At 43.4% G+C, this 115,343-nt stretch carries 102 protein-coding genes, 10 pseudogenes and 1 riboswitch (2 of these 113 running past the window's edge); of the genes and pseudogenes, 20 read left to right on the top strand and 92 right to left on the bottom strand.

Annotation, left to right across the window (positions count from 1 at the left end; genetic code table 11):
- The 5 genes and pseudogenes from QFZ80_RS07135 to QFZ80_RS07115 form a co-directional block, all read right to left on the bottom strand.
- Positions 1–958 carry the 5' portion of an epoxide hydrolase family protein gene (locus tag QFZ80_RS07135; RefSeq protein ID WP_307558055.1) on the bottom strand. The gene continues 374 nt to the left of window position 1, outside the view, so 958 of the gene's 1,332 nt are visible here — the first part of the coding sequence; it begins with the start codon at positions 956–958; the stop codon falls past the left edge of the window.
- A 290-nt stretch (positions 959–1,248) separates the two neighbouring features.
- Complete coding sequence (gene map, locus QFZ80_RS07130) at positions 1,249–1,995, bottom strand: type I methionyl aminopeptidase (RefSeq protein WP_307547896.1); 747 nt, start codon at positions 1,993–1,995, stop codon at positions 1,249–1,251.
- Positions 1,996–2,379: 384 nt separating this feature from the next.
- On the bottom strand, positions 2,380–4,431 hold the full coding sequence (locus QFZ80_RS07125) for a serine hydrolase domain-containing protein (protein WP_307558053.1): 2,052 nt from the start codon (positions 4,429–4,431) through the stop codon (positions 2,380–2,382).
- Positions 4,432–4,568: 137 nt separating this feature from the next.
- Positions 4,569–5,760: pseudogene (locus QFZ80_RS07120) on the bottom strand (ATP-binding protein).
- Between the two features lies 1 nt (position 5,761).
- A pseudogene (locus QFZ80_RS07115) lies at positions 5,762–6,333 on the bottom strand (LytR/AlgR family response regulator transcription factor).
- A gap of 188 nt (positions 6,334–6,521) precedes the next feature.
- On the opposite strand from QFZ80_RS07115, the pseudogene QFZ80_RS39310 reads away from it, so the two are divergent.
- Positions 6,522–6,635: pseudogene (locus QFZ80_RS39310) on the top strand (DUF3231 family protein); the annotation flags it as partial.
- A gap of 165 nt (positions 6,636–6,800) precedes the next feature.
- On the opposite strand, the gene QFZ80_RS07110 reads toward QFZ80_RS39310, so the two are convergent.
- From QFZ80_RS07110 to QFZ80_RS07090, 5 genes and pseudogenes are all read right to left on the bottom strand, one after another.
- The gene (locus QFZ80_RS07110; RefSeq protein WP_307558051.1) at positions 6,801–7,028 is read right to left on the bottom strand and encodes a transcriptional regulator; all 228 of its coding nucleotides are present in this window, start codon (positions 7,026–7,028) and stop codon (positions 6,801–6,803) included.
- A gap of 94 nt (positions 7,029–7,122) precedes the next feature.
- A pseudogene (locus tag QFZ80_RS07105) lies at positions 7,123–7,324 on the bottom strand (hypothetical protein).
- A gap of 1,763 nt (positions 7,325–9,087) precedes the next feature.
- Entirely contained in the window at positions 9,088–9,807 is a 720-nt protein-coding gene (locus tag QFZ80_RS07100; RefSeq protein ID WP_307558049.1) for an alpha-L-rhamnosidase C-terminal domain-containing protein, read from the bottom strand.
- 266 nt (positions 9,808–10,073) lie between these two features.
- Entirely contained in the window at positions 10,074–11,630 is a 1,557-nt protein-coding gene (locus tag QFZ80_RS07095; RefSeq protein ID WP_307547900.1) for a tetratricopeptide repeat protein, read from the bottom strand.
- 227 nt (positions 11,631–11,857) lie between these two features.
- Positions 11,858–12,037 (bottom strand): annotated as a pseudogene (locus tag QFZ80_RS07090) (AAA family ATPase); the annotation flags it as partial.
- Positions 12,038–12,896: 859 nt separating this feature from the next.
- Between QFZ80_RS07090 and QFZ80_RS07085 the strand changes: the two are divergent.
- From QFZ80_RS07085 to QFZ80_RS07075, 3 genes are all read left to right on the top strand, one after another.
- Positions 12,897–14,045: a HesA/MoeB/ThiF family protein gene (locus tag QFZ80_RS07085; RefSeq protein ID WP_307558047.1), complete on the top strand. Its 1,149-nt coding sequence runs from the start codon at positions 12,897–12,899 to the stop codon at positions 14,043–14,045.
- 12 nt (positions 14,046–14,057) lie between these two features.
- Positions 14,058–15,284 carry a hypothetical protein gene (locus QFZ80_RS07080; RefSeq protein WP_307558045.1) on the top strand — a complete coding sequence of 409 codons (1,227 nt, stop codon included), beginning with the start codon at positions 14,058–14,060 and terminating at the stop codon, positions 15,282–15,284.
- Positions 15,285–15,499: 215 nt separating this feature from the next.
- On the top strand, positions 15,500–16,618 hold the full coding sequence (locus tag QFZ80_RS07075; protein ID WP_307558043.1) for an oxygenase MpaB family protein: 1,119 nt from the start codon (positions 15,500–15,502) through the stop codon (positions 16,616–16,618).
- A gap of 208 nt (positions 16,619–16,826) precedes the next feature.
- On the opposite strand, the gene QFZ80_RS07070 is transcribed toward QFZ80_RS07075, so the two are convergent.
- The 9 genes from QFZ80_RS07070 to QFZ80_RS07035 form a co-directional block, all read right to left on the bottom strand.
- The gene (locus QFZ80_RS07070) at positions 16,827–17,402 is read right to left on the bottom strand and encodes a response regulator (RefSeq protein WP_307547909.1); all 576 of its coding nucleotides are present in this window, start codon (positions 17,400–17,402) and stop codon (positions 16,827–16,829) included.
- Positions 17,403–17,416: 14 nt separating this feature from the next.
- The gene (locus tag QFZ80_RS07065) at positions 17,417–18,880 is read right to left on the bottom strand and encodes a sensor histidine kinase (protein ID WP_307547911.1); all 1,464 of its coding nucleotides are present in this window, start codon (positions 18,878–18,880) and stop codon (positions 17,417–17,419) included.
- A gap of 615 nt (positions 18,881–19,495) precedes the next feature.
- The gene (locus QFZ80_RS07060; protein ID WP_307558041.1) at positions 19,496–19,864 is read right to left on the bottom strand and encodes a hypothetical protein; all 369 of its coding nucleotides are present in this window, start codon (positions 19,862–19,864) and stop codon (positions 19,496–19,498) included.
- 23 nt (positions 19,865–19,887) lie between these two features.
- A complete protein-coding gene (locus QFZ80_RS07055; RefSeq protein ID WP_307558039.1) occupies positions 19,888–20,307 on the bottom strand; it encodes an SMI1/KNR4 family protein in 420 nt (139 codons plus the stop codon).
- 451 nt (positions 20,308–20,758) lie between these two features.
- Positions 20,759–21,661 (bottom strand): hypothetical protein, encoded by a 903-nt coding sequence (locus QFZ80_RS07050; protein ID WP_307558037.1) that lies wholly within the window; start codon positions 21,659–21,661, stop codon positions 20,759–20,761.
- 48 nt (positions 21,662–21,709) lie between these two features.
- Positions 21,710–21,877 (bottom strand): hypothetical protein, encoded by a 168-nt coding sequence (locus QFZ80_RS07045; RefSeq protein ID WP_307547918.1) that lies wholly within the window; start codon positions 21,875–21,877, stop codon positions 21,710–21,712.
- Positions 21,878–22,136: 259 nt separating this feature from the next.
- Positions 22,137–22,859, bottom strand: coding sequence for a reverse transcriptase domain-containing protein (locus QFZ80_RS07040; RefSeq protein WP_307558035.1), 723 nt, complete (start codon positions 22,857–22,859; stop codon positions 22,137–22,139).
- Entirely contained in the window at positions 22,778–23,014 is a 237-nt protein-coding gene (locus tag QFZ80_RS38860) for a hypothetical protein (RefSeq protein WP_373460377.1), read from the bottom strand. Before QFZ80_RS38860 ends, QFZ80_RS07040 begins: the two co-directional genes overlap by 82 nt.
- A 570-nt stretch (positions 23,015–23,584) precedes the next feature.
- Positions 23,585–24,415 (bottom strand): AraC family transcriptional regulator, encoded by an 831-nt coding sequence (locus tag QFZ80_RS07035; RefSeq protein ID WP_307547921.1) that lies wholly within the window; start codon positions 24,413–24,415, stop codon positions 23,585–23,587.
- A gap of 143 nt (positions 24,416–24,558) precedes the next feature.
- On the opposite strand from QFZ80_RS07035, the gene QFZ80_RS07030 reads away from it, so the two are divergent.
- The gene (locus QFZ80_RS07030) at positions 24,559–26,622 is read left to right on the top strand and encodes a beta-galactosidase (RefSeq protein ID WP_307558033.1); all 2,064 of its coding nucleotides are present in this window, start codon (positions 24,559–24,561) and stop codon (positions 26,620–26,622) included.
- A 37-nt stretch (positions 26,623–26,659) separates the two neighbouring features.
- On the opposite strand, the gene QFZ80_RS07025 is transcribed toward QFZ80_RS07030, so the two are convergent.
- The 7 genes from QFZ80_RS07025 to QFZ80_RS06995 all read right to left on the bottom strand — a co-directional run bounded on the left by QFZ80_RS07025 (position 26,660) and on the right by QFZ80_RS06995 (position 35,859).
- Positions 26,660–28,264, bottom strand: a complete 1,605-nt coding sequence (locus QFZ80_RS07025; protein WP_307558031.1) for a response regulator — start codon at positions 28,262–28,264, stop codon at positions 26,660–26,662.
- Positions 28,246–29,988 carry a cache domain-containing sensor histidine kinase gene (locus tag QFZ80_RS07020; protein WP_307547928.1) on the bottom strand — a complete coding sequence of 581 codons (1,743 nt, stop codon included), beginning with the start codon at positions 29,986–29,988 and terminating at the stop codon, positions 28,246–28,248. Before QFZ80_RS07020 ends, QFZ80_RS07025 begins: the two co-directional genes overlap by 19 nt.
- An 85-nt stretch (positions 29,989–30,073) precedes the next feature.
- On the bottom strand, positions 30,074–30,913 hold the full coding sequence (locus QFZ80_RS07015) for a carbohydrate ABC transporter permease (protein WP_307547930.1): 840 nt from the start codon (positions 30,911–30,913) through the stop codon (positions 30,074–30,076).
- Positions 30,910–31,809: a carbohydrate ABC transporter permease gene (locus QFZ80_RS07010; RefSeq protein ID WP_307547932.1), complete on the bottom strand. Its 900-nt coding sequence runs from the start codon at positions 31,807–31,809 to the stop codon at positions 30,910–30,912. The genes QFZ80_RS07015 and QFZ80_RS07010 overlap by 4 nt, the downstream gene beginning before the upstream one ends.
- A 72-nt stretch (positions 31,810–31,881) precedes the next feature.
- Positions 31,882–33,219: an extracellular solute-binding protein gene (locus QFZ80_RS07005; protein ID WP_307547934.1), complete on the bottom strand. Its 1,338-nt coding sequence runs from the start codon at positions 33,217–33,219 to the stop codon at positions 31,882–31,884.
- 1,105 nt (positions 33,220–34,324) lie between these two features.
- Positions 34,325–34,915 (bottom strand): TetR/AcrR family transcriptional regulator, encoded by a 591-nt coding sequence (locus QFZ80_RS07000; RefSeq protein WP_307547936.1) that lies wholly within the window; start codon positions 34,913–34,915, stop codon positions 34,325–34,327.
- A 122-nt stretch (positions 34,916–35,037) separates the two neighbouring features.
- Complete coding sequence (locus QFZ80_RS06995) at positions 35,038–35,859, bottom strand: SDR family oxidoreductase (RefSeq protein WP_307558029.1); 822 nt, start codon at positions 35,857–35,859, stop codon at positions 35,038–35,040.
- A gap of 191 nt (positions 35,860–36,050) precedes the next feature.
- Between QFZ80_RS06995 and QFZ80_RS06990 the strand changes: the two are divergent.
- A pseudogene (locus QFZ80_RS06990) lies at positions 36,051–37,073 on the top strand (IS110 family transposase).
- 258 nt (positions 37,074–37,331) lie between these two features.
- On the opposite strand, the gene QFZ80_RS06985 reads toward QFZ80_RS06990, so the two are convergent.
- The 14 genes from QFZ80_RS06985 to QFZ80_RS06920 form a co-directional block, all read right to left on the bottom strand.
- The gene (locus QFZ80_RS06985) at positions 37,332–37,718 is read right to left on the bottom strand and encodes a hypothetical protein (RefSeq protein WP_307547940.1); all 387 of its coding nucleotides are present in this window, start codon (positions 37,716–37,718) and stop codon (positions 37,332–37,334) included.
- Positions 37,719–37,803: 85 nt separating this feature from the next.
- Positions 37,804–37,943, bottom strand: a riboswitch (cyclic di-AMP (ydaO/yuaA leader).
- 81 nt (positions 37,944–38,024) lie between these two features.
- Entirely contained in the window at positions 38,025–38,561 is a 537-nt protein-coding gene (locus tag QFZ80_RS06980) for a hypothetical protein (protein WP_307558027.1), read from the bottom strand.
- A gap of 458 nt (positions 38,562–39,019) precedes the next feature.
- Positions 39,020–42,691: a glycoside hydrolase gene (locus tag QFZ80_RS06975; protein ID WP_307558025.1), complete on the bottom strand. Its 3,672-nt coding sequence runs from the start codon at positions 42,689–42,691 to the stop codon at positions 39,020–39,022.
- A gap of 72 nt (positions 42,692–42,763) precedes the next feature.
- A complete protein-coding gene (locus QFZ80_RS06970) occupies positions 42,764–43,153 on the bottom strand; it encodes a hypothetical protein (RefSeq protein ID WP_307558023.1) in 390 nt (129 codons plus the stop codon).
- A gap of 393 nt (positions 43,154–43,546) precedes the next feature.
- Positions 43,547–43,669, bottom strand: a complete 123-nt coding sequence (locus QFZ80_RS06965; RefSeq protein WP_307558021.1) for a 5' nucleotidase, NT5C type — start codon at positions 43,667–43,669, stop codon at positions 43,547–43,549.
- A 275-nt stretch (positions 43,670–43,944) separates the two neighbouring features.
- Positions 43,945–44,352, bottom strand: a complete 408-nt coding sequence (locus tag QFZ80_RS06960) for a carboxylesterase family protein (RefSeq protein WP_307558019.1) — start codon at positions 44,350–44,352, stop codon at positions 43,945–43,947.
- A 7-nt stretch (positions 44,353–44,359) separates the two neighbouring features.
- Positions 44,360–44,611 (bottom strand): hypothetical protein, encoded by a 252-nt coding sequence (locus QFZ80_RS06955; RefSeq protein ID WP_307558017.1) that lies wholly within the window; start codon positions 44,609–44,611, stop codon positions 44,360–44,362.
- A 230-nt stretch (positions 44,612–44,841) separates the two neighbouring features.
- A complete protein-coding gene (locus QFZ80_RS06950; RefSeq protein ID WP_373460376.1) occupies positions 44,842–45,930 on the bottom strand; it encodes a low temperature requirement protein A in 1,089 nt (362 codons plus the stop codon).
- Between the two features lie 117 nt (positions 45,931–46,047).
- Positions 46,048–47,046, bottom strand: coding sequence for a type I glyceraldehyde-3-phosphate dehydrogenase (locus QFZ80_RS06945; protein ID WP_307558012.1), 999 nt, complete (start codon positions 47,044–47,046; stop codon positions 46,048–46,050).
- Positions 47,047–47,095: 49 nt separating this feature from the next.
- Positions 47,096–47,422, bottom strand: coding sequence for a hypothetical protein (locus QFZ80_RS06940; RefSeq protein WP_307558010.1), 327 nt, complete (start codon positions 47,420–47,422; stop codon positions 47,096–47,098).
- 20 nt (positions 47,423–47,442) lie between these two features.
- A complete protein-coding gene (locus QFZ80_RS06935; protein ID WP_307555646.1) occupies positions 47,443–48,141 on the bottom strand; it encodes a pirin family protein in 699 nt (232 codons plus the stop codon).
- 62 nt (positions 48,142–48,203) lie between these two features.
- Positions 48,204–48,479, bottom strand: a complete 276-nt coding sequence (locus QFZ80_RS06930; RefSeq protein ID WP_307558008.1) for a GNAT family N-acetyltransferase — start codon at positions 48,477–48,479, stop codon at positions 48,204–48,206.
- 13 nt (positions 48,480–48,492) lie between these two features.
- Positions 48,493–48,723, bottom strand: a complete 231-nt coding sequence (locus QFZ80_RS06925; protein WP_307558006.1) for a (4Fe-4S)-binding protein — start codon at positions 48,721–48,723, stop codon at positions 48,493–48,495.
- Positions 48,720–49,667, bottom strand: coding sequence for a ring-cleaving dioxygenase (locus QFZ80_RS06920; RefSeq protein ID WP_307558004.1), 948 nt, complete (start codon positions 49,665–49,667; stop codon positions 48,720–48,722). The genes QFZ80_RS06925 and QFZ80_RS06920 overlap by 4 nt, the downstream gene beginning before the upstream one ends.
- Positions 49,668–49,934: 267 nt before the next feature.
- On the opposite strand from QFZ80_RS06920, the gene QFZ80_RS06915 reads away from it, so the two are divergent.
- From QFZ80_RS06915 to katA, 3 genes are all read left to right on the top strand, one after another.
- Positions 49,935–50,327 carry a heme-copper oxidase family protein gene (locus QFZ80_RS06915; protein WP_307547967.1) on the top strand — a complete coding sequence of 131 codons (393 nt, stop codon included), beginning with the start codon at positions 49,935–49,937 and terminating at the stop codon, positions 50,325–50,327.
- A gap of 37 nt (positions 50,328–50,364) precedes the next feature.
- On the top strand, positions 50,365–51,555 hold the full coding sequence (locus tag QFZ80_RS06910) for an MFS transporter (protein ID WP_307547969.1): 1,191 nt from the start codon (positions 50,365–50,367) through the stop codon (positions 51,553–51,555).
- Positions 51,556–51,692: 137 nt separating this feature from the next.
- Positions 51,693–53,150 (top strand): catalase KatA, encoded by a 1,458-nt coding sequence (gene katA / locus QFZ80_RS06905; RefSeq protein ID WP_307558001.1) that lies wholly within the window; start codon positions 51,693–51,695, stop codon positions 53,148–53,150.
- Between the two features lie 161 nt (positions 53,151–53,311).
- Here the strand turns inward: katA and QFZ80_RS06900 are convergent, their stop codons facing one another.
- Genes QFZ80_RS06900 through QFZ80_RS06885 form a run of 4 tightly spaced genes read right to left on the bottom strand, consistent with a single transcriptional unit; the run spans position 53,312 to position 56,070 of the window.
- Entirely contained in the window at positions 53,312–53,749 is a 438-nt protein-coding gene (locus QFZ80_RS06900; RefSeq protein ID WP_307547973.1) for a Dps family protein, read from the bottom strand.
- Between the two features lie 39 nt (positions 53,750–53,788).
- Positions 53,789–53,983 carry a CDGSH iron-sulfur domain-containing protein gene (locus QFZ80_RS06895; protein ID WP_057305706.1) on the bottom strand — a complete coding sequence of 65 codons (195 nt, stop codon included), beginning with the start codon at positions 53,981–53,983 and terminating at the stop codon, positions 53,789–53,791.
- Between the two features lie 49 nt (positions 53,984–54,032).
- Positions 54,033–55,865, bottom strand: a complete 1,833-nt coding sequence (locus QFZ80_RS06890) for an amidohydrolase (protein ID WP_307557999.1) — start codon at positions 55,863–55,865, stop codon at positions 54,033–54,035.
- A 31-nt stretch (positions 55,866–55,896) separates the two neighbouring features.
- Entirely contained in the window at positions 55,897–56,070 is a 174-nt protein-coding gene (locus QFZ80_RS06885) for a DUF1427 family protein (RefSeq protein WP_307547979.1), read from the bottom strand.
- Between the two features lie 267 nt (positions 56,071–56,337).
- On the opposite strand from QFZ80_RS06885, the gene QFZ80_RS06880 reads away from it, so the two are divergent.
- Positions 56,338–56,976 (top strand): hydrolase, encoded by a 639-nt coding sequence (locus QFZ80_RS06880; protein ID WP_307547981.1) that lies wholly within the window; start codon positions 56,338–56,340, stop codon positions 56,974–56,976.
- A 142-nt stretch (positions 56,977–57,118) separates the two neighbouring features.
- On the top strand, positions 57,119–57,958 hold the full coding sequence (locus tag QFZ80_RS06875) for an alpha/beta fold hydrolase (protein WP_307557997.1): 840 nt from the start codon (positions 57,119–57,121) through the stop codon (positions 57,956–57,958).
- Between the two features lie 404 nt (positions 57,959–58,362).
- On the opposite strand, the gene QFZ80_RS06870 is transcribed toward QFZ80_RS06875, so the two are convergent.
- The 5 genes from QFZ80_RS06870 to QFZ80_RS06850 form a co-directional block, all read right to left on the bottom strand.
- On the bottom strand, positions 58,363–59,925 hold the full coding sequence (locus QFZ80_RS06870; protein ID WP_307557995.1) for a response regulator: 1,563 nt from the start codon (positions 59,923–59,925) through the stop codon (positions 58,363–58,365).
- Positions 59,918–61,819 carry a sensor histidine kinase gene (locus QFZ80_RS06865; protein ID WP_307564056.1) on the bottom strand — a complete coding sequence of 634 codons (1,902 nt, stop codon included), beginning with the start codon at positions 61,817–61,819 and terminating at the stop codon, positions 59,918–59,920. The genes QFZ80_RS06870 and QFZ80_RS06865 overlap by 8 nt, the downstream gene beginning before the upstream one ends.
- Positions 61,820–61,854: 35 nt before the next feature.
- Positions 61,855–63,540, bottom strand: a complete 1,686-nt coding sequence (locus QFZ80_RS06860) for an extracellular solute-binding protein (RefSeq protein WP_307557993.1) — start codon at positions 63,538–63,540, stop codon at positions 61,855–61,857.
- Between the two features lie 864 nt (positions 63,541–64,404).
- On the bottom strand, positions 64,405–65,265 hold the full coding sequence (locus QFZ80_RS06855; RefSeq protein ID WP_307557992.1) for a LysR family transcriptional regulator: 861 nt from the start codon (positions 65,263–65,265) through the stop codon (positions 64,405–64,407).
- Positions 65,250–66,149, bottom strand: a complete 900-nt coding sequence (locus QFZ80_RS06850) for a LysR family transcriptional regulator (protein WP_307547993.1) — start codon at positions 66,147–66,149, stop codon at positions 65,250–65,252. Before QFZ80_RS06850 ends, QFZ80_RS06855 begins: the two co-directional genes overlap by 16 nt.
- A 1,281-nt stretch (positions 66,150–67,430) precedes the next feature.
- On the opposite strand from QFZ80_RS06850, the gene QFZ80_RS06845 reads away from it, so the two are divergent.
- The 3 genes from QFZ80_RS06845 (at position 67,431) to QFZ80_RS06835 (ending at position 69,358) form a co-directional block, all read left to right on the top strand.
- Positions 67,431–67,898: a MarR family winged helix-turn-helix transcriptional regulator gene (locus tag QFZ80_RS06845; protein WP_307547995.1), complete on the top strand. Its 468-nt coding sequence runs from the start codon at positions 67,431–67,433 to the stop codon at positions 67,896–67,898.
- 44 nt (positions 67,899–67,942) lie between these two features.
- The gene (locus QFZ80_RS06840) at positions 67,943–68,881 is read left to right on the top strand and encodes an NADP-dependent oxidoreductase (RefSeq protein WP_307547997.1); all 939 of its coding nucleotides are present in this window, start codon (positions 67,943–67,945) and stop codon (positions 68,879–68,881) included.
- Positions 68,882–69,115: 234 nt separating this feature from the next.
- Entirely contained in the window at positions 69,116–69,358 is a 243-nt protein-coding gene (locus QFZ80_RS06835; RefSeq protein WP_307557989.1) for a hypothetical protein, read from the top strand.
- Between the two features lie 260 nt (positions 69,359–69,618).
- On the opposite strand, the gene QFZ80_RS06830 is transcribed toward QFZ80_RS06835, so the two are convergent.
- From QFZ80_RS06830 to QFZ80_RS06820, 3 genes are all read right to left on the bottom strand, one after another.
- Positions 69,619–70,080 (bottom strand): DUF2269 family protein, encoded by a 462-nt coding sequence (locus QFZ80_RS06830; RefSeq protein ID WP_307547999.1) that lies wholly within the window; start codon positions 70,078–70,080, stop codon positions 69,619–69,621.
- A 15-nt stretch (positions 70,081–70,095) separates the two neighbouring features.
- Entirely contained in the window at positions 70,096–70,824 is a 729-nt protein-coding gene (locus QFZ80_RS06825; RefSeq protein ID WP_307564054.1) for an NAD(P)-dependent oxidoreductase, read from the bottom strand.
- Between the two features lie 270 nt (positions 70,825–71,094).
- Positions 71,095–71,427 (bottom strand): winged helix-turn-helix transcriptional regulator, encoded by a 333-nt coding sequence (locus tag QFZ80_RS06820; RefSeq protein WP_307557987.1) that lies wholly within the window; start codon positions 71,425–71,427, stop codon positions 71,095–71,097.
- Positions 71,428–71,501: 74 nt separating this feature from the next.
- Here QFZ80_RS06820 and QFZ80_RS38855 point away from each other — a divergent pair, with 74 nt between their 5' ends.
- Entirely contained in the window at positions 71,502–71,876 is a 375-nt protein-coding gene (locus tag QFZ80_RS38855) for an EcsC family protein (RefSeq protein ID WP_373460024.1), read from the top strand.
- A 254-nt stretch (positions 71,877–72,130) separates the two neighbouring features.
- Here QFZ80_RS38855 and QFZ80_RS06805 read toward each other — a convergent pair whose 3' ends face one another.
- From QFZ80_RS06805 to QFZ80_RS06760, 10 genes are all read right to left on the bottom strand, one after another.
- On the bottom strand, positions 72,131–72,268 hold the full coding sequence (locus tag QFZ80_RS06805; RefSeq protein ID WP_307557986.1) for a hypothetical protein: 138 nt from the start codon (positions 72,266–72,268) through the stop codon (positions 72,131–72,133).
- Positions 72,269–72,350: 82 nt separating this feature from the next.
- A complete protein-coding gene (locus QFZ80_RS06800) occupies positions 72,351–72,782 on the bottom strand; it encodes a hypothetical protein (RefSeq protein ID WP_307557983.1) in 432 nt (143 codons plus the stop codon).
- A gap of 186 nt (positions 72,783–72,968) precedes the next feature.
- On the bottom strand, positions 72,969–73,739 hold the full coding sequence (locus QFZ80_RS06795) for an alpha/beta fold hydrolase (RefSeq protein WP_307548004.1): 771 nt from the start codon (positions 73,737–73,739) through the stop codon (positions 72,969–72,971).
- A 262-nt stretch (positions 73,740–74,001) separates the two neighbouring features.
- Positions 74,002–74,742, bottom strand: a complete 741-nt coding sequence (locus QFZ80_RS06790; protein ID WP_307557981.1) for a class I SAM-dependent methyltransferase — start codon at positions 74,740–74,742, stop codon at positions 74,002–74,004.
- Positions 74,743–75,062: 320 nt separating this feature from the next.
- A complete protein-coding gene (locus tag QFZ80_RS06785) occupies positions 75,063–75,467 on the bottom strand; it encodes a hypothetical protein (RefSeq protein WP_307548008.1) in 405 nt (134 codons plus the stop codon).
- A gap of 125 nt (positions 75,468–75,592) precedes the next feature.
- Positions 75,593–75,751 (bottom strand): hypothetical protein, encoded by a 159-nt coding sequence (locus QFZ80_RS06780; protein ID WP_307548010.1) that lies wholly within the window; start codon positions 75,749–75,751, stop codon positions 75,593–75,595.
- A gap of 193 nt (positions 75,752–75,944) precedes the next feature.
- On the bottom strand, positions 75,945–77,618 hold the full coding sequence (locus QFZ80_RS06775) for a WD40/YVTN/BNR-like repeat-containing protein (protein WP_307557979.1): 1,674 nt from the start codon (positions 77,616–77,618) through the stop codon (positions 75,945–75,947).
- 206 nt (positions 77,619–77,824) lie between these two features.
- Positions 77,825–78,082: a MerR family DNA-binding protein gene (locus tag QFZ80_RS06770; protein WP_307548014.1), complete on the bottom strand. Its 258-nt coding sequence runs from the start codon at positions 78,080–78,082 to the stop codon at positions 77,825–77,827.
- Positions 78,083–78,098: 16 nt separating this feature from the next.
- A complete protein-coding gene (locus QFZ80_RS06765) occupies positions 78,099–78,914 on the bottom strand; it encodes a hypothetical protein (RefSeq protein WP_307557977.1) in 816 nt (271 codons plus the stop codon).
- 182 nt (positions 78,915–79,096) lie between these two features.
- Positions 79,097–79,423, bottom strand: a complete 327-nt coding sequence (locus QFZ80_RS06760; protein WP_307548017.1) for a hypothetical protein — start codon at positions 79,421–79,423, stop codon at positions 79,097–79,099.
- 206 nt (positions 79,424–79,629) lie between these two features.
- Here QFZ80_RS06760 and QFZ80_RS06755 point away from each other — a divergent pair, with 206 nt between their 5' ends.
- Positions 79,630–80,049, top strand: coding sequence for a hypothetical protein (locus QFZ80_RS06755; RefSeq protein ID WP_307548019.1), 420 nt, complete (start codon positions 79,630–79,632; stop codon positions 80,047–80,049).
- Between the two features lie 113 nt (positions 80,050–80,162).
- Here QFZ80_RS06755 and QFZ80_RS06750 read toward each other — a convergent pair whose 3' ends face one another.
- The 16 genes and pseudogenes from QFZ80_RS06750 to QFZ80_RS06680 all read right to left on the bottom strand — a co-directional run bounded on the left by QFZ80_RS06750 (position 80,163) and on the right by QFZ80_RS06680 (position 96,995).
- A complete protein-coding gene (locus QFZ80_RS06750; RefSeq protein WP_307557975.1) occupies positions 80,163–80,723 on the bottom strand; it encodes a hypothetical protein in 561 nt (186 codons plus the stop codon).
- A 199-nt stretch (positions 80,724–80,922) separates the two neighbouring features.
- Positions 80,923–81,081, bottom strand: coding sequence for a hypothetical protein (locus QFZ80_RS06745; RefSeq protein ID WP_307557972.1), 159 nt, complete (start codon positions 81,079–81,081; stop codon positions 80,923–80,925).
- A 540-nt stretch (positions 81,082–81,621) separates the two neighbouring features.
- The gene (locus QFZ80_RS06740) at positions 81,622–81,810 is read right to left on the bottom strand and encodes an SMI1/KNR4 family protein (RefSeq protein ID WP_307564052.1); all 189 of its coding nucleotides are present in this window, start codon (positions 81,808–81,810) and stop codon (positions 81,622–81,624) included.
- Between the two features lie 406 nt (positions 81,811–82,216).
- Complete coding sequence (locus QFZ80_RS06735) at positions 82,217–82,738, bottom strand: CBO0543 family protein (RefSeq protein WP_307557970.1); 522 nt, start codon at positions 82,736–82,738, stop codon at positions 82,217–82,219.
- A 391-nt stretch (positions 82,739–83,129) separates the two neighbouring features.
- Positions 83,130–84,383: a serpin family protein gene (locus QFZ80_RS06730; RefSeq protein WP_307557968.1), complete on the bottom strand. Its 1,254-nt coding sequence runs from the start codon at positions 84,381–84,383 to the stop codon at positions 83,130–83,132.
- 174 nt (positions 84,384–84,557) lie between these two features.
- A complete protein-coding gene (locus QFZ80_RS06725) occupies positions 84,558–85,055 on the bottom strand; it encodes a VanZ family protein (protein ID WP_307548026.1) in 498 nt (165 codons plus the stop codon).
- 255 nt (positions 85,056–85,310) lie between these two features.
- Positions 85,311–85,448, bottom strand: coding sequence for a DUF6985 domain-containing protein (locus tag QFZ80_RS38850; protein ID WP_373460022.1), 138 nt, complete (start codon positions 85,446–85,448; stop codon positions 85,311–85,313).
- 267 nt (positions 85,449–85,715) lie between these two features.
- The gene (locus QFZ80_RS06720) at positions 85,716–86,393 is read right to left on the bottom strand and encodes a GNAT family N-acetyltransferase (RefSeq protein WP_307557966.1); all 678 of its coding nucleotides are present in this window, start codon (positions 86,391–86,393) and stop codon (positions 85,716–85,718) included.
- A gap of 648 nt (positions 86,394–87,041) precedes the next feature.
- Positions 87,042–88,079 (bottom strand): group II intron reverse transcriptase/maturase, encoded by a 1,038-nt coding sequence (ltrA, locus tag QFZ80_RS06715; protein WP_307557964.1) that lies wholly within the window; start codon positions 88,077–88,079, stop codon positions 87,042–87,044.
- Positions 88,080–88,125: 46 nt separating this feature from the next.
- Positions 88,126–88,782 (bottom strand): annotated as a pseudogene (locus QFZ80_RS06710) (DUF4317 family protein); the annotation flags it as partial.
- Positions 88,783–88,871: 89 nt separating this feature from the next.
- Positions 88,872–90,467 (bottom strand): response regulator transcription factor, encoded by a 1,596-nt coding sequence (locus QFZ80_RS06705; protein ID WP_307548031.1) that lies wholly within the window; start codon positions 90,465–90,467, stop codon positions 88,872–88,874.
- Positions 90,468–90,469: 2 nt separating this feature from the next.
- Complete coding sequence (locus tag QFZ80_RS06700) at positions 90,470–92,254, bottom strand: cache domain-containing sensor histidine kinase (RefSeq protein WP_307557962.1); 1,785 nt, start codon at positions 92,252–92,254, stop codon at positions 90,470–90,472.
- A 113-nt stretch (positions 92,255–92,367) separates the two neighbouring features.
- The gene (locus QFZ80_RS06695) at positions 92,368–94,071 is read right to left on the bottom strand and encodes a type 2 periplasmic-binding domain-containing protein (protein ID WP_307557960.1); all 1,704 of its coding nucleotides are present in this window, start codon (positions 94,069–94,071) and stop codon (positions 92,368–92,370) included.
- A gap of 62 nt (positions 94,072–94,133) precedes the next feature.
- Complete coding sequence (locus QFZ80_RS06690) at positions 94,134–95,030, bottom strand: carbohydrate ABC transporter permease (RefSeq protein WP_307548034.1); 897 nt, start codon at positions 95,028–95,030, stop codon at positions 94,134–94,136.
- Between the two features lie 3 nt (positions 95,031–95,033).
- Positions 95,034–95,927, bottom strand: a complete 894-nt coding sequence (locus tag QFZ80_RS06685) for an ABC transporter permease (RefSeq protein WP_307548035.1) — start codon at positions 95,925–95,927, stop codon at positions 95,034–95,036.
- 99 nt (positions 95,928–96,026) lie between these two features.
- Positions 96,027–96,995: a glycoside hydrolase family 31 protein gene (locus tag QFZ80_RS06680; RefSeq protein ID WP_307557957.1), complete on the bottom strand. Its 969-nt coding sequence runs from the start codon at positions 96,993–96,995 to the stop codon at positions 96,027–96,029.
- A gap of 46 nt (positions 96,996–97,041) precedes the next feature.
- On the opposite strand from QFZ80_RS06680, the pseudogene QFZ80_RS06675 reads away from it, so the two are divergent.
- Positions 97,042–97,134: pseudogene (locus QFZ80_RS06675) on the top strand (IS3 family transposase); the annotation flags it as partial.
- A 175-nt stretch (positions 97,135–97,309) separates the two neighbouring features.
- Here the strand turns inward: QFZ80_RS06675 and QFZ80_RS06670 are convergent.
- The 3 genes from QFZ80_RS06670 to QFZ80_RS06660 all read right to left on the bottom strand — a co-directional run bounded on the left by QFZ80_RS06670 (position 97,310) and on the right by QFZ80_RS06660 (position 99,968).
- Complete coding sequence (locus QFZ80_RS06670; RefSeq protein WP_307557955.1) at positions 97,310–98,473, bottom strand: DUF4317 domain-containing protein; 1,164 nt, start codon at positions 98,471–98,473, stop codon at positions 97,310–97,312.
- Positions 98,474–98,949: 476 nt separating this feature from the next.
- The gene (locus QFZ80_RS06665; protein WP_307548037.1) at positions 98,950–99,129 is read right to left on the bottom strand and encodes an adenylyl-sulfate kinase; all 180 of its coding nucleotides are present in this window, start codon (positions 99,127–99,129) and stop codon (positions 98,950–98,952) included.
- Positions 99,126–99,968, bottom strand: a complete 843-nt coding sequence (locus tag QFZ80_RS06660) for a sulfotransferase (protein WP_307557953.1) — start codon at positions 99,966–99,968, stop codon at positions 99,126–99,128. The genes QFZ80_RS06665 and QFZ80_RS06660 overlap by 4 nt, the downstream gene beginning before the upstream one ends.
- A 242-nt stretch (positions 99,969–100,210) precedes the next feature.
- Here QFZ80_RS06660 and QFZ80_RS38845 point away from each other — a divergent pair.
- Positions 100,211–100,429, top strand: a pseudogene (locus tag QFZ80_RS38845) (glycoside hydrolase family 97 C-terminal domain-containing protein); the annotation flags it as partial.
- Between the two features lie 4 nt (positions 100,430–100,433).
- Here QFZ80_RS38845 and QFZ80_RS06655 read toward each other — a convergent pair.
- The 10 genes and pseudogenes from QFZ80_RS06655 to QFZ80_RS06610 form a co-directional block, all read right to left on the bottom strand.
- On the bottom strand, positions 100,434–100,661 hold the full coding sequence (locus QFZ80_RS06655) for a hypothetical protein (protein ID WP_307557951.1): 228 nt from the start codon (positions 100,659–100,661) through the stop codon (positions 100,434–100,436).
- A gap of 8 nt (positions 100,662–100,669) precedes the next feature.
- Positions 100,670–101,032, bottom strand: coding sequence for a glycoside hydrolase family 97 N-terminal domain-containing protein (locus QFZ80_RS06650; RefSeq protein ID WP_307557948.1), 363 nt, complete (start codon positions 101,030–101,032; stop codon positions 100,670–100,672).
- 837 nt (positions 101,033–101,869) lie between these two features.
- Positions 101,870–102,265, bottom strand: a complete 396-nt coding sequence (locus QFZ80_RS06645) for an ABC transporter transmembrane domain-containing protein (protein WP_307557946.1) — start codon at positions 102,263–102,265, stop codon at positions 101,870–101,872.
- 66 nt (positions 102,266–102,331) lie between these two features.
- Positions 102,332–102,945: pseudogene (locus QFZ80_RS06640) on the bottom strand (SDR family oxidoreductase).
- A gap of 298 nt (positions 102,946–103,243) precedes the next feature.
- Positions 103,244–103,483 carry a hypothetical protein gene (locus tag QFZ80_RS06635; protein WP_307557944.1) on the bottom strand — a complete coding sequence of 80 codons (240 nt, stop codon included), beginning with the start codon at positions 103,481–103,483 and terminating at the stop codon, positions 103,244–103,246.
- A 249-nt stretch (positions 103,484–103,732) separates the two neighbouring features.
- Complete coding sequence (locus QFZ80_RS06630) at positions 103,733–105,037, bottom strand: family 4 glycosyl hydrolase (RefSeq protein WP_307557942.1); 1,305 nt, start codon at positions 105,035–105,037, stop codon at positions 103,733–103,735.
- 26 nt (positions 105,038–105,063) lie between these two features.
- Complete coding sequence (locus tag QFZ80_RS06625; RefSeq protein WP_307548048.1) at positions 105,064–106,680, bottom strand: alpha-amylase family protein; 1,617 nt, start codon at positions 106,678–106,680, stop codon at positions 105,064–105,066.
- 99 nt (positions 106,681–106,779) lie between these two features.
- A complete protein-coding gene (locus QFZ80_RS06620) occupies positions 106,780–108,315 on the bottom strand; it encodes an extracellular solute-binding protein (protein ID WP_307557941.1) in 1,536 nt (511 codons plus the stop codon).
- A gap of 55 nt (positions 108,316–108,370) precedes the next feature.
- A complete protein-coding gene (locus tag QFZ80_RS06615; RefSeq protein WP_307555654.1) occupies positions 108,371–109,231 on the bottom strand; it encodes a carbohydrate ABC transporter permease in 861 nt (286 codons plus the stop codon).
- 26 nt (positions 109,232–109,257) lie between these two features.
- Positions 109,258–110,205 carry an ABC transporter permease gene (locus QFZ80_RS06610; RefSeq protein WP_307548052.1) on the bottom strand — a complete coding sequence of 316 codons (948 nt, stop codon included), beginning with the start codon at positions 110,203–110,205 and terminating at the stop codon, positions 109,258–109,260.
- Positions 110,206–110,464: 259 nt separating this feature from the next.
- Between QFZ80_RS06610 and QFZ80_RS06605 the strand changes: the two genes are divergently transcribed.
- Positions 110,465–112,771 (top strand): AraC family transcriptional regulator, encoded by a 2,307-nt coding sequence (locus QFZ80_RS06605; protein ID WP_307557938.1) that lies wholly within the window; start codon positions 110,465–110,467, stop codon positions 112,769–112,771.
- A gap of 611 nt (positions 112,772–113,382) precedes the next feature.
- Positions 113,383–113,892 carry a hypothetical protein gene (locus tag QFZ80_RS06600; protein ID WP_307548057.1) on the top strand — a complete coding sequence of 170 codons (510 nt, stop codon included), beginning with the start codon at positions 113,383–113,385 and terminating at the stop codon, positions 113,890–113,892.
- A 1,270-nt stretch (positions 113,893–115,162) separates the two neighbouring features.
- Here the strand turns inward: QFZ80_RS06600 and QFZ80_RS06595 are convergent.
- A protein-coding gene (locus tag QFZ80_RS06595) for a hypothetical protein (protein WP_307557935.1) crosses the window boundary here: on the bottom strand, positions 115,163–115,343 show its 3' portion. The gene runs 86 nt beyond the window's last position; the window shows 181 of its 267 coding nt (coding positions 87–267); its start codon lies off the right edge, out of view; it ends in the stop codon at positions 115,163–115,165.

Raw genomic sequence — 115,343 nt, 5'->3', positions numbered from 1 at the left:
CTGCCAAACCGACGGGAGAATCCGCCAGTCCGGTCAGCGTCTGCGGGCGCGTCCCCATCAATTGGGCGTAGCCGCTGTGCTTGTAAAAGAAGTCCAGCTGCTTGTACGCGCGCTTTTCGTCATCTGAGAGACCGGAGGGCGGCGGGCTTTCGCACTTGAGCGCCTTATCAATGTAGGCCGGAACCGTGCCAGGCATGTTGGAGTGAATGCCAACCAGTCCCGGAGGCGCTTGTACAGCCATCAAATCCGTGACAAGCGCACCCCAGTCGCCTCCCTGCGCCACATACTTTGTGTATCCAAGGCGCTTCATCAGCTCTGCCCAGGCACGTGCTATGTGGTCGGGATCCCAGCCGATCGTGGTTGGCTTGCCCGAAAATCCGTAGCCAGGCATCGATGGAATCACCAGATCGAAAGCGTCCGATGCCTTCCCGCCATATGCCGTGGGATTGGTAAGCGGCTCGATAATCTTCAGCAACTCGATGATCGAGCCGGGCCATCCGTGCGTGACGATGAGCGGCATAGCACCTTTATGCTTCGAACGAACGTGAATGAAGTGAATGTCCAGACCATCGATCTCGGTGATGAACTGCGGCAGGGCGTTCAGCTTCGCCTCGATCTTGCGCCAGTCGTAATCTGTCGCCCAATAGCGCGCGAGTTCCTGAATCGTCACAAGCTGCACGCCTTGCGATTGATCCGAGACCGTTTCCTTATCAGGCCATTTTGTCGTGTTTATTCGCCTGCGCAATTCAGTAAGTTCCGCTTCCGGAACATTCACATGAAACGGACGAATGGCGTTCTTGTCTGTAGGTAGCTTGTTTATCTCCTTTTGATTAATTTTGGAATTTTGGGGATTTGCTTGCGGATTCCCGCCTTTAGCATTGGCATTAGTACCGCAGACCGTCAATCCTAGGGACAGAACTAAAATCATTGCCAAACGAAACCAGTATCTGCTGCTCATAAGTAGTAACGCTCCATTCGGAAAGTTTTTTATGGATACCCTTCCGTTAGATTCCATCCGAAGTGCAATTCTTATTCCATTTTTCGGAGTAAATGCTGAAACACCCAGCAGTCTAATACTTTATTTACACAGTTTATCAAGAGATAATTTCAAAAAAATCAATAAAATAAGCCATTTGAGCATATTGGTCATGTATAATATGTCAAATAGCTTATTTTAAGGAGCTCCATCGATGTAAGCTCCTGCTATCGTTCTTTGTTAGCGTACTCCCCTACTTTTCTTCAGATATCCTAAGCTACCGTCACGATGATGGGTTGATTCTTTGTAATAATTATAGTGTGCTCTTGTTGTGCTGCAAAACCGCTGCTCGGTAGACATAAAGTCCACCCATCCGACTGCTCAACGACATAATCCGCGCCCGTTGACAAAAAAGGCTCAATAGTAATGACCAGACCCTCTCTCAGTACACGTTTATCGTGCTTGTTATAAACAGGAAGAATCTCTGTTGGAGCCTCATGTAAGGATTTTCCAATACCGTGACTACACAAATTCTTTATAACCTTATAACCTCCTCTTTCAGCTTCGGTTTGAATAATCCTGCCGATTTCGTTCAGTTTTACTCCATGTTTGAGTGAAGAAATAACCTTCATCATAGTATTGTGAGTATAGTTGCAGAGACGCGTTAAAGAAGAATTGTATGGAGGCATTTGAAAAGAGTGCCCCGCATCCGCAAAATAGCCTCCACGTTCAGCGGAAACATCGATGTTTATAAGATCGCCCGGCAGAATTTTTCGATTTCCCGGTATTCCATGAGCAATTTCACAGTTAATGCTGATACACGTGTTGCCAGGAAAGTTTTTGGTTGTTTTTGGAGCAGATACTGCCCCACGGCTATTTAAAAATATTTCTCCGATATCATCCAATTCCTTAGTCGTCATTCCGACACGTGCATGACGTTTCATTTCACTAATTGTCAACGCAACGATTTTACCGATTTCCGTAAGACCATCAATATCTTTCTGGGAACCAATTGTCATAGAATTACCTCCTATTTTTTCACATTTATTTTATCACACTGGAAGCTTATTCCACTATCCTGCCCGTTAACGTAACGGAAATTCAATTTTAATACGGAATGTACCTCCGTCGTGAATGAGATACTGTTCTTGTCACCTGGTCGCGGTGCGGGTTCAATTTATCAAGTCGGTGATCGGACAATGTTAACCGGGTGTGCCACTTATCGTCCCCCATTATTCTATCAATAATATGTTCTGCTTCCCAAACAGCTGCTTCTTCTAATCCTTCGCACTCTTATTTGGTAATTACACCATATATTGGAATCAAGAGGAGCGAAGATTCTCCATTATGCCTTGCAACCATAAGGCTTAACTAGTTTTTTGTAGATGCGAAAGTTGAGTAGTCTATTTATTCTTTAAATTAATTTTAAATACATCCCCCTCATTACCACCAAAAACGATCATCCCACTTTCAGGAAGTAATACTGAATGATTGTTGCTTGCCTTTGAAAAGTTCACGACCATTCCCTTGGCGTCATAAACGGCAAATCCCCCACTTACCGGAGCCTCAACGTTCATGACTCGATTGGCTGATTTTCCATCAATTTTATACCATACCGCCTGACCATTGGATGGTATGATGCAAAATGAGTCGTTCCCTTCATAAATGGGTTGAATAGCATCTTCACTGATATAGGATTGTCCATCGATCTTTAAATACTCTATATGGTTCTCGTTATAGAAATTCAAATCAAAAGCATCTCTTCCGTTCATAATAGGAATATCAAATGTATTTACTGCTTTATTCTCGTCAACAATTTTAGTGCCAGATGCGTATCCATGATCAACATCAACGGATAAATTCTTGTCCAAAAGCGGAGATAGATAAAAGATTGAAGTTATCTTTTCATCCAAAGCGTAGTAATGTTTCCCGTTTCTATGTTCCCATACCGTTTTAGTTGTCTGATTTAAAGGATTGGGATCTAACTTTTGATATTCATACGTTACCATAACCGCTTGACCTAATCCCGGAATATTCATATAAGAGTTAAGCTTTAAATAGGTTTTTCCATTCTTCGGTTGGTCAAAGCTTATGGTTACATTCCCATCGTTGTTTTTGAATTGTCCATTGCCCGAATATACATATTTTTGTGGCGGTATCAATCCACCGACTAGAGCGGGTAAATCAATCTCTCCGTTCTTAATCTCAAGATTTACGGTTTTACCCACGGAACCGTATAATCCAGTGTAAGAAAACAAATCCGATGGCATTTCCACTTTCAAGGAAGGTTCAAATGTTTTTTGGGGCAGGAGGTCTTTAATCATGCCTTTGGCTCTTACATATTCTAATAAAACATTAGATGCAAAAATACTATTGAAGAGGGAACTCCCTCCCGATGAAAGCACCGCTATAGAAATATCATACTCTGGTATGGTAGTCAAAGCAGCGTGATACATAGTCGTATCTCCACCTTTGGATAATGCCGTTATTCCGTAATCACTAAACGCTGCTAAACGAACGGCATCCCAACCAAGACCATAATTAAAGGTGTTGGTCTCTTCAGAAACCCACACTCCATTTCTATACTCATGACTTTGCATGGACTTTGCTGATTTCTCAGATAAAATATCCGTTCGATTCCCGATTAATACTTCAGCGAACTTACTTAATTCTTCTGCAGTTGAGTAGATGCCTCCTGCCCCAATGACATTGGCATTCTCAACGGGTAAAGCCTGGTCAATCGTAGGAAAATAAGTTTTTGCGAGCCTGTCTCGATCAAATGGATCGAGTGGTGTTTTCGTAGAGCTTAATTGAAGAGGTTTGCTAATGTAGGTTTCAAGGAATTCGCTATAGCTTAAACCGCTCACTCGTTCAACCAAGATTTCAAGCAGCTGAAAACCATCGTTACCATATACCGAAGATTCGCCTGGGTTTGACTTTAACCTTTCTGATTGTAATCTTAGCAATAATTCATCATGATTTTTCGTATCATTGTCATCAAACAACATACTATTCCCATAGTGAGTACCGTAAAGTCCTGAAGAATGATTCATTAACATGCGTGGCGTAATCTCTTTATATCGTTCATCTACCATTTTAAAGTCCTTGATATACGTAACTAGGGGGTTATCAATATCAATTTTATTAGAATCAGCTAGCACCATCGTTGCAGCAGATACAAACATTTTACTTACCGAGCCTATTCCAAACATAGTATCTTTGGTTATTGGATTCTTAGTAATTTTATCGTATACACCAGCGCTATCGGATAAAACAATAGATCCATGATCCATAATCGCATACTGCATTCCACTTACACCATAATTGGACACGATCTTCGAAGCCAGCGCCTGAGCCTTTTCCTTTACAGTATCATGATTCGTTTGAGCAAAAGCAGGGGTGACTGGTATGGCAAAAAGCATAGCAGTCATGAATACAGAGATCATCTTCTTCATGATGCATTCCTCCTCATAATTCTTTCTGGATTTTACTTGCTGAATTCATCATACAAGGCATGAGGCTGTTAGATGAAAAAGCACCCTGAAACGAAAAAAACAATCCCTAAACAACATGTTGTCTAAGGATTGTTCGTTTAAAATGGCAGTAGGACCATATTATGAAATACTTTTTGTTTCGTTTCAATGGTCATATGACCACCGTAATTGTAGCAGATTCTTGCAATATTGGTTAGTCCAATACCATGAAATTCCGGGTTTAGTTTCTGGCTGTGTACGTAGGCAACTTCATTCTCCATATGATTCTGGATGTGAATGAGAAGAGCTGACTCGGTAGAATGAATTTTGATAAGAATGTACCGATCCTCTGCAATTTTGACATGTTTAGAAGCTTCTATGGCGTTATCTAGCATATTTCCAATGACAACACATAAGTCATAACGGTCAATATGGATTTCTTGTGAATATAAGTTAAGCTTTGTATCTATTCTTATGCCATTCGCTTGTCCAATATTTAGCGTATTGGTGACAAGGGCATCTATAACCAGATTCCCCGTATTCACCCGTTGATAGGCTCCTTCGACTTTATTTAAGGTAGTTTGAATATGCTCCGTGAACGACCTCTTCGTAATTCGCATCCTGGTAGTCCATTTGATGCTGCATCTGAGCATTCTCATGCATGAATTGAAATTTATCAATGATATTATCAAAAATATAGATAATCATAACGTTTAAGAAAAGAAATCCAATGACTGAAATGAAATAATAGACGTTCTTTTCAATATAATAAGTGAGAATATTAAGTTGGTATATACTTATGATAGGAACAAACAAAAATAATAGATAGTACCGATAATGTAAAGAGAAACTTCTGCGCTTTGCAATTAGTCGTATGATCTGAATGACAGCAAACATGATAATGCAACTGAGTAAAGTGGCCTTCGTATAGGCTATTTGTTTTTGTTCATTGATAGGATAATCGAAGTTGCTAAAGTCAACAAAATCTAGTGTATAAAAAATATAAATGGATATAAAATTCATGATAGTCATTAAAACACCGTAAAATATAGAGAAAATGATCTTTGTTTTCATTTCTACTTGATAAGATTGCGCTAAACTAAATATCACAAGCATTGCTAAAATCGAAGATACAGTAGGAGAAATATAAACAACTAAATATAGGTAATCAAGCAGCCCAAAGATCATGAAGTAAATGAATCGATTATGCTTTTTAGTTGATTTTTCAAAAAACGAGTTGAAGAAAAAATTAATTTGAACGCCCATCACAAGTACAATGCTAAAGACAATAAGCAAATTATTTTGAATCATATCAATCGACCTTCATAATCATAAATTTGGTGTAAGTATCTTTAACCTCTTTAATTTTAGAACGGCCTATCGGTAATTCCATACCGTTGGACATTCGAACAACTCCGCTGGCAAACTTCCTCACATGAAGCAGGTTAATAATAATAGAACGATGGATTTGCAAGAAGTTACAGTCTTTTAAAGCCAAAGCATAATCTGAGATGATGCCTTTGCTATTTTCTCCTCCAAGATCGAGGGGGCAATGGGTTTTATCAAATACTGGAATGTCATGACGTCAAAACTTTCCACCATATATTCAGGGTAGCTTGTCAGAAAAATAATTTGCTCATCCAGGTTCTTTAACCCTCTTATTTTTCGGGCTGTTTGAATCCCATTCATCCCACCCATTTCAATATCCAAAATTAAAACATGGAATGGAGTTTCATGGCGCTCATAATAGGATACTAACTGCTCTCCCGAGCCGAATAATTCGATTTCAAAATCTATATTTGTCTTTATCGACAAAGTAATCAGGATGCTTTTAACAAGCTCTCTTTGTTTGTCCTCATCATCGCAAATAGCCACTCTATACAAAAATGATACACCCCTCATTTCCATTACCTTTATTCTGAAACTCTATATAAGCATGATACAACCTTTTCTCTTTGTATAGATACCTTTTGGATGAAATGCAAATTAAATTTGTTCATAATTCCCTTTAAGGAGCAGTGGCATTTTTGGTTATCTTAAGTGGCAATCAAAAAGACGAATCATTACATTAGCTTGAAGTAAGTGAATGCGATACAATTTTGATTAATAACGGTGTTGTACCTTTCCCTGCTTTTTCAGAAAGACCTGAAACTAAACTAGAAGATATTCCTATTGGAGCTAGGTTTTAATATCGCCAACGGATAATATTAGATGATCATAGGTAAATGTACGATGATTAAGGTTAACTTCTTTATATATCGCACTAACGAATAAATAGAAAGCGCATGCTACCTCAGTGTTTTTCCACTATAACACATGCGCTTTCTTTTCTTTTTATGGAATAAGATTGATTACCATAAATCGTTATAATTAACACTTGGGTTTATTTTAATAATAACTTCATATATTAATTGCTTTGTTGTAGCCTTCGGACGAGTAATATTCTTATTATTAATATTTGAGAGTCTGGATACAGTCTTTCTATCTAACTTCGTAGAATAAACAAGCCAATCCTGAGTTAAATGGTTTTCATCAAGCCATTTTCCTAATTTTGATCTGTTCTTATAAAGACCATTCATTTTTTATAAACTCCACTTCACAATAAGATTTAATTAGTGCCGAAGTGTTAAATTATTTATAAATGCCCAAATGTTACATTACGAATTGTAAAGTTTACATAGATAAAGCACGTTGAGCATTCTGTACATCATTTGCTAATAATTGATCTAAATTGTAGGAGGGGTAGTAACTACGTTGCAGCATGAAATTAAATACATTTGCGTGCAATTGAATGGCTGCAACCATTTGTTTGGAACGCTACGAGTTCATGCATATCTAGCGTTTCATGCCAAGCCAGATGCGTATATTTGCTCATTTTTTTTAAAATCCTCCCATAAATTCAAAGGTGAATACAACTGTAATAGTATATTCGCCTACTCAACATTCGTTACAGATTATTCTTTTATCTGCATTGTTCTTAAGTGTTGATTCTTATCGAGGTGATAAATTCAGGCACTTTCGTAATACATTACTTAATACATTTAATTTTACTACAATACTGTTTCAATCCATCCCAATTGCCCCATATGCATCCTCGGCACTTCTTAGGTTGCCTAGGTTTTATTTCAATGCTCATATATACCCCCTAGTGTGATTCCAACTTACAACAAATGTTAAGTTAACCGATAATTTCATAAATATACCCTGATGAAAATAGATCCCAAGGAACGATTTCAACTGAACTCCGTTAACGAAATTTCCTTAACCTTATCAACAGACCCATTATTCAGGCAAACGTAATGCTTGTGCTGGTGTTAGGATTTTCCGGGCCACTAATGGCACATATTAATCAATAATTTAGAAAGGAGGTCATTACCCAAATGGATAATGTTCGAAGTATTGATAGAAACTAAGGAAAATTACTTCAGGAGATACTGGAGGTGATAACGTATGCTTAAACCAAAAAATAAGAAACAAAACATCCAATCTAATTCAGAAATTTATGAAAAGTTATTGACTCAAAAAATTCCAAAAGACAAACAGCAAGAAATGAACAATAATTAATCAATCAAGTTGAGGAAGCGACTTTTCTTCTCTCCTACTCCCAAAACGCAAATTCGTAGGTATTCTATGGATCATCTTTTGAAAGTGCTCTGATATGCAATACTTTATCTTAGGTAACTATAGATTCAGACGAAAAGAAAAGACTGGATTGTTAAAACTAACTTTCCAGTCTTTTGATTTATGATAATTATGATTATTGTGGATAAACTGCAAGTCATCCATAAGATGAACAATTATTGTCTACTGAAAAATTTGATATTATTTAGGTGAAGTTGTTCATTTTGGTTTTTTAATATATCGCAAAATCACTTTAATATCCTAACCTTTCAATGATTGAAGCCATTCTGAATAACAATAGCTACATAAAACCTCTATTTTCTCTTCGAGTCCATTTTTCTGATAAAGCGTGATGCTATGGGCTACGTCAGCCTTTACCTCACAATGATAGCATTTAGACAAAAAAAACACCTCATATCTAATAGTTTGTTTATCCCCCACCATCAACTAAAAAACATGGAGAACAAATACAATAACTAATAATAAGAAGACGATGGATATTAAGTCTGATATCGATAAATACTCTTCATGAAGATCGGCATGCAATGACTCCTTTCTTTTTAGATACTAATATCTTCTTTGCTATTGTTCATCAACAAGGATGTTTTTAGTCTCAGAATTATAGCCATCAAACTACTAATATTTATCTATAATGAGAAAAAAATACCTTCGAAAGGACTGGGAATCATGAGAAATATATAATAAAACATAAAAAGACCTCACTTATTAAAGTGAGGTCAGCTTGCTTGGCAACGTTCAGTGATATTCCAGAATTAATTAGAAAACGGAGCCCGAAAACCCGCGTCGCTCCGTTTTTGTTGTTTCAAAATTCATTGGAATTTATTGGTTTTCAGATCAAAAAAGGCTGTTTGTTACAGAATTCGTTAGAAAAAAATTTAGCCTTTTTACAGCATATGCATAAAATACTAGCAAATATGACTATCCTTTCTCCCGTTTAGCCGCACACCTTCTCCTGCCACATTAGGTAATTGGTAGGCTAATGTCGCCTTTCGTAGATCAAATCACATACTTTATCCCTTCCGGCGCCTCGACTTTGAGATCGATGCTTCCATCCTCTACCTTTTCCCAGCTAACTTTGACGATCCCTTTCGGGGTTATCACTTCGCCTTTCGCCCATGATAAATAGCCCGGAGTTGGACTTACCTTGACGCTCGAGTAGCCCGGTTCTGCCGGCTGCACACCCAAAACGATTGCCGGAAGTTCATACAGAATTAAAGAGCCCCAGGCATGACAGTCGCTTCGTTCGGTTACGTCATCCTCTACACAGGTCGTCAACTTTTTCACCAGCATCTGTCTCCAAAGCGTCCACAGCTCGTCCGTTTTGTGATATAGACCTACCTTCTCCACCGCACGGAAAAGGTAGTAGGCCATCGCAACTGAACATTGGGCCAAGGTTTCATCCGTCATGGCCAGTTCCATTAATTCCGTCGCTTTCGTTCCGCTCACGACATAGGTCAATACCGCAAATACCTGGGCATGCTGGCTGTATTCGTCTAGTCCGGGACCATCCTGAATAAGACCGTCTCTGCCGATGCAGCATGCGAGTACAGCACGTTTAATCCCTTCCGATTTCTGCAAGAAACTTGCTGCCAAATTGGATCGATCAACGTAACTCGCCAATTCTGCCGCAGCCTGAAGCCCCATCCGATACAAAAGAGAGTCGAAGGTTACAGGCCCTGGCTGAACAATATCATTCCGACCCTGAGGGCTACACACGAGCAAAAACTGCCTTTATTCAACGAGTTGATGACCTGGCTCGAACAGAACGTGGACTCCCTCTTCAAAATGTATGGGACTAGTTATGTTAGATAGACTTATCCTCTATTATTCAATTCCACTAAACTGACCGTTCTATATGATACGGTTCTCCGAATCGTTCTAACAGCGATATAAAGGCTCCCCTAGGTTTTATTGACTTGCATCCAAAAAGAAGACAGCCTTGGACGAGAAGGTGACCGGCTGCTGTTTTATGATTGAACTTATTAATGCAACTCAAATTGGCTTATTAACGCCAATGCCTCTTCATGATCAGGCTCAAGTTCTAATAATTTTCGTATATAACTCATTGCATCTTCGACTAACTCTAACTCGAAACAACAAATGGCTAGACAATAAAATACGGTTGATACGACCTCATCTTGTTCTTGATGAATCGATATTTCCAAATACCATTTGGAATGTTCGTACATGTCCATCTCAAACAGTATCAATCCCGCATCGAGCGCTAGATCATAACGCTGCTCCATGACGTAGTACGATGACCACATCAACTGTATGCCTCTCAACATGTCCTGCTTCTCTTCATCGTTTGCATCTGGCAACAAATTGGAGATCTGCTTCGTGCTATGAATGAAAAATTCTGCATCATATCCACCCAAACGCCAAAAACTTAATATTTGCTGTAGTCCCATGCTATCTTGATTGCAATCTACCCAACTCTTCATACTAAAAAATTCGTCCGGACCAAAGCGTTCAATACATCGACGATAAGCTAATCTCATATTTGGATAAACCATTGGTTTATCCAAATTGAGAATACAGCCAACATTTATATTTTTATAATGATGTGGGGGGAATAACGCCGCGGCTCCTCTTTGTTCAAAGACATGCTGAATCGCATGGTAGTTAGCCGTTAAAGAAAAACTTCCATGTAAGATCAACTCAGGCGGTTCTGCGAATTTCCAGTTATCCAGTAAGTGATCTCCTTTGTCTGCTGTTATCAATAGGAATCCTGCCTGAGATAACAGATTCAAACGCTCTAAACAAGTTATTCCAGCTGCAGGAAATAAAATATGCGAGTCTTCTAGTTGTTCCTGATAAATGGAAATGACATCACGGTAAGGATAGGTTTCTTGTTCGTACTCATGCGCCCTTCGATGCTCATAGTTTAAAGTTATTTGATTTAACCACTCTGATGGTTTAAGTGAATCATTATGTTCGGAATATTCGACATAAACATCTGCTTCATAAATTTGCCCATCACCAACATAAATCAACTCTTGTGGAATGCTATCAAAAAAGTAGTTGGCAACAATGATTAATGGTTGTTTTAAATCTCCTTCACTAATGGTTGTGCCAGATACAACGAGGTTCAAGACGGTATCATTGACAGCATCAAATCGCGCAAAATCCAGTATTCCCTCGGCAATAAAAGATTGTAGAGCGGGATGTTCCTTCCAAGCCATAACATTGTTCGTCGCCAAATCCGTCATAATATAACGGAACCCAGGCAGTGATATCCCCGCGTAGTCTCTCAACTGACACAACTCATGCAGCACATGGTAAGCAAGACGTCCCGCTCCTGCTCCAAGTTCCACAATGAAAACAGGCTCTGAACGATATTCACTATTCGCCCGATCTTGAAGAAACCCAAAGATCATTTCTGCATATGCCGTAGCAATCATTGGATTACTCGTTATATATTGAGGAACTTGATCATTGTTCCAGGCCTTCGTTCCTTCTTCTTCATAATATTTTCGTTGGATATTCCATATAGGCGCTTCACTGAAGCGGTAACGTTGTTTATTATTACCTGTCATTAATACGATCCTGCTCTCTGGAAGTTATTCAATTATCTATTACTTCTCACGGTGTTATTATATTTGTAAATTAGCACCTAATTGTAATAAAGTTCACTACACTTGATCTTAAACTATCCTGCCAGTTTAGCACAACATGCCACCGAGTTTGTCAGCGGCAGCCTGCTTGATCTTTGTTATGGAGCTATCGTTCTGCGTTAGCGTAACTCACACTCGTGAATTTTCTTTCATTCGTCTTTTGATTGATTTTCAAATAACTGCTTGAGCATGTTGTCTTTGTTATTTAGAAACTGCCTCATAATCACGTAATGATCGGTTTCCTCCAAAGACCTGATTTCAATTCCATCTGGTTTCAAATTATATATAATCGAATCCGGATATGCCATAAGGATTGGGGAGTGAGAGGCATGTTCAATACATATAACCGACCCCATGCAAATTCACTTTGACATCGGGCGATACTTTGGATACACCTTCTATACCAAAATGCCTGATAGTGTGAACCATTTGTCGCCTAGTCAGGGTCGAATAGCCAAGAGGATTTTGCAATGGACGATAAAATATCCCTTTGGTATATAGGCGTCATCCTACCGATCTCATGAAAATCAATATGCACCCATTGATCACCAAGCCAGTTTGTATGAATTTTCACCCATTTCTGTTCATTGGGAAAAGGTTTGTACCAATCCATTTCTGCTTCCACAGTTTGAACATCTTGCGGAGTCAAAGATGCCCATGATATTTGTTTTCGGTAGGCTTGGGGACCGCTCATCTGCAAAAACGAATTGAGAAAAAGTAGCGCTCCATATGACTCCGCTAATTAATGCCAACTTATATTTCATCTTTTGTCGCCTCCATTTTCATTCCAATTAACTTCTAACAAATAACCCCAAATGTATAGACGTTGTTAATGTAACATAAATTGCGTAAAGCTCCGACCTCGTTATTACTTAGGACACGATTGATTGCAGAGGAGTTGCCAAACGGCAGCTGCTTTTTGTTTGACTCAACTTTCCTTAGGGTGAAGAAAAATCAACCTCCTCAAGTTGCCAAATATGTATTAAAGTAACAGTATCAAATAAGGGAGGTGATAACATGACGATCGAAATCCGTGAAGTGGAAGACCTGACTCCGACTATGTATAAAGCAGATGGCCTTGATACACCGTGGGACGGTATCTCCACGATTTAATGATTTAGCCTTACGCAAGAAGGTCGTACATCAAAGTACGGCCTTTTCCATTCTTTTGACTGAGGTGAGCTATACATGAGACCTAAATTAAAGGATTTTTATCGAAATCATATGCAAGCAGCCGATCAGGTGATACGGATTCAAACGGATCTAGTTCGTCTCGAGATTCCCGATCCGAATGGAATCATTTATAGATTTATGAATCAATTAACGGGTCTGTACACGATAGAAGAGCTTGCCGAGCTGTGCAATCTCACAGAGGAAGATGTGAAACGAGGGGTTTCCATGCTGCATAACCATAAGCTGCTTGAAAGCGATGCAACGGACACGTATGGATTGACTCAACGGGAGCTGCAGCGTTACCGGAACAATTTCACCTTTTATTCCGTGCACGAATCGATGCTCGAAAACCGCTACTTGTTCCAGGAAAGGTTGAAGCATAGCTCCGTAGCCATTCTCGGCTTGGGCGGAGGTGGGTTGTTGGCTACTTGGTTAGCTGCGATGGGAGTAGGCAAAATCGTTGGCGTAGATCATGATCGCGTAGAATTGAACAATTTAAATAGGCAGATTCTTTTTACGGAAGACGATATTGGTAAGCACAAGACTGATGTGATACGCGAACGCCTCCAAGCCATGAATCGCGACATTGACGTTCAGGTTGTGAATCGGCAAATCGATAGTGCTCATTCCGTGAAGGACATAATAAAAGACGTGGATGTTGTCGTGTGCGTGATCGATACTCCTCCTGTGCAAGCATCAAGATACGTTAACTCCGCATGCATTCAATATCGCAAGCCTGTTTTTCATGCCGGACTTCGCCATGGCAGCGGGTTTATGTACCGGGTTGTCCCCTTCGAAACAGGATGTACGGATTGCTTGTGTATGCAGTCCATTCGCCGCAACTCCAAAGTATTCGACACGATAAAATCCATTTCAAACGGTGAACTGGATAGTCATTTATTCTTGAATCCGTCCTTTGCTCCCAACGTATCGCTTCTAACCTCGGTGCTGGCCTCGGAAATAGCCAAATATATAACGAAGTATTCACCCATGTTTCCTTTACCCTACACGAAAATAAACCTGCAGGATATGAGGTTGACCCATGAAGAGATAAGCCGAATAGAGGACTGCCCCAGCTGCGGGAGGAGTCGAGTTATTGGAGCGGAACCAGTACCTTTAGATGCCTTGGTAAAACTCGGAACGGAAAAAATGACCGTAAAATGAGGGTAGACGAATATGAACCATGAAATTCATTCGGAATCCAGAGCAGTTCTGGCGCATCTGACCATACAACAAGAAGGCCAGGAATACACAATTGGCGATCCCCTTATTCCTAAGTTTATTAGAGTGCCGGAGCCTGCGGTTCTCGTCATTGAATTAGCGGACGGCAAACGGACACTTCATGATATTAAAGAGTTGATCCAGCAGGAAAAGGGAATCGATGTGAATGTTGTGGATTTTGTTACAAAGCTACTGGCGCTTGGACTAGTTTTCAGCATCGATGGGAGGAAAATTGTAGATTACGATACCATTCAGGCGCCTCGGCAGGAGTCCTGGCAGGTAAAGGTAGGCCGTATTTTGTTTCATAAGTGGATGGCCAGATTATACATGATGAATGTAGTTGTCATTATCTTGCTTTACGCATTTAACCCGTCGCTTTTACCGCACTTCCGGGACGCTTTTTTACTGAATGGAATTGGAGCAAATGCATTGCTAATCTTTGTAATCAGTAGTATACAAATCGTCATTCATGAATGCGGACACTTCTTCGCCGCCGTTAGCAGGGGAGTCAAAACCAACATTCGATTTAGTATTCGTTATGTGTTCGTAGCAGTGGAAACTCAAATGACGGGGTTATGGGCGCACCCGAAGAAAAAACGATATTTACCTTATCTTGCTGGAATGGCCTGGGATTGTACACTGCTGCTTATTTGTCTGCTAGTACAATTGTCTGCGATTGAGAGTACTTTCGTCTTTGAGTTATCCCGGCTGATCGCACTCGCTCTATTCTTTTCAGTCCTTTCCCAGTTTTTGTTCTTTTTGAGGACGGATGTTTATTATGTGGTAGTTAATTGGACTAATTCTGCGAACCTCCATCAATCAAGTAAGACCTTTCTGAGATCCAGTGTCCCATATAAAAGAGAAGAGAGTAAAGGGCAGTGGGAGAGGCTGCCTTCGGGTGAAAAGAGAGCAGCAAAGGTGTTTTCCTTTTTTTACATTTTTGGAATCGCGACGCTCACATTCATACTTATTGCGTTTACAATTCCGGCCTCCGTTACGGGACTTTCTATGGCTTTTCATCAGGTTGCCGATTTTGCCTTTGACTCGGTTTCGTTCTGGGACGGCGCGATCATTTTATTACTAATGCTGCTTCGATTATCGCTGTATGTCATAGGCGCAAAAAATGTTTTCCGTAACCGCAAGATCCGAAAGAGAGAGTTGAAAGCTATAGGAGTAAGATGAGGAACTGCGTACTTGGTTGAAAACCAGGTATGCTGTTTCTTGCGTCCGAATCCATTTTGGGATTAAGCTCACTCAATTGCAAACATACTCCATGCATTTTTGGGCAGGGGGGGGATAAAAGGTCAACCTCCACAATACATACACTGACTCCTATAATACTAATAAAGGCATTACCAGATACATGAACAATTATAAGAATGGAAGGATGATCTGACTTGCTTATTCTTGATCAAATATTAGAAAAGTCACGTGCGGAGGGGAATCCGGTGCCCGATCAAATCGTCGCGGAGCTAATTCATACCGGTCAGATGGATGCTGTTAATCAACTTTTGCGAAATCTGGTACATAATGATCAGGCAATCCCCCCTACGCTCCCCGACAACATCGAAGATTGGCTGCGAAACAACGCATCGCTTCCGGATTGGGTAGATTTGGGGCGAATAGACCGCGCATCGGATTTTTTTATGAAAAACGGGGTCGCCATCTCTCTCATCCTGGCAACTGCGGCCCTGGTTCAATGTTATGCAGGTATAAAGGGTGTTAAGACACTAACATATACTTACCGATTGGGTCAAAATCCTTATCAACGCATTGCCGAAACCGGGCAATTCGTGATTCTGGCCATCTCCCCGGGCGGACTTACTGCTGGCGGGAAAGGAATTAAGGCCATTCATAAGGTCCGGTTTATCCATGCCGCCGTCCGTCACTTAATAAGTCGTACCGGCAAATGGGCTGAACACGAGCTTGGGGAACCGATCTGTCAGGAAGACCTTCTTGGTACGCTTATGAGCTTTTCCTATGTCGTCATCCATTCCTTAAGGATGCTTGGTATCCATGTATCCATGCAGGAAGCTGAGGATTATATTTATTTTTGGCGGGTTGTCGGCGAGGAACTGGGAATCCGCCCCGATATTATCCCTGAAACGATGGCTGAGGCGCAAGCAGTCACCGAATCGATTGCACGTAGACATCACGGGCCGTCACGGGAAGGCGTTCATATGACAAAAGCTCTTATCGACATGCACGTGAACTTGATTCCGGGAGAACGATTTGATGGTATTATTCCTGCCCTTATCCGTCATCTGGTAGGTGATCAGATAGCGGATTGGATGGAAGTTCCGAAGACCAATTGGGGTTTCGTGATGAAGAAAAACTTCCTCCTAACAGGAATTCTTGAATCATCGGTTATCAACAAGCTCGGAATGTCTCTCCTGAATAAAGAGGTTTTCAACATCTCAGGCTACAACCGCGCTCCTTTCGAAATCCCTACTCAGCTGCAGGAGGCTTGGCAGCTTCAAGCATTGCACCTTGGCACGCATGGAGGCATCGCATAGCGGGGCCTCCCCGTATCTTTGAACTGGAGGCAGGGGGTTGTTTATAACAAATCGATGATAGCTAGTGGTCAAGGCAGATAGCAATAATTCCTCTATTTTGCACGTGAAATTGCAGCAAATCCTTTTTGCCATCAGCGGGTGCCTTGAACTCAAAATAACTAGAACTTAGAACTAATGCAACGATCTTGTATATGGTTAGGATCATGAATCATTTCAGCAGCTTATTCCGTATGCTCCTAATTTGCGTCTTGATCGTGTTCAGAGACTTGTTCAGTATTTTCGACATCTCGGTCCGGCTATAACCACGCTGTCTGAGCTCATGAATTTCCCGTTCCGAGGAAGTGAGCTGCATTAACCGAATTTCCTCCCGCATCGTGACGGCGGCATCCGGATGGATGGAAGATTCTCCGTTGTACGCCTCACGGATCGCCCGCACGATATCCTGGAAATTCGATTTGCTGATATAGTTGACCGCCCCGTTCTGGAATGCCTTCACAATGATTTCTTTTTCCGTCAATGAAGTTAACATGATGATCTTCACTTCAAATTGCTTCGCCAGCATCAACTCTTTGGTTGTGTCTAAACCGTCCAAATTATTATGAGTCAAGTTAATATCCATAAGCACAACATCCATCTCTATTGACGCCGCCGCTTCCAGAGCCTCCTGTCCGGTTGCTGCCGCTTTGACGATTTCGATGTCAGCTTCCTTGCCCAAATCCTCCGCCATCCGTTCCCTCCAGAACGGATCATCCTCCACCAGCATGACACGTATGTTCTGTACCATCCGTTCCCTTCCTCTCATTGAACGCCGGCCTGTATCGGGGCGGAGCGCTTTGCTGCGGTTATCAGGCGCACCCGTTTGGACGGAAAACGAAGCTCCATCCAGGTCCCTTGTCCCGGATTCGATTCCACCAGGCGAATGCCGCCTCCATGCTTCTGCATCACCGCGTAACAATAGTTGAGACCGAGACCGTAGTTCGAGGTTCCTTTTTTTGTCGTAAAAAAAGGATCGAACAACTTCGCTGCGTTTTCTTTCGAAATACCCGTTCCGTTGTCTTTCACCCAGACGAGTACTTCTTTCTTTTCATTCAAGACCGTTACAGTTATTTGGCCTTTGCCCGGTTCAAGAGCATCCATCGCATTGATGAGCAAGTTGCTGAGCACTTCCCGGATATGGGTGGCATCACACGATAGGATCGGGTCGATCTGCACATAACTCGCGATTTGGACCCGTTTATTCTGAAACATCGGTTCCAGTGTCTGAATACTGAACTCCAGTAAGCCCGCCAGCCGGTGTTCCTGCTCTAGCAAGACGATCTCGTCAGTCCTTTTTTTGAATTGGTTGACCATATTCAGAATATGCTCGGCCACCCGGTCCAAATTTTCGAGATTGTGAAGTGTCTCATCCTTGTCATTGCTGACCACGGCACCCCGCATACGACTGCTCAAATAGTTGATCTTCTGCACTTCGTTCTTGATCGTATGGTTCAGAATGAGGGCGCCTTGAGTTAAATTTTTCATGGAATAATCGATCTTTTGCTTTTCAATTCTCAACTTGATCCCCATAAACCCGTATTTCATGGAGTAGAAAATAAACATGGACACAAATGCCAGAGCGATTAGGAAATTAAACTGCCACATGTTGTTGCTCTTGATCTGCAATCCATCCCGGATGATGAGGAAATGGTCGATCCCGTAATAATCCGTCGCATACAAAAAACTAATACACACCAAAAGGGCAGCCGAGGTGCGAAAGCTGTTTTTCCTATGAAAAGGGCTCCTCTCGGTTATATAACGCAGCCAATAAATAGCCAACCCTGCCGCAAAATAAATTCCGGACATGAACCTGAACAGTGGATGGCCGAGCTGCAATTCAGGATATAAGGGCGGTGTGGTTGCCAAATAGATGAGAATCGGCAGCGGCACGAGCAGGCTAAACAGGAGGAGCGTTCTCCGTTGAAAAAGTCTGGTGAACACAAGCGCACACATTAGCAAAAGGTAAGGTAAAAAATGATATTCCAGTCCCCAAGCAACCATCGTAAATAGCCTGACTGCTTCAATCGCTTCCATTGTGAACGAAGATGACGAGCGCATCCAGGGTAAGAGCAGAACATTCAGAACAACAGAAAAGCTGGCAAAGCCGGTAACAAATAACAACGTGCTAAACCAGCGGACATGCGCATGCTTCGGATTATTCACCAGCATGATCGTTCCAAGCGTCCACAATGACATGAATATGGGAAAGTATAAAATTACCATCATAAGCCTCCAACCATACCGGGGTGATAAAAGTTCAACCTTTTGCAAAGGCGCAGCTTATCTTATACTGAAGTCACAGCGAGGCCGTAAAGCCATATGCTAAAAAAATAAGTAGAATCGGAAGCATGATCTATGATGAACTAGATGAATAGAGGCGGCAACTACATGGCTTCCAATATAGCCGGCTCCGCTTAACCAATACTGCTATTTACAAAATCCTCCATTTCGTCGATTAATGAACCGAGTGATCACTCCCGCCCCTGCAAAAGGGTTATGATTATTAGCTGCTAACGCCTGCAGGCGGGGTGCCGCCAACCGATGCCAGTGAAACAACCACAGCCAGTAAAGCTCCCAACATCCATTTCAGTCCTTTGTTCTTTTTCTTCATCGATAAACCCTCTGTAAACTGAATTACTTACTTCATCCATCTTACAGCATAAGCAGCCGGGTTTCATGAGATGCGGCCGGGAAAAAATCGGGAAGATTATGGGATATCTCGGGAATGGAACCGGGAATCTACTGTTGACAAACAAAAAAACTCCTCCTAAGCCGAATAGAACGATATTATCGAACATTTCTTCATCCACAAAGATCCACCCATTCGGTTTTTCGTAACGTCTAATTATGCACGAATCGTGTTATTGCCAAAAAAACAAGCGAACAAGCACATACTTGTGCCGTTTCATAGACCTCACCCAAGTCCAAAAGAGCCTGATTTGCAGATTCATCCCACTCAAACTCCGTTTCGTATCGGAAGGTGCCTGTAAATCGGGGTAAATATTCAGGCCTACTCATATTCGTTAGATCAGCCAGTCTTCCCCATTCTTTAAACCGAGGATAATGTTCAGCCTCAGAAGTGGATACGATCCATTCGCCTTTTAGCTCAAATTCGGCCCCGGCTATATACTGCGGCAACGCGTCATAACCTTCAAAGACAGCAACATGGAGCAGAACGATGGACTCATACGGATGAAGAACAACCTCCACCGCATTTGCACCTTTCTCCGGATTTACATGTAAACCAAATTATCCCCCTCATTTAATTTAAAAAATCTAATTTCATAACCCTGGTGAATTGAGAATACAAAAGTGCTATCAGACAACACTAACGGGTTATTATTCTCTCGTAATAATTCTTTTGCCTCATCCTGAAGTTCCTTTAGTTGTGAGAACTCCGTATCTGCGCCTTGGAACAATCTTCCCGAATAATGGTCGACAGCAAGTAAATATTGGCGATAAGACTCGGGTAACCTGATTCCCATTTCTTGCTCCAGTAACTTTATTTCTGCTTCGCTACACCCATCAAATGGACGGTCAGTATACAATTCCTTCTTATGCAGGAGCTTTAATAAATGTTCACTTCTTACAAACAAACCTACTTCCTTAAGGGATAATTCATTATTCGGGTAGACCTCTTTAAATTCCTTCATTAGCGTAATCTGCCCGTTTTCTTGAATGAAAACAGGGAGTAGATGCCGCGGCAATCTGCTCCCTGTTTTATTTTGCTATAATTCTCCATTTTATGCTTTCCGCCGCTTTGGCAGCCCGCCGGCGACGAATCAGATGGATGCCGGCGAGCTGCCTCAGACGCGGACAGATCCGTGATCGGTTTCTGCCAATCGGTTTCAGGAACTCTTGGTAGTTGGCTACGCCTAGAGGCCGCTATCGCTTAAGACAGTTATATGTGCGAACGTAAAAATCCATTTCTTCGATTGTGACTTCTTATATTGCAGAAAGACAAGGGCTGACCTTGACGTTCTTGGCGGAGCTGCTGCGCTCCAACAAGGTCTGTTCGGCAACGGCTGCTAATCCAATTCATCAACGAAGGGCTTTGCTCCAAGCAGTGACAACTGCTCGGGGCAAAGCCCTTTTGAGAAGGCATTAATTCGGAGGAAGCATGTGATAGATGAAATCCACGCCGCCTCGCGTTTTGTGAAACGAGATACCGCCGCTGAAGCTATCCGAGAATCTCCAGCCTGTGCCGCCGACCCGCTTCTTGAGCTCCTTGATAACCTCGGAAGGGACATTCTTGGCTCCGGTTGTCGAGCCCGGCTGAGCGGAGCCCCACCAGGCTCCCCGTGTCTTGAGCTTGCCATTCCATCGTCCGTACTGGTCGTTCATATCGTCGAAAACGGCGTCACATTCCGGACTCCATGATTTGGCGCCGCCCTTTTTCTCTTCATCCTTCTCTTTCTCTTTCTTCGCGTCACTTGCATTGGCAAGACGTGTGAAAGCCTCCCAATACTCCGAGCCGCCGCCTGACCATGCCGAATTCTCCGTCCATATGATAAAGCTTTCCCAGAGGGCCATAGGATTATCGGTTTGTCCCATTTGGATATACAAGGTCGTCAGCTTCTTAAAGCATTGCTCAAGAGCCTCCTGATCGTCGGAGCTTACCTCTTTCGATCTCTGAAGATCTGAGATTTGCTGACGCTGTGATTGAATCAAGTTCAATAACGGATTGACCTGTACGTCTTTCACCGGATCTGGCAAGGTATCTTTGCGCTGAATGATCGCCGGGGTACGCTGAACGACCGTTCTTGCATCCATGCGGGAGGTGAGCAGCTTGGCTGTAGCCTGATTGCCGATCGTTCGCTGCAGCTGCAGCACTTGAGAGGCGGAAGGCGTAATGCCTGAACCTCCAAACGCGCTTTGCCGCTGGACGCTGCCGGTGAGCAAGGTCTGCTCAGATGAGGAGCCGCGGCGGGCAGGGTCTGATTTCGATGTCGATCCGTGTTCTCCTTCCTTGCGAGCTTGTGCGGTTATCTGAGATTTAATCGTCATCACCTTCCAATTCTTTAGTTACATACATATATTTCCATACCATAAATTCTATAATATCAGAAGATAGAAAAATAGAGTAGAACCTAGCATATTATTCTTAGTGATTCGCAGAACCTGTAAAACCTCTCCGCTTCGATCGCCACCAGGTGCGCCTGTTAGTTTAATCGCCTGGGCTATCACCTTAAAACAAAATCCTCTTAAGAAAGATTCGTTCATCTAGTCACCTCCCCTCCTCCCCACCCTGCTAAAATAATAAGCGTTCACCTAGTAGAGTGAACGCCTAATTACTCAAGACTTTATTTGTCACTTCAAGACTTTTTGTGATACTAAAAATACAAATAAAGTTTTAAAGTGGTTGTTTCGTACAAAACGACTAAAATATAAATAAGTTTTGTAGAGTAAAGGGCTGGGACTGCCAGCCCCTCCTCATCAAACCGTACATGCGGTTTTCCCGCATACGGCTTTCCGACGTTCTTCACCTTGGACAGTACGGCTTACCCCAAGGAGAATCGGTTTTCAGTCCCGCGATCTGAAGTATATCGAAGAGATTTACTTTGTAGGCTTTTCGCTTCTTGTGCTTCTTGTTCCACCACAGACTGATGCGCCTGCGTATGTGCCAGTCCACTTTTGCCAAGAATTTGCTCGCTATGTAGGGGTCCATCTTCGCATAATAATTTTTCCACCCTTGTAAGATCGGGTTCATATGCTTAATGAGTTCCTTGAGCGACCATTTCAGGCGTGTTCGCGGTGCCAGTTCTTCACTCACTCTCGTTCTCATCTTCTTCATCGCTTTCTTGGAAGGGTAACTGCGCAGGTAGTAGATGACTTTACCGTTCTTCGCCCAATACGGCAGCCGCCGGTGGGTATGTCCAAGAAAGTCAAACCCTTCTTTGCCTTCCCATAGGTTGACGAGTTTGGATTTGCTTGTGTTCATCGTCAATTCCAGTCTCTGAAATACCGTCTTCAGTACACGTATCGCTTCCAATGCTTGTTCTTTGTGCCGACAAAGTATGACCAGATCGTCCGCATAGCGGACGAGCGAGCCAATGTGCGCGTAATGCTTCGACCAGATCGTGTCAAGGTAGTGGAGATACAGGTTGGCAAGCAACGGCGAAATCACGCCGCCCTGTGGACTTCCGATTTCGGTCTCGTACAGCTTACCCTCCCACCCTCCCTCATAACGCCAGCGGTTAGCCACAATCGAATCAGTTTCAGCATACGCCGATCGCTAACTCGCATCTCTACCATCTTCATCAGTTTGTCGTGCGGGATATTATCAAAGTATCCGGTAATATCTACATCCACGACCCAGCTTGCCTTCTGGCGTTCCGCCATCTCGCGGATGCGCCGGATGGCGTCATGCTGACTGCGTTTTGGCCGAAAGCCAAATGAACAGTCGTGGAAGTCCGCCTCGAAGATTGCATTTTACGACACCCTTGTATCGTGCGGGGGAGGGCCTCCCTAGTTCCAGGCATAACTTTCCATGCATGCCGCTCCCTATACACCGGAGGATTCTTCCGCGCTGCTTCTCCAAGATCTTCACGCGTTCCATGGCCTTCGCCGGTACTTCCGCGGCTCGGCTCCCTCTTGTCCCTTTCGGGGTTAATTCACGATGCGGCAGGATTCACTTAATGTTACGACCTCCATGGTTGCATCATTTCGCCTTAGGCGAAACTTTTCACAAGGCTTCAGCCGCCGGATTTCGCCGACGTCTGCTTGCTAGCTACGGGGCAGCTTGGTCTTTACCCCGACCGGACTTCCACCGGTTAGTTGTGCCTAGCTTGGCTAGGCGCGCGAAGTACTTTATTACAATCTCTTGATAACTATACGCGGCGCGGCCAACCTTGAATATTGTAAAGGACATAATAACCTGATTCAATAACAGCAAAGTAAAAACCAAAATTGCAGCCAACTCTAGAGAAGTTAAGAGTTATACAAACGCCGATATTCCTGCGGAGTCAATCCAGTATGCTCCCGAAAGCGCGCGATGAAGTAACTGCTCTGGGAAAAGCCGGTGTGCTCCGCCACTTGCTTAATCGTCCATTCGGTAGACATCAGCAGTTGCTTGGCTTCAACAAGCCGACATTCGAACAGCCATTCCATCGGAGTCCGTCCCATTACTTCGTGGAACATCCGACTAAAATAGTAGGTGCTGAAACCCGCTTGTTCGGCCATCTGCAAGAGGGTCAGCGGCTTCGTACAGTGGGTACGAGTATATTCCGCAACCTCTCTCATCCGTGCACGCTTATCCAACATAGTCGCTGTTCCAGGCGTCTCCGTACGTAAGGCAAGCTCAGCAAGCAGTTCATAGAGCTTTACCGCTAACTGCACCTCGTTCCGATCATAAGGGGAAGCCAGCTCCAATAAGCCCCCTGTCAGTTGGTTGAGCTTTGGCACATCGCTGTATGTAAACAACCACACAGAAGAAGTTCCTTGACCATTCAACAATCTGCTGATCCCATCGCCTGCTATGTGCACCCAGAATACTTGCCAAGGATCGTTCGGATCTGTTCGATACTCCTGCTCGAGACCCGAGCCGTAATAGAAACCCTGTCCTGCTTCTAAGCAGATTTCCTTTCCATTAGCTTTGACATAGCCTTTACCGCTTAGTACGATATGCAAATTGGATTGTTGCAGCTGTCCCTTAAACCGCCACTCCTGATGTTCCGGAAATTCGGCATATTGTCCAATCATATCCGGATAAACCGTGTAATGTTTGTACATGGGCTCCGGTAATACATAATGAATTCTCATAGACCCTCCAGAACGCAAAAATCTGATATGTGTAACAAAATGATGTTATTTACATTATATTATAAAGGAATATAATGAGTACATAAAGGACTTTTTAAAGCAAAAAATTACTATACCTATCGAAAAAGGAGATGTTTTTCATCATGGATAAAACCATTCCGGGAGACAAATTTGATCTAGGCGTGTGCTACTACCCCGAGCAGTGGCCGGAGCACATGTGGGCAGACGATTACAGACGAATGCGAGAAATGGGCTTTACGATCGTGCGAATGGGTGAGTTTGCATGGAATTTTTTTGAACCAGAAGAAGGGGTATTTACTTTCGATTTGTTCGACCGTACCATAGACCTTGCTCACGAACATGGACTGAAGGTTATTCTCGGTACCCCGACGGCGACACCGCCTGCCTGGATGACCCATAAATACCCCGAAATTCTGAATGCTACATTTGAGGGCGTGCAGTATCAGCACGGGCTGAGACGTCACTACAATTACAGTAGCCCCGTGTACCGGGAATATTGTTCGAAGATTACCGAGGCTATGGCTAATCATTATGCGAACCACCCCGGCATAGTAGGCTGGCAGATCGACAATGAGCTTAACTGCGAGGTGAATGTATTCTACGCCAATGCGGACCATGCGGCGTTTCGGATTTGGTTACGTGAGAAATACGGTACCTTAGACGCATTGAATCAGGCATGGGGGACTGTTTTCTGGAATCAGAGCTACTCCGATTGGGAGCAGGTTCATTTACCACGCCCTGCGCCTACGAAATCCGCTAACCCTCATCAAGCTCTGGATGAAAAGCGGTTCATCTCGGATAACACCATTTCCTTTGCCCGCTTGCAGGTAGAGATCTTGCGAAAGCTTGCACCAACGCAGTGGATCACAACCAATGGTCTATTTGGCCATCTGGATAGCCATACCATGACTGATGAGCTTCTGGATTTCTTTTCTTATGACTCGTATCCGAACTTCTCAACCATCTGGAACGATGCTGATCGCGTGGATCCGCTCATGGATCGCAGCTATTCCAACCAACTTACCAAGGTACGTTCGATCTCCCCTACGTTCTGCATCATGGAGCAGCAATCGGGCCCTGGCGGCTGGGTGAATCTGTTTGGACAATCTGCACCAAAGCCGGGGCAAATGCGATTGTGGACGTATCAATCGGTTGCTCACGGGGCGGATATGGTTTTGTTCTTCAGATGGCGAACAGCAACATCCGGTACCGAGATTTACTGGCATGGGATCAATGATTACCATAACCGTCCCAACCGGAGGGTTGCCGAGGCAGAAACCACTAGCCGGGAATTAGGACGAATCGGAGAGGTCATTGCAGGATCTCGGTACATGGCAGAAGTAGGCATTTTACACGATTATGACAACGAGTGGGACGGGGAATTCGACGTATGGCACGGTCCACTAACGAGAGAAAGCGAATACAGTTGGGGCAAATCCCTGCAGTTCAGCCATATTCCATTCGATTACCTGTATGTACAGGACAAGACGAACCTGGAAGAACTCGCTCGTTACAAAGTACTTATCTACCCTCATCCGGCCATTATGTCGGAGGAAACGGCAGAGCTGCTCAAGCAGTATGTAGCCGGAGGAGGCAAGCTGCTTTTCGGAGCTCGTTCGGGTTATAAGGATCAACGTGGACATTGCCGCATGACGCCGTTCCCTGGTCTTGTCGCGGAACTGTGCGGCGTGACGGTAGAAGATTTTACGCTTATTGTGAACGAGGCATCCACACCGAACATGCGATGGATCGATGGAGGAGATGAAGCCAGTACGCCTGCACGCCTGTTCAACGACATCCTCCTTCCAGAGAACAGCAACGTACAGACGCTGGCCCTGTTCGACGGAGACTATTATGCGGGGAAACCAGCTCTTACCCTACATCCTTATGGGAGCGGTGAAGCCTATTATTACGGGGCCGCATTCAGTCGCGAAGTAGCGGATGCCTTGATCCGCCGTCTTGGACTGAAACCTGCTACAACAGGTTGGGCGGAGCTGCCACCTGAGGTGGAGGTTGCTATCCGCGTGAAACAGGATCGTCGCTTTGCCTTTATCCTGAATTACTCCAACAAACCCGTCAAAGCCAGTCTGCTGCAAGAAATGGAAGACATGTTGGAAGGTGAACGGCTTGGCGCGGGGGATCTGGACATTGCCCCTTACGGTGTGAAGGTCTTGTCCTTGAACTAAAAAAAGAGGAACCGGTCATCAAGCCGGTTCCTTTCTTTTATTTCTGTGAAGTTCTCTTGTATTCCTGAATGGAAACTCCCGTTACTTTTTTGAATCTGTGGCTGAAATAATAAGGATCCTTGATCCCTACCTTTTCAGCAATCTGATAAGCTTTCCAGTCCGCTTCGTTCATGAGCTTAACGGCTTCATCAATTCGAAGCTTAAGCAAATAATCGGTGAAACCCTGCCCTATTTCCTGCTTGAAAATGCGACTTAAATAACTGGAATTGAGATGAAACTTTTGGGAAACGGAACCCAAAGAGACTTCGGGGTTTCGAAACTCATCAGTTAGATAGGCCAGTATATCGCGAACAATCTGGTTCGTTTTCTTCATTCGCGTGCCCTGCACATAATCCGCCGTATCTTCCGCCAATTTGGACAAAAATTGACTCAAGTCGCTGGTAGTGCGGCAACCAAACATGCGATTATACAAGGCACCGTTCAACAAGTTCGAACGCAATTGCGTAAAGCCCAACTCCGACATAGCCAGATTCAGCATCGAAATGAAATGGACACCGAGCGAATACATGTGTTCATTCGCCGTTCCGTCAGAGGGTTCCAGTGATTGAAATAGCTTATCGATCGATTTAACGGCTTGATCTTTGAGTCCCGTTTTAATGAAAAAAATGATTTCTTCCGTATCCGATTGCTTCAAGTCTGTCGAATAATTGACAAGTCGGATATCCTCTCCGAACGAAATGACTTGGTCCCCTCCGAATAATTTGCCATAACGCAGCGCTTCAAGGGCCTCCTTGTAGCTCTTTTTCACCATAGGCAAGTTGTTGCAAACGCCTCCTACTCCAACCGTTGCTTGGCAGCCCAGCTTATCCTTAATGATACGAATGGCCTGTTCCCCGAGCGACTCCAACTCAATCGCTTTATCCCAGCTGATCATCACGACGCGTCCGCCATTATCTTGAAGAACATGAATCCCCTCACGCTCGTGTACCAGGAATTCCACGGCCCTCTTGCAGCCCATGCTAAGGTTTAGTCTTCTCTCTTCTTCAACGTTAGGCTCGCTTTGAAAATCGAGTATGGCAACTGAGAAACATGAACGAAGTGATTCACCAAAAAAATAGTCGAATCTCCGATTAAGCTGCTCTCCATTTGAGGAGGTACCCACAAGCAGATCCATGAGAAATTTTTCTTTTAGCTCAAGGGTGTTTTCAAGAAGCTCTGTTTGTATTTTCCGGTATTCATTCCAATGGACAGTTTCTTTCTCTATCACTTCTTTCAAATCGACAGCCAGTTTTCGAAGCACGTCTGGTTGAAGGGGCTTTAACAAGAAATCATGGACTCCGATTTTCACACTTTGCTTCGCATATTCAAATTCTGGATACGCGGTTAGAATTACAACCTTAATGAACGGATCTCTCTCCCTTACCTGCTTCGCTAGTTCCAATCCATCCATATACGGCATATTAATGTCGGTAAATACGATATTTGGCCTTACCGCATCAATCAAATCCAGCGCTTCGTTCCCGTTAGACGCTTCCCCGATAAATTCAATTCCAAGGGAATGCCAATCAAGGAGAACTTGAAGAAGCTTTCTTGGATTGACTTCGTCATCTACAGCAATGGCTGTTATCCTTCCTTGTTCCATTCGGAATCCTCCAAGTAGGGTATTTCAATGTCGATGACCGTTCCATTTCCCGGTGAACTGACAATCGAATAGGACATGCCTTCCCCGTAAAAAAGCTTAAGTCTCGTTATCGTTCCACGCAACCCGAAGCTCGAAGCATTATGAACGAGCTGTTCCTCTCTCATGGAATCCAGCTTATCTTCCGAGATGCCCATGCCATCATCTTGAATGGACAAGATGACTGATCTGCCTGAAGAAACGGCTGAGACGGTAATCACCCCCTGTTGCCCCATGGGCCGAATGCCATGGTATAGCGCATTCTCCACAAGTGGTTGTAGGGTGAGTTTGGGAACTGGATAATCATGTAACGCATCGCTTAATTCATAAATAGCCGTAAACATGCCTGGATATCTAATATGCTGAATCGTCAAATAGTTCTTGGCAATTTCAAATTCTTCTTTCAGTGAGATGATTTCATTCCCTTTGCTTAAACTCAAACGGTAATATTGGGCCAACGAGGATATCAGGCGGTAAGTTTCTTCCCTTTCCCCTGCCAACGACAAGTATCCCGCAGATTCCAAAGCATTGTATAGAAAATGCGGTTTAATTTGCTGATGAAGAATATGAAGTTCAAGCTTTCGCCGAAGCGTCTGCTCCTCTTTCTCTCGCTCCATCGATTGTTGAATCGTAGCAAGCAGACGGTTATACCGATCTTGAAGCTGCCGGATCTCATTGGAATTCGGATTGAGAAGAACTTCCTGATAATCACCCGTCTCCGCTTTTCGCATCGATTTTAATAAACTTAATATCGGGTGGATAATGGATCTCGTGATCCAAATAAACCCGAGAAAAATAAAAACAACATTAAACCCGACGATTGGGATGAGGACGCGATTCACTGCCTTGTACGGATTTGGCCAGTCGCTCATGGAGAATGCGGTTACATAACGCCAACCGTGGGCCTCCATCTTATCAAAGATGTATCGATTATTCGCTATCGTTTTGATAAAGCTCCCAGAAGCATGGGATTGAAACTCTTCCGATTCCGCAAACTGCTGCAACTCGGGATTTTCAAACTCCATCAAAAGCGCATCTTCCCGATCTACCATAAGATCGTACTTCTTGCCGTCAATGGTATGTTCATAGGGCTTTTTAATTTGAGCTAACGGAATGTTAATCATCACCATGCCAAGTTGTTTGGCGGTATTCAGATCGTTCACGACACGGATTAAAGACAGATATTGTTCCCCTTTATTCAGGAGCCCGCCTGCATTAATCCGCCATATCGGACCCCCGTGTTTGCTTACGGCTTCCTGGTACCAGGGAGCTGATTTCATGCTTGCAATGTTAAGTCCTAGCTTCTGAAATTCCAAAGAATAGTATAAATCGTCGTTTCGGAATAAATAAACGGAGGCTACGCTGGACTCCGCGAGGAAAATTTCATTTAGTACCTTTTGGATACTCAGGTTCGAAGCAACGAATCCATCGTATGTGAAGTCCGTCTTCAACAGCTCCTGAACGGTGCCGCTGGCAATCACCCTTTGGGAATATTTCGAAGCATTATCGAACAAGGAATTCATATTGGATTGAATCGCGTTTAAGCTTTGTTCGGAGACTTCCGCAATCTTACCGTCGATCAGACTTCGGTTAAATCTTTGATACAAGACGCCGCTAACCAGCAGAGAAACCGATAGCAATAGAATATAATAGGATATCATTTGTGTTCTTATTTTGGCGAATTTCACCACATAACCACCTTCTGTCTGATTGAAGTCCTTTCTACTTATTTCCTATCGTTCCTCCACTTATTATAGCATGAACGCAGCGGTACTAGCCTTTAATTGCTCCCGCGACGATACTTTTCTGTACCTGCTCGCTTAAGAAGGCATACAAAATAATCGTTGGAATGGTCGCGATGACCATGCCGGCTGCGATAGGACCATACTCTGTCATATGCAGCCCCCGTAGAGAATTAATGGCAACGGTTATCGTCATGAGGTTGGTATTATTGATAAAAGTAGTCGCAAACATCAATTCATTCCATGCGGCTAGGAACGTAAAGATGGACACCGAAACGAGAGCCGGTTTTATCAAGGGCAGCATAATCCTGAAAAACACTTGATATATATTACACCCGTCAACGACACTGGCTTCTTCCAACTCCCGGGGGAGGCTCGTAAAAAATCCTACCATGATGAACATAGCTGGAGGAATGGCGTTCACAGTATAAGGGATCATCAACGCCCATGGCGTATTTAACAAATGGGTTTGCTTTAAGATGAGAAAGATAGGCAGTAAGGTAGCATGTACCGGAATCATCAGCCCGGACATAAATAAGGCAAGTACAATTTTACTAAATTTCCATTTCATCCGGGTGACGGCATACGATACCATCGACGCTAACAACCCCGAGGTGATTACCGTAATTCCGGTGTAAAATAAACTGTTCAAGAAATTCCTGCCAAGCTTGGAACCAACAAAGACGTATTTATAGTTTTCAAACATCCACTTGGAGGGCAGTCCCATTACATTGCTTCCAGTGATTTCAATATTGGTTTTGAATGAGGTTAATACTAGCCATAGCAGCGGATAAAATTGAATGATGGCAAAAACGACGAGAAAAAGTTGAAGAACAAGTTTGGTGTTAATCCATTTGCGGGTCAGTATCACTTGCCATTCTCCTCTCCTCGTACTCGAAACAACCACTGCAGCCCCATATAAATAACAAGACATTCCACCACCATAAAGACGGCCATTGCACTTCCATACCCGTACATATTTCTCTTAAAGATGGTTGTGTACATCAGCGTGCTGGGTACATCCGTCGCCGGTGCCGAGGTGCCGTTCGTCATGATAAAAGTCAAATCAAAAAATTTCAACGAGCCAATAATGGCAAAAACGATACAAACCTTGATAATTGGCGTTATTAACGGAATCACGATAGAAAACGTGGCGCGCCATCTGGACGCCCCATCGATTTTGGCTGCGTCAAACATCTCTTCGGAAATACCTTTTATGGCCGCATACATCAAAAGCATGTAATAACCAACCCACTGCCACACGGCCGGAAGCATGATACTCGATAAAGCCGTTTTATCATTCGTAAGCCAATCGTTCTTCCATCCTTCCAGTCCAATTTGCGCCAATATGGCATTCAATACACCGTAATTCGGGTTCAAAATGGATAAGAACATGAGTCCGATGACGGCGGAAGAAATCGTGACGGGGATAAAGAATAACGTCCGATAAAACTTCTCCCCTTTGATGCCTCTGGCCAGAATTAGGGCAAGAAGGAACGCGAAAGGGATTTGCAAGCCCACTGACAAAATAGCCAAATAAAACGTATTCCAAACAGAGTGAAGAAATTGCATGTCGTACGTATCGGTAAAGAATAGATCTTTATACAAAGCCAATCCCACAAATTTCCCTTTTCCGATTCCGTTCCAATCCAACATACTGTAATAAAAGGATTGAACAATCGGGATAAAACCTACTAGTATGAACAAGACTAGCGCAGGAATTACGAAGACGGCTATGGCTTTCTTATCGCCAAACACTTGTTGCATGGTTCTCCCTCCCCTAATCAAACTGGCGGAAGCTGCTTTCCGCCAATTTCTTCGATTAGATATCTTTCGTCTCTATTTGCCAGGATTTATTTTACTTTGCAGTTCTTTATTAAAGTCCTCAGGCGATACCTTTCCAGCTGTGAATTTCATCAGTGAACCGAACATAGACTCCGTATCATTACCAGACAACATCTGATCCCACCAGTAAGAGAAACCTGTCGCTTTCGCAGAGAGTTGGCCAATTTTAACAGCAAGCGGGTCTACCTTCGAGGTGTCGCCAAGATCGCCTTTCCATGCGGAGGAACCGGAACCAGCAAGGTATACTTCCTTCGCCATCGTCTCCATGAAATATTTATAAACTTCCCACACGCGATCTTTATTTTTTACATCTTTATTAATAAAGAAGGATTCTCCGGAACCGCCATGCCATTCATCGGCATTGCCTTTCCCACCTGAAATCGTCGGAAATTTCACCACTTCAACCTTCCCTTTAACCGCAGATTCTGGTGCATTGATCTGTCCGTTCACCCAAGCGCCCATGTACAAGATGGCGGCTTTGCCAGTTAAGAACATATTGATTGACTCATCATAGGAAGTCCCTAGTGGATTTTCCCCGAATGCCTTGGCGTCAATCAGCTCCTTGTACTTGCGGCTGGCGGCCTGGAATTCCAGCGTATTGAAAGATCCTGTCTTATTCAAAGCTGCATTGACTGCAGCTGTTCCCCCCATGCGGATGTCCAAAATGGAGTTCCAGAACATCGCAGGCCATCTGTCTTTTGCCCCCAGTGCGATAGGCGTAATATTTTTGGCCTTTAGAGCGTTAATGTCAGCTAACAAGTCCTCCCAAGTGGCAGGAACTTTGGCGCCTGCGGCTTGGAATAGCTCCGTATTGATATAAAGGTTCGCAGTTGCGATATTCGTCGGAAGCCCGTAAAGCTTATTGTCGAACGTGAAATTGTCCGTCGTTCCTGGGACCAGCTTGTTGATAGTTCCGTCTTTTACAAGATCCTGCATCGGTAAAATGCGATTTCCTGCAACGAATGGCTGTGCGAAGCCTCCGCCCCAAGAGAAGAAAATGTCGGGCAAGTCATTTGCTGCTGAAGCCGTCTTAATCTTCGTTTTATAGGCTTCTCCCCCGATCCCCGTATGTTCGATTTCTACATTGGGAAACTTTGCTTTCGTCGCATCCAACGCTTTGTAAAAGCCGATAAATCCGCCATCCTTGGAGTTAGGATCGGAAAACTGCGACCACATCGTGAGATTGATTTTCTCAGCAGCATTGGCCGTAGACTTTGGCGAGTTGGAATCTGCAGGTTGTTTGCTATCGCTTTTCGTACTTCCGCACGCAGCCAGTGTCACCGTTAAAACTGCAGCTAAACCCAAGCTTGTTATCTTTCTGAACATCTTCATTTTGTTTGCCTCCCCGTTATTTATAAAACCGCTTACATTTCATATCATACGATTTTCTGGCCTGTCGAAGAATGTAATCGCTTTACTAAAAGATAGAATATTTTTACTACATAGAAACATAAATCTGTACCGCCGTAAACAATCCACTCGATTATCAATAGCAAATGGTGTCGAAACAAATAAATAACTGAATAATTGAAGTAAAAAGATTCTATCATTCAGTAAAGCTCTTGGCCTCACTGAGTGCAACAGACTCCCCAACGCTCTGTTCTGCTTTAGCAAGGAGCTCTGCTGCCTTCTGAATGCCCGTGGATCCGCCAGATCGTTTCCATATATTTTCTCCATCCTGTAATAATCTCTGCCGTTGATTGACCTTTTAGATCAATTGGGGACGGAAACTCTTTGAGTGTCGCTATGGATCGCGGACAAGTCCAATCTTTAAACACCGAGGCATATAATCGACCCTGCCAAGAAGGCGCATACTCCGCATATCAAGAGTAACGACAGCAATCCTCGCATCATGAAACCATCACCTACCGTTTTCTTTTCATCATTTTTCCACACAGTTATCTTTATTAATCCCCATAGCGCAACAAAGGCCGCCGATCCATGCGCGTCGGCTGCCTTTGCGGTATTGTTGAAGTAACCCCGTTAGTTCAATCCACTTTTATTTTCAAATGACCCTTAAGAACATCCTGTTTTATAAATAAAGTCCTTACCAGTCCTCGTCAAATATGCTTCCTGAGCAACAATGCTATTCCGTCCACTGCACATGGCGCTGTTGCGTAAATCTTCCATCAGCTTAACCCCCTAGGCAGGTGTGCCTTCGATTTCGTTATATCCTCTTCAATGAGTCTCGTCGGGAATGAGATAATGTTCTTGTCATTTGGTTTTGACAAGAACATTATCCCATAAAACAAAAAAACCACGATTTACGCGGCAATTAATGAGATCATGTTCTTGTCACTCGACAAATATGATGCCGAATTGTTCTTGACTCGCTTGAAGTTGACGAGAATGACGACTATGCCCCACCCATAAAAACAGAAGCCGCCCTCAAAGGTTGTTATCGGACTTCCTTTGAGGGTGGCTTTTGGCCATCTACCTACGTTACATCTCTAAGAGTTACAGCATTCCAACACGAACGGATTGCACTACTGACGTCCTCACTGCTTAACTCAAAGATTCCCTGTAGATGGGCCTTCAACATATAAACAAATGTGCCGTAATGCATCTGCACCATCATTTTCGGATTCATCGGGATAAACAGCTTCTCCTGAATGGCTTCTTGATATAACTCGTTCATTGGCCCACACCATCCGCCGGTATAGACTTCTTGCTTTACCTCTTCGTAAATGTAAGGCGAGAACGAATACTGCTCAATAAATTGAAAGCCCTGAGGATATTGTTTACCCAATTCGATAACTCGATTCCAACCTAATTCAAACTTTTCACGAATCGTTGTGCCCTTCAGCAAGCCTCCTCGCACATACTCTCCGTTAAACGTAACAATGGCTTTGTACAATTCGTTAACGATATCTTCTTTACTTTTGAAATAATGATAAATATTCCCGGTCGATACACCAGACTCCTTGGCGATAAGCGCCATTGAGGTAGCCTGTAATTCCTTTCGGATGATGATGTTAAGTGTTGTTTCAAGGACAGCCTGCTGCACCTTGTTATAGTTCTCAAACATTAGGTTATCCCGCTCCCACCATAAGATCGAATGATCATTCTAATCTAACATACACCTCATACAATCCGTAGTCAAGATTGTCAGATCGACCTGGCGTTATGACGAAGCGTTTCATAATGGGCTTACATATAATTCTTAGCGATCGTCTCCAAATATTCTTCTATGGACACAGAATTTCTAAGCGCCATCAGATCATTGCCTGCTGTTCCGATGACAGTGCGAAATTTATTGCTCTCTCTAGTCGCCAAAGCGGCTATGGCATCCGTGATAATCTGAGGATCATCCAATGTAGAGCTGGATTCCGCATGATTCATTAAATTCTGCACTTTCGTCATCAGATTATCGTAATCATGTATGTTATCATCTCGGTTCCAAGTGATACTGTTCTTGAAATTATTTCCTGTAGAACCTCCCTGCTCGATCAATCTAAGCTCGATATTCAACGGCTTCAGTTCGTAATAAAGACCTTCCGTCAGTCCTTCCAAAGCAAATTTCGACATATTATAGAGAGATCCGAGCGGCACCGCTGTCGTGATTCCCATGAAAGAGCTAATATTGATGAACATGCCTCCGCCATTGGCTCTGAAATGTGGTATAAATTTACGAATGACATTGATCGGTCCTCGCGTATTAACGGCGAATTGCCAGTCGATCGCTTCCTCTTGGGCTAATTCCAACGAACCGTAAGTCCCCATACCTGCATTATTGATGACGACGTCGATCTTACCGAACGCGGCAATGGCTTGATCTACCGATGTTTGAACTTCATGTACATTGGTGACGTCCAGTTTGAAAATTTTGATATTATCGTAACCGGTAAGCTCCGTTTCTTTGTCGGGTGTACGCATGGTTGCAGCTACGTTCCAGCCCATTTCAGCAAACCGAATCGCCGTAAGTTTTCCCAAGCCTGAACTGGTTCCCGTAATAAAAACTGTTTTACTCATTGTTAATACCTCCAAATTATATATTGAACGTTCATTCTATTCCAATTAAATGGTTTAGATCGAATGTTCATTCTATTATGATACAAGATTCGTTTTCTGTCAAATACTTCAGTCGCACAGCGCTGCACCACAGAGGATGAAAATGGATAAAATCCGTCAATACTTCTACTACGGCTGGGTGAGGAGGGTCGATCAACTATGGTGCCTTAGAGCCTGTGGATGTTCATAAGGAATCCATTACTGCATGTACAATGACACCCGAAGGAAAGGAGATTCAAACGTTTTCTACTAAAACCGTATTTCTAATCTAGTTAATTGACTGGATTAAAAAGCATGGTTGTACCCACGTAGCTATGGAGAGTACAGGCGTATTCTGGAAGCCAATTGTTAACCTATTAGAAGCTGAAGATATTGAATTTTTAGTTGTAAACGCCCAGCATATGAAAGCTCTACCAGTGCTAGAGGGAGCAAACATCAAACTGGGCTCTGTAGTTTCAGATATTATGGGGGTCTCGTCTAAGGACATGCTTCACGCCATCGCAGACGGTGAAGAAGATCCTGAGAAACTAGCAAGCTTCGCTCGGCGCACTATGAAAAAGAAAAAAGATGAACTCGAACTCGCTCTTCGAGGTTACGTAAATCCTCATCAACGCATGATGCTTAAAACCATTTTAACCCACATTGACTTCCTCACCGAACAAATTGCGATATTAGATCAAGAGGTTGCCCAGAGAGTTATCTCAGATCAGGAAGACATAGAGCGATTAGATTCTATACCTGGAATTGCAACTCGAATGGCTGAACAAATCTTAGCTGAAATAGGAACAAACATTAAAAACCAGTTTCCAAGTGCGGCTCATTTCTGTTCTTGGGCAGCTCTCGTACCAGGACATAATGAGAGTGCAGGCAAACGGAAGTCTTCTAAGGAAAAAAAAGGAAACAAATATTTAAAATCTGCATTAACAGAAGCCGCACATTCCGTAGGTGCCTCCAAAAACTATCTTGGTGCTATGTATAGGCGAACATTAGCACGAAAAGGCAGGAAAAGAGCAGCTATTGTTGTAGCCCATGCCATGCTAAGAATCGCTTATTATCTGCTGACAAAAAAAGACATGTATGTAGACTTAGGTGAAGATTATTATGATAAGCAAAAACTTGGAGCTATTGTACGGAACTCAGTTCGAAGACTTGAAACCTTAGGCTACAACGTTTAAAAAATGAATGAGCCGCGTCTTCTTTAGTGCTGTTCTTTTTCTTCGACTGCCAGATTTTTAATTTTTATGGTAGTTTAATGAAAAAAGCAGGCTGCCTGCCTGCCTGCCGTATTTCAAGTATCGTTTTCTGTTAGTTGAATTAAGAATTAAATGTGAGTGACTTCCATAACAAACGAACAAAAAAGTTGGTTATGATGGGCTTAATGTAGAATCAGCAACCGAATAATATATAGAAGCAGCTTTATCTTTCAACGAAGCTCATATAATACTGCTTCTAATGTACTCTCTGAGGCAAGGATACGGACCACCAAAAATATGAGCCATGGTTACGATAAATTTGTGATGTTCCTCCAAAATTTTCAGGGGAATGCCGATGCGATTGGCTAGTAATTGTTGATCCGCTAATTCCCTTTCCAAACTTAGTTGGTTTAGTAAGTCATTGTTTTGTCCGACCGTTTTGCTTATTTCCAATAAAGTCTGTGTTACGACGCCTGATGGCCGATACGCCAAATTGGAAAATTCAATGTCGAACTCCTCCAACCGTAGCTTTAAGTGAAGAATCTCTTCTTGACGTTGTACAGAAATGTTTGATCTTTTCGATTGAAAAAGGTTCTTCACCTCTTTGGTTACTCTCTTAAGAAGCATGTCTAATTCCTCCTTTTTTCTCTTGTACGAAAAAAGGAAGCGAGGGAATAGAGCCCTAAAAATAAAGGACCCATTAATGTTTCTATCATTTTTTCTTTCTACGCTGACGAAGTTAGCTGACGGATTCGGGTTGAAAGTTAACCCTAACACTCAAAAAAGTGTACTCACCCCAGAAAACTTGGTTCCCCCGCTTCTTTAATCTAAAGAATTAAGCGTAGTATGATTCATTCTTATTTTATCAATTTACCCCAATACAAATTTAGAAACAATAGTAATATTTACTTATATTTTTATGTCTATTTTCAACTAATAGTTCAATTTTACTGTGGTTAACGCAGCAAGGCCACCGATCATCGGCAGTTCTAATAAAGTTTCTTCTTCCATAAATTTTTCTAATTTTTCCATATCAAGATTAAAAAAACCGCTTGCGTTGTTCGTGAATATTGCTAGGAATTTCACCAAGCCAATGGGCTGGTTAAAGTTCATCGTCTTACATAATTGACCAATTTGAATTCCTAGGTTATATGGTGAAATATTAATACCTACCTGATAAAAAAGCCTATCGAATATTTCTATTGAACCGTGGACAATCACGGTAGGACCATTATTATATTTACTCCATTCAATTTCATTCGGGATGGTCTTGTCATGCATCGTTTGGAGAGCAACACTTTTTAGTTTGCTTACATAATTATCAAATTCCATATTAGATAATAAATCTTCAAAGCGAGCAATATCATGATAATGCACTGAAAAGCATCTTTCAATTGATATCCATTCTTGAAATAACTCAGAATTTAGAATCAAAATTTGTGTTTCTGTTGGGCTTAACCCTTTTTTCAAAATCAATAGCCATTCCATCAATTTTATTTACATGGGCCCAGTCTGAATCAAATTTCTCTTGCAAAGACAAAACTCCCCTTCCAACTACCTATTTTAAAATTGGAATTTATTCAGGTGTATGCTTGAAGCTTGCCCTAAACTTTCCATACTGTATTCTCTCAAAATAGTAACCTCCTAAAATTGGGGTTCACGGGAGAATGACGTTCCCTTCTCGCGCCGATAATGAGGCGAGCCATCTCCACGAATGAATGTGAGGCGCACCAACAAGAAGATCCCCATTTTACGGGGATCTTAATTCACATATGTTTATGTCGTCGGACGCGGTCCCTTGAACTTGTTGTCGGCATCAAGAACATATTTGTTCTTGATGGTTTCAGATTTATGGTTACGTTCTTGTCCCAACTCTGGAAAAGATAAATGCCCTTGTATAGCAACACAATTTGCATTTATAGCGATTGTTACTGTTCCACCTTGATCCAGCTTATCATCGGTTTGGAACCGCCTGCCTTGACGGCTTTCACGATGAGTTCACCGTCTGTCACAAGGATGCTGTCGAACGTTTTCGCTTCCTGTTTCGAACCAATGACATAACCGGTCAGTTTCGTTTCTCCATTGATGGTCAAATTCATTATTCGATCACTTGCTTTCCACGGATCGAAGAACCCGACGGTCACATTGTAAGTGCCGTTTGGAATCTGGAAGCGGTACGCAAGCCCCTTACCGTTGTCGTTCCCATCGTATTGGCGAATCGATTCGTAAGCGGCGGTCGGACTGCTGTGTGCCCAGGTCGATCCGTCATCGGCTTCGTAACCCCACTTGATACCTGTAACGGGATCACTGCCATACGGCTGCTCTTCCAGCGTTTGAAGCGAACCGAACATCTCACCGTCCTCCAATTGGAAAGGTGTTCCGTCACCTGCGTCAACATAGAAAAGCACTTTGCTGGCGTTCCCGATTGGTGTCACCTCTATCGGCTCTGACGCCGCCTCCTCTCCGCCTCGCTTAGCGATAACCGCAAACGAATAGGTGACGCCATTTTCCAATCCCGTTACGATCGTAGAACCCGGATTGGCCAATTTTTCTACGGATCCGGACTCGTTCCCAGTTGAGGGTGTGTACCTGATCACATACGAATCCGTGCCATCAACTTCGCTATATTGCAGCGCTACCTGCCGATCGCCTTCCTTCACCTGGTAGATTTCCGGCTTAGACTTAAAGTTATCAGTCTCACGAGCGATTTTTAAGTAGGAGAATTCCGCGTCAGCCCAACTGTGAAGACCAGCACGACCACTCGTGTAAACCGTGTCCATCAGGTCAAATACCCGATTCCCGTCGATAAAGGCCTGAATACGTTTCCCGTTCAGTCGAACCTCTAGTTGATAAAGCTCACCCAGCTTCGCAGTGAATGGAGCGGAAGCAGCCAAATTTTGACCGTCTCTGCGAATGAACAGCGCGCCGTTTTCGAAGCCGAACATGTATCCTTTCGCGTAGCTATTTCCGCGGAAAGCGATGCCCCAATCGGCTCCTGCCGTCGATTGTTTGGCAATCGCCGTAATTGTGCCATCGATCAGCTGCAATCCATTGACGCCGAGTTCCCCCTGGTTATCTCCTCCTGAAGCATGCTTCAAAAGGCCGTCTTTCATGAGCCAATTGCTAAGATCCTGTTGGTAGAGTGTCATGTCCATGTTCTCAAAATCGTCTTCTAAGCGAACATCCTCATCTTTCGGTGTCACCATCGTTTCCGTGAAACCAGCACCATTACCGCCTTTACCGATGGAGGACACACGAACGGCAACTGGCGATCCATTGGTTAAGCCATCCAATTCAATAGAGTTTTTATTGGTAGAAATGATCTGCGAGCCAGAAACAACCTGAACGTTGTAGCTGGTGGCACCTTCTACCGGAGTGAATTCAAGGTGCGCTTTGTTATCGCCCGGAATGGCAATGATTTTGCTAGGAGCCGGCACATCGGGCTTCACTTGAAATTGGGCCGATGAAGGACTGACATCCTGGCCGTCCACCGCTTCCACGACCCCGTAATAAGTTGTGCCGTTTACGAGCCCATCGACTTGAATCGTCCCGTTCGGCGTCCCGCTTACCACTTCTTTATCGTAATGGCCAAGCTGCGTTCCATATCGAACGCGATATGAGGGAACGCCTGTTTCAATGTCATAGATTGCCTTAAAGCCGCCGTCTGAACCCGTTGCCTTGACACCTATTGGGGCCAGCAGCTCCGGGGTGCCGTAAACCCGCTTCGAAGGCGGACCGAACCCGTTCTTGTTGCCGGCTCGGATGGTGACAAAATAGGGTTTGCCATTTTCCAAACCTTGAAGGACGAACGCATCATCGGACATCAGCGTCAACTTCTGTTCCCGGATATCGCTTTGCGCCCCGTATCTCACTTCATATTCATACGCGCCTTTCGGGGCGCTGAATTCGATTTTCAGCCCTTTATTCATAGGCTTTACGTTAACAATCTCTGGAGCTTCAGGCTTCTTGTCCTTAACCAGATCTCCGTTCAGCGTCACGACAGAACGGGCGGGAATGACAGTTTCGAACGTTCCATCCGTCTGAATCGGCGCATCCTGCCCTCGAGCAAGATCCCGGATGCCTGATGTGATATACGACTTCATAACAGAAATGGCGTCTTTCTCATCGAGCCCGCTTAATGAAAGCTTGATTCGTTTATCCTCCTGGCTGTCGTTGACGAAGACAGCCGTTACTGTTTTCTCTCCGTCATGCTTGTAAGCAGAACCTAGCAGCCCGCTCCGCGCTTGCTCATCCAACCCCGTAAGCGCGATGCGATCGGCGCCAGGACGAATAAATTTGCTGTAATTGCCGAGCGCCCACAAGATTTTCGAAGTCAGGATGTTTTGCTCGTCCCCGGCATTGTTGAAATCGGTATAGATTAAGCCATCTTTATAATCTTCCTTGGAGACTGCCGTCCACCACTGCCATGCTGACGCATTCGCCCACGCCAGGTCGAAATGAATCGTACGGGCAACGTAAAGAGCGGGATCGATACCCAAGTCGCGACCCGATCCGTATGAACCGAGAATGCAATATTCGCTCATCCAATATTTGGCGGCCGCATCATATTTTTTCAGGTTAGCACCCAGCAGCTCCCTAAGCGTACCGAGACGGTCGTCGCCTGGTTTACTATAATCGGACCAATAGGAATGTGATGCGATTTTATTGCCGATCGCTTCCTTTAGCTCCGGGTCACCGAGCAGGTCCTTGATATATTCGCGGTATTTGCCGACTCCCAGACTATTGGCGCCGCCTGTGTATTGTTCTTTATTCGCGAATGTCTTATATACTTCGTCGTCGAGCAGCGCAGTGATCTCCACGCCGTCTGGCGCGCTGATTTGCGCTGAAAGCCCTCTGGCCTGAAGCTGCCGGAACAACTCGAGAATGACGCGCTTTATATCCTCATTATTATAGCGGTTTCCTTCCTGTCCGGCTTTGTTCCAATCCCAAGTCGGCTCGTTAATCGGGCTAATATACTTAAATTCAAGTCCTTCCTTTTTAAAATGCTCCAACACGTCGCTTAAATAGGCGGCAAATTCGTCTTCATAACCCTCCTTCAAATTGGTGGAACCTACGGTTGAATCCGGCTGAGCGTGACCGTTTTTTGTCATCCAGACCGGCGGACTATTGACAAAGGCGATCAGGTCACCGACGCCTCGATCCTTGGCAGCCTTTAGAAACCATTGCTGTCCCGCTTGCTTGCCCCAATCATAGCCGCCATCCATATCCGATTTGAACGCTTCCGCTCGCCGCCATGGATTCGTAATAATGGATTTGTCCGTTTCCGTGGAGCCTGCACCGATGTTGAAGCGCCAAGATGACAGTCCGATCCCTTTCTCTCTGGAAAAAAGAAGATCCGCAACGCGTGTTTTATTTTCATCCGTCCAGTACTTTCCAAGCTGTTCCATCGACCACGCATCGGATGCACCGAAGTTATCGATCTTCTGATACTTAGCCGATGCATCGATGGAAACAAAGGCGTCTATCGGCAGGCTTACTTCTGTTGCCGTACTGGCGGTCGAAGAACCACCATACAGACCGAAACAACAAGTACTGGTGAGAAGTGTGGCAGTGAATTTCTTCAAAAGTTTACTTTTCAAACGCTTTACCCCTTTACGTTAAATTGGTCTTTTGCCATTTAGTGAGCGCTTTCACTTTGTTATGTACTCTGCCTAGGGGAAGGAAAGCGGATTGCCCCAATTATTAGTCACATTCGTAAATCCGAAGTTCGTCCCTGAAGCTTGCAGATAAGGTCCCAGCATTTTTGCACCGGCAGATAACAATCTGCGAAGCAGAAAATGCGAACGATTCGTTTCCGTGACAAGTAACGGATACCCGCACCGGGCTAATTCCTCCCTATAAAAGAGTACTTTCTCTTCAAAGAACGGATCACGGGCATTTGGATAAAAGTTGCACGTTGGCACCACATCTTCAAAGAACCCTGAAGCCTCAAGCAATCCCCCTTGACCTACACATGCTATTAGAGGTACAGAAATACCATGCTGGACCGCCATATCACGTAAAGCGGAGATATAGCCTTTGGGATCAGAGGACAATTGCAATGGTTAGCCTCCCCAAAATCCATGTACGCTTTCGTTATGAAACCCATTTCATTAGCTGGTCATCTAAAACTTTCTACCATTGAAGTTAGTATAAATTATTTTAAAGGCGCTTACATTGCAGGAAACATCTAAATTTATAACAAAACTTCGAAGTTTTCTGACAATCGGCATTAAAAAAAGCTATGAATTCTATCTGAATTCATAGCTTTTTCCCTTCAATAATTTACTGATTTCTTATACATTTCACAGAACTATCTGACAAAAAAGCTCTTAATTAACTCTCACATCTGAATTCTTTAACCGTTAAGATGCAATGGAATCGATTGTATCCTATTCATCGCTAAGGCTCCTGCGCTACAGTTTTCGTTAGTTAGACCTCTAACAACTATTTACTTAGTTTAGAAAATAGTTCTTTACTTCTTGCCAATTATTTACTCTGACATGCCCCGTTTCATTAAGATTATGTGGAACTGTGAATAAGATCCCCTGACCAAAAAACCGTTCGAAGTGTCGCACATTATCATCAACTTTTCATGATCCTATGTCACTCCTTAGAAAACTTTCGTTATATTATACACTAATTCTCTTCACTAATCTCCGTTACTTATTGAAAAAGGAGCAACATCGTGGCAAGCTTCTCCACTAAGTTCCCCGTTAGCCGTTACTTTAATTTCATATCTCTTCTCAGGCACAGCCTTTTTTAAAAATTCATTTGGCTAGGCCTAATTTATTATTGTCTTTTTGAGGTTTTTCGCGGATTTAATTTTCATGGGGAGTTAAATCACCAAAGATTATATTTTTCTTTTTTGATTCAACAACCAAGTATATAGTTCTGCATTATTGAATGTTTCGTGCATTACTCGGTGATCATGCTTTAGTCCAGAATAATAAGTAAATTTTACATTCCCAGCAATACTTATCAAAGCCTTAACCATATCCTTTGTTCCTGAAACTGGGACAATATCGTCGTCTTCACAATGAAAAGCCCATATAGGTACATCTTTTAGTAACATAGCCTTCTCTGAATCGAACCACCCTGAAATTGGAACTGCAGCAGAGAATATCTCAGACGATCTTGAAGCGAAATCCCATGTACCGTTTCCACCCATGCTAAATCCAGTAACATATATTCTGTCAGAATCAATTCGGTAATTTGTTATTATTTCATTAACCAAGGCTATGATCGAATGATATTCCAATGCCCAATTAGAATTGGAGGGACATTGTGGAGTGAACTACAATAAAAGGGAAGTCTTGTTTGCTTTCTGCAATCCAAGTAAGCCCGTAACCATCTAACATACGAATATCCTCTCCACGTTTTTTAACACCGTGGAGGAACAAAATTAAAGGATAATCGTTGTCTGTTTTTGATTTATAATCATATGGTAAAAATAATTGATATTTTACACTCACATTTTGATGAGTTCCTTTGTGAAATGCATAATTTTCAACTGACATTTTATAACCCCCTCTAATGATAAATTGGAAGAATTATACTCCCATCTCAAAATGGAGTCAATAGAATTGTTTAACATTACTGCCCGTTCCTCGGTTTTAAGGAATAGGCCACTGGATTTATCACCGGCAGCCTGCAGCTCACGAGTCCTTGCTTTTTCTTTCACATCAACCTTTCTCATGTCTGCCATCCTTTCTTCATCTATATAATTTTTGGAAAAGTCCCAAAAAACTCAAGTCGTTAATTTTGCGTATACGATAAAAAATACCATCATCTCTCCGATGATTGCATAATTAGGTACATGAAAAAACAAGTCCAACGCCATAAAACATCCAATTATCCCTAATAATATCACCAAATGATAGTGCTTCAGGCGTAGGTGTTTGTGTCTGTATCGGTGAAAAACCAGTGATGTAGAAAAAAAATAAAGCAGTACGGATCCAAAAATAAAACCCAACATGAATAGATAATTAAGTTGTTCCTTAAATAACAATTGGATCGAGGCAGCTATCATACTCATGGATAAATAAATGAAAAGATGTCCGTAGATAATAGTTTGACCTGCAGTTTGTATTTCTTTGCTCACTTTCCTTTCAATATTATCGAAATATTGCCACCACATAGCAATAACTAATATACATGTAAATGTGGCAAACAAAATGGATGCCAAGGTCCAATCACTTGACTGCAAAACAGCAAGTATACTGATCACAGATTCACCAAGAAGAATAAGTGTAAACAATGCAAAGCGTTCCAATAAGTGATGGGTATGTATGGGTGTTTTTACCAGGTACCGCCGGCCGATTAGCGGCAGCAAAATATCTACAACAATTCCCGCATACAGAATCGCGTAACGGATCCATGAATCGAAGAAAAACGAGCAAGAGGATATCAATATTCCAATCCAAAAGCGAGTCCCCAAGTATAGAGCGGTCTTTTGTTGATGTGTGCCTGTTGCTTTGTGTACCGTAAGATATTGAATAGCTGTCAGTGCTCTCGAACCAATATAGCCTACAAAGAAGGGAATATAAAAGAGATCAAAATTAACGGATAGGCTTGCTGTCATAATTAAAACAAAGAATAGTTGTAGGAACATGAATATCCTTTGAGTAACGATATCTTGGCCAAAACGATTATTAAAGAGAGTTTGTCCTACCCACGCCCACCAGATTGGAATGAAGATTAAAACAAATTTGGTTAAGTATTCAATGGAAATAGTCCCATGATCGGCATGCAGCAAGACGTGGTTCGCTTTTGATACTGCTGCTACAAAAAGTAGATCATAAAAAAGCTCCAACCAGGTTACTTTTTTCTCAACCAACATTTCACCCCCCCTTTATTTGACTTCAGGTTCACTAAATAATAGGAGAAAGGACTATCATCAATGTTCGATAGCCCCACGTGTATAAAAAATTATATTTTCAATTTATTAGCAATTTCACTTATTTACTAGATAAGCCGCAACTTCAGCTAACCTTGAAGCGTAACCCCATTCGTTATCGTACCATGTTGCAACGGACAGGAGTTCTCCCTGTACTTGAGTCAATGGTAGGTCAATGATGGAGGAATGGGAATCGCCTACGATACGAGAAGAGGCCCATTCGCCTTCTAAAACATCCAGGACTCCCTTCAACTGACCATCCGTGGCGCTACTACGGAAAATATCGTTTACTTGTTGTGCCGTACACGGCTTTTCTGTAACAAGATTTAATTCAGCAATACTTCCGGTACGAGTTGGAATTCGGTATGCCTTACCTGTAATCTGTAAATCGTTCCATATGAATTTAAGGGCTCTTGCAGCTCCAGATGAAGAAGGGATGATATTTTCCGCAGCGGCCCACGAATCCCTTCGATCCTTCATAGGCTGATCCGTAAGCGATTGCGTGTTTGTATAGGAATGGACGGTCGAGAATAGACCATATTTGATCCCGTAGTTTTCTCTTACGATTTTGATGACTGGAGCCAATGCATTTGTCGTACAACTCGCCATACTAATGATTTTATGCTTATCCGGGTCGAAACTATCCAGATTTATCCCTCTAAGCAATACAGCATCACAATCTTCAAGGCTCTTGCTTGGTCCACTAACCAGTACTCGATTTGCACCACGATCCAAATGAACTTGAGCAATAGCACGGGTAACGGCTCGGCCTGTACAGTCGATTACCAGATCCACATCCAAGACCTTCCAATCCGGAACTTCTTTAGACGAATTGATAAACTGAATTTCCCGTCCGCCGATAACCATTAGACCATCCCGTCCGGAGACATCTTCGGGCCAGCGTTTATAGTTAGTATCCACTTCGAAAAGAGCGGCAAGTGTCGCTTCATCTTTAATATCTGAAATTGAAACCGGAACGAAAAGTTGATCCTGCAAAGCGACTCTTAATAATTGCCTTCCAATACGCCCAAATCCGAATATTCCTATTTTGCCCATAGTTAACCTCCATAGAATGTTAAATAAAATATTCTTAGCCATCCATGATTTAAATGCCAAATTCATCCGGAATATACTCGATCCGAGACTCAGCGAAAATAGTAATCTGCTTGAGCTGATCGTCGTACGTGACAGGACCTTCTTTAACATAAAACCAAATTTTTTTCGCAGGTTGATCATCATATTCCCAAAATAGAAATACATTCAATTCCTGTTTCCAACGGAGTATCTCATGAATATCCACGTCCTGTGTCATGATTAAAGCAATTCTCCAACCCTGACCCATTTGTCTCACCGAATATTCCATGGGTTGTTGTTCGGTATGAATAAATGTCCTACCTCCAACCGAATGCCTAACCACAAGTACCTCTTTCATACAAACCCTCCTATTCGTTTTTATGGAAGGTCAATCAGCATTAGAAATGCATCTTCCTCCGCCATGATGCTCAACTGAGCCAAAGATTCGATTCGAGCCGTATCCCCTTCACCTAACCGAGTATCATTTACAGTGAGTCGTCCCTCAATGACGAAAAGGAATATCCGGCGTCCATCTTCCTGCCGAAAAGTAATATCTTTATCTTTATCCAATCTGCATAAATAGAGAGTTAGGTCTTGATGGATTTTAACAATCTGCTCTGATCCCTGCGGATCAACGATGGGGAGCAAGGCATTCTTTAACTTCTCCGAATTGTACCTGCGGGTTTCATAGGAAGGATCTAATCCCCGTTCATTTGGCATGAACCACATTTGAAGAATTCTCATCGGTTCAGTCTGCGAAGCGTTGTATTCAGCATGGACGACTCCGGACCCCGCACTCATTCGCTGCACTTCCCCAGTTGTTGTTACTTCCATATTACCCAAGTTATCTTCATGACGGACGGACCCTGAAAGTACGATTGTCAATATCTCCATATCGCTGTGCGGGTGGGCACCAAATCCTTTGCTAGGATCTACGTCATCGTCATTGCATACTCGCAAAACCCCAAACCCGGTGTTATCGGGGTCATAGTAATTGCCGAACGAGAAGCTTAAACGGCTGCGCAGCCATCCCTGATCTACGTTAAACCGGGAATCGGCCGGGAATACTTGGATCATTTTAGAAAAATCGGTCAATTGAACACACTCCTTTCGGAAAACAAGTTATCAAAATCAGTATCTTATTTTAATAATACGTCATCATAATCTTTATGTTGGTCAAATTGACTTTTGGTGAAAGGACATAGTGGTATAATCTTTAAACTTTCCTTCCGGGCAAATTCAACTACTCGCCTAACTAATTCTTGTCCTACTCCTTGACCTCGCAGACTATCAGTAACAAACGTGTGATCTACGATTATGATTCCATTCCCGGATGGAACATAATGTAATTCTGCATCTCTTTTATCCTGATCTCCTACATAAAAACTGTTCGTATCTTTATTAATTCCAATCATATTATTACCCCATTCATGCTTGATGATCTTTTCTTATATATTGCAAAGCACCGCTTGGGCATTTATCAATAAGATCTGCGATTTTGTCAGCCGTTTCTCCATCTGCTTGAATCCATGGTTTCTTTTTAACGTTGAATACTCCTGGTAACCCTCTCACGCAATTTGCCGAATGACCGCATTTTCCAGAGTGAAAAATAACATCAATATCTTTCCCTTTATATATTTTGAATTCTTCACTTTTCATTTATCTGACTCCATCACACGTACTTGAATAGGTGATAAACCTTTTTCGATTTCTGCACGGTTAACCTCAAACCATTCAGGAAGCATCAGTTTTTCACCTAATACATCTGATTGCTCATCTACTGCAAAACCTGGTGGATCCGTGGCGATTTCAAACAGGATACCGCCTTCTTCACGAAAGTAAATCGCATTGAAATATTGCCGGTCGATAATGGGTGTGGATAGAAGGCCATGTTCCTGTACATGAATTCTCCATGAAGCATGATCTTCATCATCCTTTGCACGCCATGCAATATGATGAACAGTACCGGCTCCACTTATGCCCCACTCCATTGCCGCAATGTTTACGTCAATAACATTACCAACACTCCCTCTCGATTTATAGCGAATAAAATCCCCCTCTTGGTTCACCTTTTGAAGACCCAAGACTTGCTCTAGGACATTCATCGTTTTTTCGGGTGCGGTACTATACAGGACAGCACCGCCAAAACCTTTGATAGCCTTATCTATTGAAACGCCACCGAACGACCACTGACTCAAATCTCCTTCCTCGCGTTCTACAATCTCTAGCTGTAAACCATCCTGATCTGAAAGTGTTAAGTAATTCTCATCAAACCTCGTCTTTAAAGAATAAGGAACATGAAAGCTTTCTAAGCGCTCTTTCCAAAAATCGAGTGCACCCAAAGGAACGACATATGTTGTTATACCGACCTGTCCTCCACCAATACGCCCTTTACGACCCAATTCATATGGAAAGAATGTAATTATGGTACCTGGACGACCTGATTCATTACCGAAATACAAATGGTAAACTTCCGGAGCGTCAAAGTTGATCGTTTTTTTTACAAGTCTCAGACCTAGTACCCCTGCATAAAAGTCCACATTTTTCTGCGCATTCTTTACAAAAGCCGTTATATGATGTATACCTTCTGTTTGTTTTTCCATTTTGCAAACACTCCTTATATGATCTATAACTGTTTATGTCCTATCATATTGAACTTATCCTTCATGAACAATTCCATTATTCCTATATCACGTATAGCCATAAGCTATATCTTCAAGGGCTGAACTCATATAAGCAATATCTATACGATATATAGACAGATTCATATTGATAGTTGCCTATCACAGCTTTTAAGATGAATGGTAAGTAATAGGATAATTCCCGGCCGGATGAATTGTTCTTTCTATCATTAACAAGGGGGAAATTCTATGGGAGTACGTTTTTTAAAAATGGCCGTCGTTTATATGTTGGTTGGTATTTGCATCGGCATTTACATGGGTACAACACTTAACTTTGCATTAACAAGCGTACACGCTCATTCAAATCTTTTCGGGTGGGCAACATTGGCTCTTTGCGGATTTACGTATCTTCGTTTTCCCAAATCAGCAGAATCTCCTCTAGCTAAGTGGCACTTCTGGTTGCAAGGCATCGGCCTACCCATCATGCTTATTACCCTCACCTTAATGGCCCATGGCTACGCTCCAGATTGGATTACAACGTTAAAGCGTATTGGAGAATCAGTAGCTGGAATCGGTATCTTGATTTTTGCAGTCAATGTTTTTGCTAACGTGAAAACAAATGACCTAGCAGAACATAAATAATCCTATGGAAAAATCTGAAGAACAAGGGGGTAGGATTTTGGTTAACGAACCGTTGTCCAACTCGTCAAATTTCTCATTCATTACCGGTATCCTTTTCTGGTGTACATTAGTTGTAGTATCGTGTGTGTATTTAACAATTCCATTAATAACGATTTTTGCAGACGTATTCAATGTGTCGTCTTCTCAAGCTGCTTGGGCTGGCAGTGCCTTTTCATTTGCTTTTGCAGGTGGAGGTCTGTTCTTTGGAGTTTTATCCGATCGTTTTGGGCGAAAAAAAATGATGTTGTCAGGGTTACTATTGCTAACTGTAATAACTCCTCTAATCGGAAGTGTCAGCAGCTTTTCTTGGCTTGTTGCCCTTCGAGCCATCCAGGGTCTAGCAGCATCCATGTTCCCTCCGTCTGTCTTAGCCTACGCCATGGAAATGTTTCCGATAAAAAGAAGAATAACCATTATTGGGTTCATCAGTACGGCATTTTTAATGGCAAGTATCGTTGGACAAATATATAGCAGCTATATTGTTTTATACTTTAGTTGGTCTTATATTTTCTATATTCTTTTTGCGGTGTATTTAATATCATTTATCTTGATTACCTTTTTTGTTCCAAACGATAAAACACAACAACCAGATGGTAGCTTCCTTTCTGCCTTTTTGCGAATAGGCTATATTTTCAAAAGGAAGAGTTTACCTCTTTGCTACATCATTTCTGCTACGCTCTTTATTTCGCTTGTTGGTTTTTTCACGACACTTGGAAGTTACTTAAACAGTTCGCTCTTCGGATTAAGTCATCATGATATTCTATGGGTCCGTGCGGTTGGTATTATCGGAATGCTAGTAGCACCGTTTGATGGAAGATTGGTTGCGAAATTTGGAATCAAAAACGTTTTATGGTGTGGATTGATCTTTGCTGGAATCGGCTTGGGATTGTTAGGCATCTGGCCTAACCTCATTTTTTTAGTATCGATGAGCTTAGTGTTTATTACGGGAATTGCTATGGCTCTTCCCGCATTGATCTCACTAATTGGTCACATTGCGGGGGAGATCCGGGCGATCGCGGTTTCGTTCCACATGTTTATGGTATTTATAGGCGCATCACTTGGGCCGATTCTTTCGATTTATCTGATCAATCACGGAGGCTATTTATTCACTTTTGAAGTATTAGCTGGATTGTTGTGTTTAAGCTTGATTGTTCCCTTTTTTATTCGTTTAGAAGAAACTCGCAGTTAACCGGCATCATCCCAAAACGAGACCAACGCGAACTCTAAGAATTGATTCGGTATCGCTGAAGTCTTATCGAAGAACGTGCCCGAGAAGTCAGACTTTGGCTCATCGTTGTACTCATTTATTACTTTGGAGGTTTGTAAATGGAAACAAAAAATGGCCATTTAACTACAAGTTGGGGAGCTCCCGTTGGAGATAACCAGAACTCCATGACTGCCGGCTTACGCGGTCCAACCCTTATTCAAGACGTCCACCTTCTGGAAAAGCTTGCCCATTTCAACCGGGAACGCGTCCCCGAACGTGTTGTTCATGCCAAAGGTGCCGGCGCACACGGATATTTTGAAGTAACCAACGATGTTTCCGCCTATACAAAGGCCCGCTTTTTGTCTGAGGTTGGCCAACGTACACCGGTTTTTATACGCTTCTCCACGGTAGCAGGCGAACTGGGATCTGCAGATACCGTACGTGACCCGCGCGGCTTTGCTATAAAGTTTTATACGGAAGATGGAAACTATGATTTGGTGGGCAATAACACACCTGTCTTCTTCATTCGGGATGCTATTAAATTTCCGGATTTCATTCATACCCAGAAACGCCACCCTCAAACTCATCTGAAAAACCCGAATGCTGTTTGGGATTTCTGGTCCTTGTCTCCCGAATCCTTGCATCAAGTCACTATCTTGATGTCCGATCGTGGTATTCCTGCGACTCTCCGTCATATGCATGGTTTCGGTAGCCATACGTTTAAATGGGGTAATGCGGATGGACAAGGCACTTGGATCAAATATCATTTTAAAACGGAACAAGGCGTGAAGAACCTGGATGTCGAGTTGGCCGCCAAGCTGGCCGGTGAAAACCCAGATTATCATATCGAGGATTTATTTAATGCCATAGACAAAGGTGACTTCCCAGCATGGAAGCTGTATGTACAAATGATGCCGCTGAAAGATGCCGAAACCTATCGTTTCGATCCTTTCGATGTAACGAAAGTGTGGTCGCAGAAAGATTACCCTCTTATCGAGGTTGGACGCATGGTCCTCAACCGAAACCCGGACAATTATTTTGCCGAAGTTGAGCAAGCAACCTTCTCCCCTGGGGCGTTCGTACCCGGTATTGAGGCTTCGCCGGATAAAATGCTGCAAGGCCGTTTATTTGCCTATGCCGATGCTCATCGCTATCGGGTTGGGACCAACCACCATACATTGCCTATCAATAAACCTGTTGTCGAAGTAAATAACAACCAGCGCGATGGCCAAATGCGTTCCGATCGCAATGGGGGAAATTCGATATACTATGAACCAAACAGTTATGGCGGAGCTGCCGAATCGGCAGCGCACAAGACAGCCCCGTTTGAAGTAACCGGTTCAGCCGATAGCGTCCCGTATGACCATGATGATCATTACACTCAAGCCGGCGACCTGTATCGATTGCTTCGTGTAGAAGAACGCGGGCGTTTAGTAAATAACATCGTGAATGCCATGAAGCCGGTAGAGAAGGATGAGATCAAACTCCGTCAAATCTCTCACTTCTATAAAGCAGATCCCGAATGGGGGCAAGCGATCGCCGAGGGGCTTGGTTTGAGAGTTCCAGAGTTGGCTTAATACAATCTGTCAAAAAAAGAGCAGTTCCTTTTACAGCAAATGATGGCTGGGAACTGCTCTTTTTTGTGCTATTAGCAATATATAAGTCACATTATAAGGAAAAGACCTGCAAGAAAGGTAGCTTTTTAAAGCCACTCTCTTTCAGGTCTCGAAGCAATCCATTAACCTAAGTACGATTTCAACATCCAAACATGCTTTTCCAGGGAGCTATGAATGGCCAAAAGCATATCCCCAGTTGTCTCATCACCTTCACGGTCTGCAATACTCATGCCCTCTTTCAGCTCACCCACAATAATCCCAAAATCAACTACAAGCGTGCGGACCATCTCATTTGCATTCTCATTGCCTGCTGCATCTTTTACTGTGGCTTTTTCGATAATTTCATGAAGTGTCGCTACCGGACTAAAGCCTAATGCCAGCAGCCGCTCGGCAAGATTGTCCACATGAAGTGCAGCTTCCGTATAAAGCTCTTCGAATTTCAAATGCAAAGTGAAGAATTGTGGCCCTTTAACATACCAATGATAGTTATGGAGTTTGGTGAACAACAGACTCCAGTTAGCAATCTGGGTGTTAAGTACTTCCGTTAGTTTTTCTGTCATAAAAAAGCTCCTTTCGAATATCCATATTGATCTCTTAAACTAAGCTCGAGGCGCGCTTTCAAATTTACCTTTGTGAGTCAAGTCGCAGAACGGTTTTTGACTGGATAAACCGCATCGGCAAAGAATAAAACTTTCCTTGGTCTCAAAACGGTTCCCCACCGCATCCACCATTTCTACTTTGCCTGTAATTCGCAATGGTCCATTATCGTTTACTTTGATCGTAACTTCAGACATGATGATCTCGCCCCTATTGGATTATTTTGGTGAAAATGGTGAAACGCACTTAGAAAACGAAGCAATCCAGGTCACAGAAGCCGCTGCCATGGTGATGATTGCATCCATGATGATGGTGTGTCTTTTGAGGTGCCGGAACTCCTACTCCGCCGCCTCCGTAATTTGTTCCATTGTAGTAGCCTCCAAAGAAATTATGCGGAGACCAGTCTGGACTTGCTTTGGGAGCTGGCGGCGACAAAGGCTGAAATTCGTTGGCACCGTAGACAATCTTGCCTCCTACTACAGTGAAGACAGATTCAATTTTTTTAATAGCTTCTTCGGAGACACGAAAGAAGTTATCAGAAAGAATCGAAAAATCAGCATATTGACCCGCTTTGATTTGACCTTTCACATCTTCTTCTTTGGAAAACCATGCATTACCGGATGTATACATGCGAAGCGCTTCATGCCTCTCTACACGATTGGAAGCCGGGTACAAGCTTAATCCGCCAAGTGTCTTACCCGTCACTAACCAGTATAAGGCAACCCAAGGATTATAACTGGCTACTCTGGTTGCATCTGTCCCTACCCCAACACGCAATCCGGCTTTAATCATCTTGGTGATCGGAGGAGCATTTTCTGCTGCTTCCGCCCCATATCTTTCGACGAAATATTCCCCTTGGAAGGCCATTCGGCTTTGAACAGCGATCGAACCGCCTAATGCGACGACCCGCTCCAAATCCTTCTCCTGAATCGTTTCAGCATGGTCCAGAATCCAGCGCAGGTCTTTGAACGCAACCTCTTTATTCACGCGCTCAAATATATCGAGAAAACGCGATATGGATTCCCCATAAGTGGCATGAAGACGAAATGGCCAACGTTGCTGTACGAGATGCTGGGTAACTTGGAATAGTTCATCTTCCAGTACAGCGGGGAGTTCCGGGCGGGGTTCAACAAAATCTTCGAAGTCCGCTGCGCTATAAACAAGCATTTCACCTGCACCATTATGACGATAGTAGGAGCTGCCCGTGTACGGCTGCGTAGTAGCAGTCCATGCTTTAAAATCACTCAATTCATTTTTGGGATGCTGGGTGAATAAATTATACGCCGTGCGAACCGTAATCTCTCCGCGCCTATCAAGCTCATCAAAAACCTGATAATCATCAGGATAGTTCTGAAAGCCCCCGCCAGCGTCAATAACGCTTGTGACTCCGAATCGATTTAATTCCCTCATGAACAATCGGGTTGAATTGATTTGATCCTCGTATGAAAGCTTCGGTCCTTTCGCTAAGGTCGCATACAAAATAGTAGCATTAGGTCTAGCGATGAGCATTCCTGTTGGATTCCCTTGGCTATCCCTTTGGATTTCTCCACCTGGCGGATTCGGCGTATCCTTCGTATATCCGATAACTCGCAAGGCTGCTTTATTCAAAAAAGCCTGACGGTAAAGATTGAGGATAAATACCGGTGTTTCCGGAGCAATTCGATTGATTTCATCCAAAGTTGGCATTCTGCGTTCCACGAATTGGAATTCTGTCCAGCCGCCAACAACACGGACCCAGTGAGGTGCTGGCGTACGATCCACCTGCTTTTTCAGCATACGCAAGGCATCCGCTACGGATGGCACGCCATCCCATCGAAGCTCGAGATTATAATTGAGACCGCCTCGAATGAGATGAATATGAGAATCGTTCAAACCTGGAATTAACATTCGTTTGTTGGCGTTAACAACTTGCGTGGAAGGCCCAACATATTTCATAATTTCAGCATCATCCCCCACCGCCAGGAAATGGTAGCCTTTAATTGCAACTGCTGTGGCTGCTTGATTAGCATCGTCCATCGTCACGATATGGGCATTAAGAATGACTAGGCTTGCTTCAACAATCGTCGTTTTCTCAGACATAATTTTGTTCTCCTTTGAAATTTATTGGGTGTTATTTGCGGCTTAACCAAAGTTGTATCCATGGTATCAACCGTTGTCCTAAAAACATACCTAAGAGACCTAGCAATCCCAAAAAAGGCGGCGCCGGAGAGGGGATCTTAAGCGATTGAAAAACAACGCCAATGACAATACCAGCAGCTAAAGCGAGAAATATTGAACCCCACATGCTAATTTTCCTCCTTCAATCATTCACCTTCTATATAAGTCTATAAGTCAGGATTCTTTCTATCAATAAGGCTTTCTCTATAACAGCCATAGGAATCACTTATATATAATTTTAATAATATTTTTATAGTATATAGTTTTTGTCTATGGGTATTATAGAAAAATGAAGATTGTTCGTCTGTTTGCATTTCAATAGACTTATTACATGCAGCAGGTTTTCAAATTTGTGGATCTGTTGTAATCATATATAGAAAGTAGGGATTTTTGTATGTTTAACGGAAAGACCGATTTACTTACAGCTGACAACTCCGCTATTATTCTAGTAGACCATCAGCCTCAAATGATTTTTGGCGTGCAAAGCGCCGATCGCCAAACGATCATTAACAATACGGTTGGACTTGCTAAAGCAGCTAAAGTTTTCAATGCACCTATTATTCTTACAACGGTTGCTGCTGAATCGTTTTCTGGCCCTATTCATCCGCATATTCAAGCTGTATTTCCTGATCAAAAACCGATTGACCGAACAACAATGAACTCCTGGGAAGATGAAAACTTCGTGGAAGCAGTGAAGAAAACAGGTCGCAAGAAGCTGATTATGGCAGCTCTGTGGACAGAAGTTTGTCTTGCTTTCCCTGTAGTTTCAGCCATCAAAGATGGATATGAAGTATACATCGTAACGGATGCTTCAGGCGGGACGACGACAGAAGCGCATAACATGTCTGTTCAACGCATGATTCAAGCAGGAGCCATTCCCGTGACTTGGCTGTCTGTTCTTCTTGAGTATCAGCGCGATTGGGCGCGTCAAGAAACGTATGATGCCGTTCTGGAGATTGCTAGGCAACACAGTGGCGCATACGGTGCGGGTATTGTTTATGCGCAAACGATGTTTGGCGGCCACGGAGGATAACCTATTCATCCCAAAAAAGAGAGTCAATTAATTTGACTCTCTTAGTTTGTGGAATATGCCTAATGTGAGTGTACAGTAACAACTCATATCAATAGTTTTTGCTACAGCCTAACCAAAACCAATTCGAAAGGAAGTATGAAACATGCCTAAATTAACAGTCGGAACAGAAAACGGGCAACCCATTGAATTATTTTTTGAGGATCTTGGCGTAGGTAAACCTGTAGTTTTGATCCATGGCTGGCCGCTGAGCGGGCGCTCGTGGGAGAGTCAAGTCCCAGCGCTCATCGATGCAGGTTACCGCGTAATTACATATGACCGCCGCGGATTCGGACAATCCTCCCAACCGTGGAACGGTTACAACTATGATTCGTTTGCGACGGATCTCCATAAGCTGATTGAATATCTAGACCTTAAGGACGTGACACTGGTCGGATTTTCGATGGGTGGCGGAGAGGTTGCCCGTTACGTTGGAACATACGGAACAAGCCGTGTCAAAAAAGCCGTGTTGGCTGCTGCGGTTCCTCCGTTCTTCTACAAATCCGCTGAGCATCCGGAAGGTGGTCTGGATGAAAGCACCATTCAGGGCTTCCAAGACGGTTTGAAAAAAGACCGCATCGCCTTCCTTGATGGCTTCACTCACAATTTCTTTAAAGCAGGGGATAGAACCGACCTGGTCAGCGAGTCCTTCCGTGTTTACAACCTTGATATTGCTTCTTTTGCTTCGCCAAAGGGGACGCTGGATTGCATTGATGCCTTCGGCCGGACGGATTTCCGTGGCGATTTGGCGAAATTTGATATCCCATTGCTTGTTATCCATGGCGATTCCGATGCGATCGTGCCGCTTGAGGTAAGCGGTCAACTTTCCCACGAAGCTGTTGCAGGCAGTCAACTCGTCGTAATTGAAGGTGGACCACATGGTTTGAACGCGACTCACCCTGAAGAATTCAATACCGCTTTGATTCACTTCCTTAATACTAAATGAATGAGAACAGTCACGGAAATCATCAGTTACTTCATATAGAGCGCTTTCGAGACTTTTCATATTGGACTAAAGAGGGGAGATAAAATAAACTAGTACCCATAGAATTGATGAAAAGGTGTGAACTGTAACCCATAAGAAGGACACTTTGAAAAAAGTGACCCTCTTGTGGTCATTTGTTTTTTAATCTAGGTATGGATGAGGAGCGAGACGAAGATGGGGAAGTTGAAACGAGCGTATTTACAGTAGAGCAAATGGGAAAGTTGGAGGCAACCCCCAACGTACAGCATGTGTCCGAGACGGCCATTACGTACACACCTGCATTTAAGTTGGCAGCAGTAAAAGCCTACGCAGAGGATCAGACGCCTTCTGAGATCTTTATTCGGGCTGCTTTAACCTGGATGCCATCATACTTGGGTTTCAAACAGTCTTCGCTGGCTTCGGTATTCCAGCGCTGTGATGCCTTCGGTATCCTTGAATATTCTCGTAAAATGCTTCACATTTTCGAATCCAACCTGATCACTGATTTCGTACACCTTCAAATCGGAGTGTACCAGCAGCTCCTTCGCCTTGTCCAGCCTTAACCGGCGAACATAGTTCGAGAAACTCTCACCGTAATATTCTTGGAAGGCTTGGCTGAAATACGAGTAATTGAGTGAGAAATGGTTGGACACGACCGCCATGTTCAAATCGTCAGCATAATGCGTCTCCAAGTAAGCGAGAACTTTTTGCATCGTATTTTGCTCCGTAGGCGCTTGCTCTCTCCGATCTTGGATGAACCGATCCAGACTATCGAGAAGCTGCTCAACAACTGCATAATAATGTTCAAATCGATCGAAATTCCCGATATGGCCAACAGAGGCGTACAGACTTAATAGGCCGAGCACTCTATTTCCGTAGATGCGGAACACCTTGTCGAACAACTCTTCATTGAGCAGCTGGCTGATCCGTTCCAGGTAGCCGATTTCACAGCAGCTAATGATACGAACATCTAGAATTTGATCGAGAAGCTGCTTCATTTCGTTCCCGCGTCCCATTCCCATCAGATTCGATAATCGTTGAATCAACTCAACAGGAACGACATTCCGCTCATTGCGCTCACTTATGAGGGTGTAGTCCAGCACATCGAGTTCTGGAAGCACAATACTGTATTTCAAGGTTTGCTTCGCTTGACTGTATGCCCACCTTATCTGCTCTATCCCTTGAACAGACTCGCTAATCGCGATTCGCAACTGCGACTCATATACACTCAACCTCCACCGTTCCGCCAACTGGTAGAACATAACCGGATCGCGTGCGATCATAATCGTTCCGCCTTCTCCATCACGCGTGAGCATCCAATCCATATGCCCTTGTAACAGATCAGCGATTTGATTCCTGAAAGAAGCAGTATCCGTACTGCTATTCTGTGATCCTCCACCGCGTCGCGTAAGCAAACCCAGCGTATATCCTGCATCCAACCAGCTAAAGCCGGCCTGCTCCAGCTTGTTCTGTGTTATCGCCTCACCCACATCCTTCTGGGTCAAATGCTGGGTAACTAGCTCGGCAGCAACAAGGTTGGCATCTTCGCCCGCTTTGTCTGCTCGCTCTTCTCTCATCCTTATATCCCGCATTAATCGCTCCAGGACGGCAAACAACTCCTCCCGTATCACAGGCTTCACGAGATAATCCTTCACAGCATAGCGAATCGCTTTCTGCGCATATACGAACTGATTATAGCCAGAAAGCAGTACAATCTCGGGCCTTACGGGATGCTCTTGCAGTTGCTCGAGCAGTTCGATCCCATCCATAATTGGCATTCGGATATCTGTGAACATAATATCCGCAGGCTCCTGGCTAAGCAGCTCCAGTGCCTCTTGTCCATTCTCGGCAAATCGGTAGTTGAACAGATTAGGAAACTGCCTCTCAATCACCGATTGCAAGCCCCTCCGAATGATCTTCTCGTCGTCGACGATCAGCAAGCTAATCATAGATGTCTAATCCCCCTCCCATGACCCGATACGGCAAAGTCATGATTATGCGTGTATAGCTTCCTTCCTGACTCTCGATCTGAATCCCATATTCCGTCCCATAGCTCATCACTAAGCGTTGGTCCACATTACGCAGACCGATTCCATTGCTGTCCTGATTATCCTTGCGAACGACTAATTGCCGGACATCCTGGTAAGCGGACTCTTCCATTCGTAGCATTCGATTCAATAAGCCCAGCTTCTCTTCCGGTATGCCGCAGCCGCTGTCAGTGATCTCTATGACACAAGCTTGATCACGCCGGACGGCAGAGATCGTAATGACAAGATTTCCGTCGCTGGAATGCATGCGGCTCATCCCATGCTTGATTGCATTCTCGACTGCGGGCTGCAGTGACATTTTGAGCGATTCCTGCTTGAGGCATTCCGGTGCAATCGACAATCGGAGATCAAGTCTTCCATCATAACGGATGTTCATGACGGATACATAATGCTGGACCTGCTGAATCTCATCGCTGAGCATCACGTGATCCCGCTTCCATTCCATCGAATACCGCATCATACCGCCTAGCGAGGTCATTATGTCCGATATAAGGTACTGCCCTTCAATCTCCGCCAGCATCTTGACGTTCTCCAGCGTATTGTAGAGGAAGTGGGAATCTATCTGGTTCTTCAGCGCCCGAAGCTCGGCTTCTTTGCCTGCCGCCTGCCTAACTGCCTGCTCTTGAATGAGCTCGTTAATCTTCAGAATGAGCTTACGGTAATGCAAGCCCAGCTCTCCTACCTCATCGGTACCGGTTATCGGCGGCAGCTCGACGTCGAAGTTACCGCTTCTTACCTGTTCCATCGATTCTCTTAACGCCTTAAGCCTGCGCAAAATCATCGCCTGCATCGAGTAAGACAGCAGTACGAGAAATGCCACTAGTAACGAGATGAGTACAATATAACGAACTCTCGAATGGTGAATGCCTTCTATCGTGTCCGCAAGACTAACCATATTGACCAGATGTACGTGGATCGATGGAATATAGCTCTGAATCGCCAAGTAGGACTGCCCATTAACCTTGAACTGTACCGACTCGTGATCTGTATTATTCGTCAGTTTCACGCTGTTCATCAATTGCTCCGCGCTGTGCTGCTCGAACACAGGTGAAGCCTTCAAGCTGAATACCTGTCCGCTCTTTGCTACTACGATCAGCTGGGAGTCCGTGTCCTGCACACTGCTGAACGTTCGAGAGAAGAAATTCGACAGCTTCATCGATATCTCTAGAATCCCGTTATGTGTTTTGTTGTCCGAATATTTGAATTCCTGCAAGTACGTCATGAAGGGCTCATTCGGCGATGGTTCGGATGGCGCACCGGTGAGGACGAAGTTCTCCTGTATCTCCCACCAGGGCATACCGCTCTGCTTCATCACCTCATCATGCCAAAGCTTGTCCTGAATACGTGATTCCTGTAGGATGACTGGCCAAATCTCATTCACATAAAGGTTGTCCGTGAACAACCGGACATTCGCAATTCGTGGATTGTTAAACAGAAAATATTGAAAGCTGTTGACAACATCTTTCTTAATATGAAGAACACGTGCTGTATCCTGAATTTGTTCAATTTGTAGATAATTGTTCATTTCCCGATTGGATAACGCAAGCTGACCGGTCCATCCCATCAACTCCATGTTATTCTCAATGTTTATCTTCTCGACTGCTAGCACTTTTTCGCTATTCTTCGTTAATTCTTCCATTGCCTTGGCGGACTCCTCTTTGAGCGTATACCAGGAGAATAGAACAACCGGTATGAAGATAACGAACACAAATGACAGAATCAGTTTGACTTGAAGCGAAAGTTTAAACGTAAATACATGTATCCCCAATAACCAACGGATTTCCGCGAATCCCATCTCCTGTTTCACATCCTGCTGCTTCCTCTATAGAACTATTGATTGAGCGACGACTTCAGCTTCTGTACATTTCGTTCATAGGCTGCTTGGCGGCTAGCTACGATGGCTTCATACTCGGGATCCTCGGTAATGTTGTTCATGAATTCGGTGAACAGCTGATCGAATTCAGCATCCGACTTAGACATCAGCAGCTTCGGCAACGTCTCGGCCCAGAGCCGCGTGTTTCTGCCTTCCGCAATACCTTCCTTCGTCGTCGGGTCCGGATCCAGATTTTCGAACTCGGTCATGCTGATCGTCTTGCCCCTCGTCCAATCGGCAATTTGTTTGGCAGGCTCAGCATCCATCCCCGTTATCCATGCTAGTCTCATATTCGTATTCATTAGCATCCAGTACATATAAGAACCGCCATATTTGCTATCGAATGCTTGGCGGTCGGTGTTGAGCAGATGCAAGACCTCCGGCAGGAACTGATCTTTGCCGTCTATCGTATCGTAGGTAACGCCCTTCTCTCCTAAGAACAGATCCTTGTTTCCCTCTTCGCTGAGCAAATAGCTGAGGAAGGCAATTGCCCGCTTCTTATCCTTGACGTTCTTCGAGATGAGCGTCACCGTCCAACCGGAGACGCCACTTCCTGCAAGTGTTGGCGCATCATGCGCATCATTCGCCGGGCCATCAATCGCGATATACATCTTATTCGGGTCCTTCTGATACAACGCTTGGTTAATCTCTAAAAAATCAGACCACTGATACAGCATGGCAAAATAGCGCCCTTGCGATATTTTTTCATCCTTTTCCAGTCGTTTTTCATCAATATATACATCTGTCGGCATCAGCCCGTCCTCATTCGCTTGGCGGAACACCTTCAGCCATTTCTGATAGGTTGGATCGCTTCGACGGTCGTACAGTTTGCCGTTTTTCTGCTGCGGAATTGCTAGGAAGTTCTGAAGATACTCTTCCAGCGAATAGTTACCGGTTTCCGTAAATTCATGCAGGCCGATCGGAATGAGCGGCTGGCCGTTCACTTCCGGAAACTTCTCCTTCGCAGCCTTCAGCGCGCCGAGAAACCCTTTCGGCGTGCTCATATCCGGCTTCCCGAGTGCTTCATACATGTCTTTCCGAACAACAAAGGTCTGATTAGATGTAAAAAGCTGACCATATTTTCGATAATCCGCAGGGGATGAAGATGCATTCGGGTAGCCATACACATTGCCGTCAGCCTGTGTATACCAAATAAGCTTTGCGGGGTCTGCGACTTTAAAGAAATAAGGATCATACTGATCCGCTAGCTCATTCAATGGAAGCACCATATCTCCCTTGATCATCTTCAACACGGCATCCTCGTACCAGCCTAGCGTGATGAAGTCAGGGAGCGACCTTGCTGCCATCATCGTGTTGAGTTTCTCGCTGGCGTCGCCAGCAGGCACGAGAAAGTTCAAGCTGACACCCGTCTTCTTCGTTATATAATCGGAAACGACGTTGCCTCCCCACTTGCTGTTGAACCAATCGAAATTGATATACCAGTCAAACGTAATCGGTGTCGTGTCCAGCTTCCAGGCAGGCTCATCCGGAGAAGGCTTCTTTTGAGAAGCATCTGCCTTTATAAGATTGGTGTTCGAGTTCGTATGATCCTCAGCAGTGCCAGTGTTCCCAGAACAAGCTGCTAACGTCCAACACATCATCAGAGCTAGTAACAGCATTGCTGATTTACGCATTTTATCCATTCATAATTCTCCTTAGTCTGTGCAGTGGTGAACTTTATACTCTATTATTTTAATATATTCGCAATGTAAGCAGGCTTACGCTGTTCAGAAGCCTCAATTTACTGCTAGTATAAAGGTTATTGCAAGCAAAGGAAAGATCTCACATTATATATAGGGTTACTATTTTTCAGGTTTCCTATGGTGACAACGCGAATAAGCGAGCACGACAAGGAAATATTCCTTCGTCTTGGCTCGCTTTCGTTAGCTATGATGTTCTAGTTATGATTCATAATCTCCAGCGTTGTAAGACGCTCTCTCCAAATATCAAGTGCGCCTACGGTACGATGTATGTGGTAATAATAGTTTCAGGGCTCCCTGCTTCATTATCGAAGTATAATATGATGTATTCCTGCCGTTTTCATTACGGTACTCGTCTTGTACGACACTTCTTCTTTTAATTTTAGATTATTTATATGAAAAATATTTACTTGGTTCCTATGATAGGGCAAAATAAATTGGAAAACAATTCTTTCCTCTCTATACATTGTATAGCTAATATCTATATCTCCAGCACACTGGCATCTATCTCTCTTCCCTGCCGCCTCTTTCTAAGGAAAAAGACCTGCAGGAAAGCTAGCTTTTTAAAGCCGCTCTCTTTTAGGTCTTTCAACTCCGTTGCATAAACCTTCTCTGGGTGAGAAGCTGCTCTCAGCCCTTTCATAAACTTAGTTTAATTCTATTCAACATAAACCTACGGAGCTGTTTGGTATCCACGAAGCTTCGCTCGATTGTATCTTTTCTTTTTCGGTAAAGGTTTCAATAGGGGTTGGAGGGTAAATCTAGGAAGCGTTTAAGCCTCTGGCCGTAGTCTGCCAACTTTTCTGATTATTCTAGAAAAAAATCGATACATTTCTGAACAGAAGGATTATTGTAATGGTACTTTTTAAAAATAAGCTTGATCTCACGAACAGGCGTTGGATCTACGAGACGAATCATTTTCAATTGCTGACCAGAAAAGTTTTCAATTAAAGAAGCAGGTAAAATAGCTACCCCCATCTTTTGCAGTACCATTGAAAGAAGAATTGCCGTGGAAGTTGACTCAAACTTTGATTGCAAGGATTTGGCGATTTTAGCGCTGAATGTATGAAGATGCTCGATTAAACTTATATCCCCAACAAATAAGGAAGATTCTAAATCTTCTAGCTCTTGAAAAGAAACAAAGGTTCGATCTGCCCATGGATGATCCGCATAAACGACCAATGCTTGTTCTTCTTTATACAGGTGCATCATATGAATTTCTTTGTTTGGATCATAATTGTCAGTAATGCCAATATCGATACTACTATTCAATAATTGCTGTGATGTATTTTCTGTACTGGCAAATTTTAATGTAATGTCAGGATACTGTTCATGGAATTTCAAAAAACGGGGTATTAAACAAAAAAAGTCCATGGGCGAAATGCCTATCGAAAGTTTATTTGCCCGAGCATTGCTTAACTCGTAAGTTTCTTTCTTCGATTCTTCAATGAGCCTCATCACGGAAAGAGCTTTTTCGTAAAGTATTTCCCCGTCAGCTGTAATCTTTACCCCTCTACCAACTCTCTCAAACAAAGGGGTTCCAACTTCTACCTCTAGAATGCGGATCTGTTGACTTAAAGTAGGTTGAGAAATCATTAAAACTTCTGCAGCCTTAGTAAAGCTTCCTTCTTTGCAAATTTGAATGAAACATTCTAATTGCCTGAACATGAAAGATTCACCTCAACCTCTCTTACATATGAATCCATCTCTTGAGTGAATATGCGTGCAGTGGACCTCATAGTAACGGAATTAAGATATACAAGAGATATATCCCAACAAGGAATATGGCCTTCTAATTTGACAATACGCAAAGAATCGTCCCTTAGACTTTCGAGCGAAGATGTTGGTATAAGAGCTGCTCCAAGTCCATGACGAACCCAATGAATCAATACTGAAGTGGAGGACGTTTCTATAATCGACTTCAAGGTAAACCCACAAGAGAAACAATACATATCAATTAATGATTTGTTTTGTTCTCGGAACATGATCGAATTCATTTGCTTCAAAGATTGAAAAGGAATCGAAGATTTATCGGCCAAAGGATGTTCTGAGTGAATCAATAGCGCCATTTCTTGTCTATACAAATGAGTCGAAATGACCGAAGCATCAGAAACCGGATATGCAATGATTCCAATGTCTACCCTTTGTTCCAAAACTTTATTCTCGGCATCCTCTGCATCGATAATTTTTAATAGAATATTCGGGTACTTTTGGTGAAATCTCATAAAGTAAGGAGCAAGATATTCAAGTTCAGCAGGACAACATCCAATAGAAATTGTTTCTCTAGATTTATTGTTTCGGCTATCTATTTCATTTCGCGCCTCCTCAAGAAGATTCATAATAGCGTTGCCCTTATTCAAGAGAATTTTTCCCGCTTCCGTTACTTCAACTCCCCTACTTACCCGATCGAACAATTGAATATTATACTCATCTTCCAAAACCCGAATTTGCTGACTTAGTGTAGGCTGAGTCACACCTAATTCTTCTTTAGCTTTGGTGAAACTTCCTGATTTGCAAATTTGAATAAAATATTCAAGCTGGCGCAATTCCACAGCGTATCCCCCTTCGTTAATCCAGATTAGGAAAGTGAAGATCAAATGCAAACTTCCACCAATTCAATCATTAATCGTCTGTCCAACCGAGCGAGCGGAGCGAAGCGGAGTGATGGAGGTAGGGCGGCGGTGTGCTGCGCCCCCCGTCCCCCTACCTCTATGCCCCTTGCCCGTTTCGCAAATCAGCAAAAAATAAAGGCGGGAAAGCACCGACGCACTTATGCATTTGCTGGTTTGTTTTGTCCTTCGGTTTCTTTAACATGGCGATTGCCCATACACCTATATTCATCTTGCTGGCCGCTACTCTTGGTGCTTCCCGTACTGAGTGTTCACCCGCTGGTGGTGATGAGCGTGATCGTGGTGATTGCTGGACTTTACAAACATTATATGAAAGAACCTGTCAGATAATAAATCCGCTAGATTTCAGGTGAAGGTTACTAGATTTTAGGGTTGGTGCGTTGGGAACACTTTTTGTGTGGTCTGAAAATATGAAGAGCCCGTTTCTCGATTCGCGGAGCTGGACCACTTGTTAGCCCAAGAGCACGAGTCAAGATCTCTATGTACAAGTGCAAATTTATAATCTGAACCCCACAACGGTTTAGAAAATGAAATAACCTCATTCTCCTCGAGGGGTAAACTCGACGGAAACTTCCACTTTAATTTCATGAATTATCACATCAGAATTTTTGTCGAAACCAGCCTTCACCACTTGGCAGGAAAACAACTAATATGTCTTCCACGGCACCTGGAGCATATAAATTATCAACTGACCACAATCCGGTTATTTTTTTCTAGAGTCATTTTAACCCCTCACTTATCGGTTCGCTATTCATAATATCCCGTTAAAAATACATTCCTAGACTGAGACTGGCAGCTGTCTATTGAGCTATCGAAATTCTAAACGTATCGAAGCAGCATTACTACAGTTAGCTGAATAAAGGCAGTCGATCCAAAAGTGATCGACTGCCTTCTGCCCGTTGTTAAACTATCGTCTCCGTTAGCGGAATGACCTGTTATTATTAGACGATGGTACGGTTCAGCTTATCGAGGCTATCGGCATATTATCACCGGGCTGCCTATATGGCAGCTTTTTTTAAAATTTCTTTTAACTATTGCCCCTTAATGTCACTTGTGTTAAACCAACTGCAACTCCAAAGTCATCCATACCAACTGGGAAATTAATCTGTTTTTTATTTATGTTGACGGCAACATATTTAAATGTTATCTTGTGTTTAATCGAATATGTTGACGACCACACAATTGAAAGGAGGGATGAAACTATTGAAGAAAAACATCAATAACGAAGCCATTGAAAATGAAATCAGTTCGGTAACGCATTTTCCCGTAAGCTTCTCTATATTCAGCATGGCTCGTTCACATCATAGAAATGCAGGACAGCTGCTTCGAGAAGCAGGCCTATACCCAGGGCAGGAACTCGTACTGATGCAGTTGTGGCACCGAGACAGCCAATCACAGAATAGTCTTTCAAGGTCGCTGCGCCTTGATCACTCGACAATAGCTAAATCCGTTCGTCGTTTGGAAGATGCGGGGCTGGTCACCTGCAGCCGCTCACAGGAAGATAAACGCGTAACCATCGTATCGCTCACTCAAACAGGGCGTGAAGTTGAACCCAGAGTGATTCAGGCTTGGAGCAAGCTGGAAGAGATCACAACGAAAGTTCTCAATGACGAAGAAAAAATACAGTTTGTAGCTCTGGCACAAAAAATAGCCGCTTCTTTAGAAACTTAACTGTAAATTTTTAAAAAATGATGAGTGATAAAGGAGAGATAAGCATGTCTAATAAGTCGATGCAAGCCATTCTGGTCAATGAATATGGTGGTCCAAATGTCTTAAAGGTAGAAACAGTTGAACGCCCCCAACAGCAAACGGATGAAGTGCTCGTTCGCATCGTATATGCTACGATTATTCCGCTAGACTATAAAATCCGTAACGGTTGGCTTCAAGAAGTTTTTCCTGTAACCCTCCCCTACATTCCTGGATTTTACGCTTCTGGAGTTGTCGAAGAAGTAGGGCAAGGTGTAACGGATTTCAAGCCCGGTGATCGCATTTTTGGTAGTATTAGAGGAGCCTACTCAGAATATGGCATTGCGAAAGTCCAGGAATTAGTTAAGATGCCCGATATTCTCACCTTTGAAGATGCAGCAACGATTAAAGCAGGAGCCGAAACGGCTTGGAAAGCGTTGTTCACTGAAGGTGAACTCCGGTCTGGCCAAACCGTTCTCATTCATGCTGCAGCAGGCGGCGTTGGACAGTTTGCCGTTCAGCTGGCCAAATGGAAGGGAGCAACCGTGATCGCTACGGCTTCAACCTCTAACATGGACTTCGTCAAGTCTTTGGGTGCGGATCAAGTCATCGATTATACCATGACGGCTTTCGAAGACGTCGTCAAAGAAGTGGATCTGGTCGTCGATTCCATTGGAGGCGAGACCGAGAATCGATCATGGGCCGTTCTGAAGAAGGGAGGCATTCTCGTCTCTTTGACTCAGGATCCATCTCAAGAGAACGCTCAAAAGTATGGCGTTACAGCTAAATTTAACACCAAATTCCCAACATACGCGAATCTGCAGACCTTAACGGAATTAATTGCCGACGGTACGATTAAAGCAGCGATTGATTCCATATTCCCGCTAAACCAAGCTAATAAAGCACTGGAGAAAAGCGAAGCAAGACATGGACGCGGAAGAATTTTGCTGCACATAAACTCAATCTAACAACAACATGTATGAAATAGAAGTTTGGATATTAAAACACGAGAGCAACACGAGTGTATACCACACTAAGTGTTGTTTTCTTCATTCACATAAAACTATTCTGGCTAGTCGTATTGTTAGGTCACTTCCCCCAAGAAAATTTTTCATCTTCACTTATGGTATGGTTCACCGGAATTAATCTTCAACTAAACTGCCCGTTAGCGTAATGCTTTTCCTTAAGAAGTTAAGACTCTTTTGACAATTTTTTTCGCAATATCCTCTGCAGACTTTAAAGAACCTGTTTCTTTAACTTCCCTAAAGAAAGGTGATATTGGCAGCATATTTAATGCCGCTTTCGAGGCGCAATATACGCTCATACCAGCTACTGCTTGCTGGAATAGTGAGATTGGAGCTATTTTCACAGTCGTTTGGATGGCTGGTTCTAATATAGTATCATTATTATTCTTGGCTAAAGAAATGATTGATGATTACGCTTAATAAGTTGTTTACAAATCTCGAAGCCTAATCCACGTGTCGTACCTGTTACAATAAATGCTTTCATAATACATCACTTTCATCTAGCTATCCTAAGGATTCCTAAGCAATTAAAGTATTCAATGGTCCACGGAATCCTTTATGTACAGAACTCTGCCTATATACGGAACAAAAGGCTGCCACGCGGCAGCCCTTTCGTTATTGATTCTTCCCTTTCTGAACTACTACCCGCGGGCCGATTGATAAAAAACTTTACGGCTTCTTTAGAATGGCTTAAGGACCATAAGCACGGCAATGGCAATCATCAGCAGCTGTGACGCCGTCTCGATCGGTATGATCTTTTTCATCAATCGATCGAGCTCGGCGGGTAATTCATCCCCTTTGCTTTGACTTATAGATACAATCTCCATGATCTTTTTCATACGCGGCCCGATCAATCCTTCGATTGTGGCGACCATGAGCAGCGATAAAAGGATCGATATATTTAGCCACATTTGGGACAACCCCATCTTGGTTATGATCATAAGCCAAACCCCGGTAATAATAAGTACGGCTCCGCCAATTTTAGGCAGGATGGCAATCTTGTTCGTTACATCAAAAGCAAAGCGCAACTGGCCGGCGGTTCTAGCGGACCTTCGAATGAAGGGTACCACGAAAGCGGGACCGATTACCGCGATAGAAGCCAATATATGAAAAACGAGGAGCCATCCAAACAAACTGATCATCTCCCTTCTTGCTCCTTAGCTCACCGGAATATCGCTTTGATAGGCGAGACCGACCCTTTTTCTCTTAAAAGGCCCTCCGAGCTCGATATGGTCCAGCATGCATTTCACGACATCATCATAAGCAACATCCAGCTCTTGAAGCCGGCTGAACAAGTAACCGGCTATATCGGCCTCGGAAAATTCCTTGATCGTCTTCGGAATTGATATGGGCAAGGTTTCCGTTGTCACATGCAGATGAACCGACGCCGGAGGCTCTATCGAATCAATCATAGTTCCCGGACACATAATTGACCAATCGAGCTCAGACTGTAGGAGTCGTTCAAAATTCCGGTTGTGATTTTTATACGCGGGCGGGAAGCCGGGCAGATTGTTGCCAATGAGGTCAGTATATGGAATATCCAGCAGGCCGGCACCTCCCATTACCCATACCCTCCCGGAAAAACTAGGGTGGATTTCACATTGGCTTATAATGTTATCAACGAGACGAACGAACTCATCTCCTTGACCTGCATGGCCGGCAGCAATAATAGCGGCGTCTTGATGCGAGAGCGCCTCGCCGACGCTTACTGGGTTTATGATATCGTCCACGACCACCTTCACATGTTTTGCTGAACGCTCTCCTTGCTGTTCATAAAACTTCTCGGAGTTTCGCACGAATGCTGTCATTTCATGTCCCATTTTACCCCCTTGCTCCAGCGCTCTTCTTCCCGTATTTCCAGTTGCTCCGAAAACAATAATTTTCATCATTTTTTCCTCCTTTTATAAATAACTCCCGATAGTTCATCTCTGGATTGACTCAAGCTTAGCATCATTTAAAAATCTTGATAAGAACCCACTTTAATGTAGGGTCCTTACTTAAAAGTAAGCATTAAGCAGAAAGGGTTATCCATGTTGGTCCACGGTAAAAATCGTAAAGGAATATTGACTGTAAATAGCAAAAAGCTGCCAGGACAAATCCCGTGGCAGCTTTTGTTATGAGTCCTTGAATTAGTGTGCAAATGAATTGAACAAGCTTTAAGAAGCAGATTCTTCACATTTCCGCTTATTATGGTTTTCTCCCCAAGCACACATGACTTCTGCTACAGGAATCAATGTTTTGCCATATTCACTAAGGGAATATTCTACTTTTGGAGGGACGGTGGGGTAGACCGTTCTATCGATTATGCCCTCTCGTTCCAAGTCCCGTAGATGTTGTGAAAGCATTTTTTGAGATACATCAGGTATAAGCTTTTCCAGATCGTTGAATCGCTTATTGGATTGTATCAAATGCCATAAAATCATTGGTTTCCATTTGCCGCCTAGAACATGAATGATTGTCTCCACTGGACATTCAAGCTGATGAATCATTGATAAATCATCCCCTTACCTTTAAGTAAGTTCATTACCTTAAAATATACACTTAACAAAATTTTACAGGTTATATGCAATCCGGTCAACAAAAAAAACTAATTTCTTTTCGGAAACCAGACGTTCCAGAGGAATACCGCGACGCAATCGACTTTCGGAAAATGCAGCAGATGGTGCCGGGGATTGGAGCGGAGGCGGGCGCTTGGGCGATTTACACCAATCTCAAGGAGCTAGGTGAATCCGCAACGAACGCTTATCGGTTGCGAAGATTGAACGAGGCTATGAGACTGGGGGTTAATCGCCTCCGCCTCCTCCACCGTCGCAGCCGCCATCGGAGTTTTCGGAGTCTGTATATGCGACCGGAGAAACGCCGTCCCTCCCGCGTCTACAGAGATTATGGCCGGTCTTCGGAGCCGTCATCGAAGAAATTACGTCCCACCCGATCATGATAAACCATTTCGACCGGCTGAAATCGCGTCTTTTATTCAACTATCTTCCTCGTTAGTTGAATATAAAGTGTGAATTCCTAAGTAATACTTTTTAATCGTTTGTATCGAACTCATAAATAGGGTTTATGCACCTCAAAATGGAGACAATTGCATTAGAGGAGCCGCCGCGAAGCAAGCTCCTCAACTATCGTTTCCGTTAGTTCAGCGAAAAAGATCGTCTGACAGCACAAATGTGCTAGACGTAAATATCTTTCTCAATACTTTTCACACCCTTGCCAAGGGCTTTCCCAATAAAATGTTGAAGTAAAAACTTCTCCGCCATCTTGTTGCACTTTTAATTTGTTTTGTTTATCTACTCGTTTCTTTAAACCATTTAAAGTGGATATTATCATCGTAATATCAACTCCCTAATTTCGGAAAGTGTTAAACTATCCTTCCCATTTGCGTAGAAAGGCAGCCGATTCAATTGGTTTTTTATTTATTTTTCGCTAAACGCTGCCAACTCAACAGTAGAAATAGATAAAGAACAAAAATGCATAGAGCTATAATAAAGTAACTTGGATACGTAAGACTTAGCGACTGAGAAATAACACTAACAGACCCATCAGAGTTTTTAACTTCAGTTGTTGAGGTTAAGAAAGATTGAAAAATTAACGGTAAAATTACCGAAATTAAAATTCCTGTTAATATTTTTTTCTTATTAAACACGATTTCCACCCCATTTAGAATTGATATTTGCTTCAACAGCGTAAAGCCGCCACTAAGATAATACCATATGTTGGCTTTTGTGAGTGGCTCTCGCATATCTGATAAAGATAAAGACATACAATAAAAAGAATTCTCCCCCCTCCTGATAAAGCCCCGGTTACCACCATGCTCTACTGCCCCGTTAGCACAATAGGCCACCGAGTTTATCACCGGCAACCTGTTTGATCTTTGTTATGAAGCTATTGTTTTCCGTTAGCTCAACAAACGTTATTAAATTGGATTATGGCGTATTAGCCTGTAAATGTTGAATAAGTCTTTGCTCGTTTTCTCTTGCATCCTCAAGATGAAAGGCATGTGAAGATTTATCCGACCAATACAACTTTTTTACGAAAGCTTGAAGCCTCGAACAAGCGAATTGTAAATGTCCATCAGAGAATAATCTGGCGACCGTAACATGATTTTAAGACCCGAAAAGATCGTTACGGACTTTTTATCGCCTGCGTCATAAAACATCGAGTTGTATTTAAACTGCCATTTACGAATAACCCCCCACTGCTTAAAGCTTTCCATATACGGGGGTTCGCCAACGGTAGCGAGTTCCTGTAACGCTTTTTGATTATTGGTCTCTCTTGCTCTTTCAAGCAGCCACTTGTAGCTTAGTTTATCATTTTCAACCCAGTTCGTGATTTGCGAAAACCCAGTATAGGAATAGAATTTCTCTGGGTATTTATAGGCGAGGGACAATGCGATAACACTACCCCAGGAATGGGAAACAAGATGCAGTTTTTCTTGATTAAATCGATCTCTTAAATAATCAGTGACATCGTGGGCGTCACTGATGAACTGTTTTAAGTGCATGGTTTCTTTCGGAATATCTTTTGCATAGGATTTTCCTGTACCGCGTTGATCCCAAAAAACAACGGTAAAATGTTTGACTAGTTCTTTGGTGGTCATCACCAATGCATAATCGGAGCCTCGGCTTGATACACCAGGAACTGGCATACTAGGACCTCCATGAATAAAAAGCAAGACGGGACTGCCCGGCTTTTCCGTCTGTATTAAGATGCTCTGCTTGACGCTACCGATGGTAATCTTTTCAACGGCGCTGATACCTTGTCTTGAAATAGTAAAATCAATTTTTTTAAATAATTTCATAAAACACCTCAAATTTATTTTTTAACTATAAAGCAGCCACACGACTCGCGTCTTTTTACATATTCTAGTTTTGTTGATGGGGAGAAGAATAACAAATTCTTGAATACAACTACTCCACTCTACTGCCCGTTAACGCAATAGGCCACCGAATTTAATTTATCACCGGTAGCCTGCGAGATCTTGTTATGAAGCTGTCATTCTGCGTTAGCGCAATAAACAACAATAATAGGGATTGCCTTAAATACAGCAATCCCCGTTTCCTTTATCCTTTTGTAGCTACAACCATAATTTCAATTTCATCTAAACTAATGTTTTGACGCTTCCAATTACCTGCCGTGCCGCCCCAAATGTTCTCAACCTTCAGACCTACCTGAGAAAACATCTGTTTCAATTCAAAAGGGAGGTATCTACGTTCCTTAACCTCAACCTGTTTTCTCCCTTCGGGCAAATCCCATTCATCCATATAATGCTCAACCATGGTTATAGGATTAAATCTGCCGGAATCAACGTTCTCCTGAGTAAGTTTGCGAATTTTAGAATATGCATTCAAGGTTGTAAGTACAAAGTGACCCGTTGGCTCCAGTGCGTCAGAGATATTTTTAAGAATTGCCAAATCATGTTCAACTGGTTCCTCATCTCTACCAACTAAACCAAAAGCCCCTTCGCAAAGACTGATAACAGTGTCAAACGACTTTGTTGGTGAGTATTTTACCGCATCACAATGAATCCATTCGACATTTACATTCGCTTCACTTGCCATTTTTTTAGCTTCCAAAAGCATTCCTGATGATATATCGACTCCAGTGACCTTGTAGCCACGCTTTGCCAGTTCGATGGAATGTCTTCCTGTTCCACACCCTACATCAAGAATGTTGCTTCCTTCCGAAAGTTTCAACACTTCAATCACAAAATCAACTTCCGAAATCGTGTTCTTAGTAAAACCATTATCCATGTATTGAGGGGCATGTGCATCAAAAAAAGATTCCCAATTATTTTTACTCAACTTGTTATACCTCCATGTTATGAAAACCACGGAAGCACATTAATAACTTATCGCATAAATGTAACTTCCGTAGTTCAGTTTTGTTTGGTTCCCTCTTGAAGATATACGAATAGACTTTTCATACTGCATCTCTCCCTTGTGTAAGATACTAAAAGTGTAAATTACCTTTCCAGATTTTACAATGGTGTAGTTTTTTTATAATTGATTTATAGCAAAGTAACGCCTCAAATCTAGGACGTATTACGTTAAACTGCCTATAGGTGAGTATAGAGCCACCATGCGGCATCCCTCCTTATAATGAACTATCGTTTTACGTTAGTTTATCTTCCCGTCATTTTCAATTCCTTTTTGATAAAGGCTTTTATCTCACTTAAGTAAGGGGATTTATAAACAAGCCCATCCTTATTCATTAGGACATACATCGGGTAGGTTCCTATGTCCAATTTTTTTAAATTTTTACTCAGTTGCTCACTGTAAGGATGACCTTCCATTTCCGTAATGTTATCCTGAATTACTTGGTTAGAATGTATGAAAGATTGTACCTCATCCATTTCATTAAGAGGTGTATCCCCATTATGATAAAACAGATGTAACTTATAATTACTACGTTGGGGTTTTAATTCCCCAATAAACTCTCCATATTTTGTACTATTGCAACCAGTAAGAATTATTATTGCAAAAAAGCCCATTAACAAAGATTTAACCACTTTACCCTTTATTTCCATTTACCTACCTCCATATATTTAGACGTTATTAACGTTCAAATGTTCCTCTATCCTATCAGTTGCTTCAATGAAACAAGGAGCAGCTGCCACTGGGCAAACTGCTCCTTATCCTGTTCAACTTACGTTCACCGTAACAATAAAACCCAAAATAAACATCCAAACAATACAGAGGAAGCAATAGTAAGTAGTGTACTATTTTCTTCATCCTTATTTATCAACGCACGAAGTGTGCGTAGGAATAACATCATAAAGAAAAAAGCCAGTAAGGCAAATAAAATATCCACGAAAATCCCCTCCTTCAGTTTTAGTTTTTACTCGAATTTTACACATTATATTGCAGCGTGTAACTTCAGATTCCTCCCCGTTACTTCAACGGACATCAAAAAGAAGCTGCCCTCGCGGCAGCTCCTCACTATCGTTCCTCGTTACCTCAATGCTGCGCAGTTCAGTCTAATCGATAATTCAACCCCTGATATGCTAATTTTGTTCCATCCAAGTTGCTCCGCCATCCTTGGTATATAAGTTGTTAACACGGGAATAAGCCCTTCCTTCAGCCGGACTTGAAAAAATTATCCTTTGAACATTTTGAAAAGATGGAGATGAACCAAGAAACTGCCATTTCTCACCGCCATCTATAGTACAATACAATTCACCTAAATCATTATCAAGGATCCATATTGTGTTGAGATCATAGGCGAATATCGAAAAATTCACCCTATTCCGCCCCACTGAAGGCTGCTTGGCTGCTATACTTTCATAAGTCGAAACCTGACTTGTCCAGCTAATTCCTCCATCCGTGGTTTTGTACCAAATGATCCCTTTCAAATCATTGTCTTTGCTGAAAGAAAAGGCAATAAGCCCATTTGTATGATGGGGTCCCCAGAACATCGGACTTGTTAACGGATAAGTGGTTGAGTCTAACGCCTGTACTGGTAGTTCCAATTTCACTTGTTCCCAAGAACGACCATTGGTAGTGGACTTAAATATTATAGGATTTCCGTTATCCGTATTGTTGTAAGTGATCCAGGGTTCTTTGAAATCCCGAAGAACCATACCGTAAGGCATAGCATACCCGAGATCCTTTTGATTCGTAATATCTTCGCTGAGTACAGTCCAATGTCGCCCGCCATCTGTGGTCTTCAAAAATATACTTTTACGTTCCTTCACCATACCCGGTTCGGCATAAGCGTAAAGGTATCCAACATTTTTATCTGCAAATTGTGCCCCGTACGATGTAACCGCAGGGTGAATGCCCCAGTGACCTTTTAGAGGATGCTCTAATTGCTCCCAGTTATCCCCACCGTCCGTAGTGAGGTATACGGTTTGTTGGCTCAGGTCCAATTCAGCGTGATTATTTGTGATCTCCCCTCCAACCTCTTTCGGATGAAAGAGGGTCAACAACGTGTTTTGATCCACAATATCAAGAAAACCGAAGGATCCCCCTAACTTAGGAGGTGTACGATCGACCCATGATATCCCTCCATCCATCGTTTTCCATACTTTTCTACCAGCTGCCCAACCATAGCTGGTGTCAGTCATAAAGCTATTGCCAAAGATATCCTTATGGAATGATGCGGGTGGTTCTTTTGGAGCCTGAGCCCATAATGGCCCCCAAAACTCCCTTGTTACTTCCTCAAATTTGCTTTCTTTATCAGCCCCACGATAAGCTAACCAGAAGCTTTCGGCCTTACCATCTTCCCATCGGATTAAGAACTGAGCATGTATACTACCATCTTGTATGCCTGTTTCATCAGCCCAGTCTTGAACATTCCGAGTTGCAGTCGGATTAAATCCCTCTTTTACTCCGATATCATATCTCCATAAGGTCTCTGTGTTAGTTTCAGAATTAGTTTGAACTTCTTTGTATTTATTCCCAAGATGTCTCACTACATCTTCCGGAAGCATGCTAGGTCTCATCACTGAACGGATATAACTAACAGCAAATGGGGGGGGCATGGTTTCAAACTCTGTTTTCACAATTGAAAGATTCGATGTTTTAGGTGATGGCTCTGTAATCATCGTTTCGTCTGAAGTACAGCCTGTCATACTGAGGATCAACAGGCAGCTGATCAGGATGGAAGTCCCTTTTTTGGGGATAGAAACAAAACGGCTTATATTTGAACGAATATCTTTTATTAACAATGGGCCCACTACGATTACCAACCCTTCAATTATTACTATACATTTCCTCTTCAACTACTCTTTCCTCAAACCAAGTATACCATATATTTACAGTATAAATTCAATATTAGTTCCATTCTCAATTGCGTTAAACTGCCCGATACTTGAACAGGCTGCCATCATGCAGGCAGCCTGTTCGTCATTTCGCTATCGTTTCCGTTAGCTCAAAAGAAACTTCAGAGCGGTTTGGTTCGTGTTCGCTCTTCAATGTCCCGCTCCAACACCTTGTAATAATCGGTTTTCTCGTTTAAGGCCTCTAAGTTTACGATAAGCTGGTCGATCTGCTCCCGGATCTGTTTTTTATGGTCCTCGAGCATCTGTCTGCGTTCGGCGACCGTCTCGTCACCGAGGTAGCGCATCTCGGCGAAATGCTGCATTTCGCGAATCGGCATGCCGGTATCACGTAGGCGGATGAGGAACTGGAGCCATTCCACGTCTCACGCGCTATTGTTACACGAAAATAATCGGTTGAGTGCGATCAAACATCACTTGTATGTAGTCGAAATTTGGGACTATGTTTTCTTTATTTAAATAGTCACGATATGTCTTACCACTTTCAACGAAAGCTTGTTCACCTAAATGTTTTTTTACAGAAGCTCGCACTTCCTCAGGGATCGGCTCAAAAAGATTATCTGTTAATTGAAGAGCAATTATTCCTTCTGCGAGTTCTTCAACTTTATAACACGGAGTTGAAAGCAATTTCTCTCTTCCGAACAATTCTATATATGGTCTGCCAAATAGGTTAATCCAATGTAGTTCCGGATGAATAACCTGTGGAGCAAGTGGCTCTGGAATGTACGGGATTGATTGGTTAATAACATATCCTCGTACAGGTTGTAATATCCTTGCTACAGTCCAGCATAAATCAAAAAAGCTTTGTTGCTTTTCAATATCTTGCAGATGGTTGACCTCAACCGACACATTCATTGAATTAAATCCTACCCTATTGTTTTTCTCCCAAGAAATCATATACTCGACTTTAGGATTTTTCTTTCTTCTTAGCATAAGATGCCCTGCTCTTACAGGAGGAGCGAAAGACGGAAGGTTTCGATTTACTTCTTCATTCAGCCACAAGCTGGTAATATATTCCACGTTTTCTTTATCGATCTTCACCTTTACTGGCTCAAATCTCGAGTAGACCTGCGGAGTGTATTCATCGTTGGCATTAATAATCCTATGAATAACCATTTCAGCAAGTTCGCGGTTCTGCCAATCACATAAACTTTGAAAAGAAAAATTAACAAATGGGTAGTTCGATAGTTGCATGCTGATTCCTCCCCAGAAAAAGAATCTCCGATCGCCAATGAGAGCTGCTTATTTAATTCAAGATGTTTCCATGTTATCCTGCCCGTTAGCGGAGCGAACAGACTAAAAAATAAATCATTAACAACTGCACCAAATGAACCCGTCTGCTCCCTGGTTTGTTTGAACTATCGTTCTGCGTTAGTTCAAAAATTGATCTTTTCGTTTAGCTTTTCATTGAAAACTTGATAATAAATCTCATGCTTCTCTGGAAGTCGCATTTTTAAGTAATCCCAAAACCATTTTTCATCAAATTCGTCTGGTCTGTTAACAAGCAAATCGGGTAAGTCATGGAACACATCAGCAATATTGTTTATTTCAATCATATTAATTTTAGCCTGGACCCAAGATGCAGGATTCCACCATTTAATACGATGAGTATAAGAAGCGCTCCGAATATCTAAGAGAGCACAATAAAATAAATATGTATAAGCTCTTTCCTTTAAAATCTCCGTATTTAACCACTCCCTCATGTCAATCTCATTATGGTTTTCTTCAGCTATCGTTAAACTCTCGTTCCCAGTTAGCTTAACAAGTACTTTATTTCAAGTTGGCACGAACATGCTTCAAGCCTAAAAATTCCCTATAAGTTTTACCCTCCAAATTAGATCCAATTAAACGTTAACACTTTCCTCCGTAGGCGAATATCATATCCCGATAATATTAAAGGAGGGATAAAGTGTTACCAATTTCTAACCCAGGTATGATGGATGTTAGCCCATCCATGATGAATTCCAAGTCAGGTATGACAAATGTCTCACCTATTGGTGGAGATATGAAGTCCTTATGTCAGAGGTACATGAATTATCATGTAATCGCACAAACAACTAGTGGACAGCAATTTGATGGGATTATCGATGGTATGGATGACGAAGGCATTACTATGTTGGTTCCTGAAGATGTAGACGGCGATGAACGCCAATTTACGAATGGGTACGGTCAAAACGGATATGGTCGAAGAAGATATCGAAGATTTCGCCGGCAGCGGTTCCCGTATCAATTCCTACTTCCGTTTTTAACACCGTATCCATACTATTACCCGCCCTATCCTTATCCATATCCTTACTATCCTGGTAATGGGTACGGTGGAGGATATTAAAAAAATGAACCTTATGGGGATTTTTCCATAAGGTTCATTTTTTCATGTTGAACTTTTTATTACTAACGTTCCTCGTTAGTTGAATAGCATTTTCCAATTGAATTTCTATTTGTTTATTCATAACCACCCTCAGCTTTGGGTAATTCTTTATAAGAATCCTTACCCGCAACTATATGTTGGATGAATGTTCGTAATCCTAGTAGTTGCTTTGCATCGCTCGTTACGTCACAATTTTTATCTGACCAAGTAAATGTTTTTGTTTCTCCATCTACACTAATTTTCCAACTGTCTTCATTATAGGGGATGCTAGAACAATTCTTGTTAGTTGGTACCAACTCTTTCGTTCCCATGATATTTATCTCTCTCATATTCTCATAAATGCTGCGCATCTCTTCTAAGGTAAAAGTGATTTTTGCTGTTATATCTCCGTTCATTATCAAATCTTTTGTAACCGTATCTTGATAGGTATTGATTTCATTTTTAGTAATTTCACCATATCCGAAACGAACCGCGAAATCGAAATCGGTGGGCATTACTTTTGGCATTTTGTTCTGTTGCGCAACAGCTTCCTTTTTCTGATTCTCGATATTAGAGCTTGCCGCCAAATCTGTTTCCGTATTACAAGCAGTAATTATAAATGGTAATACAAATAACAATGAGCATAGTTGTTTCACTTTAAACACCCCTCCAATTATTTCCAAGTAAATATATAGACGAAAATGGGAGACAATTGTTGCACTATCAAACTGCCCGTTACTTCAATGAGAAAGAGGAGCTGCATCACTGCAAGCTCCTCCACTATCGTTCTGCGTTAGTTGAGCGCTGGGTCCTTTCAAAGAAAAAATGGCTATGGTCGTACTACCACCCATCGCATTAGGTGTCCTTCATGAAGAGACCCACTGCCCCTAAAATTACACCAACAATAACAAGAAAAAACTCATAATCATGACCAACTATACCAGAAGTATCTAGGTATGAAGCTACAACGACACACAATATTCCTAACGCCATTATCTTAATACCAATATTCAAATTATTCCTCCACATTCACAAAATTAAATACTTAGAACCGCGTCTTTCGGGAGATGCCATTGGCGCAGGAGCCCATCATCTCCACGGTATCTTCGTGTTTTACTTTTGAATGTTGTGAGCTGATTGGTAAATATAGGGTATAATAGTACCCCGCTTAATCTTGCGTTAACCTGCCCCGCTTTTTGCTCATTATTACCAAAACTCAATATTAACATTACTGCCCTTTAGCTGAACAAGCTGCCAATGATGCCGGCAGCCTGTTGATGTGTAACTATCGTTCCTCACTAGTTGAACAAGATGTCTTGAATCCGTATTAACCTCTTAGTCGGTAATAGTTCTCAGCATCATATATAGACCAGTTCCAAAACTTTGCACCTTGACTCATGATGAAACGGTCAAACCACAATTCAAAGTTCATCAATAAGGGGCGTGACTCTTGGAAGTGGTCAATATGCCCTTTGACCATTAAGTAATTATTACTTCCTTCGTTATAAGCATCTAAATTAATCACAATATTATCCTGATAAATGTAAGCGATCTTCAAATAGCCTTCATTTGGTTCCTCGTACGTAGCCTGGTGTATATCTTGCCATGCATATAACCGCCATATTGAGGATCATCAAATAAAGAACAACCATTACATATTGTGAGGAAATTGTAATAGTCTTCGGGGAGTTTGAATCCTAAGCTTTTCTGAAAACTTATTAGATCTTCTGCTATAGCAGGCATGTTAAATTTACATGTGGTCTTTGCTCTGTTACCCTCTTGTAACTGTATATCTAATAAGCCGTTCCCCTCGAGTAGTCTTTGTTTAAGGGAGGATATTGTCTTATGAATTATTTCTCCTTGTTTCATCAAGTCCTCCTAAGATTTTAAAACAATATGGTTTGTTCCAATTCTAACATATTTCCCCACTATCCTGCCCGTTAGCTCAATGACGCATCGTTGGGCCCATGCTTTCCGGCACATCCTTCGCATAAATCACAACCTGCATTTCCTACAGGTAATCCTCATTTCACCCCGATTCCAAGCCATATCGCTCAAATGACCTGCATGTTGTGCAGAACAACTGCCTTCTGCCATCAATTCCTTACAAATCACATGCACTTTTTGCATCTAGATCAGCTATAGGGCGCTACGATCCCCTAAGCTCAATTGGCACATTCACCGGAACCTTGAACAGCACCACCCAGAAGACCGTAAGTACAGCTGAAACTAAATACGCCAGCAGGGGCTTCACCGAGAAAAGTCTCAACATAGGAAACATCGTGCAGTCAAATAACAAGGACCACCAAAACCCCCAGCCATATTGATACTGAATTCGCCCGAACATATGCAAAACGTATTCTGTACCGCCGTAAATGAGTACCCATTGGATATAGTGAAAGACGACCTTCATCCGACCCTCTGGATAGTTCGTTAGGAATAGCAGCGCTGTAGCCGGGAAAACAATAAAGGTATAGATCATTTCGGTTATACTATGACTAAGGGAAAAGTCAGGCATTAACTGCCATAACAGATGGTTGGCACAGAGATAGTGGTACAGTAAGTTCCCCAGCGCAAAGTACATCATGGTCGAATGATACTTCTTCCAGTTCCGCCAATCCCCCCACCGATAAGCTGCCCCAATGATGATGAAGCCTATTACAAAGTGCATAGAAGTTCCCCTTGTCATATCAAATTTACACAAAGGTCATTATTACCATAATTTACCTATCTATGCACACAATAGAAAAGAGAGCTACTTGCCAGCCCTCTCATCCTAAACTGTCTTGCTGTTCGTTGAAAATAAAGTTTTAGACTGGAGTTGCTGATCCCACGCGGGTTTTAGAATTACAAAATCGGCAGCCTTCGTAAAATAAGTTTTAGAATGACCCCAATAAAAGAAACAGCGGCAGCCTTGGACGAGAAAATAAAGTCCTAGACTACCACTGTTTTATTGAGCTATCATTACCCGTTAGTTTAATAAACACCTTATCTACCAAGCAAAAACAGACACTCTCCTCAGTTGATGTGGAGTAACACGTTGCAGTTTTAAGTACGGGCGTTTATGGTTCGACCACGGACCCTACAAAAAGCCATGCACCGGTCTGGCGGTCTTCAATTGCGAAGAAGAACGGCCGGTTTATCGTCACCTGGAACGGTTCATCGATTGGTGCTGAAGCCCCTGCCATATGTACCGAAGTGACCGCAGCTGCCTCCGTTCCTTTTTCATTGACCTCGATGAACGTTTTGTGTGTTACCGCACTGATGAAAAGGTTGGGCGGAACAGGGGCCATGCCGGAAAAATCTGCATGGACTTCGTCAAAGGGCAGTGTCATGCCCATGGCCTTGAGCGGTTCTTTCAACTTTTCGCTGTATTCGATCTTCAAACGGGGAAGCTTGATTTCACCCCGGTTCGACTGGAACGATTTGTGCCAGCGGTTGGGTTCCGTCCAAAGCTTGTCATGGAGAGCACCCAGTGAAGAAGATTCATCCGGAAGAATGACCAGCATGTCCATCTGTCCCTCTCCGTAAGGTAAGCGAATGGCTTGAAATTCCTCTTCCTGCAAATATTCATAGGAGCCTGACTGCGTCATCATCTGCACTTGCTTGGTGGAACCGTCCTGCAGTTTGAAGCTTTCTTCTTTCGTTGCAGAAGGTTGGAATTCCCTTTTCCACCCGCCATTGAAATAGACCGCATTCATCAGGATCAAAACTTCCATGGGATCGATGGATTCGATCATCTTGGGAATTTTTCCGTTGGTATTCTTGTTTACCCAGTCATTGATCGTGTCAGGAGCTTTGGGACTGTTGAAATCGAGCTCAGTTACTTTCGCGTCGTAAAACGCCTGATTGGTTTTCGTAAAATCACTGTGAAACGGTTTTCCTTTACGTGTCCAAAGCGAGTTGGCAATACGCACTTGAGCGTCGCTGCCCGGCTGCTGCAAAAGGGAGATAAGCGTCTCGTTGCCCCGATTCATTTCATCCAGGGACATGCCTTGCCAGCCCAACGTTTTGGCCATTGAGACTTGCGTTTCCCCCTTACTTCCGTTGTAAGTCATGGCGAGCGCCAAAGAAATGCTGGTCGGCGAAATGAATATGTTTTTCTTCTTGTTCTGCTCCGTTTGGACCAGTTGCCGATGGAGCTGCAAGCCGAACTCGTTGCTTGCTTTGACGATACGCACATCAACTCCGGCCGCTGCGACTTGTCGTTTTTCCAATGAAATCGAATTTCCAGAAGGATTAGCACACGCAGTCACAATCAGTACCAGCAGTATGCCAGCCGCAAGAAGTTTACTTTTTCTAAAATTATCTTTCATTTCGGAACCCCCTGTCATTCATATGCTTATTAGACGAGGAATCTTTGCATAATGTTCCATGCAACCGATTTGATTTGTGCTTGTATAGAAGAGCCTTCACGGCTAGAGGACTCCCACCGAATGCCGTTATGAAGCTATCGTTCTGCGTTAGGATAATGACTTAAGACGAGAGCCTTACAATTGTTTAATTCCAACATACTTGCCATACAACCTAAAAACACAGTACCCGAGTAGGCCTCCAGAGGTATTCAGGATCAGATCATCCACATCAAAATTTCCAATGGAAAAAAAGACCTGCAAGCATTCCAAGAGTATGCTCATTCCCAGTGATTGGATAAATACTCCAATAAGCGAAATCGTTTTGCTTTTAGACAATAATAAAAGGAAAATTCCATACGGCATGAATGCCAAGATATTCCCGACCAAATTGATTACTTCATGACTTGACGGACTTAGAACGGTATCGGAAATTGTTTTAAGCGGAATAAAATTACCATACTGCATTCGGTGCATACTATACTCAGGATTTTCCAGATTTTTCTGCAGTCGATGCCAAAGAAAGTCTATATCAATCGAGCCGTACTTAAATAAAATGACTCTAAATAAGGTAAGCATGTATAAGGCAAACAGTCCTGGCACCACAAGGCGATTCATTAGTTTCGTTAGATTCATTGTTCTCGTCCTCACTCCTCCTTACCTCTTCTAATAAGGATAAGGAAAACTGTTTAATAAAAAGTGGGGTATTTATAAAATTTTTCTTAAATTTCATACTTCTGAATCAAGAATGTACCCAGTACGCGATTTTAGAACTTTTGGTACACTAAACTGCCCATTATTTCAATGAAAAAGAGCAGCTGCCAGCGCGGCAAACTGCTCCATTATTTTTCAACTAACGTTTCCCGAGGGACCGTAATGAAGTGAGAAATTCTAAAGCACGATATCTTGGAAACCTACTTCTGACAGATTTTCATTTTCGAATTTTACCGCTACTCCAAGTGAGGATTCCCATTTTGAATCAAATAACAACCCAACAGTCCTTCTATTTCTTGGGAACATACGAATCACTACAATGAAGGTCGAATTCTATTTCTCCAAAGACTTCATGGTTTATCATTGCTTCGCCACCCTATCAAAAGTAAATAATTAGCTATTATCACAAATGCTGCTCGTTAGGATAGAAACACAGCCAATCGTAAATGGTCGGCTGTCGCGGTGTAAGCTATAGTACCCGTTAGTAATAGATTAGCTTTTCTAAATGATACGGGTTACCGTGCTATCTGTAACGACAAGTTTTAAGACCATGTGGGATGGTCTTTCTTTTTGATCTAAACCTTAATATATTGAAATGTCCGTTCCATAAAGGTGAAGACGGAGGCGTTTTGCAATAGACTGGGAAGAATAATTATCCCATGATGTACTATATAAAGGGATCCTTCGAGACCGTCGTATCGCTTGAGCCCACGAGGACGTTACGCGCATCGCATATCCTTTACCTCGATAATCTTTCAATGTCTCGACTCCGGCCTCTGCCGCCCTATCACTACTTCTTGCGCTAAAACAGACAGATACAGCCATGTTGTTTTCCGTCACCATAAAACAAGGTCCTCGAAACTTCAGTTCCGATAATAGACTAGGAAACCCTAGTTCCAAACAGTATTTATTGTCTTCAGTGACCAATGTGGCGTCTGTGTAATCCTTTACGATTTCTTGAAAAGCAAAAGCCGGCCCCATCCATATGCCTTTAATTCCTCTGTCCTTTTCCAATGCCCGAATAACATTAGCAAGTTGCTCGGTTGAATCACTCTGACCCATGAATTGCAGGATGTCATGGACTAAGCGATCTGGTGTGTCGCTGCGGAATCTTACAATGCTGCCAGCATCGGTCTGTCCCCAAAAAAATCGAGGAGCAGACTGGTTCGTAGGTTCATTAATCGTTGTGATACGTCCAGCATGATCATGAATATAGAGAACTTCAGCTTGAATGCTCATTAGTTCCAAATGATTGTACAAAAATTTACCTCCTCTATTGTTTATCCTTCACCCTTTCCCTGTACAATTTAATTATCATCAAAGATCACTCGCTCTCACCATAATCTGTATCGAGGATATCATCTTTCCAAAGCAGTTTAAACGGTCTTTTTTTTTCATTTCAACAAAAAAACTTGCCGTTACTTGTGATAAGGTTCACCGTGGTTAATCTTGAACTATGTTGCCCGTTATTTCAACAGACAACGGCAGCCGATTGTGTGCCAGCTGCCGTCAAGCCGTGATTGAACTATAGTTCCTCGTTAGCTTAGTCAAGGTTCGCGAGATTGTTCATGTATTTTAAGAAAAAAGAAACCGAGACAATAATTGCGAAAATAACTCTTAATAGCTTTGTTCTCGTTGATTTTCTTTTAAGAAATAAAAGGGCAGAAAGAAAATATATAAATACCCCCAATAGGAAAGCCGTGATTGCTACAAAAGGAACTCCCCAGAGAACCAAAATTAATTCCCCCTTTATTTTTTAATAGACGCATAAAAACTAATCATAGTTGCATTATCCTCCCGTTACTTGACTAGAGTAAAGGGCTGAATATTCAGCCCCTCCTCATCAAACCGTACATGAAGTTTTCCCTCATACGGCTTTCCGATGTTCTTCAATCATGAGCATGCGGATTACAACAATGTTTTAAGCCCCATTTGTCTGGCAATATATTTAACTTCTTGAAATGAACCTATCCATCTATTTCTTTGTCTTTTCTTAGCATACCAACGGGTTAACCTTTGCAGTATGTACCAGTCCAACTTCGCTAATTTCCCATGGCTGTAGGTCGTGTGGTAGTAATTTCTCCATCCTTGAATTTTAGGATTGAGCCATCCTACCTGTTCCTCAAAAGAGCGTGAACGTGAACTCGGTGGTGCAAGTCTTTCTTTAACCACTTCCCGTATGCGTTCTTCTGCCTTTTTCGTTAACCACTGTTGCGTTGTGAAATACACGTTGCCTTGGGATGTTTCTGCTTTTGTTTTCCGATGGTGCATGCCTAGAAAGTCGAATCCTTCGTCTCCTATCCACAAGCCTACTATGCGTGTTTTGGTGGGGTGTAAGGTGAGTTCTAAACGCTCCATAATTGTAACGATGAGTTTGTACGCATGGTCCGCTTCTTTCTTCGTCTTGCAAACTACAACCTTGTCGTCTGCGTACCGTGTCAACTCACCTACTCCTTTTCCATGTTTCTCCCACATTTGATCGAAGTAGTTGAGGTAGATATTTGCCAGTAACGGCGAGATGACGCCACCTTGTGGTGTGCCTAAGTCGGAGCGTCTTACCGATCCTTCTTCCATAACTCCCGCTTGTAGCCACTTCCTAATTAACTTCAATATCCGCCTGTCATTGATGCGCATTTGCACCAGTTTCATTAGCTTGTCTTGGTTAATGTTGTCGAAGTAGCCTTGGATATCGATGTCGACTACCCAATTCCCTTTACGGTTGCAGGCTTTACGGATTCGGTCTAGTGCTCCCTTTGCACCACGTTTCGGGCGAAATCCGAAGGATGTTTCATGAAAATCCGCTTCAAAGATGGGTTCAATCATTAGTTTTGTTGCCATTTGTACGACTCGGTCTCGAACCGTCGGTATTCCGAGCGGTCTTTGTTTTCCATCCTTTTTAGGAATGTATCGACGTCTCACTGGATCAGGATGGTATGTACTTAACAAAACTGAGCACGCCAATTGCGCCGTCTGCGTGAACGTTTTCCCTACTCTACAACGTCTCCGTACTGAGCGTAAATCCTTCGATCACGGCGTCTTCGTCGACCTCGATCAAGATACATCGTTTTCCTTGATAATTCACCTGTTACACGTACTTTAAATCTTGCGGACTGACTGAAATCGTGGCGATCTTCGTATCAATCTTAATCGATTTCGAATTGAACTTCGGAATGACGCTGCTTGCTTTAAGTTCATAGTTTTTGTTGTCGACGACCGTTTGAAACGCTCGTTCCACCTTTTCCATCGTCACGTTCTCCACGCCGCTCACCGTTAGCATGCGTTCCACATCTTTATAGTCCAACTTCGGAAGCTCCTCCTCCTCGTTAGTCTCAATGACCCGATGAATTTCCTCGTACACGTGAGCGATCGTTGAAGCGTCGAGCTGATCTCCCGCCACTTCTTTCACGATTTCCTCAAAAATGGCTCTCTCTTCTTGCGCCGTCACGGTCTTCTCGGCATTCAAAACTTGCTCGATGAAATGCAAATTCGGTTCGTTGGCTTTACCCGTGCAATACAGAATGCGATTCATGTCGGAATAGTTGTCCGTCACACTTGGGTAGAAAAAACTTTCCTCCGGCGAGTTCAATTTAATGATCGGATCTACGAAGACATTATACTTGAATTCCCGCTCGACGTAATCAAACATGAGGCATTGCTATAAATCGCTTCGATCCTATGGACAAGACGCTCCGGCTTCCGACTTGCACGATCGCGCAAAGAGTGCCAAGCTTTTGATCGTCAGCGGTAATATCGGTCCCGATATTCCTGAGGTGTGCAGCCCTCATTCTTCTTGAATTGATAGGTGAAGTAAGCGGGAGTCTGAAAGCCGACTCGCTCGGCTGCCTCGTAAATCTTGATTGTCGGGTCTTGAAGCAATTCCTTCGCTTTTTTCATTCGTAAGCCCTTAACATAGTCGGAGATCGTCTGCCCCGTTTCCTTCTTGAACAATACGCTTAAATGTCCTGCGCTGAGATGAAACATGTCTGCCAACTGCTTGACCGTCACGCTGATCGGCAGCTGATCTTCAATGTAGGAGGCGATGCGATGGATGAGGTGATGCTGCTGAATGGTTCGCTCTTTCCCCGCAAGCGCGAGAGCTGAATCGATATATTCGAGAACGATGTTCTTCAGCGAACCGACCGTTTTACACTCCAAAAGCCGATGCCAGGCACGGTTACTTAGATTAGTGAGCGCTTCCATATCATGCCACAGCTTACGTGATAACTCGCCCATCAGACTTATACTGAAAGACCGGATATAAGCGAACGAGTGGGCATTGGCTTCCAACTCCTCAAACGCCCGTCCGACTTCATCTACTAGCCGATCCGGCTCATCGCTTTCTGCGAGCGTGAGCAAGCCCGGAAGCATGATTTCGCGCAGCCTAAAGTCCTCGTAAGCCTTCCGCTCCGTTCTCCCGACATGCACGAGCTGGCCGCTCCCGCTCTGCAGAGCATCGGCGATTGTATACTTTACCTCTCGCAAGAGCTGCCCGATCTCTGTCCATACACATCCTCCCCGACTGATGCCGATCGTAACTGGCACTTGGTAGGTATTTCGCATATAGTCCTGAATGAAGCTCATTTGTTTGTCGATCCAGCTCCTCATTTCGGCCGTCGGATTGACCAGAATGGCTGCGACCCCGTCAGGTCTAAGCTTCGAAACCAGAACGAAACCCATATCTTGTAGGGCTACAGAAACCGATTGCAGAAGAGCAGAATTCAGCATAAGCCGACTTTTAGCATCATTGCCGGATAAGATATAGTCATCGATCGCAACTACAATGAGCTGAATCCCCTCCGTCAAGCTGGGGAGATTTAGAAGATGGCACCATGAGGCCAGCATGTCACCTTCCATAGTCTCATCTTCCAGTAATTCAATAATGAATGACTCCTTAAGCAACTCCTGACTGCCAGACACCATCGCTTTGAGCCGTAATGTCTGTTCGTTGATTTGTTTAATTTGCTCCAAAGTTTGTCGAAACACGGTTAGTTTACGCTCAATTTCCCCTAGCTTAAGAGGCTTCAGCACATACCCTTGTGCCCCCACTTCAATGGCTTCCTGTGCAAATTCGAATTCATTGTAACCGCTGATGATCAGAATCTGAATTTCCGGATGAATCGACTTGGCAGCGGCAGCGAGCTCTATACCGTTCATGCCGGGCATGGATACATCGGTGATCAGCACATCGATTTTATTGTCTTGCAGTAATGAGATTGCCGATTCGCCTGTTTCCGCGGCAAGTGGAATGGTGTAACCGAGACTCGTCCAAGGGATATGCCGTATTAGCCCCTGAACATGAGATGGCTCGTCATCTACAATAAGTGCTTGCAACATAATTATCCCTCCCTTTGAATGTGCGGCTTGTCCGTACAGGCAGGCAGCCCGATTGTGACTACCGTCCCTGCTTCAGGTGTACTTTCGATCTTCAGTTTACCGGCTTCGCCAAAATATAAATGAAGACGTTCGCTTATATTCGAAAGCCCGAATCCATTGCCATTTCCCGCTTTTTCTCCGTTCCGAATGAGTGCCAGCGTGAAAGGGTCCATGCCAATACCATTATCTCTCACTTGGAAACGGACCTCGTTATTGCATCGCTTGATACTAATGGCAATACAGGCGTCGGGACGCGTAAAGATTCGCCCGTGAATGTAGGCATTTTCAACGATAGGCTGCAAGATCAGCTTGATCGAATACAAGTCCAAAACATCCTCATCCAGCTCCCAGTGGGCGCGAACACGTCCCGGATAGCGAAGCTGTTGAATATCCAGATAGGCCCGTACATGCTCGAGCTCATTCCTGATTAATGTAACGTTAGATTTGTTATCCAGCGCAAATCGATAAAAGGTCGTCAAGGCCTCGATGGTCTCCACCTGAATCTGATCCCCTTGATCAAGAGCCCGCCACTGAAGCAAACTAAGCGAATTATAGATAAAATGCGGATTGATCTGCGCTTGAAGGGCCTGAAACGACGACTCTTTCTCTTTTAATTTGGCACTGCTGAGCATGTCAACCAAGTTCCCGAGGCGGCCAGTCATCTGATTAAACATGATTTCGAGGTCCCCGACCTCGTCCCTGCTCCGACTCTGGACCGATACATCGAAATCCCCCTCGGCGATATCGCTCATCCGGTCGCCTAACTTGCGAATACGCAAAACGACGTTCTTCAGTACGATCAAGACAAGGAACGTAGAGAGGAAAAGGAAGAAAACCGTGATGGCCACGATGCTGTACACGGTCACCGCCGATTGATTCTCCAAATGCCGCATCTGAATTAGCGCGGCGACTTTCCATTCTCCGTTTAAGCGGCGGACCGTAAAATAATCGCCTCCGTCCATGATGCTCTCGGCGCGGTCAACGCTTGCCCAGAGCTTGGACAGCGCGGTATCCGAGGCAGGTTCGCCGATCATAGAACGATCCGAGGCTGCGACAATTCGATCGTGCTCGTCCAAGAGATACAAGCTTCCCGAGCCAGTAAAGGGGCTATCCATCAACTCGCCGAATACGATGTCATAATCCAGGAGCATATAGATGGCACCTAAGAAATTCCCGCTAGCATTCGTTATTTTTCTCGAAACGATCAGATGCGCGTTGTCCCCCGGTACGTTAGACCATTGTAGTACGAATGGCGAGTTCAGGACACTGTGGTACCAGGACATCTCGTCCACACCTGCCAATGATCTGTCGGCCGGCTTCCACAGCAGCCCTCCGTCTTCAACGAAGGTAGCGTTGGCATGATAAATCCGAAAGTCTACGATTCCGGGCAAATACCGGCTCATGAGCGTGAACGAACGGTCAACGTAATTAGCGGACTCAAGCTGTTCAGACATATTCTCATAGGTACGGGCCAGCCTGGAAATGAGTTCACCGTCCGTACCCGCCCGGTTAGCAAGAAGATCGTAGCTTTGTTTCCGGAACTCGACGCTCTGTGACGTCTGCCTTACTGCTTCATTGATCGTGAGCATATAGTTGGCTCTAACGTTTTGAAGAGCCAGATACCCAGCGCCCACTCCAAAAAATATCGTAGGAATGAAAACGACCAGTCCATAAAAGACGACAATTTTGCCGCGAAGCTTCATGGTTCGGGTCAGACGAATGATGTGTCTCTCAATCCAAAGTCGCATTAGTCATTCTCCCATTCTTCTGCCCGGTGGTTACACAGCCGTGAAACTGCAAAGGGAGCATCCCTTTTGAGGGGCTGCTCCACTGTATTAAGCATAAAGTGTCGAATTCCTTCTTACTTGTTGTTCATCTCTTGGTACAGTTTACTCCACTCTTGCTTGAGTTCGCTCCAGTGTGCGCGTTTCTCTAGTGCGGAAGTGAAATCTTTCCAAGCCTGCTCGAATTGTGCATCGTCCTTAGCCATCATCAACTTAGCCCGATACTCTTTATACACATTACCTAGCTCCGGTAAATATTTTTCCCAAGCGCCTCCAGCCTTGACCTTCACCATGTCGTAATCCTTAGCAACTCGGGTTGAGCCAAATTGACCGATCTGCTGGGAAAACTGTGCTGTTTTTGCCTGTCCCGCATGGTCATTCTCTCCGTAGGTCCACCAGGCGTACCACTGGTTGCTGAAGTTCGAAGTCATCCAAAGCTCTGGCGTCAATTGCGCTTTCTTGGCCGGATCGCCCGCGTTGCGCAGCTCTTTGTATTTAGGGTCTATGAACTTCCACTTGCCGTTAGGCTGGTCAATCCAACCCCAGTATTTGCCGACAGGCCCCTCATTGACGATATGGTTCATCTCCGGTTTCGGCGTTAATGTATAATTATAAAACTTGAGAATGGCATCCAGGTTCTTCGTGTTTTTGCTGATATACGTATCGAAGCCCGGATACGGGTTAACGATTTGAGTGGCGCCAAGCTGGGCAACGCCTTCTACTTGAGGGAACGGAATCGGTTTATAATACCAGCCGGGCGCAGTCGAACCATCCAACTGCTCCCATAATGACCCGTCGAAATTCCAGAAGCTTCCGATGTTCATCGCATACCGGCCGCTTTTGTTCTTTTCTTTATACCTTTCTTTTTTATCGGTAAGAGCCTCAGGATCGATGAGCCCTTTGCGATACATGCTGTTCATCCACTTATAACCGGCTTTGAACCCTGGATTGTCATACTGAAAGATAAAGTTCTCGCCTTCTTTTTGTACCGGAGTAACACCTCCCGCCGAAGCGACCGTCACGCCGAAAGTAGCCAGGACAGTATTCTCGTCGCTTGCGTCCGTTAGAATGCCAGCCGGCAGGAGCCGCTTGCCCGATTCATCCTTCAATTGAGCTGCCTTCTCCAAATAGGTCCCTACGCCCTTAAGCGTCTTGAGGTCGTTCTCCGTCATTCCGACTTTCTCAAGGATATCCGTTCGAATAAACCATGCGTTGGAAGACCAGCCCGGCCAAGGCGCGGACGGATTTGTATCGAACCATGAGGGAATCGACCAAATATGTCCGTCAGCATCCTTCATCTGATCCAGATATTCCTTCGGAATGGATGCCAGATTCGGATACTTCTCGGGCATGTTAAAGTACTTCTCGAGCGGCTGAACGAGGTTGGAACGCTTCATGGCATCATTGACAACCTGATTCCTATCAAAGATAGCCGCGTCTTCAAAGCCGCCCGTATTCAGCTTAAGGTTAAGCGCAGTGACGGCGTCCCCCTGCGTGGCTTCAACCTGAACATCAACCCCCGGTTCTACTGTTCTCCAATATTGCTGGATCAAGCTTTCGTTGTTAACCGTTGCCGACTTGCCCAACCAAAGCTTTAAGCGGCTGGAACTCGCCACATCCGTCGAGTTTTTCGGGCTTGCCGAACTCGTCCCCGTTCCAGCGCTGTTCTGTCCGGCAGCTGCATTGCCGTTGCTGTTGTTTGAGCAACCGGCCGCCAGGACCAACAGAGCTGCCGAGGTGAGTGCAATTGTGCTTTTGATACCAACTGTTTTGAACTTCATGTTCTGCCTCCCTTTTAATCCTAAAACTGTTTGGTATATGGTAGAAGCCTAATACCCTAGTGTTAACCCTTGACCGAACCGATCATTACGCCTTTGACAAAATATTTCTGGAGGAAAGGATAGACGGTAAGAATCGGTAGCGCGCTGATCATAACGGTGGCCATTTTAACCGACATCAACGTGATATCATTCAACATGGAGCCACGAGCGAGTGCCTCCTGATTTTGATTGGAGCTCAGAATGGCTGACAGGTCTTGGGCTGACAGCAGCTGTTGCAGGAACGTCTGAACAGGGATCAAATTCTGGTCGCTGACAAAAAAGGCTCCAGAGAACCAATCGTTCCAATGACCCACGGCCGTAAAGAGTCCAAGCGCCGCAAGCATGGGTTTCGAAAGCGGTATGATAATCTGAATCAGTATCCTGAGCGGACCGGCACCGTCCAGTTCGGCGGATTCGATCATCGCTTCGGGAATGCCCTGTATGAATTTCTGCATGACGAACATATTCCACGCTGAGAATAGAGCAGGGATGATATAAACCCAAAAGGTATTGGTCAGTCCGAGCTTAAACAGCTGGATGTAGAAAGGGACCAATCCGCCATTGAAAAGCATGGTGATGAGGATATAGGCCAGAATGCCGCTTCGAAACGGAAGCTGCTTATACGATAACCCGTATGCTGCCGCAAGCGTGACGGCAAGCCCGCCAATCGTGCCGATAACCGTTCTTGCGATCGTGACCAGATAGGCACTTCGGATCACCTCGTTACCCAGAACGATTTCATAATTGATCCAAGTAAACGAACGAGGCCAGAGGTATACGCCGCCTCGTGCGGCATCCGAGCCGGAATTGAGCGAGATCGCCAGCATATAGAGAAATGGGTAAAGAATTGAAAGGCACAACAGTGCCAGCAGGAAAATGATAAGCCCCTGTCCCGCCCGTTCAAGCGCAGTCGCTTTCATCCGTCACCACAGCCCCTCTTCGTTGATTTTCTTGGAGATCGAGTTCGTCATCACTACGAGAAGGAGACTAATAACCGAGAGCACCAAACCGACAGCGGTAGCCATGCCGAAATAGCCTTGCTGGAGCCCATTGCGAAGTACGTAGGTATCGAGAACATCCGCAACCTCCTGATTCGCCGAATTCATCATCGGATAGATCTGATCCATTCCCACACTGATTAGACTCGGAATGCTTAAAATCAGAACAATCGAGATCGTTGGTAGGATTCCCGGCAGCGTAATGTGGCGTATCTGTGCGATTTTGCCCGCACCTTCGACTTTCGCAGCTTCATAAAGCTGCGGATCGATCGTGGAGATCGCCGCCAGGTAGAGTATGGTGTTCCAGCCGACTTCTTTCCACAACCCGCTCGAAACAATCATGGGGCGGAACCATTCCGTTGAGCCCAGGAAGAAGATTGGCTCTCCCCCCAACCGTCCGATTAAATCGTTTACAAATCCGCCGTCCAGGGTCAGAAAAGACTGCAGGATATAGGCCACTACGATCCAGGAGAAAAAGTGCGGTAAATAGCTGACCGACTGTACAAACCGCTTATAGGCCGGGTGTGTAACCTCATTAATCATAAGAGCGAGAAGAATCGGCATCGGAAATCCGAAAACGAATTTCAGAACCGAAATATACAGGGTGTTCTGAACAACTTTCCAGAATTGCGGATCATGAACGAAAGAGAAATTGTCCAGACCCACCCAGTGACTTCCCCAAATAGATGACCCAATCGTAAAGTCCTTGAACGCGATTTGGATGCCCGCCATCGGGACATAATTGAATAGAAAAAGCAACACAACTGCCGGCAAAATCATGAGGTACTGCCAGCGATATTTATATACCTTTGTGATCATACGCCCCCTCCTTGTCTGTATCTTTATTCTACTTATGGTTCAGATGAAGGGATACCTAACAACGATTAGATTTATATCGATTTGATAAGATGTTTGTCGTTAGCAGAATTGAAGCCTTATATTCGGCGGAACCATGGCAGCCTGGAAAGCTTCCGGGAATACATAGGACATGTGCCGCATGATCGGCTCGCCTGTCTTAGAAGCATATCGAGCCAACTCCGCAATCTCGGGTCCCATACGGCAGTGGAGTTTTGCCGCTTCAATACACCACGTTAAATTCGGTTCATCGAGTACCCTCCATGGCGCCGTGGAAAATTGCATCATAGGAAACAGTGCCGAGCATTGCGCGTAACGAACAAAGAGTTCGCCATCCACTTGGAAGTCAGACCGAATTAATTCCTCATACTGACCACCTCCGACCATGTCGGGGCAGTTGAATGCGTATCCGATTATTCCTTGCGCAAGGCCATTCGGAATCAAACTGGCAAGCCCGTCTAAACCCCAACTATGGTTTTTGTCGCTCAATCGCTGCACAAGCGGCTGCCCCTCGAGCTTCCAACAGGCTCGGTATTCGTTGAAGGCAAATTGAAGACCTAGACGTGCCCAAGCTTCGGACTGATCGTTTGGCGTCACCGGTCGTGCTCTGATGTCATCCGGTTTGTAGTACTGAGGGTCCCCGGCATCCAGTTTAAATCCATCAACCCCATATGTTTCGATAAGCCGTTCCAATTCCCTTAAAAACCAGCTCATCGCCTCGGGATTCGTACCGTCCAAAATACCACTGAACCCATTCCACCATTCGCGAACAACCGGCTTCCCATCCGCACTCCTCAGAAGGTACGCTTGTTTTCGCAAGAAGCGAAATACTTCTCCGTCAGGGCTGATGAACGGGCAGACCCAAAGCATCACGCGGAATCCAAGCTCATGCAGCCGATCGTTCATGGCCTTAGGGTCAGGAAACCTGCCTTGGTGAAATGCAAGAGTTCCATAGTCTTCGTGCCAATTGTCGTCAATCATCAGAATACCCGGCGGAAGCCCGTGTGCGACGATCGCTTCGGCATAAGCCAACACCTTCTCCTGCGTCGGATGGTATTCAAAATAGAATTGGAAAAAGTACATCGAATACTACAATCACAAGCGGATTAAAGCAAAATTAAAAGGCAAGAGCCCGGTACAGTACCGAACTCTTGCCGTCAAAGCTGCCTAACTATATAGTGTCTAACTTTTTGGGTTCAGTTCAAACCCGCGTGGCACCGTTGCTGTTGTTCCAGAATTGATTAGAATTTTCTATGCACCGTGGCGAAATTGACGGTTTGTTGCAGAATTCGTTAGAAAAAATATTTTAACCTTTCAACTGCACATGCGTATAAGTTTTCCCTACTCTACAACGTCTCCGTACTGAGCGTAAATCCTTCGATCACGGCGTCTTCGTCGACCTCGATCAAGATACATCGTTTTCCTTGATAATTCACCTGTTTCACGTACTTTAAATCTTGCGGACTGACTGAAATCGTGGCGATCTTCGTATCAATCTTAATCGATTTCGAATTGAACTTCGGAATGACGCTGCTTGCTTTGAGTTCATAGTTTTTGTTGTCGACGACCGTTTGAAACGCTCGTTCCACCTTTTCCATCGTCACGTTCTCCACGCCGCTCACCGTTAGCATGCGTTCCACATCTTTATAGTCCAACTTCGGAGGCTCCTCCTCCTCGTTAGTCTCAATGACCCGATGAATTTCCTCGTACACGTGAGCGATCGTTGAAGCGTCGAGCTGATCTCCCGCCACTTCTTTCACGATTTCCTCAAAAATGGCTCTCTCTTCTTGCGCCGTCACGGTCTTCTCGGCATTCAAAACTTGCTCGATGAAATGCAAATTCGGTTCGTTGGCTTTACCCGTGCAATACAGAATGCGATTCATGTCGGAATAGTTGTCCGTCACACTTGGGTAGAAAAAACCTTGCTCCGGCGAGTTCAATTTAATGATCGGATCTACGAAGACATTATACTTGAATTCCCGCTCGACGTAATCAAACATGAGGGTTTTCCGCTGTTGCTCAGTGGAATTCACACTGCACAGAATGAACGGATTCGCGAACATCTCGTCCTTTTCGCTCTCCTCAGCTTCTTCATTCCTGATCTTGGTCGGCTTAAAATATTGTCCGTGGACGAAAGTAATGACCGTATCCCGTTCATATTTGGTATCCGCCAACATTTTCTCCACCAACAGGAGCATCAGATCTTGCCATTCTTCCGGATTACCGGTCACTAGACCTTGATGGAGAAGCACCTGTGAAGGCGTCTCCGCTTCCTCCTGAAACTTTAACTCGAACATCTTCTGATCCAATTCGCCGGTCAGCAGTTTTTTGAAATTGGCCATATATAGTTCCTGCTTCTCCCTTTCCAATAGGGCGAACGGCTGACGCTCGTAATGATAGATCTCGTTGCTTTCCTTCATGATATACACGTTAAGAATGTTGAAAATTTCAAGCATGTCGTGATCCAACTTAAGCTGCTTGCGAATATGTGCGAGTTCTTTCTTTATCATGGTCCTTCAGACGCTCCTATGAAGTAAAATAGCCTTACTAGTACTAACGATTGAATTAGAAATTTGTTACGGATGATTTGCCTTCCTGAGTGTTCACATCAAAACAAAAGCTCTTCATGAGAAGGGCTTCCACCGTTACTTCCCTTTATCCGTTCCAAACTTAGAGTGAATAGCACTCCACATGTCTCGTAATTGGTTTAATAACTCTACTTTTGAAGACTTGGATAAACTACTTCCTGTATGTTAATGCATTATTATAGATTTCTCAACAATTTTGAGAATCTATCCTCACTAATTCTGAAAATTTTTTCAAAAATTATGACAACAAACACACAAAAAAGAAAATGTGTGGCGTCATATTTATTGAGAATTTAGATGTTAAAAACCTTGATATATCAAGCTACGGTTTCATAATTAGTGAGAAAATGAATGAAATGAGTTGGTCAAAACAATCAAAATATTCATAATTGTTGAGACTATCCGTAACCCTCCAACGAATAGCCGAGATCATGGCCAAAGGCTTCACGCAACATATCTCCATCGAGTAGAATGACTGGACGTCCGAGCAATAGTAGCTCCTGCTTGAGAAGCTTGCCTATCGTCGTTTTTCCTGCTCCTGCCAATCCTGTTATCCAATACACATGACCGCTATTCATATCGATACCAACATTTCAGGTGACAACACGTGCACTTTCCTCTCATAAGGAATTTGAATGCTCATCTGCTTTCTAAGCAACTTACGGATGATCTTGTTTTTTGCTTTCAGCGTCAACTCATCCCTTGCGTACTCTTTCTCGAATGCAAACGGCAATTCAAGCAGATCTTCTATGGGCTTTTCCAAAGTTTCAGTTTCATCGTTGATTGGATAGCCCCATGAATCATACTTACTTCTTAGCATGATTCGAAAACGTAACTTATCGAATTGTGTCAATAGCTCATCGTAGGTCTTGGAGATCGTTCGTGTGGTGAACCCCGACAATACCTCCGATGTTAATGTGTTCCACCATTTCTTACCTCCAAATGTGCTGATAAGCAGCGTATCGCTCCATCCGATGTCAAGACAACCACAAATTAGTTGCAAGGTTTCCAAGGAACGAGTATGCAAATCTTCTAGCCGGACCACATATGTACGTTCGATCCATTGTTCGTAAGCTGGAACTGCCTGAAATAATGAATATAGCTGATAACAGAGATTATAAACCGTGGCATGGCCCGAACGAAGCTGATAATTCATTGCAGATGCGAATGCAATGACCGGATCCCGAACGGCATGTATTAGCTTTGCAGCGGGGAACAGTTGCACTAGTCTCCTTGTTTGCTCAATATTCGTACCGAAATGAATGCCCCCCTCCACAATAACGGGAATGCCTTTTTTGAAATCGTATATTCGGCCAAGTGCCTGTGCTGCCGCCAGTTGTATGGCCTGATACAAGAATCTCTCATCCGGGATATCCCGGACAGCATGTACAATCTCGGTAAAGTGAGCGGCGAACAATAGAATTCCCCCAATATAAGGTCGGTAAACATACCAGTTAAGGCTCCCACAATTAATCCTCCTAGAAAGTCTTCAAAGGGGGACAAACAGATAGAGCAAGCTTTATGACTCATAGAAACGACGGATATGAAGGGAAAGCTGATGAGTCGCTTAAATTAACATCGGTAGTCGTATGGTATGAGTCAATTGGAATATCAGGGGAAATCGGAGAATATGCAACCAATGAATGACGCAAGGGAAACGAATGGTTTATCGGTTGCATTACTAATGAGAAAGCTCGTAATGCGAAAATTCCGCTACATTATCTGGTTGATGTGATGCAATATGCCGCACAGATTTATGAAGATGTATCGGAACTTGATACACGTACAAAGGTCGAGATAGGCTCTACTGAAGTCACCAAAGATACAATTCTCGAGTTTCAATTGGAAAGCTCGGGAGGAGCAGCCATCTATTTATAACTTTTCAATTGTAACAAATATTCAGGATCGGAGGACTGACTGGAAGCTTCTCCCAGAATTCTATCTCCTGTTCGCCCTTCCAATCCGATGGCTTATCATACCAGAACATCATCTGTATCGGACTATACACAATAACGCCCCTTGCCAGCATATGTGCATGCGTCACTTTCAATCGTTTATCAAAATAGCAAAGCGTATAATCGCCATCGCGTCCACTCTTGTACTTTAACAAACCCTAATTTAATGCCTGCTATCCCCCAATCTTTTAGGATCGATTGCTTTATTTGCCGAATCAAGCGATCCGTACCAGCCTCCATTAAAAAGAACATATTGGAAATGATGGTCTACACAAAAATCTCCTTCTACTCCATGCTCTTCCCATGACATACTTCCTTTGAGGAAAGTAAAACCTGTATCTTCCTGAGTAATTGTAAAATCCTTCAGTTTATCCTGCTCAGGTATAAAGTATTGAAAAGCTGTTCCCTCAGAATAAGCACGCAAACGGATTTCCATAATCCTCCCAAAGTCGTTTTCCACGCAGATTGTTGCCTCTTCGAGGCTTTCATCAACCTCAGCACGCTCACCGTATATCGGTTTCCACATTTCGTATCTTTTCGAAATAAGATGACCATAATGTCGGAGGAGGACAAGAACATAAATCGATAAAAGACAAGAACTTATATCCTTTTCCCCTGAAGGGAAAGAACCTTGAGCCACGACATCATGGATTTGTATGCGATCTGCTGCCTTGCCTCATCAATCAGCACGCGCTTCTTTGCCTTCGGGTTAGAGGTAATAAATCTTCCCCAAACACAGATCCGGAATTAGGGGCATCATGACCGCTCTTTCCTCCGTTTCCAAACCCTGCGGGCTGCGAACTATCTTTGACCTGCGGCGCCATCGGAAACTGATTTAGGATTCGCATTTCCGCCTGTTACGCCGCCCGATCCGAAAGTGCCCTTCAAAGCTAATTTGTAATTCAGTCAATTTGTCCGTAAAACCACTTCAAATTCTTTCAAAACCTTATTGATGCGGGAGCGAGACAATCTTACAGCAGATTGGTCTAGGAAAAAATAATCCTCAATTTCATCCAGTAACCGTTTTTTGAATCGTTCCTGCTTTAATGCTTCATACCTTCTCATGTACTTCCGCATGATATTACTTATATACACCAGACGCTGTTTAGGGCCTTTCCCATGAACCAGAATATGTCTTCTTGCTACATCAGCGTTTTTGATATTACAACATAAACAAGAAAAAAAGCCATGGCTAGTTGCCTTGGCAGATTTAAATAAATGATGGTTTTCGATTGGTTACTTTCCCAACTCTTAACTTTTACATTACTCTTGTCCCCTCCATCAACTGATGGCCCAATGTTGTCACTTGAACTTATATCGTTATAATAAAAAATGCCACAACCGCTTATCATCAAGTTAGCTTCTATAGCATAATCCGAAGAACCATCTGGACTTGTGTCACGTCATTCGTCGTCCGCATAATTAGTGATGAAGCACCAATTTCATGAAAAGATGACAATCCAAGACCTTGTACCTTGGTATAAATTTTCTCGCGCAATGTGCTTCCAACTCCTGCCGAAATCGTTGCAGCCCAATAACTGGAAATAACCGAACATGCAGCAGCAACGAGCGCTATGATAACCATATAGCTCCCTAACTCATAGATCTTATGTAGATCTTGGTTGACAATCCCCGTATCTACAATAGTCGCCATCAAGGTCGGTAGGATGAGTTCAGCCCCTGTTTGGATAACGGTCAGCATGATGACGAGTACAATCAAACATCGAAAAGCTCGAAGCTCCCGAAACAGTTTAAGCATATATTTCCCCCTTTAATGAAAAAGAAGGGTTTAGCGCGCAACAGCGCGCCATTCCCCTCCATTTCTCTAATATGCCGTCCAGCCACCGTCAGCAGCGATCACGGCCCCGTTAACAAAACGGGAATCTTCAGTAGCAAGGAATAGCGCAACGGTTGCAATCTCACTCGGATCGACCGCTTCACTTCGTTGTGTGCTCGAACCTTCCCTGAACGTCTGCATACCCGCCATATCAATATTGCCCATAGAACTGCCAATATTTGTACGAACTCCACCAGAAGCAATTGCGTTGCAAACGGATACCCGATTTGGCATACGTATAGCCGACATTCTTAGTCAAACCAACGATGCCATGCTTGGCAGCTATGTAAGCGACGCCCCCCTTGCCACCGGTTATTCCAGTCGCAGATGCAATATCGACGATTACGCCACCACCTTGCTCGAGCATAAAAAGAAGTGTTTTGCGGATTGCCCGCATTGGGCCTGTCAAATTGATATTGAGCACACGTTCCCAGAGCCGTTCCACCAGCCTGATTGATGCCATCGACGACTGAAGCAATAGCTGCCTCATTCAAATCTGCCACCACAACCTTAGCACCCTCTTGTGCATATAGCTCTGCTATTGCTTTACCCACTCCGGACGCTGCTCCCGTTACAATGGCTACTTTGTTAAACCGTTTCATTCCTTGTTACCCCTCTAATGCGCTTTGCTTAGCGATGTTTCCCAAATGACCAGCACTCGGCCGATGCTCCCCATAAGAAACCCTCGGGAAATTGATGTATCAGAGCTATAATTCCTCCTTCAATCACGGTATCGTATCGAGTTCACCTTCATTTTATTACAATCCAAATAAGTTAACTAACAGTATTACGACTACTTGGCTAACGTTTTCACGACTTAATTGCATACAAAAAGACCTACTTGATAGCATATCAGCAGGTCTTTCGCATAACTGTTTTTTCGGTCATCCATTTCGACTACTACTCGCTTGGGATTCCATAATCATTCAATAGTTTGCCGCACAACTGCTCGCTCAACGTTTGTTTTGTAGTGGGACCGATGACAACGAAGGCTTGTTGCTGACCGTTTCGACTTACTGGCATAACAATAAACTGTTCCATGAAATTGGTTTCATGAAGAACTGGACGCTGTATCCCATCCTTTTCTTGCGCGATCACAGAACGGAAAAACGCATATGCGTCAGTTTTAACAGGATGCATCGGCAGACCCGGTTTCCAGATCCATTCTTCATGTGTAGAAAAAAGTTACCTATTCCCCATAAATATGGATAATTTTGTTGGAGTTCTGAAATGCAAGAAACCAGCAAACTCAAAGGCGAAAGTTTGCTGGTTTTTCTTACATTATATTCTGTATCTCCATGATTATGTAAACCCATCGGCTTCAGGCTTAGCTTGTCGCAATCCAAAGTGTATTCTTGGATTCGTTATCCCGATTGTAATTGCCTACATCTACTGGAATTGCGGCAGCATATCGGCATGAACGCTTAACATGCGATCAAGCGCGATATGCGCATTCTTCTTGTCCGTGATTGCAGGATCGAGATCCACGATCCGATGGGCAAGCGATGCAACCCCTTTGACAGCTGCTTCTGCTGTCAGCTCATGTACATCGGAGATTGTCTTGCACAGCTCTGCCAACACATGTGGAAATTCCGGCAATGCGATCGGTGTCCAGACGCCATCCGATATGGAGACGGGCACTTCAACGATTCTTTCATCAGGCAGTTGCCGAATTGCTCCATTGTTGCGAACATTCAAAATTTCCAAGCTTTGAGTATCCCCGTGATGCAAAACAAGCGCGAGGTCTACGGGGTGCTCCCAACTGCCATGTGTGAAAAGATCATCCCAATCCCGCTCTCCGTTCGCAATAGATTGAAGCTCTTCTAGTCTGCGCTTACGTTCTTCTTCTGAGCCGTGATATGGCGGTGTTGTCGTATAATGAATATCAGCCTGCTTGGGCAGATATTCCGCATGATGATCAACGGCCCCTGCTGCTATGGCTCCATAAATCTCAAGCCACCGTCGCATGACATGAAGCTCCCGATGTTTGCCCCCACTTTGTGCAGACCAATCGCCTTCTTGCAGATAACTCTTAAGTACGGGAAGAAGATCATCTCCTGTAAGTCTATCCTTTATCGCCAATACCCAGGCAAAGTGATTCAGACCTCCTGTAACAATCTCCACCTCCTCTGGCTCTCTCCCCAGTAATTGTGGGAGAAATGTGTAGCCATTCGCACCTTGATAAGCAATGTTGCAGAATCCAGCAGCGCGTATAGAAGTATACCGGTCAATCGCTGTGACGACTCTAGGCATGGGGTTTGTCACATCCAAGAGAATTGCTTCTGGGCAATGTTCCTCCATATCTCTGCAAATACCCATGATCATAGTAATGGAGCGAAAGGCGTTCATCAAGCCTCCTAGTCCACCACATTCCCGGGCCTGATCCCCCATACCTAATTCATTCAAGATTTCGTAATCCATTGTCCAGCGACGCGCTCCCTGCGGAGATGCGGATACAATAACGAAGTCTGCACCAGGAAGGGCTGAACTGCGATCGGTTACAGCGGTAATTTGGACGGGAACACCCATTTCGTTGGCAATTCGTCTTCCCGCTCCAGCCATTGCTTCAACAACCTCAGCATTTAAATCCACGAGAACCAATTCATCATTTGCTAGGTTATGCTTCACAATGATATCTTCAATAACGGTTGGCGCAAATACAAAGCTGCCTCCACCAATTAATACGAATTTCATAGGTTACCTCCTTAAGGGTAGACATACTACAACCACCAGTGATTATCAGCAGGTTTGGTTCCTTCCATGGACGTCTGGTTCCACACAAACTCGGATTCTTTGCCATTCAGGAGCCATCGGCTTGGACAGGTGGTTTCCATCCAATCCAGTGGTTCCCCAGTTGGCAGCTGTTGAGACACTAAATCAAATGCTGCTCGCAATTCCGACTCTTGCTCCTTGGTCACGATGGCAGGGTCAACGGATACGAACAAAGGAGTCCCGCTTCCAGCAAGCAAATGCAACCAATTCTTATTTATTTCCCATGGAATTTGTTCGGTTATACCAATACAATCCGCATCATGACTGAAAAAGGTTCCATGTTGACCCATACGGAACGCTAGTGTATTGATCCCCATATAACGTGTACGTTCCCATGACTTTCCACTCGTATCATCTCCCGTTCGTTGGATATCGAACAAACCGGCCGAAAGATGACTAACCGTGTTGCATCCAATCAGTAAACTGCTCCCAGATGCTTCCGCAATCGTTCTATATAAATCAAGTGTGATTTCTGCTGTTGTTTTCGATTGGTCAAAGAAAGCATGGGATAGTCCGTTGGGATCCGATTTCATCTGAAATCCCCACTTCCCAAGCAGATCATAGGTACTGAAATCATGCTTAATCAGTTCAAAGCCCCAGCTTGAAATCTCCTGAATCGACTTCGATATATGAGCGAGTACTTCAGGATGGCTCGGATCGAGAATCTTGTCATTGGGGTCAACCACATAACGAACCCACTCATCGGGAACTTCACCTGACCACATGAGAGGTCGGCACCAAATTCCCGGTCTAACACCGATTTCTTTCATTTCACGAGCCAAACCAGGCATATCCGGAAATAATGCGTTGCCTGTCCATGGACCACCTTTGCATGAACCATCCCCGCTAGCTAACTGCCAGCCGTCATCAATAACCATATATGGACGATTGTCCGGTGATGATGCCAGCGACGAAATAAATCGGGAGTCTGCCAATATTTGATCACGGGAACTCTTCCCATAAGCATAGTACCAATTATTCCCTCCGTATACAGGCTGGGACGGCAGAACAGGCTTCTCACACATCTGTTTACAAAATTTCTGAGATGCTGTGAACGCCGATTCGCCTTTGGAACCGGAGCGAGTGACAATCGTTGCCACTTCAAGCTGTCTTGCCCCGAGGTTAACGCCCCCAGCTCCATTACGAACATCAGCGGTAAACGTCAGTCCATCCTTATCTATCTGCCAGCTACAGAAAGCATTAGGACTCGTTCGAACCCCATAACCGTCTGTCACAACTCCGTTGTTCGTCAAAAAATACCATGGCATGATGCGTTCTGGGACAATGCCACGCCATTCCAAATCACCATAAGCGCGCTCCCAGTGATCGCCAAGTATCACATACTTCTCTTGCAAGCGAAAATTCCAGCGGAGCTTGACGAACTTAACAGCATCAACGGAAGACGCCAAAGTAACGACGAGTCCTTCTGATTTTGCACCCGTTTGCACCTCGATGTCAGCACTGCTCCATTTCCCTTTGGAACCATCCTGCAAGTTCAAGATTCTCCAGCCCTGCTCTGTCTCTACATGGATAGCAGTAGGATTTGTTATAATATCAATTGCCATATTTCCTGCACCTTCCTTTCTTCATGACAACGCCTATTTCTTGATTATATTAAATGAAAGAGTAATCCGCAGGAATCCTGCGGATTACGGATGTACGTTCTATTTCTGAGCCTCTTTCCAAGCAGTAAACTGTTTCTTATACTCAGCCACAACTTTATCAAGTCCTGCAGCCTTCACGCTTGCAATAGCCGCTGGAAAGTATTTATCGTAGTCTTGATACCCCATCTTGATTGGGAAAATCTTAGCTTTAATTTCCGACAAAACGTTTGCATATTCCACTGCAATCGGTTCGGTGTTGAGATGGAAGCCTAACACAGGAGAGAATTCAACTTTACTTTTCGTCTCGTTGATTTGTAAATCAACCGTCTCATCCGGTGTATTCACGTTAAACAACATATAATTGATGTTACCGATCATCCAGGAAGGGAAACTATATGCAACTTCATTTTCTTTTTTGATAGATTCCGCTTTACGCTCACCGACAGGTTTATAGTGTACGCCTTGTTCGCCATTAATGAACAGATTATGGTTATCCTTATTGGCATACAACCAATTTAAGAATTTAATCGTTGCCTCTGGGTGCTTGGAGGTTGCAGGAATAGCGTTCGCATTCCCAAATGCCAAGAACTGCAGCAATGACTTCTCTTTAGCCAGATATCCTTCCTTGAGGACGGCAGTCGGATTGTTTTTCACAGAAGATGTTGTATATGCCCATGATCCAAACGTGCTGTAAAGGAAATCACCGTAAGACATGGCTTTATCGCGCTCTTCTTTCTTTAATGTCAGAATATCAGGGTTAATTAGTGATTTCTCATATAACTGACGGAAGACCTTGGCATCTTTCTTGAATTCATCACTTTCCAACCACGAGCTTACTTGTCCGGCTTGATCCACTTTAATAATTTGCTCACGATAGTCGACATAGAATGGCCAAGTATCATACGTACGGTGCAAGAATACTGGCGTTCCGTCTGTTTCCGTTTGAACATATAGCTTCTTCCCAGCCACAGCTTGCATTTTTTCAGCTGTTGTCACGAACTCTTCCGCCGTTTTCGGGAAGGAGAGTCCCGTTTTATCTAATAAATCTTGACGATAACCTAGTGTACCTAATTCACCACTGCTTAAGGTTTCATGACGCCATACGGCTGGAATGGCATAGATCTTACCACTCACTTTAGCGCCTTTCCATGCATATTCAGGAATGATTTTCTTAATATTGGGTCCATATTTATCAATAAGTGCGTCCAACGGTTGAAGTGCTCCGCGACCGACGTAAGCAGCGGTTGGCACGGATCCGTTCTCCATAACATGAAGCATTTCAAATTCTTCGCCTGTGCTCAGCATCAAATTCGTTTTCTGATCCCAAGCATCCCACGGGATAAATTTCAATTCCAGCTTCACTTTGACCCCGTCAGCAAGTAATTTCTCATTCACTTTTTTCACAACTTCATCCGTAAAAGGTGCCGCAATGCCTGGGATCACATAACGTACCGGCAGGATTTCATCCGATTCCGCTTGTGCTTGCTTGCCATCAGAACTCTTATCGCTGGATGATTGACTGCAAGCTGCTAATAAGGCTACGAACATGAGGACTACTAAACTCATAGCGGTGAAACGTTTTTTGGTCTTATTCATTTTCAAACCCCTCTCACTTGATTCATTTTATATATACAGCTTTGCAGCGGTATAACTAACCTTTGACTGCTCCAACAATAAGCCCCTTTATAATGAATCGCTGCAAAAATGGATAGAGCAGCACAATGGGGCCGATCGTTATTATCGCCACAGCCATTTTGAAAGATTCCGAAGGTAACGTGATATTGGACGCAGCTGCTCCTTGCATCTGGTTCACCATGCTGATTTCGGATTGAAGTTTATAGAGCAAATACTGAAGTGGGTATAAGCTTTGCTTGTCGACCAGCATAATCGCGTTAAACCAGTTATTCCAATAACCGAGCCCATAAAATAGCGCCACTGTTGCCAGAACCGGCAGAGACAGTGGAAATACGATTCGAAAAGCGATGTAAGCATCACTCGCTCCGTCCATTCTAGCCGATTCAAATAACTCCTCTGGCAATTCCTGCATAAAATTGCGGACGAGAAACAAATTAAACGGACTAAATAATAAAGTCGGAACAATAAGCGCCATGATATTATTTTTAAAGCCAAGGAAATCATTGATCATATACCATGGCACCAAACCTGTGTTGAATAACATAGTAAAGAAGAAAAAGAAGGCAAGTTTATTGCGGTAACGGACCTGTTTATTGGCTAACGTGTAGCCTGCCATCCCAGTAATTAAGACAGCTGCAGCCGTACCGACCAGGGTAACTCCAAAAGAAACCGTATAGCTTTGAAGTAGTTGATGATTCCCTGTAAACAACGATTTATAAGCGCTTATTGAAAAGCTGTCGGGCCAAAAGCTGTATCCCTTATTCCGAATAGATTCTTCATCAGAGAGGGACACAATGAGCACTAGCACAGTGGGCAGTGTGCAAATTAAGGCAAATACGGAAACGAGTAACGTATTGATACTTTGAAATACATCCACTTTTTTCAATTATTTCGACTCTCCCATCAGAAAATCACGCTGTCTTTACTTGATTTCTTCACTAGCCAGTTGGCAACCAGGACAAGTACAAAACCCACAATTGATTGATACATCCCGATGGCCATGGCAATTGCAGGGTTACCGGAAGTGCGGAGCGTTCGGAACGTATACGTATCGATAACGTCCGTTGTCGGATATAACAATCCATTGTCACCGATAATGGCATAAATCATGCCGAAATCCGAATAGAATATTTTCCCAATAGCAAGAAGCGTTAGAATGGAAACGGTAGGCATTAACAATGGGATCGTAATGTTCTTAATTTGCTGCCATCTGTTCGCCCCATCAATCTTTGCTGCTTCATATAAGGATTCATCTATAGAAGCAATTGCTGCCAAATAAATAACAGCCGACATGCCCGTTTCTTTCCATACGCTAAGTCCAACTAGGATCCATGTCCACGGCTTTGCTTCCGAATACCAGTTATGAGGATCGAATCCTACCCATTTGAAAATATGGTTAATAAATCCGTACTCTGTTGAAAAAAGACTATAAACAATATAGCTAACAATAATCCACGATAAAAAGTGTGGGAAGAGCAGTGTCGATTGTGAAACTCTTTTAAAGGTACGCGAGCGAAGCTCATTTAACAAAATCGACATGATCAAGGCAACCAATGTTCCAAAGATAATCGATAGAAAATTTAATTTTAGCGTATTCCATGTAACCAGTGCAGCCGATGTTGAATTGAAGAAGAACTCAAAATTTTTGAAACCTACCCACTCACTTCTGAATATTCCCTTGGTGTAATTAAATTTCTGGAAAGCAATCAGCATATAAGGAAGCGTCATATAACCGTAAAAAAACGTATACAGCATGGCCGGAAATATCAGTACATATGCGATCGGATTTTTCCTGATATCGGTTATAAATGAATATTTTCGAACAACTCTTGCCTTTGTTAAAGCCATCATCCTTCCTCCTCCTTCGCCTATTCGTGTTGGTGTTTGATAGCTTTACTATGCATGGGGAGTAGGCAGCTTGTATACTCAAATTCTTTAAAACCCCTTTAAAATCTGGGCTTTTAATGACTTTAATTTAGAGATATGACTTCAATTATTGCTAATGGGGGCATTTGACATTGCATAAAATTTAACTGTATTTTATAGTTCTAGAAGAATACTTTCAGGAAGTATCAATGAGGGGAATTTTGCAACGATGGAGGTGAATCGGTTGAAATGGAAGCAATGGTTCGTTTACTCGGCATACCGAAAAATGTGGATATATTTTGTTCTGCTTGTCGCTTTGACCGTCATGACTGTCAGCTCTACCCTCTATTTGTTCTACGCAAATCAAACGGAAAAAACAATCGGTAAAAACCTCATCTCCATGCTTCAACAAACATCCTATACGTCCAATATCGTTCATCAACAAATTATTACGGTGGGGACCCAACTTCAAAATAACAACCGGATCATTACTGTGTTAATGAATCGCACCTCTGACAAGCTTCAAGATCGTGAAGCCATGGATATTTTGACAGAGGTCCAATCTACCTATCCGTTCATTAAGGATATTGGTATCTATAACGATTATACGAAGAGGTTTTTAACGACCAGAGGTACCCCATACGAGCTAAATGATGTAGAGAAGAACAAAATTTTAGCAACGCCTCATTCGCAATATATCGATTTATTTGCCCAAAAGCTTGAACCTTTATTCCCCTCATCGTCCTTGACACCAATCAATGTTCTTACTTTCATACTCCGACCGAACTATGCGCTTTCTTCTATGAATAGAGGGGCCATTCTAATCAACATAGATGAACAATACATCATGCAAACTATGCAATCTATCTCGAGTGCTAGTGAGGATTCATTTGTCATCGATGCGAGTGGGCTTGTCTTATCTCATACAGACCCTTCTCAGTTCATGAAGAACTTTAATGAAATCTCATACATCCATGAAATATTAGAGTCTTCAAGCAAATCTCATTATTTCAAAGTAAAGCTGAATGGACAACAACAGCTCGTCACTTACGTCAAGTCAGATCAGCTTGGCTGGTTTTTTATTTCTATAAAGCCTTTCGCAATGCTCATCTCAGATATCTCTGTTCTACGCTCCTTTACTTGGATCATTGTCTTAGCAATCATCTTGCTAGGGGTAGTAACGGCTTACTTTGCAACAAATAAGCTCTACTACCCGTTAGGCAATCTTATTCATAAAGTTCAGGGGATGACCGGAGATCAGGGATCAGGAGCCAAGAAAAGCCAGAACGAATTCGCTTTACTATCAGAAGCATTCTCCAATGTCATCAATCAAGCGCAAACTGGTGTCATTGAAAAGCAATGGTCATTACCTGTATTGAAAAAAACGTATCTTCAACATTTATTAAGAGGAACGCAGCATGATCTTTCAGCCGCTCATATTATGCAATCCGATATAAGTGAGCATTTTGCAAATTCGTACTATACGGTTATTTTGGCTCAAATTGATCATTATGCTGAGTTTGAGCAGGTTCATAATCAGATGATGCAGGGGTTGCTTCGCTTTTCAGTGAGCAATATCAGCAATGAACTGTTAGACAAACATGTTCGTAACGAACATATCGTGGTTGATGAACAAACCGTTGCCATTTTGTTATTCCTTAAATCGCCATCTATCTCTTCTCATATTTTGCTGACGCTCGCTGATATTCAAGAAAGCATTCATAAGCTGTTCCATTTCACAGTCACATTCAGTATTGGTCATGTTGTTACGGAGCAAAATGAGATCCAGCATTCATTCAAAATAGCACAAGACTATGCTAAATATCGTTTTTTCTATGGTCACCGTTCCATTATTCATGCAGATATGGTGAAGGATCTATCCCCTAAGGCTAATTCCTATCCCATTGAGGCTGAGAAAAAACTGTGTGAAGCGTTACGTTTGAACCATGGCGGCAAGGTCGATCAATCTCTCGCCTTGTTCATTAAGGAGCTAAATGGGCTGAGTTATTATCAGGCAATTTCATGCGCAAATCAGTTATTAAGTACGCTATTGAGAGATTTTGGCAGTAATCTCCCGATCATGCATGACTATTCGAAAGAGTATTTCGAAGTTGTAAATAAACTACAGATCCAAGAAACTCTGAGAGAGGTTCATGAATTACTTCAAGAATTTTGCCAGCTAATACGCCAACTAATGGAAAATAAACAAGCAACCAAAACAGATACGTTACTGGCCTACGTGTGTGGGTATTTACAGGAGCATTACCACGAGTTCGATTTAGGCATTGAAGCCATTGCAGACAGTGTACAGCTATCTCCGGGTTATTTAGGTAAACTGTTCCGGAACCATACTCAGTTGTCCTTTAATGATTACCTGAAAAATATTCGGCTTGAGGAAGCGAAGAAATTGCTGATCTCAACAGATGACGGGATCTCCTCGATTAGCGAAAAAGTTGGTATCATTAACACAACCTATTTCTTTACGCTTTTCAAGAAAGCTTATGGCATTTCCCCTGCTCAATATCGTGATCAGCACGCAAAGAAGGATTAATTTTCACATGCTGTTATAAAAGACTAAAGTCATGGATTGTTGTTGTCGCAGCATTTCATTAAGCCGCTCAGTTTGATGCCTTCATTATACAGATAAAAGAAAGACCGGCCTCCACCCCTTGGATAGGTGTGACGGAGGAATGAGAGGGCTTAGACCCGTTGAGATATGGGAGCGAAAACCTCCAAGGGCGGCGTGGAGAATGCGTGCAGTAGATGGAATAAATTGGGGCAGCTATCTCCCCCTCTATTCACGCATGCCTTCATGTTGCCGAAGTCAATCTAAACGGCCCCTTTTATTCTAGAGTCCTCCCACAATGGGATGAAATCCTGCGAATAAGTGAGTATTCGCGAGAAAATTGAATCGTACCGAGGGAGCTCAATAACGGACTAAATGATCTTCATCATTTTACTTACAGAATAGCTCCGTCGGGAATGGGATAAAGTTCTTGTCAATTGGAAGTGACAAGAACTTTATCCCATAACACAAAAAAACCGCGGTTTGCGCGGCAATTAATGAGATTTTGATCAATTTTAATTGTTGCACCAAAACCATACTAACTAATGAGTCTCCATCCCATCAAGTGAATAAATTGTAAAATCGAGGTTCAAATCATGGCTCTACCGATCACCATCATGATAATCCTTAGTTTGGGAGGATTGTCCACACTATTTCTTCTTCGAAAAATCTTCTATACGATTGAAATCATTTCTTATTTCTTGGGCATATCCATCCCAATTCAAATGGTTTATACGGCGATTACATTTAATTCCGAAATGATTAAAATTACGGAAAATGTTTCCGTGTATTGGTTTTTAAATATGAGCACGATCATTTTTGTACCTTGCGTTACACTATGGCTGTTCTATTTGTATTTCTGCCAAACCGCAAATTTTTTCGGAAAAGCATCGCTGACAATAGGCTGGCTATTGAGTATGTTTGGTATGGAACTGCTGTTTCAAAGCTTCGGCTTCTTTACGTTTAAGTGCTGGAATATCGGCTACTCGTTTTTTGAATGGCTCTTCGTGCTTATAGTGTCGGGCTCCTTTATTCTATGGTTCCGGAAGTTGCTAAGAAAGCAGGCTTTTTTACGATCATCTACCCGCCTGAACGATTCGACCTGAATGAATGGTTTCTCATTTTTTCTGTGACCGTAAATATCGTTATCGCTCTACTGTTGCCAAAACGTTTTTCTCCTGCACTGACAACATTAATCTTGCTTCTTAACCTCTATCTTGGGCAAGTGTGCGACTTATTGATTGGGATATCGCCATTCGACCTTTACGATGAAAATGACAGTCCAAAATATGAATTCTTTGACGCGGTGCTTCATTTCTTTTGCTATCCGCCGGTAATGTATATTATGTTGCACTTTTATGACAGATGGAAATTGAAAGGAATTCGCCTTATCCTTTATATTGGGGGATTTGCACTTTTGATACTTGGACTGGAATGGCTCGCTAGTTTGGCACATGTTTTTAAGTACAAAGGCTGGCATCTTAGTTATTCGTTTTTCGTGTACATTGGAGTAATTACTTTAAACATTTTCTTTTTTCATCTGTCACAAAATTTGCTTCAGCGCAAAAATTGCTAAACGAAATCGACACAATGAAAAAGTGAAGCTTGCAAAGGGGATCGCCGGTAGTCTATCACCTTCCATGAGAGAATCTGGTTCTTGCCTTCATTTGAAACGGGGATCAAGACCACTCATTATAATTGGCTATGACACATCAGCATCTTTTCCTTAGATAGACAAAAGAAGCCTAAGTTGCATTTTATGCATTGATCTGGGCTTCTTTTGTTTATTTTTATTTTTCAACTTATTAAGAATGCATACAAATGCGTAATTATTCATTTCTCATCAATTCTGAAATTCCAGTCTCAACAACTTTGGAAATATTCTCAATAATTATGACGCCATACAAAAGCGCAATTCCTCAGCTTTCTGTCTCAAACTTTTCGATCACCGTCTCAATCTGAATGAACATATCTCAAACTTTGTGATAACCTACAAATGCACAGCTTTTTACAAATGTATATTTATGCATTTATTTGTATGTTGTAGTTTTTGAAACAAAAACTACAACATACTTTGAAACATTTGTTGTTTCAGAATTTGTTAGAATTAAGTGAACAGCGCTGCGAAATTGATGGTTTGTTGCAGAATTCATTAGAAAAAAAATATTGCTCTTTTACAATGCCATGCATAATTATACACATCCAAAATTGTTCAGAAAACCCTTCAATTACAATACTTCACTCTCAACCATGAATTCGATATAAGCTCTCGGTTTGCAGGGGATTCTAATTCCCAGCAGTTGATCCTTTGGCTTCCACGCAGCGTGAACCCACCCGTTACTCTTAGAGATATTGACTCTTGAACTTAGATATGAATTATTCATCTAACTCTTCCTGCAATTGAATCGTAAAAATCACAAGCGCTTCGTTCAGTTGTCCAAAGTCTATCATTCTTTCCTCCCCCTCATAGAGGACGAGTTCTATCCACTTGCTCATACCGGCCTCGCCGAATCGGAAGCTCACTGGATGATTTCCGAATACCGCCTCCGGCACTTGA

Source organism: Paenibacillus sp. V4I7, assembly GCF_030817275.1.
Classification (GTDB): Bacteria; Bacillota; Bacilli; order Paenibacillales; family NBRC-103111; genus Paenibacillus_E.
This window is presented reverse-complemented; position numbering and strand designations above follow the sequence as displayed.

Excerpts from the sequence above, each read along its gene's own strand:
- map (WP_307547896.1), bottom strand. The coding sequence starts at position 1,995 with ATGACAATTGGTTCCCAGAAAGATATTGATGGTCTTACGGAAATCGGT.
- QFZ80_RS07125 (WP_307558053.1), bottom strand. The coding sequence starts at position 4,431 with ATGAAGAAGATGATCTCTGTATTCATGACTGCTATGCTTTTTGCCATA.
- QFZ80_RS07110 (WP_307558051.1), bottom strand. The coding sequence starts at position 7,028 with ATGAATGGTCTTTATAAGAACAGATCAAAATTAGGAAAATGGCTTGAT.
- QFZ80_RS07095 (WP_307547900.1), bottom strand. The coding sequence starts at position 11,630 with ATGACAGGTAATAATAAACAACGTTACCGCTTCAGTGAAGCGCCTATA.
- QFZ80_RS07085 (WP_307558047.1), top strand. The coding sequence starts at position 12,897 with ATGAGACCTAAATTAAAGGATTTTTATCGAAATCATATGCAAGCAGCC.
- QFZ80_RS07080 (WP_307558045.1), top strand. The coding sequence starts at position 14,058 with ATGAACCATGAAATTCATTCGGAATCCAGAGCAGTTCTGGCGCATCTG.
- QFZ80_RS07070 (WP_307547909.1), bottom strand. The coding sequence starts at position 17,402 with ATGGTACAGAACATACGTGTCATGCTGGTGGAGGATGATCCGTTCTGG.
- QFZ80_RS07065 (WP_307547911.1), bottom strand. The coding sequence starts at position 18,880 with ATGATGGTAATTTTATACTTTCCCATATTCATGTCATTGTGGACGCTT.
- QFZ80_RS07055 (WP_307558039.1), bottom strand. The coding sequence starts at position 20,307 with ATGAAGGAATTTAAAGAGGTCTACCCGAATAATGAATTATCCCTTAAG.
- QFZ80_RS07050 (WP_307558037.1), bottom strand. The coding sequence starts at position 21,661 with ATGACGATTAAATCTCAGATAACCGCACAAGCTCGCAAGGAAGGAGAA.
- QFZ80_RS07045 (WP_307547918.1), bottom strand. The coding sequence starts at position 21,877 with ATGAACGAATCTTTCTTAAGAGGATTTTGTTTTAAGGTGATAGCCCAG.
- QFZ80_RS07035 (WP_307547921.1), bottom strand. The coding sequence starts at position 24,415 with ATGAGAATTCATTATGTATTACCGGAGCCCATGTACAAACATTACACG.
- QFZ80_RS07030 (WP_307558033.1), top strand. The coding sequence starts at position 24,559 with ATGGATAAAACCATTCCGGGAGACAAATTTGATCTAGGCGTGTGCTAC.
- QFZ80_RS07025 (WP_307558031.1), bottom strand. The coding sequence starts at position 28,264 with ATGGAACAAGGAAGGATAACAGCCATTGCTGTAGATGACGAAGTCAAT.
- QFZ80_RS07010 (WP_307547932.1), bottom strand. The coding sequence starts at position 31,809 with ATGCAACAAGTGTTTGGCGATAAGAAAGCCATAGCCGTCTTCGTAATT.
- QFZ80_RS07005 (WP_307547934.1), bottom strand. The coding sequence starts at position 33,219 with ATGAAGATGTTCAGAAAGATAACAAGCTTGGGTTTAGCTGCAGTTTTA.
- QFZ80_RS07000 (WP_307547936.1), bottom strand. The coding sequence starts at position 34,915 with ATGTTTGAGAACTATAACAAGGTGCAGCAGGCTGTCCTTGAAACAACA.
- QFZ80_RS06995 (WP_307558029.1), bottom strand. The coding sequence starts at position 35,859 with ATGAGTAAAACAGTTTTTATTACGGGAACCAGTTCAGGCTTGGGAAAA.
- QFZ80_RS06985 (WP_307547940.1), bottom strand. The coding sequence starts at position 37,718 with ATGCTTCTTAAGAGAGTAACCAAAGAGGTGAAGAACCTTTTTCAATCG.
- QFZ80_RS06955 (WP_307558017.1), bottom strand. The coding sequence starts at position 44,611 with ATGTCAGTTGAAAATTATGCATTTCACAAAGGAACTCATCAAAATGTG.
- QFZ80_RS06945 (WP_307558012.1), bottom strand. The coding sequence starts at position 47,046 with ATGGGCAAAATAGGAATATTCGGATTTGGGCGTATTGGAAGGCAATTA.
- QFZ80_RS06940 (WP_307558010.1), bottom strand. The coding sequence starts at position 47,422 with ATGAAAGAGGTACTTGTGGTTAGGCATTCGGTTGGAGGTAGGACATTT.
- QFZ80_RS06935 (WP_307555646.1), bottom strand. The coding sequence starts at position 48,141 with ATGATCCAAGTATTCCCGGCCGATTCCCGGTTTAACGTAGATCAGGGA.
- QFZ80_RS06930 (WP_307558008.1), bottom strand. The coding sequence starts at position 48,479 with ATGATTGGAATTAATAAAGATACGAACAGTTTTTATGTAGGAGATCAG.
- QFZ80_RS06925 (WP_307558006.1), bottom strand. The coding sequence starts at position 48,723 with ATGAAAAGTGAAGAATTCAAAATATATAAAGGGAAAGATATTGATGTT.
- QFZ80_RS06920 (WP_307558004.1), bottom strand. The coding sequence starts at position 49,667 with ATGGAAAAACAAACAGAAGGTATACATCATATAACGGCTTTTGTAAAG.
- QFZ80_RS06915 (WP_307547967.1), top strand. The coding sequence starts at position 49,935 with ATGGGAGTACGTTTTTTAAAAATGGCCGTCGTTTATATGTTGGTTGGT.
- katA (WP_307558001.1), top strand. The coding sequence starts at position 51,693 with ATGGAAACAAAAAATGGCCATTTAACTACAAGTTGGGGAGCTCCCGTT.
- QFZ80_RS06900 (WP_307547973.1), bottom strand. The coding sequence starts at position 53,749 with ATGACAGAAAAACTAACGGAAGTACTTAACACCCAGATTGCTAACTGG.
- QFZ80_RS06895 (WP_057305706.1), bottom strand. The coding sequence starts at position 53,983 with ATGTCTGAAGTTACGATCAAAGTAAACGATAATGGACCATTGCGAATT.
- QFZ80_RS06890 (WP_307557999.1), bottom strand. The coding sequence starts at position 55,865 with ATGTCTGAGAAAACGACGATTGTTGAAGCAAGCCTAGTCATTCTTAAT.
- QFZ80_RS06885 (WP_307547979.1), bottom strand. The coding sequence starts at position 56,070 with ATGTGGGGTTCAATATTTCTCGCTTTAGCTGCTGGTATTGTCATTGGC.
- QFZ80_RS06880 (WP_307547981.1), top strand. The coding sequence starts at position 56,338 with ATGTTTAACGGAAAGACCGATTTACTTACAGCTGACAACTCCGCTATT.
- QFZ80_RS06875 (WP_307557997.1), top strand. The coding sequence starts at position 57,119 with ATGCCTAAATTAACAGTCGGAACAGAAAACGGGCAACCCATTGAATTA.
- QFZ80_RS06870 (WP_307557995.1), bottom strand. The coding sequence starts at position 59,925 with ATGATTAGCTTGCTGATCGTCGACGACGAGAAGATCATTCGGAGGGGC.
- QFZ80_RS06865 (WP_307564056.1), bottom strand. The coding sequence starts at position 61,819 with ATGGGATTCGCGGAAATCCGTTGGTTATTGGGGATACATGTATTTACG.
- QFZ80_RS06860 (WP_307557993.1), bottom strand. The coding sequence starts at position 63,540 with ATGGATAAAATGCGTAAATCAGCAATGCTGTTACTAGCTCTGATGATG.
- QFZ80_RS06855 (WP_307557992.1), bottom strand. The coding sequence starts at position 65,265 with ATGTTCAGGCAATTAGAATGTTTCATTCAAATTTGCAAAGAAGGAAGC.
- QFZ80_RS06840 (WP_307547997.1), top strand. The coding sequence starts at position 67,943 with ATGTCTAATAAGTCGATGCAAGCCATTCTGGTCAATGAATATGGTGGT.
- QFZ80_RS06830 (WP_307547999.1), bottom strand. The coding sequence starts at position 70,080 with ATGATCAGTTTGTTTGGATGGCTCCTCGTTTTTCATATATTGGCTTCT.
- QFZ80_RS06825 (WP_307564054.1), bottom strand. The coding sequence starts at position 70,824 with ATGAAAATTATTGTTTTCGGAGCAACTGGAAATACGGGAAGAAGAGCG.
- QFZ80_RS06820 (WP_307557987.1), bottom strand. The coding sequence starts at position 71,427 with ATGATTCATCAGCTTGAATGTCCAGTGGAGACAATCATTCATGTTCTA.
- QFZ80_RS38855 (WP_373460024.1), top strand. The coding sequence starts at position 71,502 with ATGCAATCCGGTCAACAAAAAAAACTAATTTCTTTTCGGAAACCAGAC.
- QFZ80_RS06805 (WP_307557986.1), bottom strand. The coding sequence starts at position 72,268 with ATGATAATATCCACTTTAAATGGTTTAAAGAAACGAGTAGATAAACAA.
- QFZ80_RS06795 (WP_307548004.1), bottom strand. The coding sequence starts at position 73,739 with ATGAAATTATTTAAAAAAATTGATTTTACTATTTCAAGACAAGGTATC.
- QFZ80_RS06785 (WP_307548008.1), bottom strand. The coding sequence starts at position 75,467 with ATGGAAATAAAGGGTAAAGTGGTTAAATCTTTGTTAATGGGCTTTTTT.
- QFZ80_RS06765 (WP_307557977.1), bottom strand. The coding sequence starts at position 78,914 with ATGCAACTATCGAACTACCCATTTGTTAATTTTTCTTTTCAAAGTTTA.
- QFZ80_RS06760 (WP_307548017.1), bottom strand. The coding sequence starts at position 79,423 with ATGAGGGAGTGGTTAAATACGGAGATTTTAAAGGAAAGAGCTTATACA.
- QFZ80_RS06740 (WP_307564052.1), bottom strand. The coding sequence starts at position 81,810 with ATGCCTGCTATAGCAGAAGATCTAATAAGTTTTCAGAAAAGCTTAGGA.
- QFZ80_RS06735 (WP_307557970.1), bottom strand. The coding sequence starts at position 82,738 with ATGCACTTTGTAATAGGCTTCATCATCATTGGGGCAGCTTATCGGTGG.
- QFZ80_RS06730 (WP_307557968.1), bottom strand. The coding sequence starts at position 84,383 with ATGAAAGATAATTTTAGAAAAAGTAAACTTCTTGCGGCTGGCATACTG.
- QFZ80_RS06725 (WP_307548026.1), bottom strand. The coding sequence starts at position 85,055 with ATGAATCTAACGAAACTAATGAATCGCCTTGTGGTGCCAGGACTGTTT.
- QFZ80_RS06705 (WP_307548031.1), bottom strand. The coding sequence starts at position 90,467 with ATGTTGCAAGCACTTATTGTAGATGACGAGCCATCTCATGTTCAGGGG.
- QFZ80_RS06700 (WP_307557962.1), bottom strand. The coding sequence starts at position 92,254 with ATGCGACTTTGGATTGAGAGACACATCATTCGTCTGACCCGAACCATG.
- QFZ80_RS06695 (WP_307557960.1), bottom strand. The coding sequence starts at position 94,071 with ATGAAGTTCAAAACAGTTGGTATCAAAAGCACAATTGCACTCACCTCG.
- QFZ80_RS06690 (WP_307548034.1), bottom strand. The coding sequence starts at position 95,030 with ATGAAAGCGACTGCGCTTGAACGGGCGGGACAGGGGCTTATCATTTTC.
- QFZ80_RS06685 (WP_307548035.1), bottom strand. The coding sequence starts at position 95,927 with ATGATCACAAAGGTATATAAATATCGCTGGCAGTACCTCATGATTTTG.
- QFZ80_RS06670 (WP_307557955.1), bottom strand. The coding sequence starts at position 98,473 with ATGATAAAGAAAGAACTCGCACATATTCGCAAGCAGCTTAAGTTGGAT.
- QFZ80_RS06665 (WP_307548037.1), bottom strand. The coding sequence starts at position 99,129 with ATGAATAGCGGTCATGTGTATTGGATAACAGGATTGGCAGGAGCAGGA.
- QFZ80_RS06650 (WP_307557948.1), bottom strand. The coding sequence starts at position 101,032 with ATGTGGAAACCGATATACGGTGAGCGTGCTGAGGTTGATGAAAGCCTC.
- QFZ80_RS06645 (WP_307557946.1), bottom strand. The coding sequence starts at position 102,265 with ATGCTTAAACTGTTTCGGGAGCTTCGAGCTTTTCGATGTTTGATTGTA.
- QFZ80_RS06635 (WP_307557944.1), bottom strand. The coding sequence starts at position 103,483 with ATGCATCCTGTTAAAACTGACGCATATGCGTTTTTCCGTTCTGTGATC.
- QFZ80_RS06630 (WP_307557942.1), bottom strand. The coding sequence starts at position 105,037 with ATGAAATTCGTATTAATTGGTGGAGGCAGCTTTGTATTTGCGCCAACC.
- QFZ80_RS06625 (WP_307548048.1), bottom strand. The coding sequence starts at position 106,680 with ATGGCAATTGATATTATAACAAATCCTACTGCTATCCATGTAGAGACA.
- QFZ80_RS06620 (WP_307557941.1), bottom strand. The coding sequence starts at position 108,315 with ATGAATAAGACCAAAAAACGTTTCACCGCTATGAGTTTAGTAGTCCTC.
- QFZ80_RS06610 (WP_307548052.1), bottom strand. The coding sequence starts at position 110,205 with ATGATGGCTTTAACAAAGGCAAGAGTTGTTCGAAAATATTCATTTATA.
- QFZ80_RS06600 (WP_307548057.1), top strand. The coding sequence starts at position 113,383 with ATGGCTCTACCGATCACCATCATGATAATCCTTAGTTTGGGAGGATTG.